The 108,451-nt window shown below is 67.6% G+C and carries 117 protein-coding genes, 2 tRNA genes and 1 pseudogene (2 of these 120 cut by a window edge); 76 read left to right on the top strand and 44 right to left on the bottom strand.

Features of this window, described 5'->3' with window-relative positions; translation table 11 throughout:
• The 4 genes in view from LHP98_RS05405 to LHP98_RS05390 are tightly spaced (at most 41 nt apart) and all read left to right on the top strand, a layout consistent with a single transcriptional unit that may run on beyond the window.
• Window positions 1-413, top strand: the end of a protein-coding gene (locus tag LHP98_RS05405) for a Zn-dependent hydrolase (protein WP_227251445.1). 838 nt of this gene lie to the left of the window's left edge; the window shows 413 of its 1,251 coding nt (coding positions 839-1,251); its start codon lies beyond the left edge, outside the window; the stop codon is at window positions 411-413.
• A gap of 41 nt (window positions 414-454) precedes the next feature.
• The gene (locus LHP98_RS05400) at window positions 455-838 is read left to right on the top strand and encodes a hypothetical protein (RefSeq protein WP_227251444.1); all 384 of its coding nucleotides are present in this window, start codon (window positions 455-457) and stop codon (window positions 836-838) included.
• Window positions 835-2,286, top strand: coding sequence for a dihydropyrimidinase (gene hydA, locus LHP98_RS05395; protein WP_227251443.1), 1,452 nt, complete (start codon window positions 835-837; stop codon window positions 2,284-2,286). Before LHP98_RS05400 ends, hydA begins: the two co-directional genes overlap by 4 nt.
• Entirely contained in the window at window positions 2,286-2,741 is a 456-nt protein-coding gene (locus tag LHP98_RS05390; RefSeq protein ID WP_227251442.1) for a hypothetical protein, read from the top strand. Before hydA ends, LHP98_RS05390 begins: the two co-directional genes overlap by 1 nt.
• Window positions 2,742-2,763: 22 nt before the next feature.
• On the opposite strand, the gene LHP98_RS05385 is transcribed toward LHP98_RS05390, so the two are convergent.
• On the bottom strand, window positions 2,764-2,904 hold the full coding sequence (locus LHP98_RS05385; RefSeq protein ID WP_227251441.1) for a hypothetical protein: 141 nt from the start codon (window positions 2,902-2,904) through the stop codon (window positions 2,764-2,766).
• Between the two features lie 104 nt (window positions 2,905-3,008).
• On the opposite strand from LHP98_RS05385, the gene LHP98_RS05380 reads away from it, so the two are divergent.
• The 12 genes from LHP98_RS05380 (at window position 3,009) to LHP98_RS05325 (ending at window position 14,181) form a co-directional block, all read left to right on the top strand.
• The gene (locus tag LHP98_RS05380) at window positions 3,009-3,794 is read left to right on the top strand and encodes an ABC transporter ATP-binding protein (RefSeq protein WP_227251565.1); all 786 of its coding nucleotides are present in this window, start codon (window positions 3,009-3,011) and stop codon (window positions 3,792-3,794) included.
• A 162-nt stretch (window positions 3,795-3,956) separates the two neighbouring features.
• On the top strand, window positions 3,957-4,292 hold the full coding sequence (locus LHP98_RS05375) for a hypothetical protein (protein ID WP_227251440.1): 336 nt from the start codon (window positions 3,957-3,959) through the stop codon (window positions 4,290-4,292).
• A complete protein-coding gene (locus LHP98_RS05370; protein WP_227251439.1) occupies window positions 4,289-4,930 on the top strand; it encodes a hypothetical protein in 642 nt (213 codons plus the stop codon). The genes LHP98_RS05375 and LHP98_RS05370 overlap by 4 nt, the downstream gene beginning before the upstream one ends.
• Window positions 4,923-5,789, top strand: coding sequence for an ABC transporter permease (locus LHP98_RS05365; RefSeq protein ID WP_227251438.1), 867 nt, complete (start codon window positions 4,923-4,925; stop codon window positions 5,787-5,789). Before LHP98_RS05370 ends, LHP98_RS05365 begins: the two co-directional genes overlap by 8 nt.
• Window positions 5,786-6,628, top strand: coding sequence for an ABC transporter permease (locus LHP98_RS05360; protein WP_227251437.1), 843 nt, complete (start codon window positions 5,786-5,788; stop codon window positions 6,626-6,628). The genes LHP98_RS05365 and LHP98_RS05360 overlap by 4 nt, the downstream gene beginning before the upstream one ends.
• Before the next feature lie 47 nt (window positions 6,629-6,675).
• Window positions 6,676-7,656: an ABC transporter substrate-binding protein gene (locus LHP98_RS05355; protein ID WP_227251436.1), complete on the top strand. Its 981-nt coding sequence runs from the start codon at window positions 6,676-6,678 to the stop codon at window positions 7,654-7,656.
• Between the two features lie 139 nt (window positions 7,657-7,795).
• Window positions 7,796-8,209: a hypothetical protein gene (locus LHP98_RS05350; RefSeq protein ID WP_227251435.1), complete on the top strand. Its 414-nt coding sequence runs from the start codon at window positions 7,796-7,798 to the stop codon at window positions 8,207-8,209.
• Between the two features lie 47 nt (window positions 8,210-8,256).
• Window positions 8,257-9,549, top strand: coding sequence for a helix-turn-helix domain-containing protein (locus LHP98_RS05345; protein WP_227251434.1), 1,293 nt, complete (start codon window positions 8,257-8,259; stop codon window positions 9,547-9,549).
• A gap of 98 nt (window positions 9,550-9,647) precedes the next feature.
• Window positions 9,648-10,019 carry a response regulator transcription factor gene (locus tag LHP98_RS05340; RefSeq protein WP_227251433.1) on the top strand — a complete coding sequence of 124 codons (372 nt, stop codon included), beginning with the start codon at window positions 9,648-9,650 and terminating at the stop codon, window positions 10,017-10,019.
• A 10-nt stretch (window positions 10,020-10,029) separates the two neighbouring features.
• Window positions 10,030-10,308, top strand: a complete 279-nt coding sequence (locus LHP98_RS05335) for a hypothetical protein (protein ID WP_227251432.1) — start codon at window positions 10,030-10,032, stop codon at window positions 10,306-10,308.
• Between the two features lies 1 nt (window position 10,309).
• Window positions 10,310-12,997, top strand: coding sequence for an ATP-binding protein (locus tag LHP98_RS05330; protein WP_227251431.1), 2,688 nt, complete (start codon window positions 10,310-10,312; stop codon window positions 12,995-12,997).
• A gap of 86 nt (window positions 12,998-13,083) precedes the next feature.
• The gene (locus tag LHP98_RS05325) at window positions 13,084-14,181 is read left to right on the top strand and encodes a FliM/FliN family flagellar motor C-terminal domain-containing protein (RefSeq protein ID WP_227251430.1); all 1,098 of its coding nucleotides are present in this window, start codon (window positions 13,084-13,086) and stop codon (window positions 14,179-14,181) included.
• A 77-nt stretch (window positions 14,182-14,258) separates the two neighbouring features.
• Here LHP98_RS05325 and LHP98_RS05320 read toward each other — a convergent pair whose 3' ends face one another.
• Both LHP98_RS05320 and LHP98_RS05315 read right to left on the bottom strand, forming a co-directional pair.
• Window positions 14,259-14,699, bottom strand: coding sequence for a TIGR01244 family sulfur transferase (locus LHP98_RS05320; RefSeq protein ID WP_227251429.1), 441 nt, complete (start codon window positions 14,697-14,699; stop codon window positions 14,259-14,261).
• 69 nt (window positions 14,700-14,768) lie between these two features.
• A complete protein-coding gene (locus LHP98_RS05315; protein WP_227251428.1) occupies window positions 14,769-15,632 on the bottom strand; it encodes an MBL fold metallo-hydrolase in 864 nt (287 codons plus the stop codon).
• A gap of 185 nt (window positions 15,633-15,817) precedes the next feature.
• Between LHP98_RS05315 and LHP98_RS05310 the strand changes: the two genes are divergently transcribed.
• The 3 genes from LHP98_RS05310 to LHP98_RS05300 all read left to right on the top strand — a co-directional run bounded on the left by LHP98_RS05310 (window position 15,818) and on the right by LHP98_RS05300 (window position 18,379).
• Window positions 15,818-16,150: a TraR/DksA family transcriptional regulator gene (locus LHP98_RS05310; RefSeq protein ID WP_227251427.1), complete on the top strand. Its 333-nt coding sequence runs from the start codon at window positions 15,818-15,820 to the stop codon at window positions 16,148-16,150.
• A gap of 49 nt (window positions 16,151-16,199) precedes the next feature.
• Entirely contained in the window at window positions 16,200-16,430 is a 231-nt protein-coding gene (locus tag LHP98_RS05305; RefSeq protein ID WP_227251426.1) for a hypothetical protein, read from the top strand.
• A gap of 125 nt (window positions 16,431-16,555) precedes the next feature.
• The gene (locus LHP98_RS05300) at window positions 16,556-18,379 is read left to right on the top strand and encodes an enoyl-CoA hydratase-related protein (protein WP_227251425.1); all 1,824 of its coding nucleotides are present in this window, start codon (window positions 16,556-16,558) and stop codon (window positions 18,377-18,379) included.
• 48 nt (window positions 18,380-18,427) lie between these two features.
• On the opposite strand, the gene LHP98_RS05295 is transcribed toward LHP98_RS05300, so the two are convergent.
• Window positions 18,428-18,643, bottom strand: a complete 216-nt coding sequence (locus LHP98_RS05295) for a hypothetical protein (RefSeq protein ID WP_227251424.1) — start codon at window positions 18,641-18,643, stop codon at window positions 18,428-18,430.
• Window positions 18,644-18,796: 153 nt separating this feature from the next.
• Between LHP98_RS05295 and LHP98_RS05290 the strand changes: the two genes are divergently transcribed.
• The gene (locus tag LHP98_RS05290; protein WP_227251423.1) at window positions 18,797-19,051 is read left to right on the top strand and encodes a DUF2312 domain-containing protein; all 255 of its coding nucleotides are present in this window, start codon (window positions 18,797-18,799) and stop codon (window positions 19,049-19,051) included.
• Between the two features lie 20 nt (window positions 19,052-19,071).
• Here LHP98_RS05290 and LHP98_RS05285 read toward each other — a convergent pair whose 3' ends face one another.
• Complete coding sequence (locus LHP98_RS05285; RefSeq protein ID WP_227251422.1) at window positions 19,072-19,944, bottom strand: hypothetical protein; 873 nt, start codon at window positions 19,942-19,944, stop codon at window positions 19,072-19,074.
• 103 nt (window positions 19,945-20,047) lie between these two features.
• Here LHP98_RS05285 and LHP98_RS05280 point away from each other — a divergent pair, with 103 nt between their 5' ends.
• The 4 genes from LHP98_RS05280 to LHP98_RS05265 all read left to right on the top strand — a co-directional run bounded on the left by LHP98_RS05280 (window position 20,048) and on the right by LHP98_RS05265 (window position 24,232).
• Window positions 20,048-21,703, top strand: a complete 1,656-nt coding sequence (locus tag LHP98_RS05280) for an ABC transporter permease (protein ID WP_227251421.1) — start codon at window positions 20,048-20,050, stop codon at window positions 21,701-21,703.
• A 50-nt stretch (window positions 21,704-21,753) separates the two neighbouring features.
• Window positions 21,754-21,829 (top strand) — tRNA-Thr (locus tag LHP98_RS05275).
• A 138-nt stretch (window positions 21,830-21,967) separates the two neighbouring features.
• Window positions 21,968-22,783: a cyclase family protein gene (locus LHP98_RS05270; RefSeq protein ID WP_227251420.1), complete on the top strand. Its 816-nt coding sequence runs from the start codon at window positions 21,968-21,970 to the stop codon at window positions 22,781-22,783.
• A gap of 282 nt (window positions 22,784-23,065) precedes the next feature.
• A complete protein-coding gene (locus tag LHP98_RS05265; RefSeq protein WP_227251419.1) occupies window positions 23,066-24,232 on the top strand; it encodes a M20 aminoacylase family protein in 1,167 nt (388 codons plus the stop codon).
• Between the two features lie 175 nt (window positions 24,233-24,407).
• Here the strand turns inward: LHP98_RS05265 and LHP98_RS05260 are convergent, their stop codons facing one another.
• The gene (locus LHP98_RS05260; protein WP_227251418.1) at window positions 24,408-25,091 is read right to left on the bottom strand and encodes a hypothetical protein; all 684 of its coding nucleotides are present in this window, start codon (window positions 25,089-25,091) and stop codon (window positions 24,408-24,410) included.
• Between the two features lie 103 nt (window positions 25,092-25,194).
• Between LHP98_RS05260 and LHP98_RS05255 the strand changes: the two genes are divergently transcribed.
• On the top strand, window positions 25,195-25,494 hold the full coding sequence (locus tag LHP98_RS05255; protein WP_227251417.1) for a hypothetical protein: 300 nt from the start codon (window positions 25,195-25,197) through the stop codon (window positions 25,492-25,494).
• A gap of 222 nt (window positions 25,495-25,716) precedes the next feature.
• Here the strand turns inward: LHP98_RS05255 and LHP98_RS05250 are convergent, their stop codons facing one another.
• Both LHP98_RS05250 and LHP98_RS05245 read right to left on the bottom strand, forming a co-directional pair.
• Window positions 25,717-25,983, bottom strand: coding sequence for a hypothetical protein (locus tag LHP98_RS05250; protein WP_227251416.1), 267 nt, complete (start codon window positions 25,981-25,983; stop codon window positions 25,717-25,719).
• Window positions 25,980-26,408 carry a GIY-YIG nuclease family protein gene (locus tag LHP98_RS05245; protein ID WP_227251415.1) on the bottom strand — a complete coding sequence of 143 codons (429 nt, stop codon included), beginning with the start codon at window positions 26,406-26,408 and terminating at the stop codon, window positions 25,980-25,982. Before LHP98_RS05245 ends, LHP98_RS05250 begins: the two co-directional genes overlap by 4 nt.
• 290 nt (window positions 26,409-26,698) lie before the next feature.
• Between LHP98_RS05245 and LHP98_RS19470 the strand changes: the two genes are divergently transcribed.
• Window positions 26,699-26,833, top strand: a complete 135-nt coding sequence (locus LHP98_RS19470; RefSeq protein WP_264473580.1) for a hypothetical protein — start codon at window positions 26,699-26,701, stop codon at window positions 26,831-26,833.
• Between the two features lie 14 nt (window positions 26,834-26,847).
• Here the strand turns inward: LHP98_RS19470 and LHP98_RS05240 are convergent, their stop codons facing one another.
• Entirely contained in the window at window positions 26,848-27,732 is an 885-nt protein-coding gene (locus LHP98_RS05240) for a DUF3489 domain-containing protein (RefSeq protein ID WP_227251414.1), read from the bottom strand.
• A gap of 153 nt (window positions 27,733-27,885) precedes the next feature.
• Here LHP98_RS05240 and LHP98_RS05235 point away from each other — a divergent pair, with 153 nt between their 5' ends.
• Window positions 27,886-28,866 carry a BsuBI/PstI family type II restriction endonuclease gene (locus LHP98_RS05235; protein ID WP_227251413.1) on the top strand — a complete coding sequence of 327 codons (981 nt, stop codon included), beginning with the start codon at window positions 27,886-27,888 and terminating at the stop codon, window positions 28,864-28,866.
• Here the strand turns inward: LHP98_RS05235 and LHP98_RS05230 are convergent.
• The gene (locus LHP98_RS05230; RefSeq protein WP_227251412.1) at window positions 28,863-30,272 is read right to left on the bottom strand and encodes an Eco57I restriction-modification methylase domain-containing protein; all 1,410 of its coding nucleotides are present in this window, start codon (window positions 30,270-30,272) and stop codon (window positions 28,863-28,865) included. The two genes, LHP98_RS05235 and LHP98_RS05230, sit on opposite strands and share 4 nt — an antisense overlap.
• Before the next feature lie 166 nt (window positions 30,273-30,438).
• Between LHP98_RS05230 and LHP98_RS05225 the strand changes: the two genes are divergently transcribed.
• Window positions 30,439-30,639, top strand: coding sequence for a helix-turn-helix domain-containing protein (locus LHP98_RS05225; RefSeq protein WP_227251411.1), 201 nt, complete (start codon window positions 30,439-30,441; stop codon window positions 30,637-30,639).
• 44 nt (window positions 30,640-30,683) lie between these two features.
• Window positions 30,684-32,045 carry a hypothetical protein gene (locus LHP98_RS05220; RefSeq protein ID WP_227251410.1) on the top strand — a complete coding sequence of 454 codons (1,362 nt, stop codon included), beginning with the start codon at window positions 30,684-30,686 and terminating at the stop codon, window positions 32,043-32,045.
• Here the strand turns inward: LHP98_RS05220 and LHP98_RS05215 are convergent.
• Genes LHP98_RS05215 through LHP98_RS05205 form a run of 3 tightly spaced genes read right to left on the bottom strand, consistent with a single transcriptional unit; the run spans window position 32,023 to window position 32,675 of the window.
• Window positions 32,023-32,289 carry a hypothetical protein gene (locus tag LHP98_RS05215; protein WP_227251409.1) on the bottom strand — a complete coding sequence of 89 codons (267 nt, stop codon included), beginning with the start codon at window positions 32,287-32,289 and terminating at the stop codon, window positions 32,023-32,025. The two genes, LHP98_RS05220 and LHP98_RS05215, sit on opposite strands and share 23 nt — an antisense overlap.
• Complete coding sequence (locus LHP98_RS05210) at window positions 32,282-32,482, bottom strand: hypothetical protein (RefSeq protein ID WP_227251408.1); 201 nt, start codon at window positions 32,480-32,482, stop codon at window positions 32,282-32,284. Before LHP98_RS05210 ends, LHP98_RS05215 begins: the two co-directional genes overlap by 8 nt.
• Window positions 32,475-32,675: a hypothetical protein gene (locus LHP98_RS05205; protein WP_227251407.1), complete on the bottom strand. Its 201-nt coding sequence runs from the start codon at window positions 32,673-32,675 to the stop codon at window positions 32,475-32,477. The genes LHP98_RS05210 and LHP98_RS05205 overlap by 8 nt, the downstream gene beginning before the upstream one ends.
• An 862-nt stretch (window positions 32,676-33,537) precedes the next feature.
• On the opposite strand from LHP98_RS05205, the gene LHP98_RS05200 reads away from it, so the two are divergent.
• The 8 genes from LHP98_RS05200 to LHP98_RS05165 all read left to right on the top strand — a co-directional run bounded on the left by LHP98_RS05200 (window position 33,538) and on the right by LHP98_RS05165 (window position 37,223).
• Window positions 33,538-33,762 (top strand): hypothetical protein, encoded by a 225-nt coding sequence (locus tag LHP98_RS05200; protein ID WP_227251406.1) that lies wholly within the window; start codon window positions 33,538-33,540, stop codon window positions 33,760-33,762.
• 116 nt (window positions 33,763-33,878) lie between these two features.
• Entirely contained in the window at window positions 33,879-34,121 is a 243-nt protein-coding gene (locus tag LHP98_RS05195; protein ID WP_227251405.1) for a hypothetical protein, read from the top strand.
• The gene (locus tag LHP98_RS05190) at window positions 34,121-34,441 is read left to right on the top strand and encodes a hypothetical protein (RefSeq protein WP_227251404.1); all 321 of its coding nucleotides are present in this window, start codon (window positions 34,121-34,123) and stop codon (window positions 34,439-34,441) included. Before LHP98_RS05195 ends, LHP98_RS05190 begins: the two co-directional genes overlap by 1 nt.
• A 223-nt stretch (window positions 34,442-34,664) precedes the next feature.
• On the top strand, window positions 34,665-35,060 hold the full coding sequence (locus tag LHP98_RS05185; protein WP_227251403.1) for a hypothetical protein: 396 nt from the start codon (window positions 34,665-34,667) through the stop codon (window positions 35,058-35,060).
• A gap of 63 nt (window positions 35,061-35,123) precedes the next feature.
• Window positions 35,124-35,318: a hypothetical protein gene (locus LHP98_RS05180; protein ID WP_227251402.1), complete on the top strand. Its 195-nt coding sequence runs from the start codon at window positions 35,124-35,126 to the stop codon at window positions 35,316-35,318.
• Window positions 35,311-35,538 (top strand): hypothetical protein, encoded by a 228-nt coding sequence (locus LHP98_RS05175; RefSeq protein ID WP_227251401.1) that lies wholly within the window; start codon window positions 35,311-35,313, stop codon window positions 35,536-35,538. Before LHP98_RS05180 ends, LHP98_RS05175 begins: the two co-directional genes overlap by 8 nt.
• A 292-nt stretch (window positions 35,539-35,830) precedes the next feature.
• Window positions 35,831-36,268 carry a hypothetical protein gene (locus LHP98_RS05170; RefSeq protein WP_227251400.1) on the top strand — a complete coding sequence of 146 codons (438 nt, stop codon included), beginning with the start codon at window positions 35,831-35,833 and terminating at the stop codon, window positions 36,266-36,268.
• Window position 36,269: 1 nt separating this feature from the next.
• Window positions 36,270-37,223: a hypothetical protein gene (locus tag LHP98_RS05165; RefSeq protein WP_227251399.1), complete on the top strand. Its 954-nt coding sequence runs from the start codon at window positions 36,270-36,272 to the stop codon at window positions 37,221-37,223.
• Here LHP98_RS05165 and LHP98_RS05160 read toward each other — a convergent pair.
• The 3 genes from LHP98_RS05160 to LHP98_RS05150 all read right to left on the bottom strand — a co-directional run bounded on the left by LHP98_RS05160 (window position 37,207) and on the right by LHP98_RS05150 (window position 39,778).
• On the bottom strand, window positions 37,207-38,562 hold the full coding sequence (locus tag LHP98_RS05160) for a tyrosine-type recombinase/integrase (RefSeq protein WP_227251398.1): 1,356 nt from the start codon (window positions 38,560-38,562) through the stop codon (window positions 37,207-37,209). The two genes, LHP98_RS05165 and LHP98_RS05160, sit on opposite strands and share 17 nt — an antisense overlap.
• Before the next feature lie 160 nt (window positions 38,563-38,722).
• Window positions 38,723-38,797: transfer RNA gene (locus tag LHP98_RS05155), tRNA-Asn, on the bottom strand.
• A gap of 69 nt (window positions 38,798-38,866) precedes the next feature.
• Entirely contained in the window at window positions 38,867-39,778 is a 912-nt protein-coding gene (locus tag LHP98_RS05150; RefSeq protein WP_413687429.1) for an MBL fold metallo-hydrolase, read from the bottom strand.
• Window positions 39,779-39,793: 15 nt separating this feature from the next.
• On the opposite strand from LHP98_RS05150, the gene LHP98_RS05145 reads away from it, so the two are divergent.
• A complete protein-coding gene (locus tag LHP98_RS05145; RefSeq protein WP_227251397.1) occupies window positions 39,794-41,122 on the top strand; it encodes an ATP-binding protein in 1,329 nt (442 codons plus the stop codon).
• 103 nt (window positions 41,123-41,225) lie between these two features.
• Here the strand turns inward: LHP98_RS05145 and LHP98_RS05140 are convergent, their stop codons facing one another.
• The 4 genes from LHP98_RS05140 to LHP98_RS05125 all read right to left on the bottom strand — a co-directional run bounded on the left by LHP98_RS05140 (window position 41,226) and on the right by LHP98_RS05125 (window position 45,315).
• Window positions 41,226-41,708: a CAP domain-containing protein gene (locus LHP98_RS05140; RefSeq protein WP_227251396.1), complete on the bottom strand. Its 483-nt coding sequence runs from the start codon at window positions 41,706-41,708 to the stop codon at window positions 41,226-41,228.
• A gap of 120 nt (window positions 41,709-41,828) precedes the next feature.
• Window positions 41,829-42,455 carry an ATP-binding cassette domain-containing protein gene (locus tag LHP98_RS05135; protein ID WP_227251395.1) on the bottom strand — a complete coding sequence of 209 codons (627 nt, stop codon included), beginning with the start codon at window positions 42,453-42,455 and terminating at the stop codon, window positions 41,829-41,831.
• Window positions 42,452-44,059, bottom strand: a complete 1,608-nt coding sequence (locus LHP98_RS05130) for an ABC transporter permease (protein WP_227251563.1) — start codon at window positions 44,057-44,059, stop codon at window positions 42,452-42,454. The genes LHP98_RS05135 and LHP98_RS05130 overlap by 4 nt, the downstream gene beginning before the upstream one ends.
• A 41-nt stretch (window positions 44,060-44,100) precedes the next feature.
• Entirely contained in the window at window positions 44,101-45,315 is a 1,215-nt protein-coding gene (locus tag LHP98_RS05125; protein ID WP_227251394.1) for an ABC transporter substrate-binding protein, read from the bottom strand.
• 151 nt (window positions 45,316-45,466) lie between these two features.
• Between LHP98_RS05125 and LHP98_RS05120 the strand changes: the two genes are divergently transcribed.
• The 7 genes and pseudogenes from LHP98_RS05120 (at window position 45,467) to LHP98_RS05090 (ending at window position 50,448) form a co-directional block, all read left to right on the top strand.
• Window positions 45,467-46,075, top strand: a complete 609-nt coding sequence (locus tag LHP98_RS05120; protein ID WP_227251393.1) for a CDP-alcohol phosphatidyltransferase family protein — start codon at window positions 45,467-45,469, stop codon at window positions 46,073-46,075.
• 181 nt (window positions 46,076-46,256) lie between these two features.
• Window positions 46,257-46,889, top strand: a complete 633-nt coding sequence (locus LHP98_RS05115) for an ATP-dependent Clp protease proteolytic subunit (protein ID WP_227251392.1) — start codon at window positions 46,257-46,259, stop codon at window positions 46,887-46,889.
• A 102-nt stretch (window positions 46,890-46,991) separates the two neighbouring features.
• A complete protein-coding gene (gene clpX / locus LHP98_RS05110) occupies window positions 46,992-48,254 on the top strand; it encodes an ATP-dependent Clp protease ATP-binding subunit ClpX (protein WP_227251391.1) in 1,263 nt (420 codons plus the stop codon).
• A gap of 65 nt (window positions 48,255-48,319) precedes the next feature.
• A complete protein-coding gene (locus LHP98_RS05105) occupies window positions 48,320-48,703 on the top strand; it encodes a RidA family protein (RefSeq protein WP_227251390.1) in 384 nt (127 codons plus the stop codon).
• Between the two features lie 322 nt (window positions 48,704-49,025).
• On the top strand, window positions 49,026-49,400 hold the full coding sequence (locus LHP98_RS05100) for an NADH:ubiquinone oxidoreductase subunit NDUFA12 (RefSeq protein WP_227251389.1): 375 nt from the start codon (window positions 49,026-49,028) through the stop codon (window positions 49,398-49,400).
• Window positions 49,397-49,849 (top strand): annotated as a pseudogene (mlaD, locus tag LHP98_RS05095) (outer membrane lipid asymmetry maintenance protein MlaD); the annotation flags it as partial. The gene LHP98_RS05100 and the pseudogene mlaD, both read left to right, overlap by 4 nt.
• Before the next feature lie 173 nt (window positions 49,850-50,022).
• Complete coding sequence (locus LHP98_RS05090; protein ID WP_227251388.1) at window positions 50,023-50,448, top strand: DUF2155 domain-containing protein; 426 nt, start codon at window positions 50,023-50,025, stop codon at window positions 50,446-50,448.
• On the opposite strand, the gene aat is transcribed toward LHP98_RS05090, so the two are convergent.
• The 9 genes from aat to miaA form a co-directional block, all read right to left on the bottom strand.
• On the bottom strand, window positions 50,388-51,041 hold the full coding sequence (gene aat / locus LHP98_RS05085) for a leucyl/phenylalanyl-tRNA--protein transferase (protein ID WP_227251387.1): 654 nt from the start codon (window positions 51,039-51,041) through the stop codon (window positions 50,388-50,390). The two genes, LHP98_RS05090 and aat, sit on opposite strands and share 61 nt — an antisense overlap.
• A 69-nt stretch (window positions 51,042-51,110) precedes the next feature.
• Window positions 51,111-51,731, bottom strand: coding sequence for a LysE family translocator (locus tag LHP98_RS05080; RefSeq protein ID WP_227251562.1), 621 nt, complete (start codon window positions 51,729-51,731; stop codon window positions 51,111-51,113).
• Window positions 51,731-52,183: an Lrp/AsnC family transcriptional regulator gene (locus tag LHP98_RS05075; RefSeq protein ID WP_227251386.1), complete on the bottom strand. Its 453-nt coding sequence runs from the start codon at window positions 52,181-52,183 to the stop codon at window positions 51,731-51,733. The genes LHP98_RS05080 and LHP98_RS05075 overlap by 1 nt, the downstream gene beginning before the upstream one ends.
• A gap of 37 nt (window positions 52,184-52,220) precedes the next feature.
• A complete protein-coding gene (locus LHP98_RS05070; protein ID WP_227251385.1) occupies window positions 52,221-54,302 on the bottom strand; it encodes an ABC transporter ATP-binding protein in 2,082 nt (693 codons plus the stop codon).
• Between the two features lie 90 nt (window positions 54,303-54,392).
• Window positions 54,393-55,556 carry an ABC transporter permease gene (locus LHP98_RS05065; RefSeq protein WP_227251384.1) on the bottom strand — a complete coding sequence of 388 codons (1,164 nt, stop codon included), beginning with the start codon at window positions 55,554-55,556 and terminating at the stop codon, window positions 54,393-54,395.
• Between the two features lie 10 nt (window positions 55,557-55,566).
• The gene (locus LHP98_RS05060; protein WP_227251383.1) at window positions 55,567-56,655 is read right to left on the bottom strand and encodes an ABC transporter permease; all 1,089 of its coding nucleotides are present in this window, start codon (window positions 56,653-56,655) and stop codon (window positions 55,567-55,569) included.
• A 110-nt stretch (window positions 56,656-56,765) separates the two neighbouring features.
• Entirely contained in the window at window positions 56,766-58,463 is a 1,698-nt protein-coding gene (locus LHP98_RS05055) for an ABC transporter substrate-binding protein (RefSeq protein ID WP_227251382.1), read from the bottom strand.
• A gap of 246 nt (window positions 58,464-58,709) precedes the next feature.
• A complete protein-coding gene (locus LHP98_RS05050; RefSeq protein ID WP_227251381.1) occupies window positions 58,710-59,507 on the bottom strand; it encodes an AraC family transcriptional regulator in 798 nt (265 codons plus the stop codon).
• 153 nt (window positions 59,508-59,660) lie between these two features.
• Complete coding sequence (gene miaA, locus LHP98_RS05045; RefSeq protein WP_413687423.1) at window positions 59,661-60,542, bottom strand: tRNA (adenosine(37)-N6)-dimethylallyltransferase MiaA; 882 nt, start codon at window positions 60,540-60,542, stop codon at window positions 59,661-59,663.
• A gap of 134 nt (window positions 60,543-60,676) precedes the next feature.
• Here miaA and pyrH point away from each other — a divergent pair, with 134 nt between their 5' ends.
• The 13 genes from pyrH (at window position 60,677) to lpxB (ending at window position 73,018) form a co-directional block, all read left to right on the top strand.
• Complete coding sequence (pyrH, locus tag LHP98_RS05040) at window positions 60,677-61,411, top strand: UMP kinase (protein WP_227251379.1); 735 nt, start codon at window positions 60,677-60,679, stop codon at window positions 61,409-61,411.
• A 192-nt stretch (window positions 61,412-61,603) separates the two neighbouring features.
• A complete protein-coding gene (gene frr / locus LHP98_RS05035) occupies window positions 61,604-62,170 on the top strand; it encodes a ribosome recycling factor (protein WP_227251378.1) in 567 nt (188 codons plus the stop codon).
• A gap of 23 nt (window positions 62,171-62,193) precedes the next feature.
• Window positions 62,194-62,922 carry a polyprenyl diphosphate synthase gene (gene uppS, locus LHP98_RS05030; protein WP_227251377.1) on the top strand — a complete coding sequence of 243 codons (729 nt, stop codon included), beginning with the start codon at window positions 62,194-62,196 and terminating at the stop codon, window positions 62,920-62,922.
• Entirely contained in the window at window positions 62,919-63,728 is an 810-nt protein-coding gene (locus LHP98_RS05025) for a phosphatidate cytidylyltransferase (RefSeq protein WP_227251376.1), read from the top strand. Before uppS ends, LHP98_RS05025 begins: the two co-directional genes overlap by 4 nt.
• 2 nt (window positions 63,729-63,730) lie before the next feature.
• Entirely contained in the window at window positions 63,731-64,918 is a 1,188-nt protein-coding gene (gene dxr, locus LHP98_RS05020; RefSeq protein ID WP_227251375.1) for a 1-deoxy-D-xylulose-5-phosphate reductoisomerase, read from the top strand.
• A complete protein-coding gene (gene rseP / locus LHP98_RS05015; protein WP_227251374.1) occupies window positions 64,918-66,243 on the top strand; it encodes an RIP metalloprotease RseP in 1,326 nt (441 codons plus the stop codon). Before dxr ends, rseP begins: the two co-directional genes overlap by 1 nt.
• Before the next feature lie 74 nt (window positions 66,244-66,317).
• Entirely contained in the window at window positions 66,318-66,455 is a 138-nt protein-coding gene (locus tag LHP98_RS05010; protein WP_227251373.1) for a hypothetical protein, read from the top strand.
• Window positions 66,456-66,699: 244 nt separating this feature from the next.
• A complete protein-coding gene (gene bamA / locus LHP98_RS05005; protein ID WP_227251372.1) occupies window positions 66,700-68,991 on the top strand; it encodes an outer membrane protein assembly factor BamA in 2,292 nt (763 codons plus the stop codon).
• Between the two features lie 149 nt (window positions 68,992-69,140).
• On the top strand, window positions 69,141-69,707 hold the full coding sequence (locus LHP98_RS05000; protein ID WP_227251371.1) for an OmpH family outer membrane protein: 567 nt from the start codon (window positions 69,141-69,143) through the stop codon (window positions 69,705-69,707).
• Between the two features lie 84 nt (window positions 69,708-69,791).
• Entirely contained in the window at window positions 69,792-70,253 is a 462-nt protein-coding gene (fabZ, locus tag LHP98_RS04995) for a 3-hydroxyacyl-ACP dehydratase FabZ (protein ID WP_227251370.1), read from the top strand.
• Between the two features lie 4 nt (window positions 70,254-70,257).
• A complete protein-coding gene (gene lpxA, locus LHP98_RS04990) occupies window positions 70,258-71,064 on the top strand; it encodes an acyl-ACP--UDP-N-acetylglucosamine O-acyltransferase (RefSeq protein WP_227251369.1) in 807 nt (268 codons plus the stop codon).
• On the top strand, window positions 71,061-71,870 hold the full coding sequence (locus LHP98_RS04985; RefSeq protein ID WP_227251368.1) for an LpxI family protein: 810 nt from the start codon (window positions 71,061-71,063) through the stop codon (window positions 71,868-71,870). The genes lpxA and LHP98_RS04985 overlap by 4 nt, the downstream gene beginning before the upstream one ends.
• The gene (gene lpxB, locus LHP98_RS04980; protein ID WP_227251561.1) at window positions 71,867-73,018 is read left to right on the top strand and encodes a lipid-A-disaccharide synthase; all 1,152 of its coding nucleotides are present in this window, start codon (window positions 71,867-71,869) and stop codon (window positions 73,016-73,018) included. Before LHP98_RS04985 ends, lpxB begins: the two co-directional genes overlap by 4 nt.
• A gap of 19 nt (window positions 73,019-73,037) precedes the next feature.
• On the opposite strand, the gene LHP98_RS04975 is transcribed toward lpxB, so the two are convergent.
• Window positions 73,038-73,415, bottom strand: a complete 378-nt coding sequence (locus tag LHP98_RS04975) for a hypothetical protein (protein WP_227251367.1) — start codon at window positions 73,413-73,415, stop codon at window positions 73,038-73,040.
• 145 nt (window positions 73,416-73,560) lie between these two features.
• Window positions 73,561-74,700: a tRNA 2-thiouridine(34) synthase MnmA gene (gene mnmA, locus LHP98_RS04970; protein WP_227251366.1), complete on the bottom strand. Its 1,140-nt coding sequence runs from the start codon at window positions 74,698-74,700 to the stop codon at window positions 73,561-73,563.
• Window positions 74,701-74,838: 138 nt separating this feature from the next.
• Between mnmA and LHP98_RS04965 the strand changes: the two genes are divergently transcribed.
• The 4 genes from LHP98_RS04965 to recG all read left to right on the top strand — a co-directional run bounded on the left by LHP98_RS04965 (window position 74,839) and on the right by recG (window position 80,210).
• Window positions 74,839-75,117, top strand: a complete 279-nt coding sequence (locus tag LHP98_RS04965; protein WP_227251365.1) for a DUF1153 domain-containing protein — start codon at window positions 74,839-74,841, stop codon at window positions 75,115-75,117.
• A gap of 108 nt (window positions 75,118-75,225) precedes the next feature.
• The gene (ctrA, locus tag LHP98_RS04960) at window positions 75,226-75,942 is read left to right on the top strand and encodes a response regulator transcription factor CtrA (RefSeq protein ID WP_227251364.1); all 717 of its coding nucleotides are present in this window, start codon (window positions 75,226-75,228) and stop codon (window positions 75,940-75,942) included.
• A 54-nt stretch (window positions 75,943-75,996) separates the two neighbouring features.
• The gene (gene ligA, locus LHP98_RS04955; protein ID WP_264473579.1) at window positions 75,997-78,126 is read left to right on the top strand and encodes an NAD-dependent DNA ligase LigA; all 2,130 of its coding nucleotides are present in this window, start codon (window positions 75,997-75,999) and stop codon (window positions 78,124-78,126) included.
• On the top strand, window positions 78,123-80,210 hold the full coding sequence (recG, locus tag LHP98_RS04950) for an ATP-dependent DNA helicase RecG (RefSeq protein ID WP_227251362.1): 2,088 nt from the start codon (window positions 78,123-78,125) through the stop codon (window positions 80,208-80,210). The genes ligA and recG overlap by 4 nt, the downstream gene beginning before the upstream one ends.
• A gap of 362 nt (window positions 80,211-80,572) precedes the next feature.
• Here the strand turns inward: recG and LHP98_RS04945 are convergent, their stop codons facing one another.
• Window positions 80,573-81,016: an iron-sulfur cluster assembly scaffold protein gene (locus LHP98_RS04945; protein WP_227251361.1), complete on the bottom strand. Its 444-nt coding sequence runs from the start codon at window positions 81,014-81,016 to the stop codon at window positions 80,573-80,575.
• Between the two features lie 62 nt (window positions 81,017-81,078).
• Between LHP98_RS04945 and hisI the strand changes: the two genes are divergently transcribed.
• Window positions 81,079-81,435, top strand: coding sequence for a phosphoribosyl-AMP cyclohydrolase (hisI, locus tag LHP98_RS04940; RefSeq protein ID WP_227251360.1), 357 nt, complete (start codon window positions 81,079-81,081; stop codon window positions 81,433-81,435).
• Here hisI and gluQRS read toward each other — a convergent pair.
• The 6 genes from gluQRS to gyrA all read right to left on the bottom strand — a co-directional run bounded on the left by gluQRS (window position 81,413) and on the right by gyrA (window position 87,974).
• Entirely contained in the window at window positions 81,413-82,243 is an 831-nt protein-coding gene (gene gluQRS, locus LHP98_RS04935) for a tRNA glutamyl-Q(34) synthetase GluQRS (protein WP_227251359.1), read from the bottom strand. The genes hisI and gluQRS overlap by 23 nt on opposite strands.
• Window positions 82,231-83,559 carry a methylenetetrahydrofolate--tRNA-(uracil(54)-C(5))-methyltransferase (FADH(2)-oxidizing) TrmFO gene (trmFO, locus tag LHP98_RS04930; RefSeq protein WP_227251358.1) on the bottom strand — a complete coding sequence of 443 codons (1,329 nt, stop codon included), beginning with the start codon at window positions 83,557-83,559 and terminating at the stop codon, window positions 82,231-82,233. The genes gluQRS and trmFO overlap by 13 nt, the downstream gene beginning before the upstream one ends.
• A 38-nt stretch (window positions 83,560-83,597) precedes the next feature.
• The gene (locus tag LHP98_RS04925; protein ID WP_227251357.1) at window positions 83,598-83,948 is read right to left on the bottom strand and encodes a DUF6614 family protein; all 351 of its coding nucleotides are present in this window, start codon (window positions 83,946-83,948) and stop codon (window positions 83,598-83,600) included.
• A gap of 118 nt (window positions 83,949-84,066) precedes the next feature.
• Entirely contained in the window at window positions 84,067-84,810 is a 744-nt protein-coding gene (locus tag LHP98_RS04920) for a hypothetical protein (RefSeq protein ID WP_227251356.1), read from the bottom strand.
• A 139-nt stretch (window positions 84,811-84,949) separates the two neighbouring features.
• Window positions 84,950-85,270 carry a hypothetical protein gene (locus LHP98_RS04915; RefSeq protein WP_227251355.1) on the bottom strand — a complete coding sequence of 107 codons (321 nt, stop codon included), beginning with the start codon at window positions 85,268-85,270 and terminating at the stop codon, window positions 84,950-84,952.
• On the bottom strand, window positions 85,257-87,974 hold the full coding sequence (gene gyrA, locus LHP98_RS04910; RefSeq protein ID WP_227251354.1) for a DNA gyrase subunit A: 2,718 nt from the start codon (window positions 87,972-87,974) through the stop codon (window positions 85,257-85,259). Before gyrA ends, LHP98_RS04915 begins: the two co-directional genes overlap by 14 nt.
• Before the next feature lie 148 nt (window positions 87,975-88,122).
• Between gyrA and LHP98_RS04905 the strand changes: the two genes are divergently transcribed.
• On the top strand, window positions 88,123-89,163 hold the full coding sequence (locus LHP98_RS04905) for a lysine-2,3-aminomutase-like protein (RefSeq protein WP_227251353.1): 1,041 nt from the start codon (window positions 88,123-88,125) through the stop codon (window positions 89,161-89,163).
• Window positions 89,164-89,227: 64 nt separating this feature from the next.
• Here LHP98_RS04905 and rocF read toward each other — a convergent pair whose 3' ends face one another.
• Window positions 89,228-90,151, bottom strand: a complete 924-nt coding sequence (rocF, locus tag LHP98_RS04900) for an arginase (RefSeq protein WP_227251352.1) — start codon at window positions 90,149-90,151, stop codon at window positions 89,228-89,230.
• Between the two features lie 174 nt (window positions 90,152-90,325).
• Here rocF and LHP98_RS04895 point away from each other — a divergent pair, with 174 nt between their 5' ends.
• The 4 genes from LHP98_RS04895 to LHP98_RS04880 all read left to right on the top strand — a co-directional run bounded on the left by LHP98_RS04895 (window position 90,326) and on the right by LHP98_RS04880 (window position 94,427).
• On the top strand, window positions 90,326-92,293 hold the full coding sequence (locus tag LHP98_RS04895; RefSeq protein ID WP_227251351.1) for a heme lyase CcmF/NrfE family subunit: 1,968 nt from the start codon (window positions 90,326-90,328) through the stop codon (window positions 92,291-92,293).
• A complete protein-coding gene (locus LHP98_RS04890) occupies window positions 92,290-92,766 on the top strand; it encodes a cytochrome c-type biogenesis protein CcmH (RefSeq protein ID WP_227251350.1) in 477 nt (158 codons plus the stop codon). Before LHP98_RS04895 ends, LHP98_RS04890 begins: the two co-directional genes overlap by 4 nt.
• 68 nt (window positions 92,767-92,834) lie before the next feature.
• Window positions 92,835-93,611 carry an enoyl-CoA hydratase-related protein gene (locus tag LHP98_RS04885; protein WP_227251349.1) on the top strand — a complete coding sequence of 259 codons (777 nt, stop codon included), beginning with the start codon at window positions 92,835-92,837 and terminating at the stop codon, window positions 93,609-93,611.
• A gap of 102 nt (window positions 93,612-93,713) precedes the next feature.
• The gene (locus LHP98_RS04880) at window positions 93,714-94,427 is read left to right on the top strand and encodes a hypothetical protein (protein WP_227251348.1); all 714 of its coding nucleotides are present in this window, start codon (window positions 93,714-93,716) and stop codon (window positions 94,425-94,427) included.
• Here the strand turns inward: LHP98_RS04880 and LHP98_RS04875 are convergent.
• Window positions 94,412-94,768: a hypothetical protein gene (locus LHP98_RS04875; RefSeq protein ID WP_227251347.1), complete on the bottom strand. Its 357-nt coding sequence runs from the start codon at window positions 94,766-94,768 to the stop codon at window positions 94,412-94,414. The genes LHP98_RS04880 and LHP98_RS04875 overlap by 16 nt on opposite strands.
• Complete coding sequence (ilvN, locus tag LHP98_RS04870; protein ID WP_227251346.1) at window positions 94,768-95,328, bottom strand: acetolactate synthase small subunit; 561 nt, start codon at window positions 95,326-95,328, stop codon at window positions 94,768-94,770. Before ilvN ends, LHP98_RS04875 begins: the two co-directional genes overlap by 1 nt.
• A 101-nt stretch (window positions 95,329-95,429) precedes the next feature.
• Here ilvN and LHP98_RS04865 point away from each other — a divergent pair, with 101 nt between their 5' ends.
• Window positions 95,430-97,154: an EF-hand domain-containing protein gene (locus LHP98_RS04865; protein ID WP_227251345.1), complete on the top strand. Its 1,725-nt coding sequence runs from the start codon at window positions 95,430-95,432 to the stop codon at window positions 97,152-97,154.
• Between the two features lie 130 nt (window positions 97,155-97,284).
• On the opposite strand, the gene LHP98_RS04860 is transcribed toward LHP98_RS04865, so the two are convergent.
• Entirely contained in the window at window positions 97,285-99,030 is a 1,746-nt protein-coding gene (locus LHP98_RS04860; protein WP_227251344.1) for an acetolactate synthase 3 large subunit, read from the bottom strand.
• Window positions 99,031-99,432: 402 nt separating this feature from the next.
• On the opposite strand from LHP98_RS04860, the gene gstA reads away from it, so the two are divergent.
• The 5 genes from gstA (at window position 99,433) to der (ending at window position 105,091) form a co-directional block, all read left to right on the top strand.
• Entirely contained in the window at window positions 99,433-100,038 is a 606-nt protein-coding gene (gstA, locus tag LHP98_RS04855; protein ID WP_227251343.1) for a glutathione transferase GstA, read from the top strand.
• A 206-nt stretch (window positions 100,039-100,244) separates the two neighbouring features.
• Complete coding sequence (locus LHP98_RS04850; RefSeq protein WP_227251342.1) at window positions 100,245-101,351, top strand: TRAP transporter substrate-binding protein; 1,107 nt, start codon at window positions 100,245-100,247, stop codon at window positions 101,349-101,351.
• Window positions 101,352-101,503: 152 nt separating this feature from the next.
• Entirely contained in the window at window positions 101,504-102,178 is a 675-nt protein-coding gene (locus LHP98_RS04845; RefSeq protein WP_227251341.1) for a hypothetical protein, read from the top strand.
• Window positions 102,179-102,222: 44 nt separating this feature from the next.
• On the top strand, window positions 102,223-103,572 hold the full coding sequence (locus LHP98_RS04840; RefSeq protein WP_227251340.1) for a PQQ-like beta-propeller repeat protein: 1,350 nt from the start codon (window positions 102,223-102,225) through the stop codon (window positions 103,570-103,572).
• A 43-nt stretch (window positions 103,573-103,615) separates the two neighbouring features.
• Window positions 103,616-105,091 carry a ribosome biogenesis GTPase Der gene (gene der / locus LHP98_RS04835; RefSeq protein ID WP_227251339.1) on the top strand — a complete coding sequence of 492 codons (1,476 nt, stop codon included), beginning with the start codon at window positions 103,616-103,618 and terminating at the stop codon, window positions 105,089-105,091.
• Between the two features lies 1 nt (window position 105,092).
• Here the strand turns inward: der and LHP98_RS04830 are convergent, their stop codons facing one another.
• Window positions 105,093-105,785, bottom strand: a complete 693-nt coding sequence (locus LHP98_RS04830; protein ID WP_227251338.1) for a hypothetical protein — start codon at window positions 105,783-105,785, stop codon at window positions 105,093-105,095.
• 29 nt (window positions 105,786-105,814) lie between these two features.
• The gene (serS, locus tag LHP98_RS04825; protein ID WP_227251337.1) at window positions 105,815-107,119 is read right to left on the bottom strand and encodes a serine--tRNA ligase; all 1,305 of its coding nucleotides are present in this window, start codon (window positions 107,117-107,119) and stop codon (window positions 105,815-105,817) included.
• 191 nt (window positions 107,120-107,310) lie between these two features.
• Here serS and yajC point away from each other — a divergent pair, with 191 nt between their 5' ends.
• Together yajC and secD are read left to right on the top strand one after the other, a co-directional pair.
• Complete coding sequence (gene yajC / locus LHP98_RS04820) at window positions 107,311-107,637, top strand: preprotein translocase subunit YajC (RefSeq protein WP_227251336.1); 327 nt, start codon at window positions 107,311-107,313, stop codon at window positions 107,635-107,637.
• Between the two features lie 10 nt (window positions 107,638-107,647).
• Window positions 107,648-108,451: the start of a protein translocase subunit SecD gene (gene secD, locus LHP98_RS04815; protein WP_227251335.1), read on the top strand. It continues 864 nt past the right edge of the window; 804 of the gene's 1,668 nt are visible here — the first part of the coding sequence; the start codon lies at window positions 107,648-107,650; the stop codon falls past the right edge of the window.

Raw genomic sequence — 108,451 nt, 5'->3', positions numbered from 1 at the left:
TCTTGCCGGGGAAGGTGGTGTTCACGGTGGACATCCGCAGCCCCGAACAGGCCAAGCTGGACACCATGAAGGCCGAAGTGATCCGCGCCGCCCATGCCGTGGCGGCCGAACTGGGCCTGGGGTGCAGCATCGAGGACGTCGGCCACTTCGACCCCGTCACCTTCGACCCCGGCCTTGTGAAGGTCGTCCGCCAATCGGCTGAAAAGCTGGGCTATTCCCATATGGACATCGTCAGCGGCGCCGGCCATGACGCCTGCTGGGTCAACCGCGTCGCCCCCACGGTGATGATCATGTGCCCGTGTGTGGGGGGCTTGAGCCACAACGAGGCCGAGGAGATTTCTCCGGAATGGGCGACAGCCGGGACGGATGTGCTCCTGCACGCGGTGCTTGAGGTGGCGGAGGTGGTGGGGTGAGGCCACTTCATTGGAAACGAGGACTCGTTCGCATTTGGCTAGTGACCACCATCCTCTGGATAGGTGCAGCTCTATATCTAACATACGACAAGTTCGAAATTGCGGCAGATCAATACAAGAAGAGAAACGAAGAACTATTGGCTGCGCCGGTAAGACTTACTGACGTTGAGATCTTTATTCACAATATTGAGAACGCAGATCGCAAAGAGAAAGGTTTGCCGCCCCTCGAAATACTCGACGCTAGAGAGTTGCGACGCAGAGATTTAGAATCAAACCAAAATTCCTATACTCAAAGAAAGTGGGAAGCCGCACTTCTTATGCTCTATGCTTTGATTGCTCCCATCGGCGTGCTGTTCTCGGCCTTCATATTCACTTGGATTGGAAAGGGCTTCGTGAAGCCCGATGATCAGGAAGGGGCAAAATGACCACCATCATCAAGAACGGCACCGTCGTCACTGCCGACCTCAGCTACAAGGCCGATGTCCGCATCGAGGGCGGCACCATCACCGAGATCGGGCAGGGCCTCAAGGGCGGCACCGAACTCGATGCCACCGGCTGCTATGTCATGCCCGGCGGGATCGACCCGCATACGCACTTGGAGATGCCGTTCATGGGCACCTACTCGGCGGATGACTTCGAGTCGGGCACGCGGGCGGCGCTGGCGGGCGGCACCACGATGGTGGTGGACTTCGTGCTGCCGGGGCAGGGGCAGGGGCTGATGGATGCGGCCCAGATGTGGCACAACAAATCGGGGCGGGCGAATTGCGATTATTCCTACCACATGGCGGTGACCTGGTGGGGGGAGAAGGTGTTCGAGGGCATTGCCGACAGCATCAAGGCCGGCATGACCTCGTTCAAGCATTTCATGGCCTACAAGGGCGCGCTGATGGTGAACGACGACGAGATGTATGCGTCGTTCCGCCGGATTGGCGAGTTGGGCGGGCTGGCCATGGTGCATGCCGAGAACGGCGATGTGGTGGCGGAGCTGACGGCGAAGCTCTTGGCCGAGGGGAATACCGGGCCGGAGGGGCACGCCTACAGCCGGCCGCCTCAGGTGGAAGGCGAGGCGACCAACCGGGCGATCATGATCGCCGACATGGCCGGCGTGCCGCTCTATGTGGTGCATGTGTCCTGCGAGGACAGCCATGAGGCCATCCGCCGGGCGCGGGCGGCGGGCAAGCGGGTCTGGGGCGAACCGCTGATCCAGCACCTGACGCTGGACGAAAGCGAATATTTCCACCCCGACTGGGACCATGCCGCGCGGCGGGTGATGTCGCCCCCCTTCCGGTCTAAGGCGCATCAGGCCAGCCTCTGGGCGGGGTTGCAGTCCGGGTCTCTGTCGGTGGTGGCGACCGACCACTGCGCCTTTACCACCGAGCAGAAGCGGTTCGGCCTGGGGAATTTCGCCAAGATCCCCAACGGCACCGGCGGCCTTGAAGACCGGATGCCGATGCTGTGGACGCATGGCGTGGCGACCGGGCGGCTGACGCCGAATGAATTTGTCGCCGTCACCTCAACCAATATCGCGAAAATCCTGAACTGCTACCCGAAGAAGGGCGCGGTTCTGGTGGGTGCGGATGCCGATCTGGTGGTGCTGGACCCCGAGCGGGAGAAGGTGATCAGCGCGACGACGCAGCAGTCCTCGATCGACTACAACGTCTTCGAGGGGCACAAGGTGAAGGGCCTGCCGCGCTTTACCCTGACCCGGGGCCATGTGGCGATCCACGATGGCGAGGTGAAGACGCAGGAAGGCCATGGGCGTTTCGTCGCCCGCGAGCCTCGGCCAGCGGTCAACAATGCGCTGAGCCAGTGGAAAGACCTGACGGCGCCAAGACCGGTGGTCCGGTCCGGCATTCCGGCGACGGGGGTGTGATGACGGCAGAGACCTCAGGCTGGGTCGTGGGCTTGGCCGGCTGGCGCGTATTGAGCGGTTACCTGGCCGGCTGCGGAGCCGCCGCCGCGACCATTGCCACATACGTCGCGATGCGCGAGGTTCTCTTCCGCTCGGATACATTGGCAGAGGTCGTTTCGGTCGTGCTCGCCGCCGTTCCAGGGCTTCTGATCGCTTTCGTTGCAATCCTGATCCTGTCCGTGCCGACATTTGCCCTTTTCCGCGCGCTCATGCATCTTTTGGGCCGCACCGACTGGGTCAGCTTCGCGGTGCTGGGTGCAATCAATGCGTATGGGCTGGTCAGCCTGCTGATGGGAGCGGACACACTCGAGCTTTACCTGCAGTATCCGCCGGACCCGGCCATCGCGGTTGCCGGAGCGGTGGGAGGTGTGGCGTGCTGGAGGGCAGAGCGGCACCTTGCCGGTTGCCCGGCATAGGGAGATCAGACCGATGCAGGGATCACGGCTCTCCCGGTTCGCTTTCCTCGTCATCCCGGACGGGGGGCGCGAATGTGATCACGGGGGTGTGGAAGTCGATGTCGTCCAGATCCTCGGGCGCGGGGGCGAAGGCGAGGGTCGTCTGCAAGGCGTTGAGAAGCATGGCGGTCCTCCGATTTCGGACGAGATGGGGGCATTGCGTCCGGGCTGCAAGGATGCCAGCGGCGGACAACGGGAATGTGAAGGAACCTGGGTTTGAAGGACACGATGAACACCACCGCTCCGGTGATCGAAGCCAAGGGGCTGAACCTGGTGTTCCAAACCGCCGATGGTCCGGTGCAGGCGTTGAAGGATGTGGACCTGGCGATCAACCGGGGGGAATTTGTCAGTTTCATCGGGCCAAGTGGCTGCGGGAAAACCACTTTCCTGCGTTGCATCGCGGCCTTGGAGCATCCGACGGGGGGCAGTCTGACGGTCAACGGGATGACCCCGGATGAGGCGCGCAGGCGCCGGGCCTATGGCTATGTGTTCCAGGCGGCGGGGCTTTATCCTTGGCGGACGATTGCCGGGAACGTCAGATTGCCGCTGGAAATCATGGGGTTCGACCGGGCCGAGCAGGAGGCGCGGGTCGAGCGGGTGCTGGATCTGGTGGACCTGAAGGGGTTCGGCAAGAAGTTTCCCTGGCAGTTGTCGGGCGGCATGCAGCAGCGCGCCAGCATTGCCAGGGCGCTGGCCTTCGATGCCGACATTCTCTTGATGGATGAACCCTTTGGCGCACTGGACGAGATCGTTCGCGACCGGCTGAACGAGGAATTGCTGAAGCTTTGGGCGCGGACCGGCAAGACCATCGGCTTTGTCACCCATTCCATTCCCGAGGCGGTTTACCTGTCCACGAAGATCGTGGTGATGAGCCCGCGGCCGGGGCGGATCACGGACATCATCGACTCGCCCTTGCCGAAGGAGCGCCCGCTGGACATCCGCGACAGCCGTGCCTTCATCGAGGTGGCCCACCGGGTGCGCGAGGGGCTGCGGGCGGGGCATTCCTATGACTGACCGGGGTCTGCGGGCGGCATGGCGCTGGTCCGGCAAGCGGAGCGCGCACGGGGGGCTTTCTGCCCCCCGGACCCCCCGAGGGTATTTTCGCCAAGATGAAGCGGCAGACGGGATGGACAGGGGCTGCGGGTCTTGCCTGCGGGCTGCTGCGGGACTGCGTCGATGAGCGGGCTGAGCTTTCTGTGGCTGGGGGCGGCGACGGCGGTGTTCGTGGCGGCGAACGGGGTGTTGAAGAGCTATGCGGTCAAAGGCGGCGTGCCGGTGCTGCTGGCGGCGCTGGCGCTGTTCTGCATCGGCAACTGGATGATGGTGCAGGTGATGCGGCTGAACGGCCTTGGGCTGGCGATTGCACTGTCGGCGATCTTTCAGCTGGTGGCGATCACCGTGATGGCGATCTTCGTCTTTGGCGAGCGGCCGACCGGGCTGCAACTGGCGGGGATGGCGCTGGGCGTGGTGGCGGTGGCGCTGATCGCCTGGCCGACGGGGGCCAGGGGATGATGCAGAAGGTTGCAGAGACCCTCTTGCATGATCCAGGGGGTTGGCCACGCTTCTCGAAGGCTGCGTTTGCGCGGAGTGCTGAAGACGAAGCCCGCCTGGCAGAACGGGTCGCCAGGAACAGGCCAAGACATCCTTGGGAAGTCGTGTTTCTCGCTTTGCTGGTTCTTGGGGGAATCGCGTACGGAGATGGACTGGACTTCGCTCTGCGGTTCTACTTGTTGTTTCTGCTCCCGTTCCTGTGCTTCATCCCCGCAGCGGTCGTGCGCCCCTACCTGTTGTGCGGGTTACCGGCGAACCATGCCTGTGCCTGGCCCAAGGATCTGAACGGCGACCGGATGCGGAGCCATCTGGGCACGGTCCTGTCGGCCTCAACCTACTGGCTGATGTCGATCGTGGTCTTTCTTCACTGCGCGCAGACCCTGCGAAGCGGAATGGGCGATCAGTGGAATCCCTTCACCCGCACCATCCGCATGGGCAAGGGTGGGCCGTACTCGGAATATGTGCCCATCGAAATGTTCATGCTGATCAGCGGGTTCTTTGCGATCACGGGCCTTCTCTGGTGGCCGATGATCGTCTTCTTCGAGTGGTTGGAGACAAGAAAGCCGGACTCTGAGCAAGGGGGGGGCGCCAATGCGTAGATTGCTCCCGATCCTCACTGTCCTCGCCGCGATCGTGGCGGTCTGGTATGCCGCCGCGGTCTGGATGAATGCGACCTGGGTGTTCGACCAGGCTGAGCGGAACGGGCAGGTGGTGACCTGGGCCGAGGTCATTCCGCAGACCATGGCGCAGGACCGGCCGCTGTTGCCGCCGCCGCATCAGGTGGCGGCGACGCTGTGGAAGGGGGTGGCGGGGCAGGCCGTCACCTCGAAGCGCAGTCTGGTCTACCACAGCTTCATCACCTTTCGCGGCACCATGATGGGGTTCGGCTTGGGCATCCTGTTCGGCGTGGGGCTGGCGATTTCCATCGTGCGGTTCCGGGTGATGGAGATGAGCGTGATGCCCTGGGCGATCATCAGCCAGACGGTGCCCATCGTGGCGCTGGCGCCGATGATCCTGGCGGTGTCGTTCCAGCTGGGCATCGAAAGCCGCGAGGTGCCGAAGGCGATCATCAGCGCCTATCTGTCGTTCTTCCCGGTGCTGGTGAGCATGGTGAAGGGTTTGCGCAGCCCCGATGCGGCGCAGCTTGACCTGCTGCGGACCTATAGCGCCTCGGACCCCCAGACGTTCTGGAAGCTGCGGTTGCCGGCCTCGCTGCCCTACTTCTTCGCCTCGCTGAAGGTGGCGATTGCGGCGGCGCTGGTCGGCACCATCGTCGGTGAATTGCCGACCGGGGCCATCGAGGGGCTGGGGGCGCGGATGCTGATCGGGTCGCAGTTCGGCGAGCCCCTGATCATGTGGGCCTCGCTGGTGGCGGCGGCGCTGCTGGCAGGCGTGCTGATCGTGGCGGTGGGCCTGGTCGAGCGGGCTGCGAACCGGCGGATGGGGGTGCGGGCATGAGCGTGCTGGCCCTTGCGGTGGTGTTCTGGCTCTGCGCCTGGGCGCTGAGTGCCTGGCTGGCCAATCGCCACGGCCGCAACCGGGCGGTGCGCCTCCTCGTGCCGGTGCTGTTCGGCTTTACCCTGCTGGTGCTGTGGGAAGGGCTGGTGCGCGGGCTGCAAGTGCCGCCCGTCATCCTGCCCGCGCCGACGGCGATTGCGGCACGGCTGGTGTCGATGCCCGGGGTGCTGTGGGCCGACTTCGTGCAGACCGTGCTGAAGGGCGCGCTGTCGGGCTTTGTCATCGGCGCGCTGGCGGCCTTTGTCACCGCGCTGGTGATCGACCGCAGTCCGTTCCTGCAGCGCGGCCTCTTGCCCATCGGCAATTTCGTCGCCGCGCTGCCCATCGTCGGGCTGGCGCCGATTCTGGTGATGTGGTTCGGGTTCGACTGGCACTCCAAGGCCGCCGTTGTGGTGGTGATGGTGTTCTTCCCGATGCTGGTGAACATCGTCGCCGGGTTGCAGGCCAGCGAGCGGATGCAGCGCGACCTGATGGCGACCTGGGGCGCCAGCTGGGCGCAGGCGCTGGTCAAGCTGCGGCTGCCGGCGGCGATGCCCTTCATCTTCAACGGGCTGAAAATCTCGGCGACGCTGGCGCTGATCGGGGCTATCGTCGCGGAATATTTCGGCAGCCCCATCGTGGGGATGGGGTTCCGCATCTCGACCGAGGTCGGACGGCTGGGACTGGATATCGTCTGGGCCGAGATCGTGGTGGCGGCGGTGGTGGGGTCTGCCCTCTATGGGCTGATCGCGCTGGTGGAAAAGGCAGTGACGTTCTGGCACCCCAGCCAGAGGCATTAATCGGGCGCGGGGAAACAGCCCCGGCCCACAACATGGAGGTCGTGACGATGAAGAGACTGATGAGTGCGGCATTGCTGGCGGCGATGGGCACGGGCGCCCAGGCCGAGGACGTGACGCTGCAGCTGAAGTGGGTGACCCAGGCCCAGTTCGCGGGCTATTACGTCGCCCAGGCCAAGGGGTTCTACGAAGAAGAGGGCCTGACCGTCACCATCAAGCCGGGCGGGCCGGACATCGCGCCGACCCAGGTGATCGCCGGTGGCGGTGCCGATGTGGTGATCGACTGGATGCCCTCGGCCCTGGCCGCGCGCGAAAAGGGGCTGGCGCTGGTGAACATCGCCCAGCCGTTTGCCAGCTCGGGCATGATGCTGACCTGCCTGGCGGAAACCGGCATCAAGGAGCCGAAGGATTTCGCCGACAAGACCCTGGGCGTCTGGTTCTTCGGCAACGAATACCCGTTCCTGTCGTGGATGAGCCAGCTTGGCTTTGCCACCGATGGCTCCGCCGGCGGTGTGACGGTGCTGAAGCAGGGCTTCAACGTCGATCCCTTGCTGCAGAAGCAGGCGGCCTGCATCTCGACCATGACCTACAACGAATACTGGCAGGTCATTGATGCCGGGATCACGCCGGAACAGCTGGTGACCTTCAAGTATCAGGACATGGGCGTGGCCACGCTGGAAGACGGGCTTTACGTCATGGAGGACAAGCTGGCCGATCCGGCGTTCCAGGAGACCATGGTCAAGTTCGTCCGCGCCTCGATGAAAGGCTGGAAATACGCCGAGGCGAACACCGACGAGGCGGCGATGATCGTGCTTGAGAATGACGAGACCGGCGCCCAGACCGAAACCCACCAGAAGCGGATGATGGGCGAGGTGGCCAAGCTGACGGCCGGCTCGAACGGCGCGCTGGACGTGGCGGCGGCGGAAAAGACCGTGGCAACGCTGCTGGCCGGTGGCTCGGACCCGGTGATCACCAAGGCGCCGGAAGGCGCCTGGACCAGCATGATCACCGACAAGGCGCTGGCGCCCTGATCCTGTCGTTCTGATTGCCGCCGCCTGACGGCGACCTTGCCGCGCCCGGGTGTCCCCCGGGCGCGTGCCGTTTTTGGCGGGACGGTTCCGGGATTGTTAACCCGGGGCTGCTTGGATGCCGGCAAAGGCGGTGGGGACGATGCGCAGGCAGATGCGGGCAATTCTGGCGGGGCTGGTGCTGGTGGCCGGGCTGGCGGGGCTGTTCTACCTGGTCTGGCAGACCGGCAAGGCCGGACCTTCGGCCTTCCTGCAGGGCCTGCCCGGCCCGCAGGAAGAGGCCGCCTATTGTCTGGCCGTGGCCGAACGCATCGGCGAACTGGCGCGCCGCGGCAGCGACCCGCGGCTGGACAGGTTCCTGGACGAACAGGTGGAATTCTGGCGCGGCCGGGCCGGCAACGCCTTTGGCGCCGGCCGGGCGGCGCTGGCACGCGCCACCGCCAACCCGTCCGAACCCGAAGACCGCGCCTTGTTCCTGGGGCTGCAGGATTGTGCCTGGCGGGCGATGGCCTTCTATGGCCAGCACTTCCCGTCGATGGAGGCGGACGGCTTGTAAATCCGCTGTCAATTTGTCAATCGTTTGACAGAAGCGGGGGGCCAGCCATGCCGATGACAGCCTTGACCGGAACCCGGCTGCGCGAGCGCCGGCTGGCTGCGGGCCTGCGGCAAAGCGATCTGGCGGACCGGGCGGGCATCTCGCCGTCCTATCTGAACCTGATCGAGCACAACCGCCGCAACGTCACCCCCGAGGTGCTGGCACGGCTGGCCACCGCGCTGGGGATCGAGCCGCAGGCGCTGGCCGAGGCCTCGGCCGGAGCGCTGCTGGACGACCTGCGCTCGGCCGCCGCGGCGCTGCCAGGGGCCGAGGCCGAGGTTGCCCGGCTGGAGGAGTTCGCCGGCCGGTTTCCCGGCTGGGCGGGCCTGACCGCCGCGCTGCACGGCCGCGCCGCCGGGCTGGAACGCGCGGTGGCGGCGCTGAACGACCGGCTGAGCCATGACCCGCACCTGTCGGCGGCGCTGCACGAGTTGCTGTCGGCGCTGGCCGGGGTGCGGGCCACCGCGTCGATCCTGGCCGAAACGCCCGACCTTGCCGCCGACTGGCAGGCCCGGTTCCACCGCAATCTCTATCAGGACAGTGAGCGCCTGGCGACCGGGGCCGAGGCGCTGGTGGCCTATCTCGACCGCTCGGACGCGGCGGCGGATGACGGCGCGACCGCGCCGCAGGATGAGGTGGAGACCTGGCTCGCCGCGCGCGGCTGGCATCTGCCCGAAGTCGAGCAAGGCCGTGCCGAAGACCTGGAGGCCGACATCGCCGCGCTGGCCTCGGCTGCGGCGCGTTCGCTGGCGCAGGCCCACCTGGTGCAGGTGGCGGCGGATGCCGAGGCGTTGCCGCTGGCTGCCTTTGCCCAGGCGCTGGCGGAAACCGGCCCCGACCCGGCGGCGCTGGCGGCACGCTTCGGCTGCGGCCTGCTGGCGCCGATGCGGCGGCTGGCGTTGCTGCCGGGCGCGGCTGCGGGGCTGGTCACCTGCGATGCCTCGGGCACGCTGCTGTTTCGCAAGCCGGCCCAGGGCTTCGCGCTGCCGCGCTTTGGCGCGGCCTGTCCTTTGTGGCCGCTCTATGCCGCGCTGGGCCGCCCCGGCACCCCGGTCGAGGCGCAGGTTGCCACGCCCGGCCCCGGTGGCGGCCTGTTCCGCTGTCTCGCCTTTGCCGAATCCCGTCTGCCGCTGGGCTTTTCCGGCCCCGAACTGCGGCTGGCGGCGATGCTGATCCTGCCCGATCCGGCCCCGCGCGCCGCCCGCCCTGTGCTGGCCGTCGGCACCACCTGCCGCATCTGCCCGCGTGGCGATTGCCCGGCGCGGCGCGAACCCTCGATCCTGGGCGAAACCGCAAGGTGAAGCCCCGCCGCAGCTTTTGACAGCCGCGCGCTTTGCCCCGATACTGGCGCTCCGGGCGGCGCCGTGCCCGGACGCTGGGGGAGGGGATCGCGCGACGCATGGGCCGGCAAGTGCTGCTGATCGAGGACGAACCGAACATCGCCGAGGCGATCGGCTTCATCCTGTCCCGCGACGGCTGGGTCGTCACCCATCTGGCCACCGGCCGCGAGGCGGCGGCAACCGCGCGCAGGCTGCTGCCCGACCTGGTGATCCTGGACCACATGCTGCCCGACGTCTCGGGGCTGGAGGTGCTGGGTGCGCTGCGCGGCGATCCGGCCACTGCGGCGGTGCCGGTGCTGATGCTGACCGCCAAGGGCCAGCCGCGCGACCGCGAGGCCGCGGCGCGGGCGGGGGCGGACCGCTTCATGTCCAAGCCCTTTGCCAATGCCGAGATCCTGGCCGAGGTGCGCGCCTTGACGGGCCGCGGGTGAGGGGTTGGCAATGAGAATTCCGCGCCGGCCGGTGTTTCTGGGGCGCATCCCCTATCGCCGCCGCCGGCTGCGCGATGCGGCGCGGCTGTTGCCGCTGTTCGGCCTGTTTCTGCTGGTGCTGCCGCTGCTGTGGTCGCCGCCCGGCAGCGCGCTGCGGCTGTTGTCAGGCGATCTGGTCTATCTGTTCGCGGTCTGGCTTGGCCTGATCGGGGTCGCCGCCGGCTTCGCCCCCGGCCTGTCGCGCCACGCCGACGACGGCGACGACAGCGTCGACGGGGACGAGGACTGAGATGCCGTTCAACCTGCTGGTGCTGGCCTGCGTCTCCTACGTCATCTTGCTGTTTTCCGTCGCCTTTCTGGTCGAACGCCGGGCCCGGCGCGGGCGGTTGGGCTGGTTGCGCAGCCCGCTGGTCTATACCCTGTCGCTGTCGATCTACTGCACCGCCTGGACGTTCTATGGCGCGGTGGGCTATGCCGCGCGGTCGGGGCTGGAGTTCCTGACCATCTACTTCGGCCCGACGCTGGTGTTTGTCGGCTGGTGGTGGGTGTTGCGCAAGCTGGTGCGGATCGGCCGGCAGCACCGGGTGACCTCGATCGCCGACCTGATCTCGGCCCGGTTCGGCAAGTCGAACCTGCTGGGGGTGATCGTCACCGTCATGGCGGTGATCACCACCACGCCCTACATCGCGCTGCAACTGCAATCGGTGGTGCTGTCCTTTGGCGTCTTCGCGGCGCATGCCCCCGACGGCTCGGCCCCGCTGGGGCCCGGCGCGACGGCGATCTGGGTGGCCGCGGGGCTGGCGCTGTTCACCATCCTGTTCGGCACCCGCAACCTTGACGCCAAGGAACAGCACCACGGCATCGTCACCGCCATCGCGGTCGAGGCGGTGGTCAAGCTGTTCGCCCTTCTGGCGGTAGGCGCCTTCGTGGTCTGGGGCCTGGCCGGCGGGGTGACCGGCGTCATGGAGCGGATCGACGCCTCGGCGCTGTCGTCGTGGGAAATGCGCCCCGGCCGCTGGACCGGGCTGCTGCTGCTGGCCGCCGTTGCGGTGATCTGCCTGCCGCGGATGTTCCACGTCCTGGTGGTGGAAAACTACGACGAGGGCCATCTTGCCCGCGCCAGCTGGGCCTTTCCGGCCTATCTGATGCTGATGAGCCTGTTCATCGTGCCGATTGCGGTGATCGGGCTGGAGCGGCTGCCCGCCGGATCGAACCCCGACATGTTCGTGCTGACCCTGCCCCTGACCGAAGGTCAGGGCGGGCTGGCGATGCTGGCCTTCTTGGGCGGGTTTTCATCGGCCACCTCGATGGTCATCGTCGAGGCCATCGCGCTGGCCACCATGATGTCGAACCATATCGTCATGCCGCTATGGCTGCGGCTCTGGCCCACCGGGGCGATGTCCGAGGACGTGCGCGCGGTGGTGCTGAATGCCCGCCGGGTGTCGATCGCCATCGTGCTGGCGATGGGCTACGGCTATTACCACGTCTCCGGCGGCTCCGGGGCGCTGGCGGCAATCGGGCTGATCGCCTTTGCCGGGGTGGCGCAGTTCCTGCCGGCGATGATCGGCGGCATCTTCTGGCGCGGCGCCACCCGGGTTGGGGCGGTGGCCGGGCTGCTGACCGGCTTTGCGGTCTGGGCCTATGCGCTGTTCCTGCCGTCCTTCGGCCCCGATGCGGTGCTGTCGGCGGCGCTGTTGTCCGACGGACCCTGGGGCCTGTCGTGGCTGCGCCCGCAGGCGCTGTTCGGCGCGCAGGCGATGGACCCGCTGATCCATGCGCTGTTCTGGTCGCTGTTCCTGAACGCCACCGCGTTCTTCCTCGGCTCGGTCCTCACCTTCCCCGGCCCGGTGGAACGGCTGCAGGGCGCCGCCTTCGTCAATGTCTTCGAAGGCGCGGTCGGGCCGGGTGGCTGGGGCAGCGGCCATGTCGAACCCGAGGCGCTGCTGGGCATGGCGCAGAACATCCTGGGCGAGGAGGCGGCACAGACCCTGTTCGAAGAGGCGGCCCGGGCGCAGGGCAAGCGTCAGTCGATCCTGCCCGACCCGACACCCGCCTTCCTGTCCGACCTGGAACAGCGGCTTTCCGGCTCGGTCGGGGCGGCCACCGCGCATGCGATGATCTCGAACCTGGCCGGTCGCGGCACCGTCACGGTGGAAGACCTGATGACGGTGGCGCGCGAAAGCGCCCAGCTGATGGAATACTCGGCCCAGCTGGAAACCCAGCGCGAGGAACTGGCCCGCACCGCCACCGCCCTGCGCGAGGCCAACGACAAGCTGACCCAGCTGTCGGTGCAGAAGGACGCCTTCCTGAGCCAGATCAGTCATGAGTTGCGCACCCCGATGACCTCGATCCGGGCGTTTTCCGAGATCCTGGCCGAAGGCGACCTGCCGCCGGCGCTGGTGGCCCGCAACGGCCGCATCATCCAGGACGAGGCCCGCCGGCTGACCCGGCTGCTGGATGACCTCCTGGACCTGTCGGTGCTGGAAAGCGGCAAGGTGCAGCTGTCGCTGGGGATGGCCAACCTGCGCGAGATGATCGACCGGGCGATCCAGGCCTCGGAACAGGTCAAGCCCGAGATGCGGGTGTCGATCCAGCGCGACCTGGCGGCCGAGACCCTGTTCTTGCGCACCGATGCCGACCGGCTGACCCAGGTCTTCATCAACCTGATCTCGAACGCGCGGAAATACTGCGACGCCGTCCAGCCGGAAATCCGCATCGCGGTCAAGACCAAGGCGGGGCGTGTGCGCATCGACATCGTCGACAACGGCAGCGGCATCCCGAAGGACGCGCAGGCGCTGATCTTCGAAAAGTTCGCCCGCCTGCCGGGCGAGATGCGGGCCAAGGGCGCGGGCCTTGGCCTGGCGATCTGCCGCGAGATCGTGGCCAACCTGGGTGGCACCATCGACTACCTGCCGGGGCAGGGCGGCGCTGCGTTCCGGGTGTTCATCCCGCTGCGGCTGGAAGTCCAGGCCGCTTAACCCTTTTCTAAGGTTGACGGGACTAGTCTCTGGCGCACCGGGGTCGCGGTGCAGCGGCTCTTTGGCTCCTCGGTCGGATTTGCGGCATGAATGACATCCTGCGTCGCAAGGTCATCAGCGGCACTGCCGCCGGGGCCGAGGGCTGCCCCGGCGCCGATCACGGCTGGCGGCTGGGGTTTGCCCGCGCCGCCCGCGATGCGGTCGGGCTGCTGGTCACCGTCACCAGCCTGCGGCTGGCCCGGCGTGGCCTGGCCGATCTGCTGGAACTGCCGCCCGAGCGGGCGCTGATCGTGCTCCTGGACGGGCCGGCCGGCGGGCTGGGGATGATCGCGCTGTCGCCGGAACTGACCGCCGCGCTGGTCGAGATGCAGACGATCGGCCGGGTCTCGCCGGCGGTGCCGGCGCCGCGCCGGCCGACGCGCACCGATGCCGCCATGGTCACGCCGATCATCGACCGCGCCCTGGTCGAGCTTGAGGCGCTGCTGGCCGAAGAGGCCGATCTGGTCTGGGCCGGCGGCTTTCGCTACGCCTCGTTCCTGGAAGACGTCCGTCCCCTGGGCCTGCTTCTGGACGACATCGCCTATCGCGTGCTGACCATGCAGGTGACCATGGCCGATGGCGCCCGCCAGGGCCAGGTTCTGCTGGCGCTGCCGGCCGAAGGCCGCGGCCAGATGCCCACCGGCCTGCGCGCCGATCTGGCAGATTCCGGCAAGCCCCCGGACGGGATGCCGGTCTTTGCCCAGGCGCTCAGCGATGTCGTGCTGGCCGCCGGGGTGACGCTGGACGCGGTGATCGCCCGGCTGTCGCTGCCGCTGGGCGCGGTGATGGGGCTGGCGGCCGACCTGGTGATCCCGTTGCCCGATGCCGCGCTGGACCGGATCACCCTGGAAGGCATCGACGGCCGCGCGATGGCGCGGGCAAATCTGGGCCAGCACCGCGGCATGCGCGCGGTGCGCCTGGCCGAGCCCGAAGGTTCCGGCCAGTCCGCGGATGCGCCGGCCGCCGGCGCCTTTGCCGCCGCGCCGCCCGGCGGCGCGCTCGGTGGGTCTTCCGGTGGCACGCTTGGTGGGCCGCTCGGTGGGATGCTCGGAGGGCCGCCCGGCTTTCCCGCCCCCGATCCGGGGGTTTCGGAGTTTCCGGCGCTGGGCTTCGACCCCGGCCCGGGCTTCCTGGCCGCGGGTTGACCCCCGCCCGCCGGGCACCGGACTTCGCGCGAAGTCCGGCCACGATTTCCGCACGGAAATCGCCGTCTTCCGGCCCGTCAGGCCCGCGCCGGCCGCGCCGCTGCCAAGGCGTCGATCTGGCCGCGCAGCGGCTCCAGATTGTAGCCGAACCTTGCCGAAAGGCCGATCAGCTCATCGGCGGGCCACGTGCCGGCCTGGGTCAGCGCCCAGACCACCGCGCAGCGGTTGCCGCTGGCGCAATAGGCGAAGACCGGGCCGGTCGCCCGGTCCAGGGCCTGCGCCTGCGCGGCGACATTGTCCATCGTGAGCGCCCCGCCGATCACCGGATTGGCCACGAACACCAGCCCCAGCGCCTCGGCTTCCCGCCGCATCTCGGCGGTGTGCAGGTGCGGCGGGATTTCCCCGTCCGGGCGGTTGTCGATCACCATGACATAGCCCGCCGCCTTGATCGCCGGCAGGTCCGAAGGCTCGATCTGCGGCGAGACGGCATAGGTCGGGGTCAGCGGGCGGATGTCCATGGCTTTCGTCCTGTCACAAGTTCGGCTTTTGCGACCTTAGCCGCGCCGGGCCACGGACGAAAGCGGGGACTACAGGCTGTTCAGCGGCAGCTTCAGGTAGCTGACGCCGTTGTCTTCCGGCTCGGGCATCCGGCCCGCGCGCATGTTCACCTGCAGCGACGGCAGGATCAGCCGCGGCATGGCAAGCGTCGCGTCGCGGGCCTGGCGCAGGGCGACGAAGGCCTCGCGCGACCGGCCCGCGCCGATGTGCCGGTTCTGCGCCTTCTGCGCCCCGACGGTGGTTTCCCAGGCATGGGCGTCGCGGCCCTCGGCCTTGTAGTCGTGGCCGACGAAGATGCGGGTGGCGTCGGGCAGGGACAGGATCCTCTGGATCGAGTCCCACATCGCCTCGGCGCTGCCGCCGGGAAAATCGCACCGCGCGGTGCCGAAGTCGGGCATGAACAGGGTGTCGCCGACAAAGGCCGCGTCGCCGATGACATAGGTCAGGCAGGCCGGCGTGTGGCCCGGCGTGTGCAGCACCTCGGCCCGCATCTGCCCGATCATCAGGCTGTCGCCATCGGCGAACAGCCGGTCGAACTGGCTGCCGTCGCGCTGGAACCCTGTGCCCTCGTTGAAGATCTTTCCGAAGGTCCGCTGCACCTCGGTGATCCGCGCGCCGATGCCGATCCGGCCGCCCAGAGCGGCCTGGATGTAGGGCGCGGCGGACAGGTGGTCGGCATGGACATGGGTTTCCAGCACCCAGTCCAGCGTCAGCCCGGCGTCGCGGATGAAGTCGATCACCGCATCGGCGGATCGGGTGTCGGTGCGGCCCGAGGCGGGATCAAAATCCAGCACGGAATCGAACACCGCGCAGGCGCTGCCTTCGGGATCGCGCACCAGATAGGTGACGGTGCTGGTGGCCTCGTCGAAGAAGGCGTGGACGGCGGGGGTCATCTGGCTTTCCTTCCGGGGGCTATCCTTTTGGCGCGGACTGCTTCAATCTAGGTCCGGCGCGACAGATTTCCAGACGTGAATGTGTCGGCACCCCCGCTTTGCTTCCTCGCCCCTGGGGTTGACATGCGTCAATGTGAAAGGCCCACGCCTGTTGCAGGATTTCCGGCGCAAGGTAGGAGACCGCGATGACTGCACACCTGGACCCGTCCGTTGCCGCCCGCAAGGCGACCATGGAGGCGCGGCTGGCCGATCTGAAGGCCCGGCTCAGTGCGATCGAAGAAGAACTCGACTCTCATGTCGAGCGCGATTGGGAAGAAGCGGCGGTCGAGCGGGAAGGCGACGAGGTGCTGGAAGCGACCGGCGTGTCCAGCCAGAACGAGATTCGCATGATCGAGGCCGCGCTGAGGCGCGTCGATGAGGGCGAGTATGGGTTTTGCGGGAAATGCGGTGCCGAGATCGCCCCCGAGCGGTTGGACGCCGTGCCCTACACGCCGTTCTGCCGGACCTGCGCGACGTGACGACAGAGGCCGTCCAAGGACGGAGGCTGCCCAGAACGGAGGACTTGCAATGACCGACGACAAGGAAGCGAACCCGATGGCCCGTCTGGCCGAGGATGCTATCGAACTGGCGGCCGCGGGCCAGAAGGCGATGCTGGATGTCTTCGCCGCCGAGATGCAGGTGTTCGCGGCCATGGTGCCGGCGATGCCGCTGACGGCCGAAGAAGCCACCGCGGCGCAGGCCCGCCATGTCGCCGATGAGGCCGAGGTCGAGGCCGGCTTCGACAACATGCCGGTCTGACTGCCAGTCTGACTGCCGGCCTGATTGCCGATCAGACCCGCGCAATGCGCGGCGCGGCTTGCCAAGCTGCGTGATTTGCAGGTTAAATCCTCCCGAAGGGCCGGGGTGCGGGCCGCGGGGACAGGATGGATGATGCCGCTAGCGAAGTCAGGGTTGCTCGGTCGGGCGCCGGGAATGACATTGTCGTCCTGACCATCGACAACCCGCCGGCCAATGCCCTGACCCCGGCGGTCCGCAAGGCGCTGCTGGCGGCGCTGGCCGATGCCGGTTCGGCGCGGGCCGTGGTGATCCGGGCCGAAGGCCGCAACTTCTCGACCGCAGCACCGCCCGCACCGCCCGCACCCGACGCGACCGATACGGCCACGCCGTCGCTGGCCGACCTCTGCCGCGCGGTCGAAGGCTTTGCGCGCTCGGTCGTGGTGGCCTTGCAGGGCGCCGTGGTGGGGCCGGGCGCCGAACTGGCGCTGGCGGCGCATGCGCGGGTGGCCCATTCCGGCGCGCGTCTGGTGTTCCCGGATGTGCGGTCGGGGTTGGTGTCGTCGGCCGGGGCGACGCAGCGGTTGCCGCGCCTCGTCGGCACGGCCGAGGCGCTGGAAATCCTGGTCGGCGCGCGTCCGACCTCGGCGATCGAGGCGCTGGCGATCGGCCTGGTCGATGTGCTGGCCGAGGCCGACCTCGGGGCCGCGGCCGAAGCCCATGCCGCCGCGATGCCGGGTCCGCGCCCGACCGCGGCGCGGACCGACGGATTTTCCACCGCCGAGGCCCATGCCGCCGCCATCGCCGCGGCGCGGGCTGCGGCGCGGCGCGGCATCCTGCCGGCGCCGCCGCGCATCATCGACTGCATCGAGGCCGCCCTTTACCTGCCGTTCGAAAATGGCCTGGCGATGGAAGCCGTGGCCCGCGCCGATCTGTCGGAAACGCCGGAAAGCCAGGGCCTGATGGCCTCGGCCCGGGCCGAAGGGCGGGCCTTGCTGTTGCCGCTCGAGGTGACGCAGGCAAAGCTGGCGCCGCTCAGCCATCTGGGCCTGTGCGGCGGCGGCCCGGCGCTGGTTGCGCTGGCACTGTCGGCCCTGGGCCACGGGCTGCGGGTGACCTGGTTCGACGAAGACCGGGACCGCCTGGCCGCAGCCGTCGAAGCGCTGGCCGCCCGGCAAGAGGAAGAGGTGCGCGCCCGCCGCCTGACGCCGGTGCAGCGCGATGCCGACCGGGCGCGGCTGCTGGCCGCCGCCGGACCCGACGCGCTGGCCGCGGCAGAGGTGATCGTGCATGGCGGGCCGGGATCGGCCCGGTCCGAGGTGGCGCAGCGCCTCGCGTCAGTGCCGCAACTGGTGCTGGGGGCGGCCGAGGGGCTGATGGGCCTGGCGCTGACGCCCTCGGGGCTGGCCTGCGAACTGGCCCTGCCAGACCGGGCCCGGCCCGACAGCGTTGCCGCCGCCGTGCAGGTCCTGCGCCGGATGGCGCTGGCGCCGCTGCTGGTCAACCGCTCGCCGATTGTCGGGCGTCGGGTCTGGGGGGCCGGTCGGGCAGCCCTGGTGCGGCTGCTGGCGCTGGGGGTGTCGCGGCGGGTGCTGGCCTCGGCGCTGGACGGGTTCGGCCACGTGCTGCCGGCGCTGCCGGACCCCGATCCGCCGCCGGCGGCGCTGCGCCCGATGACCGAGACCGAGGTGATCCGCCGCTGGCTGGCCGCCATGCTGAACGAAGGCTTGCGGCTGGTCGATGCGGGCATTGCCCGGCGGCCCTCGGACGTCGATTTCCTGCTGGTCGCCGGTTACGGTTTTCCCGCCTGGCGGGGCGGCCCGATGCACCTGGCCGACCAGCGCGGCCTGATGGTGGTGCGGGCCGAAATGCATGACTGGCAGGGCGATGACCCGCTGTGGGCGCCGGCTCCGGTGATCGACCGGCTGATCTCGCAGGGCCAGCACCTGCGCGACCTTGACGACCGGCCGTGACCCCCGGCGGGGACGGGGGCGGGGACGGGGGCGGGCGCGGCTGCGCTGCTAGCCCAGAAAGATGCCCAGCACCACCAGCATCAGCCCGGCCGCCGACAGGGCCAGGGCGCCGAAGTTGATCACGACCACCTGCTGCAACTCGGCCCGCATCGCTTCGTCCGGAAGGCCCGCCCGGCGGGCGCGCAGGGCGCGCAGCACGCAATAGACAAGGCCTGCCATGCCAAACAGGGACACAAGGGTGCCAGCCCAGACCATGGCCTGCATGTTCGCTCCTTCCCTCGATCTCCCCAGCGTCTTGGCTAGCCCGAGCGCGCGCTCGGTGCAAGTCCTCCGTGGCGGAAAGACAGGGGTTGAAACCGGCCGCCGCGCCGGGCTATTCGGCGGGCCGATGATCCCCTGACAGGCAGGACGTTTCCGATGGCCGACACGACCGACACCTACGGCATTGCCGCTGACGAGCTGCGCCAGTTCATCGAGCGGTTCGAACAACTGGACGCCGAAAAGAAGGACGTGGCCGAGCAGCAGAAAGAGCTGATGGCCGAGGCGAAGGGGCGCGGCTATGACACAAGGGTGATGCGCAAGGTCATTGCCCTGCGCCGCCGCAAGCCCGACGACATCGCCGAGGAAGAGGCGGTGCTGGACATGTACAAGGCTGCCCTCGGCATGTCCTGAGGCCGCCGCGCCGCTTGCCGTCAGGCGGCGACGAAGCTGACGCCGGGCATCTGCCGGATGGTCTCGATGTCGGCCTGATAGGCCGCGGTCATGTCCTCGACCATCGCCTCGGTCCAGCCGGGCAGGTCAAACCGCATCTCCACCCGGTCGGGCAGGGCGAACTTGTCCAGGAAGGCCGAGACGATGCGCCGCCGCTGCAGGATCGAGGCCGGCGGGTGGCTGGCCAGATAGGCGTGCAGGCGGGCAAAGCCCTCCGGGGCCATCAGGCCCGACAAGAGCTCGTCGGTGTCGTCCAGCACGGTGCCATCGGCATGGCCCGAAACCGTCTGCAGGATTTCCGGCCAGATCAGCGGCGTGTCCTCGTCGCACCAGACCACCAGCGGCACCCCCGGATTATGCGCCACAATCTGGCGCACGACCTCGGACCAGCGCAGCGTCTCGGGCCGGGTGCCGTCGATGAAATCCTCGTAGCTGCGGCCCTTCTGCTTGTCGAACAGGGCCGGGACGAAACTGGCCGGGTTGCGGATCGCCAGGTGGAACTCGGCCTCGATTTCCGGGAAGATCCGGGTGAAGGCGCGGATGCGCTCGCCGGCGAAGGCATACATCGTGCCGCGCAGCACCCATTGCGGAAAGCTCAGGAAGCTGTCCCAGCTCAGCACCATCCGCCGCGCCTCGGCTTCGTCCATGATCTGTTCCAGCACCATCGCCGTGGTCTCGCGGCTGGCCGGCGCGCCCTTCAGTTGCACCGCCGTATCCCGCAGCAACCGGCGATAGCGCGTGGGCGAGGGCACCACGATGCCCTCTTCGGCCAGCACCGCCCGGTTCTTCAGCAGGCAGCGGATCAGCCGCTCTTCGTCGGTGCAATGGGCGCCCAGGTGATAGACGATGCGCATCGGCTTGAAGCTGCTCGTTTGTTGGACGCCGGGGAACCGCCGCCGCCGGCACTATACGGTGTTTTCTTTACAGATAAACCGCTTTCCTGTAACCCGCCAAGGGATGACTGAGCAAAATACTCAACTTGGCCGGGCCCCGCTCTGGCGCCCCGATCCCTGGACGCTCGGCGCGGTGCTGATCGCGGCGCTGGTGCTGGCGCCGGTGGCCTCGGTGGTCTGGATCGCCTTCCACCCGACCGAGAACATCTGGCCGCACCTGACGGCCACCGTGCTGCCGCGCTATCTGGGCACCACGCTGGCGCTGATGCTGTCGGTGGCGACGCTGGCGGCGGCAATGGGCACCGGCGCGGCCTGGCTGGTGTCGATGTATCGGTTCCCCGGCCGGCACTGGCTGGATGTCGCGCTGTTCTTCCCGCTGGCGATCCCGGCCTATGTCGGCGCCTATGCCATCGTCGACCTGATGGACTATGCCGGCCCGGTGCAGACCACCCTGCGCGCGACGATGGGCTGGACCAGCGCGCGCGACTACTGGTTCCCCGACACCCGCAGCCTGTGGGGGGCCGCGGTGGTGCTGGCGGCGGCGCTTTATCCCTATGTCTACCTGCTGGCCCGCGCCGCCTTCCGCGAACAGTCGGGCTGCACCTATGAGGTGGCCCGCGCGCTGGGGCAGGGGCCCTGGGGCCTGTTCTACCGCGTCGGCCTGCCGATGGCGCGGCCCGCCATCGCCGCCGGCGTGGCGCTGGCGCTGATGGAAACGGTGGCGGATTACGGCACCGTGCACCACTTCGGCGTGCAGACGCTGACCACCGGCATCTTCTCGACCTGGCTTGATGGCGGCAACGCCGGCGGCGCGGCGCAGATCGCCGGCGTCGTGCTGACGCTGATCCTGCTCTTGGTGACGCTGGAACGGCTGTCGCGCCGCAACGCCCGCTTTCACCGCCTGTCGCGCGCCCAACGCCCGATCGAGCGCCAGCCGCTGACCGGCGCCCGCGGCCTGCTGGCGCTGGCGGCCTGCCTGGTGCCCTTCGGTCTGGGCTTCGTCCTTCCGGTCTCGGTGATGCTGGTGCATGCGGTGCAGGCGCCCGGCGAATGGCTGGCGCCCGGCCTCCTGGCGGCGCTGGCCAATACCCTGATCGCCGGCGGTGGCGCTGCGCTGACCACGGTCGCCCTGGCGCTGGTGCTGGTCTATGGCCTGCGGCTTTCGGCCCATCCGGTTGGCCGCGCCGTGCTGCCGCTGACCACGCTCGGCTATGCCACGCCCGGCGCGGTGCTGGCGGTCGGCCTGCTGTTTCCGCTGGCCGCGCTGGACCACCGGCTGGCCGACGCGCTGCAGGCGCTGACCGGCACCGATCCGGGCCTGCTGATCACCGGCACCGCCTTTGCGCTGGGGCTGGCCTATGTGGTGCGCTTCTTCGGCGTGGCGCAGGGCGCGGTCGAGGCGGCCTTCGGCCGTATCTCGCCGTCGCTGCCGCTGGCGGCGCGGTCGCTGGGCCGCGGTCCGGGCGGCACGCTGACCGCCGTCTATCTGCCCTTGATGCGCGGCTCGGTGCTGACGGCGCTGCTGGTGGTGTTCGTCGATTGCGTCAAGGAACTGCCCGCGACGCTGCTGCTGCGCCCGTTCAACTACAACACCCTTGCGACGCGCGTCTTCGAACTCGCCTCGCTGGAACGCCTGTCCGAGGCCGCCCCGGCCGCACTTCTGGTTATGGCGGTGGGCCTGACGGCGGTGATCCCGATCGCCCGCAGCGGCCGGACCTGACGCCCCGCACCCTTGCACCGAACCCCCGGCCCGCGGTAAAGGAAACCCGTGCCCCTATAGCTCAGCTGGTAGAGCATCTGATTTGTAATCAGGGGGTCGGGGGTTCAAATCCCTCTGGGGGCACCAGAAATCAGCTCAAAGCTCTGCTTGACCGACGCCCGCCGGGATGGAACCCTGCGCCGGCGCAGGATCCTGCGCCAAACAAGCCAGACAGCCGGCGCCGGACCTTCGCATCCCGGCGCCCCGGACCAGGGAGTTTCCGCGATGTGTGATGCCTGCCTGATCGATTCCGTCAAAGCCTCCATGCTGTCGCGCCGCGCGCTGTTCGCGGGCGCCGCGGCCACCACCGCCGCTGTCGTCGCCTCCGGGCTGACCACCGCGCGGCCCGCGCTGGCGCAGGCCTCCGGCAAGGTCGTGGACCTGACCCATGCCTATGATGGCAGCTTCCCCACCTTCGACGGCAATCCGGGCATCCTGTATGAGCCGTCGGTCAAGTTCGCCGACAGCGGCTACCAGCTGTGGAAGCTGACGATCTACGAACACACCGGCACCCACATCGACGCGCCCTTGCATTTCACCGCCGACGGCACCTCGGTCGCCGACCTGCCGCCCGAGCGGCTGATCTGCCCGCTTTGCGTGCTGGACATCACCGCCAAGGCCGCGCAGGACGCCAATGCCATGGTGGAACCGGCCGATATCGAGGCCTGGGTCAGCGCCAACGGGGCCATCCCCGCCGGGGCCTGCGTGGCCATGCACTCGGGCTGGGCCGCCAAGGTGGCCACGCCGGAATTCCGCAACACGCCCGACGGCAAGTTCGCCTTCCCCGGCTTCTCCAAGGCCGCGACCGACATGCTGGCGGGCCTTGATGTGGCCTGCATCGGGGTGGACACGCTGTCGCTGGACCCCGGCAATTCGGCCGATTTCGCGGTGCATTTCAGCTGGCTGCCGGGCGGTCGCTTCGGCATCGAGAACCTGGCCAACCTCGACCAGTTGCCGGCGACCGGGGCCACGGTGTTCATCGGCGCACCCAAGCACAAGACCGGCACCGGCGGTCCGGCCCGCGTGCTGGCGGTGGCCTGACGGGCCGGCGGCGGATGCCGCGCGAAAAGCTGCAAGCCGTGGCAGTTGCGCCCGGGCGGCCGGCGGGCTTGTGCAAGCGGCGCTCGGGCCGGTGCGGCGGCGCGGGCGGGCCGTGGCCTTGCCGGCCCCTGGCGGTGGCAATCGTTAAGAAAGTGTAAAAATCAAATCGCAAGGCATTGAAATCCTTGCCTCGGCTCTGTGTCCCATCATGGGACACCGCGATCCCCCTTGCCGCGGGCCGCAAGCCGGTCCACCTTTTCGGGGCAAAAGGAGTCCCGACCCATGCCCGTCAAGAACCGTTTCGCCGAGCTGCTGCCCGAGATCACCGCCTGGCGCCGCGACTTCCACGAACACCCCGAGCTTCTGTTCGACGTCCACCGCACCGCCGCCCGCGTGGCCGGGCTGTGCCGGGATTTCGGCTGCGACGAGGTGGTCGAGGGCATCGGACGCACCGGCGTGGTGGCCGTGATCCGCGGCAAGACCGACACCCGCGGCCGCGTCGTGGGCCTGCGCGCCGACATGGACGCCCTGCCGATCATCGAGCAGACCGGCGTGCCCTATGCCTCGAAGACCCCGGGCACGATGCACGCCTGCGGCCATGACGGCCACACCGCCATGCTGCTGGGTGCTGCGAAATACCTGGCCGAGACCCGCAACTTCGACGGCACGGTGGTCTGCATCTTCCAGCCCGCCGAAGAAGGCGGCGGCGGCGGTCGCGAGATGGTCGCCGACGGCCTGATGGACCGCTGGAACGTGCAAGAGGTCTATGGCATGCACAACATGCCCGGCATCCCGGTCGGCCATTTCGCCATCCGCCCCGGCGCGCTGATGGCCGCCGCCGACCAGTTCGAGATCACCGTTACCGGCAAGGGTGGCCACGCCGCCAAGCCGCACGACTGCATCGACAGCACCGTCGTTGCCGCCCATATCATCGTCGCGGCGCAGACCATCGCCTCGCGCAGCGTCGATCCGATGAAGCAGGTCGTGGTCTCGATCTGCACGGTCGAAACCGACAGCCCCGCCCACAACGTCATTCCCCAGGTGGTGAAGATGCGCGGCACGGTCCGCACGCTGGACGCCAAGGTGCAGGACTTCGTGGAAACCCGGCTGTCCCAGATCGTCGAGGGCACCGCGCTGGCCCTGGGCGCGCGGGCCGAGGTCGCCTACCAGCGTGGCTATCCGGTCACCGTCAATGCCCCCGAGAACACCGCCCACGCGGTCGAGGTCGCCCACGCTGTCTCGGGCCAGGTCGACGCCGACACCCCGCCCTTGATGGGGGCCGAAGACTTCAGCTTCATGCTGAACGCCCGCCCCGGCGCCTATATCTTCATCGGCAACGGCAACACGGCAATGGTCCATCACCCGGCCTACAACTTCGACGACAACGTCATCCCCTTCGGCGCCAGCTGGTACGCCGGCATGGCCGAGGCCCGCATGCCCGCAGCCTGACAAGGCACCCGGAAACGCGAAACGCCCGCCTGAACGGCGGGCGCTTTCGAAACTCTGGCTCCGGCGGTAGGGATCGAACCTACGACCAATTGATTAACAGGCACCGCCAGATGACTGAGCAATCAAGCGGTTAGGCTCCACCTGCTTTGCGTTTTGAGTGAATTGCGACCGAGCGTCAAAACCACCCCAGCCACGAGTCGAGCCAGGGGTGCTCTTCGACCAACATACCGAATCTGAACGAGAATTCCTCATCCGGCACATCCTTGCACCACGCCCGCGCATGATCGAGGACGCGCTCACACCGCCGACGTGCAGCCATGACCTGAGCAAAGCCGGTCGACGGACCGTCAGGCCAGCCCGTGAACTGATCCTCGTAGTGCGCATGGTCGGCGAGCCAGCGGTCTGTTTCCTTGAACCAGTACGGCGAGCCGCAATGCACGAGCAACGCCGCAGCCTCAGTAGACAGGTCTTGCGCGGCGCTCTCCACTGGAACCAACGACCGGATAAACTTGCGGCGTCCCTTGGGTCCCCAACGGACATGAGGCCGCGCCTCGGTCGGACGTTTGACCTTGATCTCAGGTTCAACGGGCCTTCTGAACGGTCGCCTCGTGCCTCGTTTAAACGGGTTCATCTTTTCATTGAGAAGCGTTCCGTGCGGTGCGTAGGCTGCGATCAGCTCCTTCTCACGGTCGAGCGCCTCCGCCGCACTTGCAGCCCACTCGACCTTGATCTGGAGTGGTTGCTCCATCAGTTCGGGCTTTTCATACAGGTGGTCGAAGCACCGGATGTCCTTGCCTTTGCCGACATATACGGGAACGCCGTCGATGAAGATGGTGTAAGTGTAAAATGCTCTGTCCATACGCGATTTTCGCACATGCCCGAGCGCTACCTAACCGCTATCCAAGGTGCCGCCACACTCGCGCCAGAATGCCGTGCGATGCAGCCTGGAAACAGGAGGCATTATGGCAAGCAAGAAGCACGTCCCCGCTCCAACGGGACCCGGCACACTGGGATTGTTCTCGAGCACGGGACCACTGATCAAGAAGCCGGATCGCACGGCCAGCGGCAAGGACATGTGCGCCCAAGCCGAGCTGGATTCCGTCAAGCGCAACCGAGACATCCCGAGGGAGTCCGAACGCGCGAAAGCCCTCAGGCTGCAACGGGAGGCCATGCCGGTCGAGCCTAACCCGAGGGTGCCAGACTTTGAGGCTGGCATTGCTTCGCTCAATCGCAAGCCGGATGACGACGACGTGGCGTTCTGAACCCGCGCGCTCGTTCGGTTCGCTGGAATCTCATGGGCCGTTGCACGACGAAGCGCCCAGCAGATCGCAGCAGCGCGTCAGCGAAGGCGGTTCTCCTGGTCAGCCCCTACGGTGACACCGCACGGTGTCGAACCGCACGGTAGCGCGGGCGCTCTGCGCAGGTCATGGCAACGGGCGCAGCAAACGCCGCGCCCGTCGGAGGTCGTTTAAACGTCAGTGAGGTCACTCAGCCGCCAGCAGGTTTCGCAGGCTGCGCCGTCGCATCCCGACGGACACGACCCAACGGTCAGGCCCAATGCGCGCCAAAAGCTCTTGGATCGTCGGCGGCTGCTCGAACCACACCTCCTGCATGTTTCGCCCGTCGTCGGTGACGATGACGTAGTGCCGGTGGAGGGCAGCCAGCGCGCGCTTGCGCCCCTCTCTTGCCTTTTCGGTCATGCGGCGGGCAGCTTCTGCGTCCAGCCGTTCAAAGAGGTTAACTTCAATCACGGCGCACCACCGATCATCAACCCGGCGGCAAGCAATGCAAGCGAGAGCCAGCCAAATGCCTCGACGATGCCGCGAACGAACCGCCAAGGGCCTTTGGCAGGTGCTTGCGTCGTCACGTTCAAGGCCTTTTCGATCCGTTCTATGGCCGTTGGCACATCCACCGAGAACCACTCACGCGCCTCTGACGTCCGATAGTGCGCAAGGGCCTTGTGGGCTACGCGTTCGGCCTCGCGCGCGTCAGACGTCGGCCAAGACGCGACAATTCGGAACGGCATCGGGACGCCCGTAGTGTGCAATTCAACCGCGCGCTCCTCAGGTGAGCGCGTGGTGTAACCGACTTTGCAAAGCTTAGGCATGGCCGGATTTGTAAGGACATAGAGCCAGCCTTGTTCTGGCCGATCAAAGGGAACGATTTGCCCGGTCATATCGCGTCCACCCGCACTAAGTGGGCTTCCCCGAGTCCCATTGCGTCAAGTGAATGGGATAGCTGGGATAGGGGTTGCTGAATTGCGACGTAGCCATAAAGGCCGTTGAAGTAGTAGGTGACGAGCCAACTCGCCTGCGAAATGGGTCCCGACATGGGAAATACCTCCAAAGAAAATGGCCGACGCGAAATGCCGTCGGCCCGTTCAATCGTGAATTGTGTCGAAAGTGTGTGCGACCGGTAAGTCGAGATACCGTCTCAACTTTCCTCGGGAACCCTGGGCGGATCGGGTTGGTCGAGGCCACCCGTATCCGGGAGAAGCCGATCAAGCAGGATTGCCATGCGCTGCAACTCGTCACGCGCGAACCGCCGACCTTTCGGCGATCCGTTCTCGTGGACGACAAGAAGCAGGGGGAGGGCTTCTGACCACTTCATGATGATCACCCCTTGCAGGCGGCGAGCAGAACCGCGCCTTTGGCTTGACCCTTTTCCACGATGGCCGGGCGGGTGAAGCCTTTCGGCAGGAGTAGGAAGTATTTGCCTCCCTTGCGTTCGCAGCCGAGGCCAGCCTGTGACAGGTCCCAACGCAGTGCCGACGTCACGGTGTCTTTGTTCCAGCCGGTCGCGGTCATCAGGTCGTCAATCGTCGCGCCTTTGGCGAGGGCTTCGATCAGCAGATGCCGCTTGCTGCCTTGCGTCACGGCCTTGATATGCTTCTGGTCCTGCGCGGGCTGCGTGATGATCCGGTCGTCCAGGACGCGGGCTTTCTTTGGGGCTGGTGACGGTGCGGGCGCGGCTTTCTGCTTTTTCGCCGTCGGCATTGCGGGCAAAGGTTCTTCAAGGAGGGCTTGCACCACGTCGAAGCCGAGCAGGGTCCAGCCGAGTAAATCGCCCTCCGCGTCGGGCGTGATCACGAGCAGGCCCTTCTTGACCAGCGACGACAGCACGCCCTTTTTCTGAGCCGTTGTCATGTCGCCAACCTTGCGCGCATCGAGCCAAACCCAGGTCGCGAGGTCGGCGGCCACCTTCGCGCTTTTCGGCGCACCGTTGGTCACGTTGTTCTCGCAATGCGCAAAGGCCGAGAGCAAGTGCCCCTCTGGGATAGTCAGATCACGCAGGGTTTTGAGCAATGTCTTATCGTCGGTCGGGGGCGTGTCGTCGGCATGGGCATCGCGCAGGTCAGCGTCTAGGGCGTCGGTCGCAGGCATCGCGTCGAACATGGCGACGAGGTCAGCGTGGGACGTCTTTTTGAGTTGCGAGGCTGTCAGGGGCGAGGCCAGGAGGGCGTTGACTTGGGCTTTGGTCATATTGATCAGGTCGGTCATGTCTTTCACTCCGTTGCTAGTAGGTCAGCACAGTTGACCTATAACCAAGTTATCGGTCCTCACCCCGGCGCGTGTAAACCGGGTATCTCAATCGACTCCCAGAAGAATGCGCAGTAGGGTGCCTCAGGTGATTTTCTGAGGAGATACAGGCGTATGGCGCTGCATGATGATGTTGCACGGTTGAGACAGCAGCGCGGGCCGATGCCGGATGCGTTGCAGGGCGTGACCAAAGACCGGATCAGGGCCGTGCTGCGCGCGCTCGACCTTGGGGCTAACGCCGACCTAGTCGATTGCGTCTTTGCGCTGCTGGATGACCAGACCGATAGCTGGTTCTCGAAAGCACCGGCTGGATCGAAAATCGCTGACGGTGCATCGACAGGGCACCTCGCCTGCCACATTGGCATCCTGCAACGCGGGGGCGGCAAACTTGACCGGGAAGGTCGGGACTACTGGATCAAACCCCTGCGGGAGATCGGTGGTTTCGAGGCTATCACGTTGCAGGATGGCGAGTTCATCGCGGGGCATCCGGTCGCGAAGTCCCCAAACTCTGCTTACCGCTTGGAGCCGGGCGTTCGCGCAATCTTGGGCGCACCCGATGATCAATGGCGCGGCCTGCTTGCAGCCTGGGCGCAGGCTGATGCTGCGCGAGGTCGTCGAGCGTTCCAGGCTGACATGGCGGAGCTCGCCCGCGCGAACGTCGATACCGGCCACAAAGACCTGATCCGAGCCAGCGTTGAACAGTATGCGCCGCGCTTTTTACCCGGGTTTGAGGTTCTTTACATCGACGACGCGGACGGCGACCGGATCAGTGATGTAGAACGGGCGCGCATGGCCGCCGCAGGTGTCAACCTTGCCCTTGAGGATGCCATGCCCGACGCGCTGCTGTGGAACCGCGCGACTGATCACCTCTGGGTCATTGAGGCGGTGACGAGCGACGGCGAGGTGGACATGCACAAGGTCCAAGCGGTCAAGCGCATGGCCGCACGTTGCGGCAAGGCCGGGGTTGGTTTCACGACCACATACCGCACTTGGAAGGAGGCTGCATCCCGCCAAGGCCCGCACCAGAATATCGCCATCGACACCTACATCTGGATTCAAGGCGACCCGGCGAAGCAGTTCAAGGTCGAAGGCTAAACGAGGTCGGCCATCGTCGTCTCGCCTGTGCCCAACGCAATGAGTTGGGCACGGGTTGGGAAGTGCAGGCTGCGCAAGTCCGTCGCGTTCACTTGGGTGTGCCCAGAGAAGATGCGGAAATACTGATCGACAGCTTCCGAGTTCAGGAAGGCTGACAAGCCGCGCGCAAGGTCCATCGGCAGGCCTTTGCCGTTCTCGTGGAAATAGTTCAGGTGGTTCTCGAAACCCACGCGCCCGCCGTCATAGATCGCGGCAACGAGGCGACGCTTTTCCTCCTTGGCCGAAAATCGCTTGGTCAGGACATAGACGCCGCCCGGCACCATCAGGCTGGCCGTTTCGGGATTGTCCGCAATCGCGTTGTGCTTCTTCGACTCTGGCACCGGCCAGCGGATAGCGCCGTTGTCAAAGTGGGTCGGATAGATCAGTGGCACGGTATCGTCACCCGGCATCTTCCGCAGGTGTTCCGTCGCGCGAAAATCGACGACACGCCCGGTCGAAACCTTGATCCCAAGGTCCACTAGGGTGCAGGGCAATGCCTGGACGCGGGCTGCAAGGCCGTCACCGTCAACGGGTAGGCGGATGAAGGCGTGACGATCATTCGGGCGCACGATTTCTGCGAAGGGCACAGCGCGGGCTGGGGCGGCGTCGGTAGACAAGGCCACCTCGGCCTGCGGGGTGCCTTTCCTGACGTGGAAGATCATGTTCTCCTGCAACACGTCGTCGTCTTTGAAGGCGGTTTTGCGAGACTCGAAAACATGCAGGGCAAGCAGCGCTGACGTGTCGAGCATCTGACGTCGGAAAGACTCGTAATAGGAGCCGTTGCAGAAAGAGCGCGGCGTGATGGCAACGAGTTCCCCACCGTGCTCCAACTGGTTCAGCGCGACGGCAACGAAGGCCGTGTAGAGGTTGACCGTCTCGATCCCGAGTGAGCGCAGGGCGTGACGCCATTCGGACGACACGTTGATCTTGCCATAGGGCGGGTTGAGGATGGCGCAGTTGAAGGCAGGACTGTGAGCAAGCAGCGGTTCCGCTGACCGCAGGATGTAGTCATCGCGGATCACCTGGCAGGAGAATGTGATGCCGGATTCTGCGCACCTGTCCTCGCAAGCCTGCATTGTGCCGTCCAGGATGTCTGCCATCTGCGGATCAACCTCGTAGGCTGTCACGGTGATGGATGCCGGACGGTCGGCACGTCGGCAGGCTTCGGTGACAAAGGCTGCGGTCAGCGCGCCCATTCCTGCACCAGCGTCCAGAAGGCGCACGTCGGTCGGCATGTTCTCGAACATGCCTGCCATGAAGGCCGCGATCCGCCCCGGCGTCATGAACTGACCGAGCTTGGATCGGCGCTTCGGGTCCAAGGTTGGCGAGACTTCAAGGCGGGCGCGGTCAACGGATTCTATCAGCAAGTGTTCTTCCTTTGTTTTCGCGCATCATTGCATTGTGCTGCCGTCATGCCAACTGCCCGTTTAAACGCGCCACCTCAATCTGCCCCCATTCCACCTTATTCCGGCGATGAACTCGACTAGGTCTCCGTATATCGTCCCAAGTAAGGATATGACGAAGGAGCGAGACATGACCGTGCAGTCAAGAGTGATCCCGGAGTGGCCCGAGTGGCAGTCGCCGGAAACGGCGGCGAAGTACCTGGACACGGCGGAGCAGACCCTGGCCGACTGGCGCTGCAAAGGCGTGGGGCCTGCGTTCAAGAAGATCGGCCAGCGCATGGTCCGGTATCGCAAGGAGGACCTCGACGCCTACATGATGGAGCGGGGGTGATGCCAGCAGGGCCGAAAGCGAAGTTCGAGCACGGGCATGACCTCATGCGGTTCCTGCTCGGGCACAACAAGCGGGCGCAGGCGTGGGTTGAGGTCAACTTCGAGCGCCTCGGGCTGGATCATCCCCTGGACAAAAGCACGATCAGCCTTGCACTGAACGAGAAGCCCGTGCCGCCCATCGTCGTGCGAGCATTCCAAGACCTGTATCGCGAGATATACTCGGACCCTTGGGCGTGGTGTCGCCCGCCTGACACACTCGAGGAGCTGGCCGACTTCCACGGGTTCGCGTGGTGGTATCGCATCCTGCGGCTTGACGACGTGCTGACCGAGACAGCCTTCGACAAACTGCGCAAAAGGCCGCTCAAGCCTGACGTGCGGGCAGCGGTCCAGGAACGCCTCGACTCCTGGTCAGCCAAGCTGCGGGACGTCTGCGAGCAGCAGAAGGCAGATGGGGAACTTGTCCGTGCCTACACAGCCGACCTCGACCCGCAGATGGACGAATGGGTCTCGACGCCTGAGGGGATCAGGCGCGGGGTCCGTGGTGATCATGTCCGGTTCACACGTCGCGCGCCCTATGGGCTGCACCACTTGTTCTTCCTTAAGCCATGCCGCACCACGGAGGACTTTGTCGAACGTGCCGCACGAGCGAAAGCGCTCTTTGGCATCGACCTGCTGCTGCCAGATATCGACCGCGAGCCCTCACTTGGATATGCCGTCGCACTGACCCAGGATGACTATGACTGGGCTGCGACGATGGTCGACCAGATGCTCAAGTCGAAGTTCGCCGACTACACCCCGCGCGCCTGGAATGGCGAGTCCTGGGAGTATGTCGTCACCCGAGGCGAAAAGCAGGAGCTCTGGCGCTACGTCTGGGACGACGCAGCCTGGGACTACCGGGAAGAAGTTGTTGGGCTGCACAAGGTCTGGGAACCGCGTCGAGATACAGGCTACCATGTGCCTGACCAACTGGTCGAGCCGCCCGAGGACGTCAGGGTCTGGGTGGACGAGGATGTCGAGCGCGTGAGGGTAGACGGGCGCTGGGTATCCCAGAAAGTCGAGGCTCACTGGGCCTATCCGGGCGGCGACCGCGTGAAGGTCGTTCCTAGGCGCTGGGTGCCGGGTGAGGTGACCGAAGGCTACTGGCGCGATGCGACGGAAGACGAGAAGGTCTTCCACTTGACGGGTCTGCGTCGGTTGACGTTCGAGCTGCCGGATCGGGAGACATGGCTCGCGAACAGGAAAAAACTGCTGACTGCGCGCGACTACCAGCCCACAGATGACGAGTGGGAAGCGAAGTGGGTCGCGCATCGTGACAGGATGGTTGCCGAACAGGAAGCTGCGGTGGCAGCGCAGGATCAGGTGATCGCGGACGCGCTCGCGGCGCTCAATACAGGCCAGCCCGGTTGATGATCGGTGTTCCAGGATAGGCGCGCTGTCTGTCTTGGAACACGTCGGCGCAGAAGTCGGCCAGGGGCTGGTGTGCCAGGATGATGCCTGCACGGGCCAGCTCGTCCAAGATGATCTTGTAGATGTCCGCCAGGTCGGTCGACTCGACGATGCGGGCGAGGGCGCGCGACTTCACGGCGGGCAGGTCGGGCTTGGCGCTGCGCGCGATGGCAAGGCCGATCAGGTCAGGGGTGATCCTATCCACGCTCGACGTCCTGGACGAGAAGCGCAAGCTCCTGGTCAGTCGCGGCCATGCCGACCTCCGCAAGCTCCTGCTTGATCCGAATGACGAGCTCCGACCGTTCGAGGTCGAGGCCGGACAACCTTTCGACCAGGTCATCTGACTGCGCAAGGACGCGCTTTGAGACAGCGTTTTTGATCGCGGTGAGGTCATCCATTGGGAAACAGCGCGTCAAGGAAGCAGTTCAACTGGGCGGTGTCACGGGTGCGCAGGATCAGCCAGCGTTCTGCCGACCGACGGTCACGGATGCAGCCCGACTTGACCAGACCGTCATGCAGGAACTGGGCGAACCGGTGAGGCTGCAAGGTCGGGCGGGCTGCGACGGGGTGCGCGAAGGCGAGAGCGTTCATAGGGGCCTCTGTTGATCGGGGTGGGCAGGCTTTGGTTATAAGTCAGTTGGGCACAGGGGATCGACCAAGGATCGAGGTCTAGACCCACGAAAACTAGGCGCGCGCGTATGGGCAGGAAGGAAAAAGGGAAACGATGATCTAAGTTGTTGGTGCTTTCTGGCCCCGTGTTGGTGCTAAATCGCTGAGAATGTCGTGATCTGCTAAGGGGTTGCTGACTGGCACCAACGACACCAACAACACCAACGCAAGTTACTGGGCTGTGGCGTCAACAACAACGACGACGACAAGACCCCATGCCGCGCTTTGTCGTCGTCGTTGTTGTTGCAACGCGCATGATCGCGCGCACGATTAACTCCCGTTGGTGCCACCCCCAGCGTGTCGTCGTCGTTGTTGTTGCAACGCGCATGATCGCGCGCTGGGCTGTGCTTTGGCGTGGTGCAGCCTCGATCCTAGTCAAACCGCGCGACAGCCTGCCCACACGCCCGGCTCAGAGGATTATCGGCGGTGAATGTTATCTTATCACATCTTGGATCGAACCCCCGCGAAAAACGCCCAGCGAAGGCGGTCTCCGGCGCGCCCCTACCATGACGCCCAAAACCGCCTAACCCCCAAGCGCTGACGAGCTCTCGCAGTCTCTGGCGCATTCTCGCCCGACAGCCCACGTCGCGCCGTCGTCTGCGCCGTCGATCTGCGGTCAAGCGTCCATCAGATTGAACCTACCGCACGGTTAACTTCTTGATACCGCACGGCTCTTGCGGTGATTGTTCATCACTTCGTGTGGATCGGGTCCTGCGATCTTGGTTGGGTCGGCATCGGCGCGGGTCGTATCATTCGACGGGACACCAACCCTGGAGCCCACACCATGAAGAAATCGACCAAACTGCTGCCCACCGACGTTGCAGCCTTGCCCGAGGTCACCGTGACCGACGACGACATGACCGCCCGCCTGTCTGGCAACGGCTTGAACGTCAAGCGCGTGACGACCAATCCCGCAGGTGGCATCGTCGTGCACTGGCGCAAGCCGCCGACCGAGGCAGAGCAGGCCTTCGCCCAAGAGCTGATCGGCCAGCCTGTCCAACATGCCTGACGACGCGATCTCCCGCGCACTCGCCATCCTGGACAAGCACCCGGATATCCCTTCGCTGCCCGAAGACGACGACACGCCCATCTTGCCCATCGTCCTCGGCCTACTCGGAATCCCCTATGCCCCGAGCGATCAAGACCTTCCAGCACAGCCCGATTGACCACGTCGTCGAGGTCGAGGTGGTCGACTACGACAACCGCAACCTGTCCTTCATCGTCTTTGGCGAGGAGGACCCGAACATCGTCACGGTCAAGCTCGACGGCTACGTCCGCACACTGTCCCGCGCGGCTCACGTCGAAGGCTTCGAGCGCCTGCTCGAAGTGATCAAGACGGTGCCCGCCCAACCGAAAGGCTCCACCTGATGAACCCCGAACCCTTCACCACCTTCGGGCTGGCTGGCACCCGCGCCGACGTCATGCAGCCCGGTGACACCCTGGAATGGTACTGCACCGGCGAGGAGGCGATCCTGCCCTACCGCACGGCAACGGGCCGACCCCTGGCCGTGAAGACCTCGACCCTGAACGAGACACGGGTCCTGCACAACGCGACGAAGGACAAAGCCGTCGCCCAGTGGAACCAGTACCACACGCTGCTCGAATGGCCCTGGACCTGCTGCCTCGAAGAGCTGCCGATGCCCACGGGATACCTGCGATACCCCTACACGTTCGACGCTGCGCCATGACCGGTTGCGGTCAAGCATCGGTCAAGCGGACGCCCCCGCATGTATAACCGAGTGATACCGCTCGCCGCTGCTGGTGATGGCACGTCAATTTGCACCCGCGTTCCCGGTCGATAGCAGCCTGGTCAGGTGACATGATCGCGACGACCGGTGTCGCTCCTGGTCATGGTGTCAACGGCGGGCGCGGGTGCTCCTCCCTGCGCCCGTCAACCTCAGGTGATTGGTCATGGGCTACACGAACATCAGCACCCGGACAGGGAAGCCCGTCAAATCCAAGGACGAGCTGGCCCAACGGATCGACGCGAAGCTCCGCCAACTCAAGCTGCATTCCGGCCCCGAAGAATTCGACCCGGTCCTTTTGATGGCCGTTATCGCAGCGGAGTCCTATGATGCCGGGGACACAGCCATGGCGCTCACAGCAGCTCGTGAGGTCGCGGCCTACGTCCGCCCGAAGCTGCAATCGGTCGCCGTGCAGGCAGACGTCCATGTGGACCTCGACGTCACCGGCGCGAAGGATCGCTTCCTGGCCCTTGCCCACGCGAACCCGCATCTGGTCACAGAGATCCTGGACGACGGCGACGAGGTCGCCATCCCGGCTGTCCTGGAAAAGCACCCCGTCTGATGTGCGCCCTCGTTCGCCTCATCCGTGCATGGCGCGAGCTGAAGAAGGCTTGGGAGGAACGAGATGGCTAAGGTCCTGCGGACCACGACCGATGGCAACCGCGTGACCTTTCACTGGGACGCCGCACCGACAGCCTTGGAGCGCGCCCGTGCGGAGGCGACGTTCACCCCGCCTGCCTCACGCGCCAACCAAGGCGTGACCATCAAGGTCAGCATCCGACGCGGGCCTTCGTTCACCCACCTGACTTTCCGTGGCTGACCTCCTGCGCACCAGCTACGACAGCCTCGGCAACCGCGTGACGTTCGCGTGGGACAGCCGCCCGACGGACGCGGACAAGACCTGGGCCTTGGAGACGTTCAAGAAGGAACGCGGGCTCCGGTTCGTCCAGAAATGGCACGAGTGGGACATGCCCAAGAAGAAAGCCCGGATGGGCGTCGATCCGTGCCAACACGGCTACCAACGGTCGCGCTTGGGCTAGAGGCTGCGACAGCTCGTCAGCGCTGCGGCACACCGACCCAAGCCCCCACCCACGTCACCGCGCGACGTCGAACCGCCTAGCGCCCGCGCTGCTGAACGGTCGAAGTGATCAACAATCACCTGCGAACGCCCACGACTTCAGGCGGTTGCATCGCGCACCGTGCGGCGCTGACCGACACTTGACCGAGCTGCACCCAAATCTCCCGCAAAAGACCTCAATCTGCGGAACAACTCGCTTGTTGTTCTCGCTATGTTCACCTGGCCCGACACCAACGCCAACCAGGAGACCCACCGTGAAACCGATCTATATCGCGAAAGAAGAAGCCGACCGGAACAGCCTCGAGTTCAAGAGCGCTGTGAAGCAGGCCGACGCCCGAGGCGTCAACGTCGTCCACGTCACCCCCGACATGATCACCTTGACCCGCACCCAGGCGCGCAATCGTGCCGCCTACCAGAAGGCGCAGGAAGCTGCCGAAGGCATCGGCCGCCAGGTGATCATCGTCCCGGACAACGCGCCCGAGCCGCTGACCGGACCCCTGGCGAGCAAGACCTTCCTCAAGACGGAGTCGACCATCTACGTCACGTCGGAGCTGATGCGGAGCCGCGCGGACTTCCTGCGTCTCGAGGCCGAGGCCAAGCGCAACCACCAGCAGCTGCGCCCGATCAAGTCCTGGGACGCCCTCCCGGATGCCGAGCGCAAGGAACTCGAGGCTCTCGTCTCGGAGGCCTGACATGAGAGCCCTCGCAATCGTCCCGACCCGCGAGGTCGTCCCACACAGGCCTGAGGTCGTCGCGTCCCGACGTCGCGACGACTTCGAGTCCCTCTGGCTGACCGTGATCATGTCGGCGGTCGAGGACTTATTCTCGCCCAGCTCCGCTGCGACAGCCCAGGACCAGTCAGACGCCCTGCACTTCCTGACCGACAAGGTCGGGGCGTGGGCTGCGTCACGTCGCGACGTCGCGACAGCTGCGGGCATCGACCACGAGCACTTGCGGGAGCACGTCGTCTCGATCCTGGAAGGCGCAGAACCCCCAGACGGCATGTTGTCGGGCGACCGTGGGCGGAAGCCTGCGAACTTCGTCTCGGGCGTCGTCGAGGCGCGTCGTCAGTGGGCGCAACGGCTCGCGAAGGACCAGGAGACCCTCGACCGGTCGCGCGCCTTCGCCGCTGAGGCCTCGGAACGTCGTGCGAAAGAACGCGAGGCCGAACGAGTGCGGGCAGAACGGGACGCAGCCTTCGGGAACGAGCACGCGGCGGCCATCGCTCGAAGGCAGGAGCACCAGGACCGCCTCGCCGCAACCCAGGCGGCACAGGTCAAGCAGGAGAAACTCGCCGTCGGTCGTGCGCAGGGCAAGGAGTTCTTCGCGCTCGAGCCCCTGGAAATCGGTGGCCTGAACTTCGGTCGGGTCGCAACGTTTAAACGACCTTGGGCCTTCGGGGACTTCTGCACGGTGCTCGACGCCTACCTGCCGAACCCGAACGCCGCCGCAGGCCGCATGTTGCGCGAGGTGACGCAGCCCGAGGCCGTCCTCTGCGACCACTACGCCGATCAATCGACGCGGTGGGAGAGCCTGCGGAAGATCGAGGCAATCACCGGCCTGACCCCGCTCTATTTCGACAAGGACGGTGGGCCGGAGCTGAAGGCGTTCAAAGGCCGCACGATGCGCCTCAGACTGCGCCCTTGACCTTCTCCATGATGGCATCGGCGACAGCCTGCACCGTCGCGCGCAGGTCCGCGTTGACGATGTAGTGGCTTTTCACACCGGACAGGGCGTGACCCATCTGCAACTCGGCCAGGTCGCCGTTGACGTTGATCTCAGCCGCCGTCGCAGCCCACTCCTTGCGAGGCTGCTTCGGCGTCCAGCGGTCCTTGCCGCGCGTGACGTTCGGCAGCGACAGCAGACGACCGCCCGTAGGCCCGGTGAAGACATACTCCCGCTTGCCCGCGTATCGTGCCAGCCGCTCGAGCTGCGCGACCGTCCAGGAGGACAGGGCGACCTCGCGGTAGTCGGTCGTCTTGGTCATCCCGAAGGACACCTTGCCTGCGTCGAGATCGACCTGGTCCCACTTCAGCCCGATCACTTCGGACGGGCGCATCCCTGTGAGCAGCGCGACCTTCAGCGCCGACTTCGGGATGACCGTCATCTGATCCACCTGCTGCCACCAAGCGCGAAGGTCCGAGATACGCTCGACCGCGTTCTGTGCCTTGAGCGTCTGCCAGCCCTTGGGCAACCCGATGCCGTCGCCTGCAACGTCGATCACAACCGGGCTTGCTGTGACCGGCACCTCCTTCTTGGCGACCGCATACTTGAACAGGACGTGGACGCTAAGGAAGAACATCTGGGCTGACCGACGCCCGCGCGTCCGAGACATGTTCCGCCACGTCGTCGAGCATAGCTCCGGGGTGATGCTTGTGATGGGGCGATCCCACCAGCCTTTCGGCCAGTCGAGCGTTGACGCGTAGGGGCCGTCCTTACCGTATTTCTCCCCGCCGCCGAGATACTGCCGCTGCTGCATGATGTGGGTTTCTGCCCGACGTGCCTTCTCAGGCCCATGTTCCTCAAGGATCGAGGCGCGGTGGAATTCCTCGTATTTCTCCCACACCTGGCCGACCGTCAGTTCGTCGGCACGGCTCTTTGCCTTGCCGCGCAGGATGCGGTTCGCCATCCCGTCGGTCAGGTCCTCGGGACGTGCCTCGCGGATACCGGCCAGGATGTTCGCATGGTCGGACGCGCGGTCCTCGTCGGACAGGGGCCTTGCGCGCGGATCGACGCCGCGCCGCAACTCCGGCAGCAGGACGTTCTGCGCGACAGCCCGCGCCTCGTTGACCTTGGTGACGTCGCACCGGCCGATCTTCACGCGAACGAACTTCCGCTTGTGCTCGCCGCAGGCGTAGAGGGTCTTGCTCGCCTTGCCCACGGCCAGGTTGAACCCTGGAAGGTCGAGATCGTGGACCCACATGGTCCCTTCGTCTTGGTAGGGCAGGCGGTCAACAAGCGCCTGCGTGATCTTCAAATGTGGCATCTCCGGCTCCATCGCTTTGACCGAGTTTTGACCGCATGGTCAGCGATGTTGTCGGGCCTTGTCGGTAGATGACGCAACCGGCAGCCTGAGGTAGTGCTATGATTTTATTGGGAGATAACCATCATCTTGCCCGCGTTGCGTAGGGGCGGGCAAGATATATTGGCTCCGGCGGTAGGGATCGAACCTACGACCAATTGATTAACAGTCAACTGCTCTACCGCTGAGCTACGCCGGAACACGGGGGGCCGTATAGCAAGCGGTCCTGCGGGCGGCAAGGGGCAAAAGGGCGGAATTCGGTGCCGGATCAGGGCGCCGGGCGGCGCGGTCGGAACCGTGCGGCGGGCAGCGGTGCCGGCTCGGCGACCACCAGATTTCTTTCTGCAAGATCAATCAGATGGGCCAGGGCATTGCGGGCAGCCGCCGGCTGCAGGGCGGGTGAGAGATCGTGGTAGACGACGGCCACGATCTCGGGCAGCGTCGTTGCCCCGCGGTCGAGCGCCTTCAGCACCTGGGCCTCGCGGCCCTTGCGGTGGGCGGTCAGCTCGGCAATGCGGCGGGCCGGGTCGGTGACCGGCGGGCCGTGGGTGGGCAGAAGCATCTGCCAGTCCTGCTGGGCAATGCGGGACAGGCTGGCCAAATAGGCCCCCATGTCGCCGTCTGGCGGCGAGACCAGGCTGGGTGCCCAACCCATCACCAGATCGCCGGTGAACAGCATCCGTCCCCAGGCGAAGCACAGATGCTCGGCCATGTGACCGGGGGTATGCAGCACGCGCAGGCTCCAGCCCGGACCGTCGACCGTTTCTCCCTCGCTCAGGCAGCGGTCGGGGGCGAAGCCGGGGTCGACGCCCTCGCCGCCGCCGGTCAACCCGGCTTTGGCCAGGCGACGCATCAGCGGGCTGTGGCCGCTGCCAGGCGGGCCAAAGCCCAGGACCTGTGCCCCCGTGGCCTGTCGCAGCTGCGGAGCAAGGGCGGAATGGTCCAGGTGGGGATGCGTCACCAGAATCGCTGCGACCGATTCTCCTGGCGCCAGAGCGGCCAGAATCGCCCGGAGATGCCGCGGATCGTCGGGGCCGGGATCGATCACGGCCACGCTGCCCTTGCCCAGAACGTAGGTCGTCGTGCCGGGGCCGGTCATGGGCGAGGCGTTGCCGGCGGTCACTGCGCGCAGGCCCGGCGGCAGCGACACCTCAGCACTCTTTTCTTCCGGCCCGGCCATGGCTAGCCTTCCCCCATGTTCCAGCTCAAGCGGTTCTTGCCGCGCAGCCTGTACGGACGCGCCGCCCTGATCCTGATCGTGCCCATCGTCACGATCCAGCTGGTCGTGTCCACCGCCTTCATCCAGCGCCATTTCGAAGGCGTGACCCGGCAGATGACCCAGGGCGTGGCGATCGATCTGGCCTTCGTGATGCGTGAATTCGAGGCGCGGGCGACACCCGCCGAGGCCCTGGCCCAGGCAACGCGGGTTGCCGCGCCGTTGGAGATCGTGCTGGTCTTTCCGGCCGGACCATTGGCGCCGACCGAGAACACCTGGGCGTTCTACGACCTTTCGGGCCGGGCGATCATCGAGACGCTTTCGGCCCGGCTGCCGGGCCTGCTGGCCGCCGATGTGACCGATCCGAACCGGACGGTGCGGCTGCGCTTTGCCACCCGGCACGGCGATCTGGAGGCCGACCTGTCGCGGCGGCGGATGTCGGCATCGAACCCGCACCAGCTCTTGGTGCTGATGGCGTTCACCTCGGTCCTGTTGACGGTGGTAGCCTATTTCTTCCTGCGCAACCAATTGCGGCCGATTTCCAAGCTGGCGCGGGCGGCCGAGGCTTTCGGGCGCGGGGAGACAGAGCCCTATCGGCCGCGCGGGGCGCTGGAGGTGCGGGCGGCGGGGCAGGCCTTCCTGGACATGCGGGCGCGGATCGAGCGGCAGATCGAGCAGCGGACGCTGATGCTGTCGGGGGTCAGCCATGACCTGCGCACGCCGCTGACGCGGATGCGGCTGGGGCTGTCGATGCTGCCCGAGGACGAGGAGAGCCGCGCCCTGCTGGCTGACCTGGGGCAGATGGAGCGGCTGGTGGACGAATTCCTGGCTTTCGTCCGGGGCGACGCGACCGAGGGGGCAGAGGAGACCGATCCCGCGGCGCTGGCGGCAGGCGTGGTCGAGGCGGCGGTGCGCGGCGGGGGGCGGGTGGACCTGCGCCTGCCGGACGCCGCGCTGCCGGCGATGCGGATGCGACCCCAGGCGGTGGCGCGGGCGCTGGAGAACCTGGTCGGCAACGGGTTGCGGCACGGCTCTCGGGTCGAGGTCGGGCTGGAACGGCGCCGGGGCGAGCTGGTCTTCACGGTCGAGGACGACGGACCGGGCATCCCGGAGGACCGGCGCGACGAGGCGTTGCGGCCCTTCACCCGGCTTGAGGCCGAGCGCGACCCGAACCGGGGCGGCGGGGTGGGGCTGGGCCTGTCGATCGCGGCCGACGTGGCGCTGAGCCATGGCGGGGCCTTGCGGCTGGGGCGGTCGGCGCGGCTGGGCGGGCTGCGGGCCGAGCTGGCGCTGGCCCTGTCGCGGTAGGAAAAACGGCCTGTCCCATGATGGGACAGGCCGTCACGCTAACAAAATCAATGGCTTGCGGGCGCGTTTTAACGAAGTCTTAGGATTTGCCCCGCGCCGGGCCCTACTTCGACCGGCCCATGTCGATGATCCAGTGCAGCTTGCTGTCGGGCGCCGGGCTCATCGCGATGCCGACACCGATCTCGCGGGTCGCGCTCATCAGGATGTTCTGCTTGTGCTTGGGCGAGTGCATCCACCAGTCCACCGCCCGCGCCGCGGTGGCGAAGCCGCGCCCGGTATTCTCGGTCGCCGTCTTGAAGCGGTAGCCGACCTGACGCAGCCGATGCTGCAGGTGGCTGCCATCGGTCGAGACGTGGCTGATCGACAGCCGGGCCGCATTGTCGCAGGCCAGCGACTGCGCCGCCTTGTCCAGCGCGGCATTCAGCTTCAGCGGCGCAAGCCCCTTGCGGGCCCGCTCGGCGTTCACGCCGGCAATCAGCTCGGCTTGAAGCGCGCCCGAGTTCGCCGGGATGATGCAGGCAGCCGCCGGCAGGGCGGCCATGGCCGCCACAGACAGCGCTGCGGCAGCGAGAAGAGATTTCGACATTCGGATACCCCGACCAGACTAAGGAGCAGATGAGCACAGATTAGCTATGGTTGTGCGTCCTTCGATGGGAGAAGGCAGGGCATTTTCATGTTATCATCGTTAATCCGCCGAGCATTTCCGTCAGATCGGCGAGATTGTGCGCATTCCGGAAACATTGGCATCGTCGGGATCGTGACTGACAAGCACAACCGGAAGGTGATTCGCTCGGGCGATGTCAAAAGTGAAGGCGCGAATCTGCGCCCGCCGATCGGCGTCGAGCCGGGAGAAGGGTTCATCAAGAAGCAGCGCCTTCGGTTCGGCCAACAGGGTGCGCAACAGCGCCACCCGCGCGCGCTCGCCGCCCGATAGCGTGGCGGGGTCGCGCGGACCGATCCCGTCAAGCCCCGCCTGAGCCAGGGCCGCGGCGATGCGGCCGGCGCGGTCGGATACGCCGCGGGGCAGGGCGAAAGCCAGGTTCCCGGCGACCGAGAGATGCGGAAACAGCAGCGCATCCTGGAACAGGATACCGATGCGCCGCTCGCGCGTGGGCAGCGCGGTGACATCGCGACCGTCAAGCCAGATCCGCCCACGGCAGGTGAAGGCCGGATCGAGGCTGCCGATGATCGCGGCCAGCAGGGTGGACTTGCCCGAGCCGGACGGGCCCATGACCGTCAACACCTCGCCCGGCGCCACATGGGCATCGACGCGCACCAGCGGCCGGCCGGCGCGGTCGATCTGGATGTGGTCCAGGGTCAGCCCGGCCGTCATGCCGCCATTCCCTTGCGATTGCGAAACAATAGCGCGGGCAGGGCCAGCGCCAGCGCGAAGGCCAGCGCCGGCAGCGCCATCTGAAGCAACGCATAGGCGCCGATCAGTCGCCGGTTGCCGCCGGACGACAGCGCCACGGCCTCGGTCGTGAGCGTGGCGATGCGGCCGCCGGACAGCAGCAGCGTGGCAAGATACTGGCCGACCGAGACGGCGAAGGCCACGGCGAAGGCGGTGAGCAGCGGGCGCAGCAGGATCGGCAGGCGCAGCGCCCAGAGGGCGCGGGTCGGCGTGGCGCCAAGGCTGGCGGCCAGGGGGATGAACCTTGGATCAAAGGCGCGCCAGGCCGGGGCGAGCGACAGAAAGGCATAGGGCAGCACGAAGACAAGGTGGGCGGCAAAGGTGGCCGGAAACGGCGGCAGGCCCAGGGTCAGGGCCAGCCGGTGCAGGCCGGGCAGAAAGGTGATCTGCGGCACGATCAGCGGCAACCACAACAGCCACAGCGCCGGGGCGGCGGGGCGCAGGCGAAAGCGGTGTTCGGCCTCAAGGCAGGCGATGGTCAGCGCCAGGGCCAGCGCGGCGCTGGACAGCGCCAGGAAAAGGGTCTGGCCGGTGGCCTGCGCCAGGCTGGCGGCGGCGCGGGTCCAGGTCGAGAGGGACAGGGTTTCGGGCAGGGCGTCGGGAAAGCTCCACAATCCGGCGAAGGACCACAGCGCAAGCCCGGCAAGCCCGGCCAGCAAGGCGCCGGCCAGCAGCGCGGCCAGCGTCAGGGCAAGGGCACGGGCGGGGGCGTCCAGCGCGGGCAGGCGCAGGCCGGCCGTGGCGGCGCGGACCAGCGCGGCGCGGGTGGCGGCTTCCAGCCCGCGCCACAGGGCCAGGGCAGCAAGCACCAGCAGCAGTTGCAGCGCGGCGCCGGCGGCGGCGGTGCCCTGGCGGGTGAGCGAGGCCTCGGTCATCCAGTCGGCGACCTGAACCGCCAGCGGCGGCGGCAGGTCGGGGCCGAGGATCAGCCCCATCTCGACCGAGGTCATGCCATAGGCGAGGACGGCATAGACCGGCAGTCTGAGTTGCCGGTACAGCGCCGGCAGCACGGTCAGCGCGAAGGCGGCGGTGCGGCCGTAGCCGAGGGTCTGGGCCAGGGTGATGCGGTTGGCCGCGTCGGTCTGCGGCAGGGCGGACAGCGCCATCAGCAGCAGGAACGGCAGTTCCTTGGCGGTCAGGCCCAGGATCAGGGCGATGCCGGCGGGGTCGTTCAGGATCATGAGGTCGGGCGGTTGCGACCAGCCGGTCGCCCAGGGCGACAGCGCGCGGGCGATCCAGCCCGAGGGCGCGATCAGGAAGGCCAGGCCCAGGGCGGCCGCGGCATGCGGCACCGAGAGCAGCGGCGAGAGCAGACGGACAAGCAGGCGGAAGGCGGGTGTGCCCCTGAGGGCCGCCAGGATCAGCAGGGTCAGCGCCAGCGCCAGCGCGGTCGAGGCCAGTCCGGTGGTCAGCGACAGCGTCACCGCGCGGGGCAGGCCCGGCCAGGCCAGCAGGCCGGCCAGGGCGCCGGGGGCCGCGGCGGGCACCAGGGTTGCCGCCAGCCCCGCCGCCACGGGTAGCGCCATCAAGACCAGGGTGACGGCCGGTGCGGCCCGCAGCGGCTGGATCAATCGCCGGTTCCGGAACGGGTGGTCCAGTCCTCGGCCAGGGCGGTGGCCCAGCTGGCATGGGGTTCCAGCAGCGCCGGGCCAAGCTGGTCCGGCGGCAGGGTCGCGGGGCCAAGGCTGAGGGCGTCGAACCGGGCGCGGTCCTCGGGGCGCAGCGCCTTGAGGTTCAGCACGGTCTGGAAGCCCAGCGTTGCGGCGTCCTGCGCGCGGGCCTGCACCTCGGGCGAAAGCAGAAGGTTGGCAATGACTTGCGCGGCTTCCTTCGCGGATGAGTTGAACGGGATCGCCAGGAACGAGGCATTGCCGATGGTGCCACCCTGCAAGGTGAAGGTGCGGATGCTGTCGGGCAATGTGCCGGCGGCGATCTCGGCGCTGGCGCGGCCGGGGTTGAAGGCGAAGGCGATGTCGATCTCGCCATCGGCCAGGAGTTGGCCAAGGGCGGATTCGTTGTCGGGGTAGGCGCGGCCCTCGCGCCAGAGCGCCGGCTCGACGCTGGCAAGGAAGTCGCGCAGCGGCTGGATGGTGGCGGCGAAGGTGGCGGGATCGACCGGCGATTGCAGGATCGCGGGGTCGGGCAGGGTGGCGTAGAGCACCTGCTTGAGGAAGGTCACGCCCAGGTAGTCGGGCGGCTTGGGAAAGGTGAAGCGGCCGGGGTTGGCCAGGATCCAGTCCTGCAGCGCGGCGATGCTGCGCGGCGGCTCGGGCAGGCGGGCACTGTCGTATTCGAACACCAGTTGCGCCATGGCCCAGGGCGATTCGTATCCCTCGGTCGGCAGGGTGAAATCGGTCACCACCGCCGGCTTGCCCGCCACATCAACCAGCCGCCAGTTCGGCAGCCGCTCGGCGAAGGGACCGTAGAGCAGCCCCTCGCGCTTCATCGCCGCGAAGTTCTCGCCGTTGATCCAGATCAGGTCGACCGCGCCGCCTGTCGTCTTGCCGGCATCGCGCTCGGCCAGCACGGCCGCGACCGAATCCGCTGTCGAGGCGATCTTGACCTGGGTGAGGGTGATCCCGAAGCGTTCCGCCGCCAGCCCACCCACCCAGGCGATGAAATCGTTGATCTTCGGATCGCCGCCCCAGGCATGCCACCAGACTTCCTGCCCGCGGGCCAGATCGACGATCCCGTCCCATTCCTCGACCGCACGGGCGGCGCGCGGCAGGGCCGGCAGAACGGCAGTGGCCAGCGTCAGGCGGGTAAAGGCGCGGCGGTTCATTCCAGCTCCCGTGGTCACAGGCCCGGCTTGGCGGACCTTCGCCCAAGGGTTACGAAGGCGAAGGGGCAGAGCGCAACCGGAATGTGCTGCGATCCCGCGGGCGTGACCGCCGAACACCTTGGCGCGAGGCCCTGTAACGAAAGGATAACCCGTGCTCGACGCCCCGCTGCGCCGGCTGATCGACCCGCCGCTGAACCGCGCCGGAGCGGCGCTTGCCGCGCGCGGCGTGGCGGCAGACACGGTCACCCTGGCCGGCCTCGGCTGCGGTCTGCTGGCCGCCCTCGTGCTGGCGCTGGGCGCCCCCACCGGTCTGGCCCTGGCCTTCATCGCCCTCAGCCGCCTTGCCGACGGCCTTGACGGTGCCGTCGCCCGCGCCACCCGGAGAACCGACTTCGGCGGCTACCTCGACATCGCCTGCGACTTTGCCTTCTACGCTGCCATTCCGCTGGCCTATGCCCTGCGCGCGCCCGAGACCAACGCCATCCCCGCCGCCTTCCTGCTGGCCGCCTTCTACGTCAACGCCGCCTCGTTCCTCGGCTATGCCGCGATGGCCGCAAAGCGCGGCCTGGAATCGACCGCCCAAGGCGAGAAATCCCTCTACTACGCCGCCGGCCTGCTGGAGGGGTCGGAGACCATCGCCTTCTTCGCCCTGCTGTGCCTCTGGCCCGCCGCCTTCCCCGCCGCTGCCTGGATTTTCGGCATCCTCTGCCTCATCACCGCCACCGCCCGCATTCTGGCCGCCCGCCCGATCTTTCGCTGATCGCCCTGCAATTTGCCCTTTGCCAAATACTCCGGGGGTCCGGGGGCAGCGCCCCCGGCCGCTTGCCACCCGCGCAGCGGTCGCATTTCCCGGCCCCGCCCTTGCAGCCCCCGAACCGCACCACTAAGACTCTGGAAATGTTCCGGCGATAACCCTGACGGCGATAGAAGAGGCAGGACCGATGCGCGATCCGATCGATACCTACATGAACACGCTCGTCCCGATGGTGGTCGAACAGACCAGCCGGGGCGAACGCGCCTATGACATCTACTCGCGTCTCCTCAAGGAACGCATCATCTTCCTGGCCGGCCCGGTGCATGACGGCATGTCGTCGCTGATCTGCGCGCAACTGCTGTTCCTCGAGGCGGAGAATCCGTCCAAGGAAATCGCCATGTACATCAACAGCCCCGGCGGCGTGGTGACCTCGGGCCTGTCGATCTACGACACGATGCAATACATCCGGCCCAAGGTTTCCACCCTGGTCATCGGCCAGGCGGCCTCGATGGGCAGCCTCTTGCTGACCGCCGGCGAAAAGGGCATGCGCTTCAGCCTGCCGAACAGCCGGATCATGGTTCACCAGCCGTCGGGCGGCTATCAGGGCCAGGCCACCGATATCATGATCCACGCCCAGGAGACGCTGAAGCTGAAGCGCCGCCTGAACGAGATCTACGTGCGCCACACCGGCAATACCTACGAGGTCGTCGAAGCCGCGCTTGAGCGCGACAACTTCATGTCGGCCGAGGATGCCAAGGCCTGGGGCCTGATCGACGACATCCTGGCCGATCGCGGCAAGGCCGACGACGCGGAAAAGTGAGGCATTCCCCCCGGCCGGGCGGTCCGGCCGGGGGCGATTTGGCGTTGTGAAGGTCCGGGCCTTGGCCTAGACTTTCGGTGCGTACAGGGCAGAGGGCGACGAATGGCTACGAATTCGGGCGACAGCAAGAACACGCTCTACTGCTCGTTCTGCGGCAAAAGCCAGCATGAGGTGCGCAAGCTGATTGCGGGCCCGACGGTGTTCATCTGCGACGAATGCGTCGAGTTGTGCATGGACATCATCCGCGAGGAAACCAAGACCACGGGCCTGAAATCCGCCGATGGCGTGCCCACCCCGCGCGAGATCTGCAAGGTGCTCGATGACTATGTCATCGGCCAAAGCCACGCCAAGCGCGTGCTCTCGGTCGCCGTGCACAACCATTACAAGCGGCTGAACCATTCGTCCAAGACCGACATCGAACTGTCGAAATCCAACATCCTGCTGATCGGCCCCACCGGCACCGGCAAGACGCTGCTGGCCCAGACCCTGGCGCGCATCCTGGACGTGCCCTTCACCATGGCCGACGCCACCACCCTGACCGAGGCCGGCTATGTCGGCGAGGATGTCGAGAACATCATCCTCAAGCTTTTGCAGGCCAGCGAATACAACGTCGAACGCGCCCAGCGCGGCATCGTCTACATCGACGAGGTCGACAAGATCACCCGCAAGTCGGACAACCCTTCGATCACCCGCGACGTCTCGGGCGAGGGCGTGCAGCAGGCGCTTCTGAAGATCATGGAGGGCACGGTCGCATCGGTGCCGCCGCAGGGCGGCCGCAAGCACCCGCAGCAGGAATTCCTGCAGGTCGACACGACGAACATCCTGTTCATCTGCGGCGGCGCCTTTGCCGGCCTGGAAAAGATCATCGCCCAGCGCAACAAGGGCAGCGGCATCGGCTTCAAGGCCGAGGTCAAGGACCCCGATGCCCGTGGCGCGGGCGAGCTGTTCAAGGAACTGGAACCCGAGGATCTGCTGAAATTCGGCCTGATCCCGGAATTCGTCGGCCGCCTGCCGGTGATCGCCACCCTGGCCGACCTGGACGAGGCCGCGCTGGTCACCATCCTGACCGAGCCGAAGAACGCGCTGGTCAAGCAGTACCAGCGCCTGTTCGAGATCGAGGGCGTCAAGCTGACCTTCAGCCCGGATGCCCTGGTCGCCATCGCCAAGCGTGCGATCAAGCGCAAGACCGGCGCCCGCGGCCTGCGCTCGATCATGGAGGACATCCTTCTCGACACCATGTTCGAACTGCCCGGCATGTCGGACGTCTCGGAAGTGGTGGTCAACGAAGAGGCGGTGAACAACGGCGCCAAGCCCTTGCTGGTGCACACCGAGACCAAGAAGAAGGAACCCGCGGCGGCGGGCTGAGGCCCGGCCCCCCATACCGCAACGCCGCCCCATCCGGGCGGCGTTTCACATTCAGGAGCACGGCAATGGCCATACGACGCATCACCACCGGATCGACCTGGGAGGCGAAGATCGGCTACGCCCGCGTGGTGATTGCCGACGGTTGGGTCTTCGTCTCGGGCACCACCGGGACGGACCACGCCACCGGTTCCATCCCGAAGACCGTCACCGAACAATGTGAACTGGCGCTGAAGATCATCGGCGCCGCGCTGAAGAAGGCGGGCAGCAGCTTCGCGCACGTCGTGCGGGTGCACTACATCCTGCCCAAGGCCGCCGATTTCGAAGCCTGCTGGCCGATCCTCGCCGCCACCTTCGGTGCCAACCCGCCGGCGGCAACCATGATTCAGGCCGGCCTGATCGACCCCCGCCACAAGATCGAGATCGAAGTCACCGCCCGCCTGCCCGGCTGATCCGGCGGTTTCGAAACGGAGCGGCCGCAGGGGCGGCCGCACCCCCCTTGTCTCGCCTCTGGCGCGCGAAGACGCGCGCCAACCGGCTCGGACCGGCGGGGGCGCTCCGCCCCCCGCACCCCCAGGGGGTATTTGGGCCAAGATGAAGGCCATGCTGCTTCATCTTGGTGAAAATACCCCGGGGGTTTGGGGGCAGCGCCCCCATCGCCCGAGGCGTGCGCGTCCGCGCGCCGCTCTGCAAGATCACCGCCCGCCGCCTTTGCAAGGCTGGACCTTGGCGCTGCAATCCGGCATAGGAAACAGAACCACGACGGAGGCCCCGATGTACTTCCTCAAGCGCCTGCTCACCTGGTGGAACAGCCAGACGCTGGGCACCCAGCTGTTCACCGCGCGGCATGGCCACAAGGTGGGCGAGGACGACCAGGGCAACGCCTATTACACCTCGCGCGATGGCCAGCGGCGCTGGGTGATCTATGCCGGCGAGATGGAGGCCAGCCGCGTGCCGCCCGACTGGCACGGCTGGCTGCACCACACCTGGGATCAGCCGCCGACCAAGGCGCCGCTGACCCACAAGCCCTGGGAAGCGCCGCATCAGGAAAACCTGTCGGGCAGCGAGACGGCCTATGCGCCGCCGGGCTCGATCCGCCGCACCAGCCCGGCGCAGCGGCGCGACTACGAGGCCTGGCAGCCGGAATGAGCCACACGGCCGCCGAGGTTCTGGCCGGGGCCGGCGTCCTGGCCGTGGGCGCCGCCTTCGCCTTCTATGCCGCGCAAGGCACCGGGCTGACCGGACGCGACGCGGGCAGCTACCCGCTGAGCGCCAGCTTCCGTTCGGTCGAGGGGATCACGGTGGGGTCGGACGTGCGGCTCGCCGGCGTCAAGGTCGGCACCATCACTGCACTGACGCTGAACCCCCAGACCTTCATGGCGGACGCGAAGATCGCCATCAGCGAGGGCATCCTGCTGCCCGAGGACAGCGCCATCCTGATCTCGTCCGAAGGGCTGCTGGGCGGCAACTTCGTCGAAATCCTGCCCGGCGGCGCAGTGGAAACCTTGCCGCCCGGCGCCGAGATCGAGGACACCCAGGGTGCGGTCAGCCTGATCACGCTGCTGATGAAGTTCGTCGCCGGCGACGAGTCGGCAGACCCGGCCGCCGGTGCCTCGCCAGCCGCCACCGAACCCGGCGCCGCGCCGGCAGAGCCGCCCGAAGAGGCGCCCGCCGATATCCCCGAAGAGGCGCCCGCCGACGTGCCCGAGGAAGCGCCGGCCGAGCCCATGCCGGAGCCGCCGGTCGTGCCCCCCGCGAAGGATGCGGCACCATGATCCGTGGCCTTGGTCTGGCGGCGGCGCTGGTGCTTGCGGGGCTGCTGCCGGCCCAGGCGCAGGGCTATGCCGAGGCCGAAGGCGGTCTGGTGCGCTGGCTGGACAAGCTGACCGGAGAGACCGGCGATCTGGAGTTGCAGCGCGGGCAGTCTGCCTCGAACGGGCGGCTGACGATCCAGCTGGACGCCTGCCGCTACCCGCAGGACAACCCCGCCGCCGAGGCCGAGGCGCACCTGACCATCGTCGACAGTTCGCGCGAGGGGCCGGTCTTCACCGGCTGGATGCTGGCCTCGTCGCCCGCGCTTTCCGCCATGGACCACCCGCGCTACGATGTCTGGGTGCTGCGCTGCCTGGTGCCGGGCTATGCCCCGCCCGACACCGCAGAGGACCCCGCGGCCACCTCGGACGGCGAGGGGCCGTAGCCCGGCGGCGCGAAATCCGCGGCCCGTTGCCGGGCACGGGCCAGGCGGCGATGATAGTCTTCCCGGGAAATCTCGACACCGCCCAGCGAGGCAAGGTGCGGCGTCAGGAACTGGGTGTCGAACAGCGTGAAGCCCCCGGCACGCAGGCGGTGGACCGTCCAGGCCAGCGCCAGCTTTGACGCATCCGTCCGGCGCGAGAACATCGATTCACCAAAGAACGCTGCGCCCAGCGTCACGCCATAGACCCCGCCGACCAGTTCGTCCCCCTCCCAGACCTCGACCGAATGGGCAAAGCCGCGGTCGTGGAGGGCAACGTACAGCGCCAGGATGCGGTCGCTGATCCAGGTCTCATCCCGCTCGGCGCAAGCCTGCACCACGGCCGCAAAGGCGGTATCGGCGCGCACCTGCCAGTCAGCCCGGCGAATGCGGCGCGCCAGCTTGCGCGAGATGTGGAAGCCGTCCAGCGGCAGGATGCCCCGGCGGCGCGGGTCGATCCAGTGGACCTGCGGGTCGTCACGCGATTCCGCCATGGGAAAGATGCCCATGGCATAGCCGCGCAGAAGATGGTCGGATGTCAGAAGGGCGGCGTCCATTGTGAACCGGAAAGGCATTTTCCGACAGCTAGCACGGCTACGGGCAGGCGGCCAACAGCGGGCAAGGCGTCAGGCGGCCCAGGCGGTGCGCGCGGCGGAAACCAGCGCCCAGACTGCAAATCCGATGAGCACGGCGCCCGAAGCGCGGGCGGTCCAGAGGGCGAAGGCCGGAGGCAGGCGGTGGCGCGCCAGGGCGACGCCACCGGACAGCAGCACCCACCACAGCATCGAGCCGCAGAACACTCCGGCGACCACCAGCATCGCCGCGCCCGGTCCGGCGGCAGCGGCAAGGCCGAGGCCGGCGAAAAGGGCGGCGAAGCTGAGGATGGTCATCGGGTTGGCCATGGTCAGCGCGAAGGTGGCGGCGGTGGTGCCGAGAAGGTCGCGGGCGCCGACCTGGGCCGCGGGGCGGGCCGGGCGGGGGCGCAGGGATTGCGCGCCCAGCCAGAGCAGGAACAGTCCGCCCGCGACCATGAGCGGAAGCTGCACGCGGGCCAGCAGGCTGGCGAAGGCCGCGAAACCGGCGGCGGCAAGGCTGGCGTACAGCGCATCGGCCAGCGCGGTGCCAAGGCCCCCGGCGACCCCGGCGCGAAAGCCGCGGTCGAGCGTTCGGTTGATGCAGAGCGCCCCGATGGGGCCAAGCGGGGCGGCCACGGCAAGGCCCAGCAGCAGGCTTTTCCAGAACAGCATCACGCGGCGCCCCGGGGCACGTGGGCGCCTTCGACGGCCGAGGACAGGGCGAGGATGGTTTCGCTGCGGCCGAGGGACCCCTGCGCCTTGAGGTCGGCCAGCACGGTTTCCACGGCGGAAAGGGCCGGCAGTCGCAGTTTCAAGAGATAGGACCAGGGGCCGGTGACGTGGTGGCATTCGATCACCGCCGGGTGGGCGGCGGCAAAGGCGCGGAAGGCAGGTTCATCCGCGCCATCGCGCAGGGCGATCCAGGCGAAGGCCAGCACCGGCAGGCCCAGGGCGGCGGGGTCGGCATCGACGGTGAAGCGGCGGATCGCGCCTTGCGCCTGCAGCCGGTGGATGCGGTCATTCACCGCCGAGGCGGACAGGCCCACGGCGGCGCCGATGTCGGCCAGGGCGCGGCGGGCGTCTTCGGCCAGAAGGCCGATGATTCTGCGGTCAATCTCATCCATGGCCGCAAGATATGCGGCGACATGGGGGCGTCAAGCCCTATTCGGCGGCGACCTTGATCACCGGCTCCATCGTGGCCAGCACTTCGGCCGACAGGTGGCACTTGATCTGGTGATGCTCGCCCAGATCGCGCACCGGGGGAAGTTCGGTGTCGCACAAGCCGCCCGGCACCTGCACCTTCCAGCGGCAGCGGGTCTGGAACGGGCAGCCGGGGGGCGGGTTCATCGCCGAGGGGATCTCGCCTTCCAGCACGATGCGTTTGCGCACGACGGTCGGGTCGGCGATGGGGACGGCGGAAAGCAGGGCCTCGGTATAGGGGTGGTAGGGGGGCGAAAAGACCTGCTCGGTGGTGCCCATTTCCACCACATGGCCCAGATACATCACCATGACCCGGTCGGCGAGGTAGCGCACGATCGAGAGGTCGTGGCTGATGAACAGAAGCGTGGTACGGTTTTCGCGCTGGATGTCCATCAGAAGGTCGGTCACGGCGGCCTGGACGCTGACGTCCAGCGCGCTGACCGGCTCATCCGCCACCACCACCTTGGCGCCGCCGGCGAAGGCGCGGGCGATGCCGACGCGCTGCTTCTGGCCGCCCGACAGCTGGCGGGGCATCCGTTCGGCAAAGGCGCGGGGCAGTTTCACCAGGTCCATCAGGTCCAGCATCATGCGCTGGCGGTCGGCGTCGTTGTCGCCTTTGCGAAACACTTCCAGTGCGCGGATGATCTGGCGGCCGACGGTCATCGACGGGTTCAGCGTGTCGAAGGGGTTCTGGAACACCATCTGCACCTGGCTGACGGTGTCGGCGCCGCGCTTCTGGATCGGGGTGGACTGGACGTTTTCGTCAAACAGCATGATCTGGCCGGAGGTGGCGGTTTCCAGCCCCATCAGCACCTTGGCGAAGGTGGACTTGCCGCAGCCGCTTTCGCCGACGATGGCCAGGGTTTCGCCTTCGCGGGCCTCGAAGCTGAGGGTCTCATTGGCCTTGACCACCTTTTTCGAGCCGCCGCCGAAGGCGCCGGTCGAGACCGAGTAGTATTTCTTGAGGTCGTCCATGCGAAGGACGACCTTGCCGAAGGGCAGCTTTTCCTTGGCGATGCGGGCCTTGGGCGGGGCCTGCCAGTCGATCTCGCGCCACTTCCGGCAGCGGCTTTCGTGGCGGTGGGCGTCGGGGACGGTCTCCATCGGGACGTCGGCGGCGTCGCAGCGGCCCTTTTCGAAATAGTCGCAGCGGGGGCCGAAGTTGCACCCGGGGGGGCGTTCGTGGGGCAGGGGGAAGTTGCCGGGGATGCTGATCAGGGGCCGGGCGTTCTTGTCGGCGCCGGGCAGCGGGATCGAGCGGAAGAGGGCCTGGGTATAGGGGTGGCGCATCGAGGTGAAGACTTCCTCGACATTGCCGGTTTCGACCGCCTCGCCGGAGTACATCACGCAGATGCGGTCGCAGACATCGAGGACAAGGCCGAGGTTGTGGCTGATGAACAGCATCGAGGTGCCGTATTTGGCGCCGAGGTCCTTGACCAGATCGACGATGCCGGCTTCGACAGTGACGTCGAGCGCGGTGGTGGGTTCGTCCAGGATCAGGAGTGCAGGCTTGGCCATCAGCGCCATGGCGATGACGATGCGCTGTTGCTGGCCGCCCGACAGCTGGTGCGGGTAGGCGTTCAGGATGCGGTCGGGGTCGGGCAGGCGCACATCGGCGACGATCTGGCGGGCCAGCGCCCAGGCCTCGGCCTTGGCCATGTTTTGGTGGATGACCGGCACCTCGGCCAGTTGCGCGCCGACCTTCATCGCCGGGTTCAGCGAGGCCATGGGTTCCTGGTAGATCATCGCGATCTCGGAGCCGCGGATGTGGCGCAGCTCTTCCTCGGAGAGCCGGGTCAGGTCGCGGCCCTTGAAACGGATCGAGCCGCCGGTGATGCGCCCGGTCTTGCCAAGGTCGCGCATGACGGCAAGGGCCACGGTGGACTTGCCGCAGCCGGATTCGCCGACCAGCCCCATCGCCTCGCCGGCCATGACGGTGCAGGAGAAATCCATCACCGCGGGAATCTCGCGCAGGCGGGTGAAGAAGCTGATCGAGAGGTTCTCGATTTCAAGGATCGGCTTCGAGGGGTCCCAGTCTTCCATTCGGGTCTCCTGTGGCGGCGTGGGACCGGGGGCCAGCCCCCGGACCCCCGGGATATTTAGGGACAGATGAAAGCAGCAGGCGGCATGGGGTCAGTCCTTCAGGCTTTCTTCGCGCAACCCGTCGGCGAGGAGGTTGAGGCCGAGGACCAGGCTCATCAGGGCGAGGGCGGGGACGACGGCGGCGTGGGGGAAGATGGCGAGCAGTTTGCGGCCGTCGTCGATGGTCGAGCCCCAGTCGGGGGATTCGGGGCTGACGCCGAGGCCGAAGAAGCCCAGCGTGCCCAGAAGGATGGTGGTGTAGCCGATGCGCAGGCAGAAATCGACGATCAGCGGCCCACGGGCGTTGGGAAGGATTTCCCACAGCATGATGTACCACGAACTTTCGCCGCGGGTCTGGCCGGCGGCGACGTAGTCGCGGGCCTTGATGTCCATCACCAGACCGCGGACGATGCGGAAGACGCCGGGCGAGTTCACGAAGACCACCGAGACGAAGACGTTGAGGAGGTTCGGGTCCATCGAGAAGAGGCCCACCGGATCGGCGTTGAAGGCCAGGCCCGAGTAGGCCCAGAGGCCGAGGGCGAGGGTCAGGCCGACGTAGAGGTTGCGCTTGGCCGGGTTCATGTGGAAGCGCGAGTTGAACAGGATGGTGAAGAACACGATCGGAAAGACGAAGAGGATGGCCGCGAAGATCACCGGGATGCCGGTCTGCACGATCTCGGGCGTCACCAGGAGGTAGAACAGCAGGATCACCGGGAAGGCGAGGACGAGGTTGGCCAGAAAGCTGAGGAAGGTATCCAGCTTGCCGCCGAAGTAGCCCGCCGGCAGGCCCAGCGTCACGCCCACCATGAAGGCGAAGACGGTGGCGGCGGGGGCGATCTTGAGCACGTCGCGCGCCCCCATCACCATGCGGGAAAACACGTCGCGGGCCAGGCTGTCGCCGCCGAAGAGGTAGAAGGGATAGCCACCTTCGGCCGGGGACTTCACGGCCATGCCGGGCAGGGCGTTCTTCATGCCCGACAGCTGCGCTAGCGGGTCGTGGGTGATGATCTGGTCGGCAAAGACGGCGGTGAAGACCCAGAAGGTGACGATGCCGAAGCCGAACATTCCCACGGTGGAATCGAACAGCTTGCCATAGAGCCCCAGCCGGCGCTTGAGCGCGGTCGAGAGAAAGAAGGTGACCAGCATCGCCGCCCAGACCGGCCAGAACTGCATCGCGGCCTTGGCGAAGATGGCGCCCCAGGAAAGCGGTTCCATCGCGGTCTCCTCAGCTTAGCCGGATGCGGGGGTTGAGGAAGACATAGCCGATGTCCGAGATCAGCTGGGTCAAGAGGACGACGAAGACCGCGACCACCGAACAGGCCAGCAGCATGTCGATGTCGTTGTTGCCGGCGGCCTGCACCAGCGTCCAGCCGAAGCCCTTGTAGTTGAAGAGGGTCTCAACGATGACCACGCCGTTCAGCAGCCAGGGAAACTGCAGCATGATCACCGTGAAGGGGGCGATCAGGGCGTTGCGCAGGGCGTGTTTCATCACCACCTGGCCGAAGCCGACGCCTTTCAGCCGCGCGGTGCGGATGTATTGCTGGGTCATCACCTCGGTCATCGAGGCCCGGGTCATCCGGGCGATGTAGCCGATGCCGTAAAGCGCGATGGTCATCACCGGCAGGGCGAAGTTCCAGAAGGTGATGTCGTCCATGGCGCTGGTCGCGGTGCCCTGGAACAGTGTCTTGCGGCCGGTCAGCCAGCCCCATTCGACCAGAAGCGGAGAGATGCCGGCGGTGGCGCTGGCAAAGAGCGCGATGAAGATCACGCCCGAGACGTATTCCGGCGTGGCGGTGGTGGCGATGGCGGCGGTGGACAGCACACGGTCGGTCTTTGATCCTTCGCGCATGCCGGCCAGCACGCCGATCAAGAGGGCGGTCGGCACCATGACCAGCATCACCGCCAGCATCAGCCAGCCGGTATGGCCCAAGGCGCGGCCCAGCATGTCCAGCACCGGTTTCTTGAACACGGTGGACTGGCCCCAGTCGCCTTGCAGGATGCCGCAGAAGCGGGGTGTCGCCTCGGCCGCGACGCCCCTCTCGACGCAGCGCCCGGTGGCGGTGCCGTCGGCGGTGGCCCCGGTCCAGCCCGGCAGCACCCCCAGCCATTGGCCATAGCGCGAGATCATCGTGCCGGAATAGCCGTTCTCGGACAGCCAGGCGCGCACGGCATCGTCGCTCATCCGGACCGAGGCCTCGGACTTGGCCAGCTTTTCCAGGTTGGGCTGCAGGTTGGTCAGCGCAAAGACGATGAAGGTCAGCGCAAGCGCCGTCAGCAGCATCACGCCCAGGCGGCGCAGGACGAAGGCGAGCATGGCATCTCCTTTCCCTTGGCGCGCAAGGGCGGGCGGGGCCGAGACGGGAACAGGGAAGGGTCGGGGGAGGGGCGGTGCCTCTCCCCCGGCTGTTCAGATCGCGCGCCCGATCAGGCGGCGGCCATCCACCACTTGTAGTGATGATGCTCGAAGGTGGCATGCATGTCGCAATCCTTCACCTTGGCATCGGCGTGGCGGTAGAGCGAGCGCCAGTAGGACTGCACCATCACGCCCTGTTCCTGCATGATCTGCTCGACCCGCTCCATCAGCTTGGACCGCTCGGCCGCGTCGGCAACCGACATGGCCTTGCCCAGCAGTTCATCGAACTCGGCGTTGGAGAAGGCGCTTTCGTTCCAGGCCTCGCCCGTCCGATAGGCCAGCGCCAGAACCTGCACGCCCAGCGGGCGCATGTTCCATTCGGTGGCGCTGAAGGGGAACTTGGTCCAGTCGTTCCAGAAGGTCGAGCCGGGCAGCACGGTGCGCTTGATGTTGATGCCGGCGTCGCGGATCTGGGCGGCGACGGCGTCGCAGGTGGCGGCCTGCCAGGCGTCGTCCAGCGAGATCAGCTCGAACTCGTGGTCGGCCATTCCGGCGGCGGCGATGGCGGCCTTGCCGGCGGCGGGGTCCACCACCAGCGGCGGCAGCGCGAAGTATTCCGGGTGGATCGGGCAGACGTGGTGGTTTTCCGCCACGGTGCCAAGGCCGGAATAGCCAAGCTCAAGCACCACCGCGTTGTCGACGCATTGCACCAGGGCCTTGCGGACGTTGACGTCCTTGTATTCCTCGGCCAGCTGGTTGAAGCGCACCGCAAGGGTGGCCGAGGTGACGGCTTCGGTCTTCATCCAGCCCAGCCCGTCAAGCTGGCCGATGAAGTCACCGGTCGACTGGTAGGTGGCGTCGATCTCGCCCGAGGCGGCGGCGTTGACTTCGGCCGAGGGGTCGGTGCCGAGGTCGATGTATTCGACGCGGTCCAGCCAGGGCCCGCCATAGACCGCGGTGCCCCACCAGGGCTGGTCGGATTTCACCAGCACCGCCTTGACCCCGACTTCGAAGGTTTCGGGCTTGAAGGGGCCGGTGCCCGGCGTCGTCATCGGATCGCCGTTGTCATAGGATTTGTGCACCACGGCGGCCGGATAGTCGGCCATGCCGGCGATGATGGTGATGTCGGGGGCCTTCAGTTTGAGCAGGACGCTGCCGGCGTCCACTGCCGTCACCGCGCCTTCGCGCGGCTGCAGGATCTTGACCTCGACCGTCTTGGTGGCGTCGGCGGGGTCGGGCTGGGTCTCGGTGATCTCGTCGCACAGCGCCGACATCCGGCCCGACATCGAGTTGCCGGGCACCCGCCCGTCGCACCAGCGCAGGATGTTGGCCACCACGTCATCGGCGGTGAAGTCGTCGCCGTTCGACCATTTCACGCCGGGGCGCACCTTGAGCGTGTATTCGGTGGCGTCGGCATTGGCTTCCCAGCCTTCCAGCAGCATGCCGCGGATCGAGCCGTCGTTGTTGTATTCGACCAGGTATTCCAGCCAGCCGCGGGTGTAGTTGGCGATCTGGCTCCAGTCGGCGGTGCGCGGGTCCTTGAGCGCCTTCAGCTCCATCGACATCCGCAGCGTGCCGCCGGCGACCGGGGCATCCTGCGCGAAGGCGGGGGCGTCCAGGCCCAGCAGGCCATAGGCGGCGGGGGCTGCCAGGCCCAGCGCGGTGGCACGGGTCAGGAATTCGCGGCGGCTCAACTGACCGGCGCGCACCTCCTGGGCATACATCTGCGCGGCCGGATGCAACGTCTCGGCCGAAACTGTGTCTTTCATTCCATTTTCTCCCTGTCAGGCGTCGTTGTCCGCGGCCGGAACGGCCGTCGAAATGCGAAAGGCCGCAGGCCGGTTTCCCCTTTGCAGGTGCGGTCTTGATGCCGCCCGGCGCTTCTCCCCCTCCGAATGCCATTGCGCATGTTTTTCGCCGTTGCGTCAACGCCCGTAAAAGACGCCTGACAACGCATTCGCGACACCGGCGCGGCGTGTGCGGGCGGGAACAGGTCGGGTCGCGGCGGGCGGGGGTCAGCAGGCGCGGCGGAAGGCGGTGGGAGACTTGCCGGTCAGGTGCTGGAAGGCGCGGGTGAAATAGGCGGCCGAGTTGAACCCCAGGCTTTCGGCGATGCGGCCCACCGGAATGCGGGTTTCGGCCAGCAGTCTGCGCGCCTCGAAGATGCGGCGGTCCTGCAGCAGCGCACTGGCGGGGCGGCCGCAGGCGGCCTTGCAGCAGCGCGTCAGGTGGGTCGGCGTCACCCCCAGCGCGGCGGCAAACTCTGCCACCCCCATGCCCGAACGGAAGTCGCGTTCCAAAAGCGCGGTGTAGCGGGCGACCAGCCGGCGGGTGGCGTCGGGCTTCGGCGCCTCTGATTCGGATTTCTTCGCCTGGCGCTCCAGCCAGACACCCAGCAGGCCCAGGTAGTGCCGGGTGGCGCGGTCATGCGCCGGGGTATCGGCATCCATCTCGCGCCCGATCGAATCCAGCAGGACGTTCAACTCCTGCTGGGCATGCACTTCGCGGATGCGCAGGTGCAGCGGCGCCTGCGGCAGGGTCACGTCGCACTTGCGGCCGAAGAAGATCGCGGTGCCGAACACCGTCGGCCCGGCCTCGAACCCGTGCATCACGCCGGGCGGGATGAAGATCGCATTGTGGGCGGTGTAGCCGCGGGTCATGCCCTGCAAGGTGATCCGGCCCTGGCCCTTGGTGAACCACAGAAAGCACGGCTCGCTGAGCGAGCGCATCGCCTCGACCCTCCAGCGCCCGCCGGCGGCAAGCCGGGGGATGGCCACGAGGCGCAGCTGGGACGGCACGGTCAGTTCTTGCATCAGGCCGGAATTCCGTTGACGGACAACCTCAGGTTATGCCGCCAATTGTCGAACACCAAAGCAAAAAGAAGGCAAGGCGGAAAAGTTATCCACCGTCGTTGCGGAAACCTGTGTATAAGCCTGTGGATGGGCGGAAAGGCGCCGACCCGGGTCTCAGGGCAACGACAGTGCCCGCCAGCCCGAAGCCTGGCGCATCCGCGACCGGAACCAGGTGCGCTGGCGTTTGGCATAGCGCCGGCTGGCCAGCTTTGCCGCCGCCACCGCCGCGTCCAGCCCGGCTTCGCCGCGCAGATGCGCCACCAGCTCGGCCGCCCCGATGGCCTGCGACGAGGGCCGGCCCGGATCCCAGAACGGCAGTTCGGCCCGCACCTCGTGCAACGCGCCGGCGGCCATCATCGCATCGAACCGGGCCGCGATGCGGTCGTCCAGCCAGCCCACCTCGGCCTGCAGGACCAGCGCCTCGGCCTGGCCGGGCGGCAGCAGCGGCGCGCCGGTCCCGGCCTGCCAGTCGGCCAGACCGCGCCCGGTTGCCTGCAACACCTCCCAGGCCCGTTGCACCCGGGCCGGGTTGCGCAGGTCGATCCGCGCCGCCGTGGCGGCATCCAGCCCCGCCCGCATCGCCGCGAAGTCGCCCGCCCGCAGCGCATCCGCCTCGGCGCGCACCGCGGCGGGGATCGGCGGCACCTCGGCCAGCCCCTCGGTCAGCGCCAGGAAATACAGCCCCGTGCCGCCGACGATGACCACCGGACGTGACAACAGCGGCGCCACCTCGCGCAGCCAGTGCCCGGCGGACCAGGCCGCGTCCCGCCCGACATGGCCATACAGGGCATGCGGCACCGCCGCCTCGTCGGCCGGCGACGGCCGCGCCGTCAGGATGCGCCAGTTGGCATAGACCTGCAGCGCATCGGCATTCACCACAATCCGCCCGTCGCGCGCCGCCAGCGCCAGCGCCAGCGCCGACTTCCCGCTGGCGGTCGGCCCGGCGATCAACACCGGTGCCTCACGCGAAATCGCCTTCAACGTCCCGGGCTTCATCTTGGCCTAAATACCCCGCGGGGGTCCGGGGGCGCGAAGCCCCCGGCTGCCGCCGCAAGTCACAGGTTGAACCTGCCGGCATTTTCCAGCATTTTGCGGCGCGATCCAAGAGCACAGCAAGATACGGGGGAACCATGTCGAAGCCAGCCGCCGAGCCGGGGGTCAAGTATGGCCGCGTGATGCTCAAGATCTCGGGCGAGGCCCTGATGGGCAACCAGGGCTATGGCCTGCACCCGCCGACCGTCGTCCGCATCGCGCAAGAGGTGAAGGCGGTCCATGAGATGGGGGTGGAAGTCTGCATGGTGATCGGTGGCGGCAACATCTTCCGCGGGCTGCAAGGGTCCGCCCAGGGAATGGAACGCACCACGGCAGACTACATGGGAATGCTGGCCACGGTGATGAACGCGCTGGCCATGCAATCGGCGCTGGAAGCCATCGGGGTCTTCACGCGCGTCATCAGCGCCATCCCGATGGACCAGGTCTGCGAGCCCTACATCCGCCGCCGCGCCGTGCGCCACCTGGAAAAGAAGCGCGTCTGCATCTTTGCCGCCGGCACCGGCAACCCCTATTTCACCACCGACACCGCAGCCACGCTGCGCGCATCGGAAATGGGCTGCGAGGCGGTGTTCAAGGGCACCAAGGTGGATGGCGTCTACGACAAGGACCCCAAGAAGCACGCCGACGCCAGGCGCTACGACCGCGTCAGCTATGACGAGGCGCTGGAAAAGCACCTTGGCGTGATGGATGCCACCGCGATCGCGCTGGCCCGAGACAACCGGCTGCCGATCATCGTCTTCAGCCTCGACGAACCCGGCGGATTCCGCACCATCCTGTCGGGCAACGGCACCTATACGCGGGTCGACGGATAGGCGCCCCGGCGGCGGCGGCGGACGATTTCCGACTTCGGAAATCGTGCACGGAATTCGACTTCGAATTCCGATCTGCGCCGATTCCCTGCGACGGGAACACGCGGTTAACCTTCCCCCTCTATACCACCCACAGCTTTCGTCATATATCGGCGCAGGGCCCCGGATCGGGGCGATCTGACGGGGAAAGACCAGATGTCGACCGAAGAGTTCATGCTCGACACCGATGACCTGACGCGCCGGATGGACGGGGCGCTGGCCGCGCTGCGCACCGAATTCGCCTCGCTCCGCACCGGCCGCGCCTCGGGGTCCATGCTGGAGCCGATCCATGTCGATGCCTATGGCCAGCCGACGCCGATCAACCAGCTGGGCACCATCAACGTGCCCGAGCCGCGCATGGTCACCATCAACGTCTGGGACAAGGGCATGGTCTCCAAGGTGGAAAAGGCCATCCGCGACAGCGGCCTGGGCATCAACCCGCAGCTCAACGGCACCATCATCATGCTGCCGATCCCCGAGCTGAACGAGGAGCGTCGCCGCGAGCTGACCAAGGTCGCCGGCCACTATGCCGAGACCGCCCGCGTCGCCATCCGCAACCTGCGCCGCGACGGCATGGACCAGATCAAGAAGGCCAAGTCCAAGCACCTTTCCGAAGACGATGCCTCGTTCTGGGAGGACGAGGTGCAGGAGATGACCGACAAGTACATCAAGCTTGTCGATCAGGCCCTTGAGGCCAAGCAGCACGAGATCATGCAGGTCTGACCGGACCGGAAAGGACCGCGCCCATGCCCGCGGACACGCTACGACAGGCACGACACGCGGGCCACGTCGCGATCATCATGGACGGCAACGGCCGCTGGGCCACCAACCGCGGCTGGCCGCGCCTTGTGGGCCACCGCAAGGGCGCCGAGCGGGTGAAGGAAATCGTCCGCGCCGCCCCCGACCTGGGGATCGAATGGCTGACGCTTTATGCCTTCTCGACCGAGAACTGGAAACGCTCGACCGAGGAAGTGCTGGGCCTGATGGCGATCTTCGCCCGCTACATCCAGCGCGAGGCCGATGCGATGGCCGCCGAAGGTGTCCGGATGCGGTTCATCGGCGACCGCAGCCGTCTGGCGCCGAGATTGCAGCGTCTGATGTCCGGGATCGAGGCGCGCACCGCACATCTGCGCCGGCTGAACCTGACGGTGGCGATCAACTATGGCGGACGGGACGAGATCATCCGCGCCCTGCGCAGCCTGGCGCAGGAGGCCGCCGAGGGCAGGTTCGACCCCGCCGACCTGACCGAAGCGGCGTTCTCGACCCGGCTCGACACCCATGATCTGCCCGACCCCGACCTGGTGATCCGTACCAGCGGCGAGACGCGGACGTCGAACTTCCTGCCCTGGCAGGCGGCCTATGCCGAATACGAGTTCACCGAGACGCTGTGGCCGGATTTCGCGCCGGCCGACCTGCAGGCGATCCTGGCGCGCTTTGGCAACCGCGAGCGGCGATTCGGCGGGGTGCAACGGTGAGCCAGCAGCGCGACCCGGGCCGCTGGGCGGACCTTGGCCCCCGGCTTGCCTCGGCGATGGTGCTGGCGGTGGTTGGCGCGGTGCATGTCTGGCTGGGCGGGCTGGTCTTCCTGGCGCTGGTTGCCGTCCTTTCCGGCCTGATGCTTTGGGAACTGGCGCGGATGACGGGCCAGGGCGGGCGGGCCTGGCTGCCGCTCGCGCTGGGGCTGGCCGGCGCGCTGGCGCTGGGGATCGACGAAGGCGTGCCCGCCATGCCGGCCTGGCTGCTGTTTCCTCCGGTGGCGCTGGCCATGGCGCTGACCCCACGCATCTTTCCGGTCGTCTCGGGCCTGACTGCGCTGGCGATCCTGGTCGCCGGGCACGGGCTGTTCGTGATCCGCGACGAGGCCGGCACGGCGACGTTGCTGTGGCTGCTGGCGGTGGTCATCGTCTCGGACGTGGCAGGATACTTCGCGGGCCGCATCATCGGCGGGCCGAAGTTCTGGCCGGCGATCAGCCCGAAGAAGACCTGGTCGGGCACCGCCGCGGGCTGGATCGGCGCGGCGCTGGTCGGGCTTGGCTTCTGGCTTTCCGGCCACGGCCCGGCGATCCTGCCGCTGTTGTCGCCCTTCGTGGCCTTCGCCGGCCAGATGGGCGACGTCGGCGAAAGCTGGATCAAGCGGCGGTCGGGGGTGAAGGATTCCTCTCAGCTGATCCCCGGCCACGGCGGGGTGATGGACCGATTTGACGCGTTGACCGGGGCCGTTCTTCTGGTCATGGCGATGCAACCCCTTGTGCCCCTGGCACGCCTGGCGGGAGCACCCTGACCTTGCGACGAATCTCGATCTTTGGCGTCACCGGGTCGATCGGCGAACAGACCGTCGATCTGATCACCCGCGCCGGCGGCCCTGCCGCCTTCCGGACGGTCGCCGTCACCGGCGGCCGCAACGTGGCGCGGCTGGCCGAGATTGCCCGGTCGCTGAAGGCCGAGATCGCCGTCTGCGCCGACGAGGTGCAACTGCCCGCCCTGCGCGACGCCCTCGGCGGCAGCGGAACCGAGGCCGCCGCGGGTCCGCAGGCGATTGCCGAAGCCGCCGACCGCCCGGCCGACTGGATCATGTCCTCGATCGTCGGCGCGGCGGGGCTGGTGCCGGGCATGCGGGCCTTGCAGCACGGCACCACGCTGGCGCTGGCGAACAAGGAGTCGCTGGTCACCGCGGGCCAGTTGCTGCTGGCCACCGCCAAGGCGCACCAGGCGCGCATCCTGCCGGTGGACAGCGAGCATTCCGCCATCTTCCAGGCCCTGGCCGCCGAACCCATGGAGGCGGTCGAGCGGATCATCCTGACCGCCAGCGGCGGCGCCCTGCGCGACTGGCCGACGGAAAAGCTGGCGAAGGCCACCGTCGCCGAGGCGCTGGCGCATCCCAACTGGTCGATGGGGCAGCGGATCACCATCGACAGCGCAAGCATGTTCAACAAGGCGCTGGAGGTCATCGAGACGCGCGAGTTCTTCGGCGTGGACCCCGACCGGATCGAGGTCATCATCCACCCCGAATCGATCATCCATTCCATGGTCGGCTTTCGCGACGGCGCGCTGATGGCGCACATGGGCGCGCCCGACATGCGCCATTCCATCGGTTTCGCCCTGAACTGGCCCGACCGGCTGGAGCTGCCGGTGCGCCGGCTGGACCTGGCGCAACTGGCGCAACTGACCTTCCGCGCCCCGGACACCGACCGCTACCCCGCGCTGCGGCTGTGCCGCGAAGTGATGCGACTGCGCGGCCTGGCCGGCGCCGCCTTCAACGCCGCGAAAGAGATCGCGCTGGATCATTTCCTGGCCGGAAGCATCGGCTTCATGGACATGTCGGGCGTGGTCGAGGACACGCTCGACCGGCTTTCTGCCGGTCCGGGCCTTGAAAAGACCGCGATCACCCTTGAGGACGTCCTTGCGATGGACCATCTCGCAAGGACAAGGGCGGCCGAGGCCGCCACAGGCAGGGCGAAGGGCAGGGCTTGATGGAAATTCTCGGGGCGCTGGGGGGCACGGCCTGGGCCGCTGTCTTCTTCATCATCGCGCTGTCGATCATCGTCGCGATCCACGAATATGGCCATTACATTGTCGGCCGCTGGTCGGGCATCCATGCCGAGGTGTTCAGCCTGGGCTTCGGCCCGGTGCTGTTTTCGCGCACCGACCGGCGCGGCACCAAGTGGCAACTGGCGGCGATTCCCTTCGGCGGCTACGTCAAGTTCCTGGGCGACGCCGATGCCTCTTCGGTGCGCCGGGCCGAGACCGCGGGCCTGTCGCCCGCAGAGCGTCGTCACACCATGGCCGGGGCGCCCTTGTGGGCGCGCACCGCGACCGTGGCGGCAGGGCCGGTGGCGAATTTCCTGCTGACCTTCGTGGTGCTGGGCGGACTGCTGCTGTTCACCGGCGTGGTGCGCGAAGAGCCGACGCTGGGCAAGCTGTTGCCCATTCCTGCCGCACAGACCCTGCGCGAGGGCGATGTGGTGCTGGCCCTGAACGGCACGCCGACGCCCGATTCCCAGGCCTTCGACAAGGTCCTCCAGGCCCTGCCGCGCACTCCGACTATTGCCTTCACCATCCGCCGCGACGGTGCGGAGATGACGCTCGACGCGCCGCACCCGATGCCGGCGCTGGTCTCCTCGGTGCAGGTCAAGTCGGCGGCCATCGACGCCGGCATCGAGGCAGGCGACGTGATCCTGCGCGCCGGCGGGCGCGACCTTGTCACCTTTTCCGACCTGCAGGACGTGGTGTTCAACTCGGGCGGCCAGCCGGTGTCGCTGACGGTCTGGCGCGAGGGACAGACCTTCGATCTGACCCTGACGCCCCGCCGCCGCGACCTTCCGTTGCCCGACGGCAGCGGGTTCGAGACCAAGTGGATGATGGGCCTGGCCTCGGGCCTGTCCTTCGACCTGGCCACCCGCACGCCGGGCCCGTGGGAGGCCGTGAAACTGACCGGCGAGCAGATGTGGGGGCAGGTCACCACCACCTTCCAGGGCCTGGCGCACATGATCGCCGGCAAGATTTCCACCTGCAGCATGTCGGGCGTGATCGGCATGGCCGAGATCATGGGCGATGCCGCCAAGGTCGGCTGGGTCAGCTTCGTGACCATGCTGTCGGTGCTGAGCCTGGGCGTCGGCATCCTGAACCTGCTGCCGATCCCGGTGCTCGACGGCGGCCATCTGGTGTTCTACGCCTACGAGGCGGTGACCGGCCGGCCGCCGTCGGACCGCATCCTGCGCGGGCTGATGATGGCGGGGTTGACGATCCTGCTGTCGCTGATGGCTTTCGCGCTGTGGAACGACCTGACCTGCGTCTGATGCCGACCCGGTTCCGGGCGCCTTAGTCCTGCCGCATTCCGGCGCTAGCCGAAGGCTATTCAGAGGATGCTGAGATGCAACTTGTCCAAGACCGTTTTCCCGGCGTGGTGCTGCTGCTCAAGGTGAACGCCGACCGTCTTTTCACCATCGGGACCGTGATCGTGGGCCTGCTGGCCGGGGCCTTTCTGGGCACCGCCATCGTCGGCCACTAGGCGCGTCCGCGGGGCCATTTGCGGCTTGGGCAGGCGGGGCCCGAGACGGCGCCTGAGACGGCTTCCGAGACTGGCCGGCTACCATATCTGGCAAAGTTATCCACAAGGACCGCAGCCTTTTGACAAGGCTGGGCTTTCGGGCTAACCCTTGCCTCAGACAGAAGAACCGTGGGGCTGGGCAATGGATCGGGTGAATTTCGGACAATCGCGTCGCATTGCGCGCCCCCGGACTGCTGCCGTCCTGATGGCCACGACGGTTTTCCTTGGTGTCGCAGGGCTTTCGGTCCCGACCTTCACGCCGGCCTTCGCGCAGACCTTCGCCTTCTCCTCGGTCAAGGTCGAGGGCAATGAGCGCGTCGATGCCCCGACCATCGTGGCCTATGCGGGAATCGAGCGCGGGGCCGAGGTCTCGGCCGGGGCGCTGAACGATGCCTACCAGCGCATCGTCGGCTCGGGCCTGTTCGAGACGGTCGAGGTGATTCCGCAGGGTTCGACCCTGGTGATCAAGGTGAAGGAATACCCCTTCGTCAACGTCATCAGCTTCGAAGGCAACAAGCGGATCAAGGACGAGGAACTGGCCGCGCTGGTGAAGTCGCAGTCGAGCCGGGTCTATTCGCCGTCAACGGCCGAATCGGATGCCGCCACCCTGGCCGAGGCCTACCGCGCCCGCGGCCGCATGGCGGCGACGGTGGAGCCCAAGATCATCCGCCGGGCCGACAACCGGGTGGACCTGGTGTTCGAGATCACCGAGGGCAAGGTGGTCGAGATCGAGCGGCTGTCCTTCGTCGGCAACAAGGCGTTTTCCGACCGCCGGCTGCGCCAGGTGCTGGAAACCAAGCAGGCCGGCGCGCTGCGGGCGCTGATCCAGCGCGACACCTTCATCCCCGAGCGGCTGGATCTGGACAAGCAGCTGTTGACCGATTTCTACCGCTCGCGCGGATACATCGACTTTCAGGTGATGGACGCCACGGCGGAAGTCAGCCGCGAGCGCGATGCGACCTTTGTCACCTTCACCATCAGCGAAGGCCTGTCCTACACCATCGGCGGCGTGTCGACGGTGTCCGAGGTCGAGGGCCTGGACGCGGCCGAGTTCGTGGCGGTGCAGAAGATCCGCACCGGGCAGACCTACAATCCGGGGCTGATCGACGCCAACATCGCCCGGATGGAGAACCTGGCCCTGAAGAAGGGTCTGAACTTCATCCGGGTCGAGCCGCGGATCACCCGCGACGACCGCAATCAGGCGGTGGACATCGAATTCGCCATCGTCCGCGGCGAACGCATCTTCGTCGAGCGCATCGACATCGAGGGCAACGCCACCACGCTGGACCAGGTGGTGCGCCGGCAGTTCCGCAGTGTCGAGGGCGACCCCTTCAACCCGCGCGAGATTCGCCAGTCGGCGGAACGAATCCGGGCGCTTGGCTTCTTCTCGGACGCCCAGGTCAATGCCGAGCCGGGCACCGCCCCCGACCAGGTGGTGGTCAACGTCGACGTCGCCGAACAGCCCACGGGTTCGCTGAACTTTGGCGTCAGCTACAGCGTGGCCAGCGGCACCGGGTTCAACATCAGCTTCTCGGAGACGAACTTCCTGGGCCGCGGTCAGGCGCTGTCGCTGAGCCTGAACGCGGGCACCGACACGCAGAATTCGTCCTTCAGCTTTACCGAGCCGGCGCTGTTCGGGCGCGACCTCAAGTTCACCGTGGGTGCCTACCACCGCACGTCGGACAATGATTATGCGGTGTTCAGCACCACCAGCACGGGGTTCACCTTCGGCATCGGCTTTCCGCTGGGCGAACAGTCCAGCCTGGACCTGACCTATCGGCTGTCGCGGGAAGAACTGTACGACTACACCGGGGATTCGCCGATCATCCAGGCCGAAGAGGCGGTCAATGGCGACGGCGTGTTGCTGACCAGCGCGATCGGCTATAGCTACGAATACGACAACCGGATCACCGGCCTCAGCCCTGATTCCACTTTGCTGTTGCGCTTTGGCCAGGAGATCGGCGGCCTTGGCGGCGACACCAAGTTCCTTGAATCCAGCCTGCTGGCGGTGGCCGAGCGCAAGGCCTTCAACGAGGAAGTGACCTTCCGCGCCATCTTCGAAGGCGGCTACATCCATTCGTTCGGCGACGTCGGCACGCGGGTGACCGACCGCTACTTCGGCAACGGCAAGGTCCGCGGCTTCGAACCCAAGGGCCTTGGTCCGCGCGACCTTGGTGCGTCCAACCAGGACGCGCTGGGGGGCAACGCCTTTGCCGTGGCCCGGCTCGAGGCCGATTTCCCGCTGGGCCTGCCCGAGGAATACGGCATCACCGGCGGCGCCTTCATGGACGTCGGCTCGGTCTGGAGCCTGGACGATACCGCGGGCTTCGGTGGTGCGATCGTGGACGACGGCTTCAAGCCTCGGGTCGTCGTCGGCCTGTCGTTCCTGTGGAAAACGCCGGTTGGCCCGTTGCGGTTCAACTTCAGCAAGGCGGTCAAGAAAGAGGACTACGACAAGGAGCAGACCTTCGACCTGACGGTCTCGACCAGGTTCTGATGGGCGTCCCTGTCGCCCGGGCCGCCCGCGCTGTCGCTGCCTGTGGCAGCATCGCGCTGGCGGGTCTGGGACTTTTCCTTGTACTGCCGTCTGCCGCCGCTGCGCAGGACGATCCCGCACCTCAGGCCGAAGCTGCGGCGGGAAACGGTATGGTTGAGCCGGGTGCGACGCTGGCGGTGCCGGTGGTGACGGTGAACCAGGACCGCTTGTTCCAGGCTTCGGCCTATGGCCGCGCCGCCCTGGCCCGGGCCGAGGCCGAGACCGCCGAACTGGCCGCCGAGAACCGCCGCATCGAGACCGCGCTCGAGGCCGAAGAGCGCAACCTGACCGAGCGCCGCAAGACCATGACACCGGCCGATTTCGCGCCGCTTGCCGCCGCTTTCGACACCAAGGTCGAGGAAATCCGGTCCGCCCAGGCCGCCAAGTCGCGTGACATCACCAACCGGCTTGACCAGCAGCGCAAGACCTTTTTCGAGGCCGCGGTTCCGATCCTGGGCGAATTGATGAGCGAGATGGGTGCCGTGGCGATCCTGTCCGATCAGGCGGTGGTGCTGTCGCTGTCTTCGCTGGATATCACCGACATGGCCATCGAGAGGCTGGATGTGCGCCTGCCGGCGCCCGAAGCGGTGCCCGAACCGAGCCCCGAACCGAGCCCCGAACTGGCGCCCGGACCCGCACCTGGACCCGCACCTGGACCTGCTCCGGCGCCGCCCTGAGCTCGCGACTGCGCCGGAACTTGCCGCGGTCGTCGCAAGTTGCTAGCAGGGAAAAAATCACGGCCCCAGAGAAGGACACGTCCCGTGGACGCCCAGTCGGTCAGCACCGCCGATCTTGACCTGATCCAGCGGATCATCCCGCACCGCTACCCGTTCCTGTTGATCGACAAGGTCAAGGACATCGTGGTGAACGAAAGATGCGTGGGCGTGAAATGCGTCACCATCAACGAGCCGCAGTTCACCGGGCATTTCCCCGGGATGCCGATCTTTCCCGGCGTGATGATCATCGAGGCGATGGCGCAGACCAGCGGTGTGCTGGTCGGCCTGTCGATGGACCTGGTGGACAAGAACGCCAAGGTCTTCTTCATGGGCGTCGACGGCGTCAAGTTCCGGCGCAAGGTGGTGCCGGGCGACGTGCTGGAACTGCATGTCCGCGCGCTGCGCGGCGGCGGCCGGGTGTGGAAGTTCGAGGGCCGGGCGATGGTCGAGGGCGAATTGGCCTGCGAGGCCACGTTCATGGCGATGTTCGACGTGGCGAAGGCATGAGCCGATGAGGATTCACGGCACCGTCGTCATCCATCCCTCGGCCTTCGTCGAGGAAGGCGCGACGATCGGGCCGGATTGCTATGTCGGACCCTTTGCCGTGATCGGCCCCGAGGTCAGCCTTGGCGCCCGCGTCACGGTGAAATCGCATGCCGTGGTCACCGGCTGGACCGAGATCGGCGATGACTGCACGATCTGGCCGTTTGCCTGTGTCGGCGAGGTGCCGCAGGACCTGAAATACAAGGGCGAGCGGACCCGTCTGGTCATCGGCGCCCGCTGTCGCATCCGCGAGGGCGCGACGCTGAACACCGGCACCGAGGGCGGCGGCGGGGTGACGCGGGTGGGCGACGACTGTCTGATCATGACCGGCGCCCATGTCGGCCATGATGCCCAGATCGGCAACCGGGTGATCCTGGTCAACCACGTCGCCGTGGCCGGCCATGTGGTTCTGGGCGACGACGTGATCGTCGGCGGCTTGTCGGGCATCCACCAGTGGGTGCGGATCGGGCAGGGGGCGATCATCGGCGCCGTCACCATGGTGACGAACGACGTCATCCCCTTTGGCCTGGTGCAGGCTCCGCGCGGCGAGTTGGACGGGCTGAACCTGGTGGGGCTGAAGCGCCGTGGCGTGGAGCGCGCCGAGATCACCGCGCTGCGCGCCGCCTACCAGACGCTGGCGCAGGGCGAGGGCACCTTTCAGGACCGCGCCCGCCGGCTGACCGAAGACAGCGAAAGCCCGCTGGTCCGCGACATGGCCGAGTTCATTCTGGCCGACAGCGGTCGCAGCTTCCTGACGCCCAAGGGCGCGAAATGACGCTGGCGCTGATCGCCGGGGCAGGGGCCTTGCCGGCGGCGCTGGTGGCGGCGCTGCCGCAGTGCCCCTTTGTCGCCGCGCTGGACGGGTTTCCGCCGGATGCCCTGACGCCTGATCTGAGCTTCCGGATCGAGCGGCTGTATCCGTTCTTCAATGCCCTGCATGGCGCCGGGGTCACTCAGGTCTGCTTTGCCGGTGCCGTCCGCCGGCCGCGTCTGGACCCGGCGCTGTTCGATGCCGCCACCGCGCAGATCGTGCCTCGGTTGATGCAGTCGCTGGCGCAGGGCGACGATGCCACGCTGCGCGAGGTGATCGCGCTGTTCGAGGAAGAGGGGTTCGCCGTGGTCGGCGCCGCCGAGGTGGCCCCCGCGCTGGTGCCGCCCGAGGGCCTGTATGCCGGGGCGCTGACCCACCGCGACCAGCAGGACGCCACCCGCGCCGCCGCGATTGCCGAGGCGCTGGGGCGGGTCGACGTGGGCCAGGGCTGCGTGGTGCAGCAGGGCCTGTGCCTGGCGACCGAAACCCTGTCGGGCACCGATGCCATGCTGGCCACCGTGGCCGGCTTGCCCGCGGGTCTGCGCCCGCCCGCGCAGGCCGGCAGGGGGCTGCTCTACAAGGCGCCCAAGCCCTTGCAGGACCGCCGCATCGACCTGCCGGCCCTTGGCCCCGCCACCGTGGCCGCCGCCGCCGCCGCGGGCCTGGGCGGCATCGCCTGGGAGGCGGGGGGGGTCCTGTGCCTTGACCTGCCCGCGATGCAGGTTGTTGCCGCCGACCACGGGCTGTTCCTGTGGTCGCGCCGGCCGTGAAGCTGTTCCTGATCGCCGGAGAACCCTCGGGCGACCGGCTGGGTGCTGCGCTGATGGCCGGGCTGAAGGAGCTTGCGCCCGACGTCCGGTTCGAAGGCATCGGCGGGCCGGCGATGCAGGCGGAAGGGCTGGCCAGCCTGTTCCCGATGGAAGAGCTGTCGGTCATGGGGCTGGTCGAGGTGCTGCCGAAGTATCTGCCGCTCAAGCGCCGCATCCGTCAGGCGGCCGAGGCCGCGCTGGAGGCTGACCCCGCCGCGCTGATCACCATCGACAGCCCCGACTTCTGCCTGCGGGTGGCGAAGATCGTCAAGGCGGCGCGGCCGGGCCTGAAGACGATCCACTACGTCGCGCCCTCGGTCTGGGCCTGGCGGCCGGGGCGGGCGGGACAGATGGCCCGCGTCATCGACCATGTGCTGGCGCTGTTGCCGTTCGAGCCGCCCTACATGACCGCCGCCGGGATGAGCTGCGATTTCGTCGGCCATCCCGTCACCGCCGAACCCGTCGCCAGCCCGGCCGATGCGCTGGCCTTTCGCAAGGCCCATGGCATCGCCCCCGAGGCGCCGCTGGTTGCCGCCCTTCCCGGATCGCGCCGCAGCGAGGTGACGCGGCTGATCGCCCCCTTCGGCGCGACCCTAGCCCGTGTCGCGGCCCGCCATCCGGACCTGCGCGTGGTGCTGCCGACGCCGCCGCACCTGTCGCAGCACGTCACCCAGGCCACCAGGGACTGGCCCGGCGCGCCGGTGATCCTGACCGCGCCCGATGTGCCCATCCGCACCGCCGCCTTCGCCGCCGCCGATGCGGCGCTGGCCGCTTCGGGCACCGTCAGCCTGGAACTGGCCGCCCAAGGCTGCCCGATGGTCATCGCCTATGACATGGCGCCGCTGACGCTGTGGCTGATGCGGCGGATGGCCCGGGTGGACACGGTGACGCTGGTCAACCTGGTCTCGGACAGCCGCAGCGTGCCCGAATTCATCGGCCCCGACTGCCGCGCCGACAGGATTGCCCCCGCGCTGCTGGCGCTTTTGGACCAAGGCCCCGGTGCCCAGACTGAGGCGATGCGCCTGACCATGGACCGCCTGGGCCGCGGCGGCGAGGCCCCGGGTCTGCGTGCCGCGCGGTCGGTGCTGAAGGCGCTGGCCGCGGACTGAAAGGCGGCGGTCCTTCGGATCAGGGTCGCGTGCTGACGGCAAAGACCAGACCGCCGTCGCGCGGACGGATCTCGATCGGGCGGGCCAGTGCCGCGCGGTCCAGCCGCCCCGTGGTCAGCCCCATCACCACCGCCATGCCCAGAAGCAGAGCTTCCGCCATCACCGCCGGGTCAATGCAGGTTTCCAGCCGACGCAGCACGCCGCGGGGCACCCGGACCTCCTGCCCGTCGATCAGCACGGCGGCCAGGTCTTCGGCCTGGGCCCGGGCCTCGTCCGACCAGACAAGGCCCGGCACGGCCTTCAGCATGGCCAGCCCCTGCGCGGCGGTCAGGCAGAGCGGAGAGGCCGGCGGGGGAACGGGGGCCGCCCGGGCAGCGGCCGTGCCAGCATGAAACATGGAAATACTCCTGCGGAAAGGGCGTGTCACCGATGGCCCCGGGAAGTTCCGGGTCGCCTTCAGTGTGCCACCTGTGGCTTTCCGTCAGAAGCCCCGGCCCGGGAAAGCCGCGGGAAACTGCGGTGAAAGGGCCGTGAATTCGTCCCTAGCGGCCGCGCCAGATCCAGCCGCCACCGAACACGCGGCTGCCTTCGGGCGCATGGAAGGCGCAGGCCTGCCCGGGGCTGACGCCGTCTTCCGGCGCGATCAGTTCAACCTCGGCCTCGGTGGCCGACAGCGGCCGCACCACCGCCGGGCAGGGCGGTCGGGTGGACCGGACGCGCACGTCCAGATGCCATTCGGGGCGGCTGTCGAAGGGCTGATCGCCCAGCCAGTTGATCTCGCGCAGCGGCACGATGCGGGTGGACAGCGCCGCCTTGGGCCCGACGATCACCCGGCGCGCGTCCACCTCCAGCCGCACCACATAGAGCGGCTCGCCCAGGCCGCCCAGCCCCAGGCCCTTGCGCTGGCCCACGGTGTAGTGGATCACGCCGCGGTGCAGGCCCAGCACAGTGCCATCGAGATCGACGATTTCGCCCGGCTCGGCCGCCCCTGGGCGCAGCTTCTCGATCACCGCCGCGTAGTTGCCCTGCGGCACAAAGCAGATGTCCTGGCTGTCGGGCTTGTCGGCCACCGGCAGGCCATACTGCGCCGCCAGCGCCCGGGTTTCCGCCTTGCTGGCCAGATGGCCCAGGGGAAAGCGCAGGTAATCCAGTTGCGCGGCCGTGGTCGAGAACAGGAAATACGACTGGTCGCGGGCGGCGTCTGCCGCCCGGTGCAGTTCCGGCCCGGCCTGGCCCAGCTTGCGCTGGATGTAGTGGCCGGTGGCCATGCAGTCGGCATCAAGGTCGCGCGCCGTGGCCATCAGGTCCTTGAACTTGACCCGCTCGTTGCAGCGGATGCAGGGCACCGGAGTCGCGCCCGCCAGATAGGCATCGGCGAATTCCTCAATGACGGATTCACGGAATACGTTTTCGTAATCCAGAACGTAATGCGGAAAGCCCATGGTTTCGGCCACCCGGCGGGCATCGTGAATGTCGCGCCCGGCGCAACAGGCGCCCTTCTTTGCCAGCGCAGCACCATGGTCATACAATTGCAGGGTCACGCCGACGACGTCATAGCCTTCGTCCTTGAGCATCGCCGCGACCACCGACGAGTCGACACCGCCCGACATCGCCACCACGACGCGGGTGTCGGCAGGGGCCTTGGGCAGCCCCAGCGAGTTGAGGGTCAGGTCGCGCGGCATCGGTCTTGTCCGGGGGAAAAACTTAACTGCTGGAATATAGGAAAATCCGCGGCATCCTCAACCCCGGCTTTCAGCATTGCTTAAGCCCGATCGCCCAATCTGCCCGGCAATGCAGGAACGGAACAGGGTGTGTTTCCCATGTATCTGAAGAAAGTGGACGGGCCGCGCCAGGTGACCTTGCCGGATGGGACCATCCTCAGCCGTGCCGATCTGCCGCCGCCGGACACCCACCGCTGGGTCGCCAGCCGCAAGGCGGTGGTGGTCAAGGCCGTGCTCTACGGGCTGATCACCCAGTCCGAGGCGCTGGATCGCTACGCGCTGTCCGAGGAAGAATTCGCGCTTTGGCGCCAGGCGATCGAGCAGCATGGCGAAAAGGCCCTGAAGGTCACGGCGATTCAGAAGTACAGACAACTTTAAATTGTTTATCGCTCCCGCTCTGGATAAGTAACCTTGCGTTAACCATTGCCCGCCAATGTCGTTAACGAAGATGACCCGACCCACGACGACCCTTGAGCGGAGCCCCCGATGCGCATTCTTCTCGTCGAAGACGATCCCACCACCTCGCGCAGCATCGAGTTGATGCTGACCCACGCGAACCTGAACGTCTATTGCACCGACATGGGCGAAGACGGGATCGACCTTGCCAAGCTGTATGACTACGACCTGATCCTCTTGGACCTGAACCTGCCCGACATGTCGGGGCATGAGGTGCTGCGTCAGTTGCGCCTGTCCAAGGTGGAAACGCCGATCCTGATCCTTTCGGGCGCCGACGACACTGAGAACAAGCTCAAGGGCTTCGGCTTCGGGGCCGACGACTACATGACCAAGCCGTTCCACCGCGAGGAACTGGTCGCGCGCATCCACGCCATCATCCGCCGGTCCAAGGGGCACAGCCAGTCGGTGATCCGCACCGGCAGCATCACCGTGAATCTGGACGCCAAGACGGTCGAGACCGAGGGCAAGGCGGTGCATCTGACCGGCAAGGAATACCAGATGCTGGAACTGCTTTCGCTGCGCAAGGGCACCACGCTGACCAAGGAGATGTTCCTCAACCACCTCTACGGCGGCATGGACGAGCCGGAACTGAAGATCATCGACGTCTTCATCTGCAAGCTGCGCAAGAAGCTGGCCGAGGCGACCGGCGGCGAGAACTACATCGAAACCGTCTGGGGCCGCGGCTATGTGCTGCGCGATCCGGCCGTCACCGAAAAGACCGCACCGCGCCTGGCTGCCTCTGCCTGATCTTTACCTGCCCGGAGCCACCGCCTAACGTCTGTCCGCACTGCGGAGGGGGTGATGGAGCCGAAGCCAGTCGATCAACTGACCATGGACGAGGCTCTGGCGGACCTGGCCGACCTTGCCGCGCGCATCGCCGCGGCGAACGAGGCCTATCACACCCGCGACGCCCCCGAGATCTCGGATGCCGAATATGACGCGCTGAAGCTGCGGAACGCCGAGATCGAGGCCCGGTTTCCGGCGCTGAAGCGGGCCGACAGCCCTTCGGACGTGGTTGGCGGGGCGGTGGCCGAGGGCTTTGGCAAGGTCGCCCATGCGGTGCGCATGCTCAGCCTGGAAAACGCCTTCGCCGAGGTCGATGTGGCCGATTTCGTCGACCGGGTGCGGAAATACCTGGGGCATGCCGGGCCGCTGCTGTTCACCGCCGAGCCGAAGATCGACGGGCTGTCGCTGTCCTTGCGCTATGAAGCCGGCCGGCTGGTGCAGGCCGCGACGCGGGGCGATGGCGAGGTAGGCGAGAACGTCACCGACAATGCCCTGACCATTGACGACATTCCGGCCCGGGTGGACGGTGCGCCGCAGGTGCTGGAGGTGCGGGGCGAAGTCTACATGTCCCACGCCGACTTTGCCGCGCTGAACGCACGCCAGGCCGCGGCCGGCGACAGGACCTTTGCCAATCCGCGCAACGCCGCCGCCGGGTCGTTGCGCCAGCTGGACGCGACGATTACCGCCGCACGGCCATTGCGCTTTTTCGCCTACAGCTGGGGTCAGCTGTCCGAACCGCTGGCGGCCACGCAGTTCGACGCCATCGCCCGGCTGCGCGCCTTCGGCTTTCAGACCAACCCGCTGACCAGCCTCTGCGATGGCCCCGAGGCGCTGCTGGCACAATATCGCGCCATCGAGGCGCAGCGGGCGACGCTGGGCTATGACATCGACGGCGTGGTTTACAAGGTGAACGACCTTGCCTTGCAACACCGCCTCGGCTTTCGCTCGTCCACCCCGCGCTGGGCGATCGCGCACAAATTCCCTGCCGAACTGGCCTGGACCCGGCTGGAAGCCATCGACATCCAGGTCGGCCGCACCGGCGCCTTGTCACCGGTGGCGCGGCTGACGCCGGTCACGGTGGGCGGCGTGGTGGTCAGCAATGCCACCTTGCACAACGAGGATTACATCGCCGGCCGCGACTCCCGCGGCAACACGATCCGGCCCGACGAAAACGGAAAGTCCAAGGACATCCGCATCGGCGACTGGGTGCAGGTCTACCGCGCCGGCGACGTGATCCCCAAGGTCGCCGACGTGGACCTGTCGCAACGCCCCGAGGGGGCCTTTCCCTTCGTCTTTCCGCAGGTCTGCCCGGAATGCGGCAGCCCCGCCCATCGCGAGGAGGGCGACGCCGTCCGCCGCTGCACCGGCGGGCTGATCTGCCCGGCGCAGGGCATCGAGCGGCTGAAGCACTTCGTCTCGCGCGGGGCCTTCGACATCGACGGCCTGGGGGCAAAGCAGATCGAGATGTTCTTCGCCGACCCGGACCTGCCGGTTAAGACCCCCGCAGACGTCTTCACCCTTGCCGCAAGAGATTCCGCCAACCCACTGAAGAAGCTGAAAAACCGGGACGGCTATGGCGAAACCTCGGTGGCCAAGCTGTTTGCGGCCATCGAGGCCAGGCGGACCATCCCGCTGGATCGCCTGATCTTCGCCCTGGGCATTCGCCACGCCGGCGAGGCCGCCGCGGGCCTGCTTGCCCGGCACTATGGCACCTGGGGCGCCTTCGAGGCCGCGATGACCACCGCCGAACCCGGCAACGTCGCTTGGGCCGAACTGACCGCCATCGACGGCGTGGGCGAGACTCTGGCCACCAGCCTGACCGAGGCCTTCCGCAACCCCGCCGAACGCGTGGCCATCGACGCCCTGGTCGCCCAGCTGACCGTCCTGCCGGTCGCCGCTGCCGCCAGCGACAGCCCGGTCGCCGGCCAGACCATCGTCTTCACCGGCACGCTGGAGCGGATGACCCGGGCCGAGGCAAAGGCCCGGGCCGAGGCCTTGGGTGCGAAGGTCGCGGGGTCCGTCAGTGCGAAGACCGACCTTGTCATCGCCGGCCCCGGCGCAGGGTCAAAGGCCAAGGAGGCCGAGAAGCTGGGTATCAAGATCATCGACGAGGACGCCTGGCTCGCCCTCATCGGGCAAGCATGAGCCGCCCGGAAATCCTGTTCCCGCTCTTCGCCGAGCTGGAAACGCTCGACGGGGTCGGCGAGAAGACCGCGCGGGCTTTCGAGGCGCTGGAGGTCCGCCGCCCGAAGGACCTGCTGTTCCTGTTGCCGAGTTCCGGCACCGACCGCACCCGACGGGCCAGCGTGCGCGACGTGACCCCGCCGGCGACGCTGACGGTCGAGGTCGAGGTGGGCAGCCACGTTCCGGCGCGAAAGAAGGGCGGCCCCTACCGGGTGAACGTGCGCGACGCGCGGCTGGACTGGGCGCTGGTCTTCTTTCATGCCCGCGGCGACTATCTGCAGACCCTGCTGCCCACCGGCCAGCGCCGGCTGGTCAGCGGCAAGGTCGAGTTGTTCGATGGCCTGGCGCAGATGGTCCATCCCGACCATGTGCTGCGCCCCGAAGAGGCGGGCGATTTGCCGGCCTATGAGCCGGTCTATCCTCTGACCGCGGGGGTGACGCAGAAGCTGATCCAGAAGGCGGTGGCCGGGGCGCTGATCCGGGCGCCGGTGCTGCCGGAGTGGATCGATCCGGCACTGAAGGCGCGCGAGGGTTGGCCCGACTGGCGCGAGGCGGTGGCCGCGGCGCATGCGCCGAAGGATGCCGCCGGGGTGGCGCATACGCATCCGGCCCGGCAGCGGCTGGCCTATGACGAATTGTTCGCCCATCAGCTGACCTTGTCGCTGGCGCGGCAGAAGATGCGGCGGGGCAAGGGGATTTCCAGCACCGGCACCGGCGCCTTGCAGCGCAAGGTGCTGGGGAGCCTGCCCTATGCCCCGACGGCGGCGCAGGAGCGGGCGGTGCAGGAGATCGCCGCCGACATGGCCTCGGGCCTGCGGATGAACCGCCTGCTGCAGGGCGACGTCGGCGCCGGCAAGACCCTGGTCGCCTTTCTGGCGCTGCTGGTCGCGGTGGAATCGGGCGGGCAGGGCGTGCTGATGGCCCCGACCGAGATTCTGGCCCGCCAGCACCTGGAGGCGCTGCAGCCCCTCGCCGCCGCCGCCGGGGTGCGGGTGGACATCCTGACCGGCCGCGACAAGGGGGCGGAGCGTGCGGCGAAGCTGGCCGACCTGGCCGCGGGGCGGATCGACATTCTTCTCGGCACCCATGCGGTGTTCCAGAAGGGCGTGGAGTTTCAAGACCTTCGCCTGGCGGTGGTGGACGAACAGCACCGCTTCGGCGTGGCGCAGCGGATGGAGCTGGGCGCCAAGGGGCAGGCGGCCGACGTGCTGGTGATGACGGCGACGCCGATCCCGCGCAGCCTGGCACTGGCCAGTTATGGCGACATGGATGTCTCGGTTCTGGACGAGAAGCCGGCGGGCCGCAAGCCGATCAAGACCGCGCTGGTCTCGGCGGCGCGCAGCGACGAAGTGGTCGACCACCTCCGCCGCGCCATTGCCGAGGGGCGGCAGGCCTATTGGGTTTGCCCGCTGGTCGAGGAAAGCGAGGTGGTCGACCTCGCCTCGGCGGTGGAACGCTTCCAGCACCTGCGCGCGGCCCTGGGAGAGGGGCGGGTCGGGCTGGTGCACGGCCAGATGCCGCCCGCCGAAAAGGACGCCGCGATGGCGCGCTTCGTGGCCGGGGAAACCGCCGTGCTGGTGGCGACGACGGTGATCGAGGTCGGGGTGAACGTGCCCAATGCGACAATCATCGTCATTGAACGGGCCGAGATCTTCGGTCTGGCGCAGTTGCATCAGATGCGCGGCCGGGTCGGGCGGGGCACGCAAGGTTCGACCTGTCTGCTGATGTACCAGCCGCCGCTGACCGAAGGCGGCGAGCGGCGGCTGAAGACGATCCGCGACACCGAGGACGGCTTTCGCATTGCCGAGGAAGACCTGGCGATGCGCGGGGCGGGCGACCTGATCGGCACCGCGCAGAGCGGCCTGCCGAAGTTCCGGGTGGCCGATCTGGAACGGCAGTCGGCGCTGATGGCGGTGGCGCAGATGGACGCGCGGGCGCTGCTGGCCGCCGATCCGGCGCTGGAAGGCCCGCGCGGCAAGGCGGCGCGGCTGCTGCTGTGGCTCTTGGATCAGGACCGGGCGATAAGGCTGATCTCAGTAGGGTAGCGGCCGGCGACTCGGCTGTTCACGGCGTGTCCTCAAATGTTCTTAAAAAGTTCTTTACGAATCGTTCGCGTCATGAGAACAATACGGCAACACGAACAGGGAGTGCCGACCATGATCGCCCGACTCAAGACCTTGCGTGCCGATGCCTCGCTGGCCGAGGATCTGCTGGGCGTGGCTCTGCTGTTCGTCGTGCTGTTTGCGGCGCTTGCCCTGCCCGGCGCCGTCTGACCCTTTCTGCCTGCGGTCTGTCCCCAAGGCCCGCGCAACCCGCCTGTCCCCTTTGCGGTTGCCCGTCGCGCGCCTCAGACACGCTCCTGCCGCCGCCACCCCATCGGGTGCGCGGCGGTTTTTTTATCCGGGGTTCAGGCGGCCTGTTCGGCCTGGGCAAAGGCGTCACAGACCGCCTCAAGCGCAAGCAGGATCGAGGCGTGGCGATTGCGATAATCCCGCGCCGGCAGCAGCACCTCATAGCCGTCGAAGGGCGCCGCCGGCACCGGCCCGCCGGCCTGAAGCATGGCGCGCAGGGCGTCGCGTGCGGCCTCAAGCTCGGCCAGGCTTCGCCCCAGCACCGCGCGCCCCAGCACGGCGGCCGAAGCCTGCCCCAGGGCGCAGGCCTTCACGTCCTGCGCGAATTCGGCCACCCGGCCGCCGCGCAGGACCACATCCGCGGTGACGGTGGATCCGCAGAGCGGCGAGCGTTTCCGCGCCGTTCCCTGCGGCGAGGGCAGCCGGCCCAGATGCGGGATATCGGCGGCCAGGGCCAGGATGCGGCCCGAATACAGCTTGACGAGATCGGCGTCGCTCATCCCTTGCCCTCCTGCGGCCCCCTATGTAATGCCGCAAACCAGCCCCGCCAAGGAGAACCGCCATGGCCTTCGATCCGGCAAGCCTGAGGTATGATGCCGACGGCCTGATTCCCTGCATCGCGCAGGACCACGCCAGCGGCGAGGTGCTGATGCTGGCCTGGATGAACGCCGCCGCGGTGGCGCGGACGCTGGAGACCGGGCGCGTCACCTACTGGAGCCGCTCGCGGGCCGAGTTCTGGGTGAAGGGCGAGACCTCGGGGCACGTCCAGCGGCTGATCGAGTTGCGGCTGGACTGCGACCGCGATTGCCTGCTGGCGCTGGTCGAACAGCAAGGCCCGGCCTGCCACACCAACCGCCGGTCGTGTTTCTATACGGCGGTGCGTGAGGGGGCAGAGGTCATCCTGTCCCAGCCGATGTGAGGCCGACCATCCGCCGGATATCGGCGGGTGTCGCGCCCTCGGCGCGGTATTTCGACAGCGCGCGGGCGTCGTCCCGCTTGGCCAGCCGCTTTCCGGCCGCGTCGCGGATCAGGCGGTGGTGGTGGTACAGCGGGGTCGGCAGGCCCAGAAGGCCCTGAAGAACCACGTGAATCGCTGTCGCCCCGAACAGGTCCTCGCCGCGGGTGACTTCGGTGATCCCTTGGGCCGCATCATCCACCACCACGGCCAGATGATACGACGTGCCGATGTCGCGGCGCGCCAGGACGACGTCTCCGACGTCACGGCACAGGGTCTGGGCGTCGTAGCGCCACAGCCCTGGCCGGGTGCCGGTCTCGGTGAACGCCACCGCGCCCAACCGCGCCATCGCGGCGCCCATGTTCATCCGCACCGCGCCCGTCGCATGGCCCTTGTCCCGGCAGGTGCCGGGATAGACCGGCCCGTCGGGCCCGATCACGCCTTCCTGCGGTGCCGAGAGGGCCGCGCGGATGTCGCCGCGGGTGCAGGTGCAATGGTAGGTCAGGCCCTCGGCCTGCAGCTGCGCCAGCGCGGCCTGATAGGCGGGCAGGCGGTCGGACTGCCGCATCACCGGGGTTTCCCAAGCCAGGCCCAGCCAGGCCAGGTCGTCAAAGATCGCTGCTTCCCACTCCGGGCGCGACCGCGCGCAGTCGATGTCCTCGATCCGCAGCAGGAACCGGTCGCCCCGTGCCGCCGCCACCAACGCCGCATAGGCATGGCCAAGGTGCAGGGGACCGGTCGGCGAGGGCGCGAAGCGGGTTACCCGAGCCATGCGAGGAAGGCGTCCTTCGCCCGGTCGGTATAGGCCTTGTAGCGGTCCTTGCGGCCCTTGCGTCCGCCCCTGGCGTCGATCGGGGGGAAGAGGCCGAAGTTCACGTTCATCGGCTGGAAGGTCTTCGCCTCGGCCCCGCCGGTGATGTGGGTCACCAAGGCGCCCATGGCGGTTTCCGGCGGCGGCGGTGGCAGGGTTCGGCCAAGGATCTCGCTTGCGGCCATCCGCCCCGCCAAAAGGCCCATGGCCGCGCTTTCGACATAGCCCTCGACGCCGGTGATCTGGCCGGCAAAGCGGAGGTTCAGGCGCGACCGCAGCCGCATCTGCGCGTCGAGCAGCGTGGGCGCGTTGAGGAAGGTGTTGCGGTGGATCCCGCCCAGACGCGCGAAACTGGCGCCCTCAAGGCCAGGAATCAGCCTGAAAACATCAACTTGCGCGCCGTATTTCATCTTGGTCTGGAAGCCGACGATGTTGTAGAGCGTGCCCAGCTTGTTGTCGCGGCGCAGTTGCACCACGGCATAGGGCTTCTGGTCCGGCTTGTGGGCGTTGGTCAGCCCGACCGGCTTCATCGGCCCGTGGCGCAGGGTTTCGCGGCCGCGCTCGGCCATCACTTCGATGGGCAGGCAGCCGTCGAAATAGCCTGCCGTCTCACCCTCGTGGAAGGTGGTCTTTTCGGCGGCCATCAAGGCGTCAATGAAGGCCTCATACTGCGGCTTGTCCATCGGGCAGTTCATGTAGGCGGTCTGCTCGGCAACCGTCTCGCCCTTGTCGTAGCGGCTTTGCATCCAGGCCACCGACATGTCGACGCTGTCGGCATAGACGATGGGGGCGATGGCGTCGAAGAAGGCCAATGCCTCGGCGCCGGTTTCGGCGCGAAGGCTTTCGGCCAGCGCGCTGCTGGTCAGCGGTCCGGTGGCGATGATCCAGTGCCCTTCTGAGGGAAGCTCTGTAACCTCTTCCTCTACAACGGAAACCAGCGGATGCGAGCGCAGCCGTTCGGTGACGCTTTCGGCAAAGGGATCGCGGTCCACCGCCAGCGCGCCGCCTGCCGGCAGCCGGTGCCGGGCAGCCATTTCCATGGTAAGGCCGCCCGCCGCCCGCATTTCCCAATGCAGCAGGCCTACGGCGTTGCGTTCGTCATCGTCGGACCGGAACGAGTTGGAACAGACCATCTCGGCGAACAGCCCGGTGCGGTGGGCGAAGGTGCCGACGCGGGGCCGCATCTCGTGGATCACCACCGGCACGCCCAGGCGCACGGCGGCCCAGGCGGCCTCGGACCCGGCCATGCCGCCGCCGATGATGTGAAGGGATTCCATGCCGGCGATGTATCGCCCGGGCCCCGCCAGTTCAACCGTCAGATCAGGGCGATGCGTTCGCGCTGGGTTGCGTCGGGGTAGGGGCGGTAAAGGCCGACGTCGGCCTGCGCGATCATGCCGTGCATCTGGTCGTAGCGCCGCGTCGCTTCGTCATCCGCCTTTGCCAGGACAGAGAACGCCGTGTCCAGCGTGGCCAGATTTGGCAGTTCGACCTCAAGCAGGAAGTCGGTGTGCACGCCGGAGCCAAGGCCGAACTTGCGGCGCAGAAGCTGCCAGCCGGTGATGAGACCCTGCGCCTGGAGGTATTCCATCCAGTGCGAGCAAGCCTGGGCGAAGACCAGAGCCCGCGCCTCGGGGCGAAGTTCGATCAAGCAGTGATAGAGGTTCATCCGGGTCCTCCTTTGCGGACCGAATCAAACCACGGACAGGTTTCCAGACGCTTAACCGCAGCCGCATCCCGGCCCCCGGGGCCGCGGGGTGCGTTCCCCCGGCCCCGCGGCGGGGAGGCTAGAACAACCCGCGCCGGAACAGGACATCCACCGGCTGCGGCGTGTCGAAGGCGTGGTCGGCGACCGGATCGCCGCTACCCGAACCGCCGAAGGTCCAGCTTACGCCCAGTTCCAGCCGCGTGTCGGACGGCGCTCCGTTGCGCCCCGACAGCCCGTCCTGCACCACCGCCAGCGTCACCTGGGTTGCCCCGGCCACCCGGTAGCGGACCCCGGCGCGCACCTCGTGCGCAAGGGCGCGGAAGGCGGTTTCGTCGAATTCCGTCAGCATGACGCCGCCGTAGATCCGCAACCTGTCGCTGACATCATGCGAAAGCCCTGCCGAGACGGTCAGCCAATCCAGGTCGGCATTCGACATGCCGGCCCCGGCGCGGGCTTGCACGACGGTGCGGTCGCCAAGCGCCAGCATCCCCGCCACGCCGCCTTCGACGGTGGTCACGCTGCGGCCGTCGATGTCGGCGACGCTGGCATAGAAGCCGTATTTGCGGCCGGGTTTCGGCATCAGATACAGATGGGCGTCGACCGAAAGCAGGGCGCCGTCCGGTCGGTCGGCAAAGCCGAGGCCGAACTGCAGGCCATGCGCGCTGCCGATCTTCCAGTCGCCCGACAGGCTGGCAAAGGGCTGCTCGTCGCCATCGACGCCGGCCGAGATCGTGGCCCAGGTCAGGCCCAGGCTGTCGGCCTGGGCGGGCAGGGTCGGGGCAAGGGCAAGCAGAACGGCGGCAAGGGTCAACGGGCGCGACATGGGGCACCAAGGGTCTGGGCCGGGGGGCACCTTCTGAACGCCGAGCCGGAGAGGGTTGGTTCGGAGGCTTCGCCATCCGCCGGGCGCTGGCCCGTTGCCTCTGCTATGCCTGCGAACACCGATTCACGGAAGAGAAACCTTAACTGTCGGTTAACGGCGCTGCCGCCTGCAGCGCCGCCCGCTGGGCCGTGGCAAAGCCCGCCGGATCGTCGCCCGCGCCAAACCGCCCCAGTTCGGCGGCCTTGAGGAAGAACCCCGCTGCAGGCAGTCCCTGGGCCAGCCGTCCGGCGCAGACGGCGGCCCGAAACGGTCGGCCCGCCGCCGCGTCAGCGTCCATCGTCGCCTCAAGCGCGGCCGTCAACTCGCCCATCCGCAGGCCCAGATCGCGCGCCAGCGCGCCATAGGTCACGGTGGCCCCCGCCGCTGCAAGCGCGGCCAGGCGCGCCTCAAGCGGTGTCATCGGCCTCGGTGGCGACGCGGGCGACCGACACCACTTCTTCGTCGGCGCCGACGTTGAACACCCGCACGCCGCCCGCGCTGCGGGACCGGAAGCTGATCTGCTCGACCGGCACCCGGATCGACTGGCCGGTCGAGGTGGCCAGCATGATCTGGTCCGGCAACTCGACCGGGAAGCTGGCGACGATGCGCCCGCCGCGCGGCCCCGGCGAGATCGCCTTGACGCCCATGCCGCCGCGCCCGCGCACCGGATAATCGTGGCTGGACGACAGCTTGCCCGACCCGCCCGCGGTGATGGTCAGGATCAGGTCTTCCGCCGCCGACATCTCGGCATAGCGATCGGGCGACAGCTGGCCGGCCGCGACGGTCTCTTCCTCGTCGTCGGCCTCGTCCTCGGTCACGCCGGCCACAAGGCGGCGCTGCTTGAGATAGGCCTCGCGCTCTTCCGGGGTGGCCTCGAAGTGGCGGATGATCGACATGCTGACCACACGGTCTCCGCCACCCAGGCGGATGCCGCGCACGCCGGTGCTGCCGCGCGACTTGAACACGCGGATTTCCGTCGTGGGGAAACGGATGGCGCGGCCCAGGTGGGTGACCAGCATGACATCGTCATTCTCATCCGCGATGGCGGCGTTCACCAGGCTGACGCCCTCGGGCAGTTTCATCGCGATCTTGCCGTTGCGCATGACGTTGGTGAAGTCGGAAAGGTCGTTCTGCCGCACGTCGCCGTCACTGGTGGCAAAGACGATCTGCAGGTTGGCCCAGTCTTCTTCCGGCACATCCACCGGCATCAGCGCGGCGATGGAAATGCCCGTCTCGATCGGCAGGATGTTGACCATGGCCTTGCCCTTGGCGGTGCGGCCGGCCAGCGGCAGGCGCCAGGTCTTCAGCTTGTAGACCATGCCATCGGTTGTGAAGAACAACAGCCAAGTGTGCGTATTGGAGACGAAAAGCGTCGTCACCACATCGTCTTCCTTGGTCTGCATCGAGGCCAGGCCCTTGCCGCCGCGGTTCTGGCTGCGGAACTCGGCCAGGGGGGTGCGCTTGATATAGCCGCCCGATGTGATGGTAACGACCATCTCTTCGCGCTCGATCAGGTCCTCGTCGTCAAGATCGCCTTCCCAATCGACGATCTCGGTCCGGCGCGGCACGGCGAACAGCGCCTTCACCTCGGCCAGTTCGGCCGAGATGATCGCCATGATGCGGTCGCGCGAGCCGAGAATCTCAAGGTAATCCTTGATCTTGCCGGCCAGTTCCTCCAGCTCGTCGGTGATTTCCTTGACGCCCATCGCGGTCAGCCGCTGCAACCGCAAGTCCAGAATGGCGCGGGCCTGGGCCTCGGACAGGTTGTAGGTGCCGTCCTCGTTGATCGGGTGGGTGGGGTCGTCGATCAGCCGGATGTAGGGCGCGATGTCATGCGCCGGCCAACGCCGCGTCATCAGGCGGTCACGCGCCTCGGCCGGGTCGGCGGAGGAGCGGATGGTGGCCACCACCTCGTCCACGTTCGACACCGCCACCGCCAGACCGCAGAGGATATGGCTGCGCTCGCGTGCGCGGCGCAATTCATGGGCCGTGCGGCGGGCCACCACTTCCTCACGGAAGGTAATGAAATGGCTTAGGAAATCACGCAGGGTCAGGGTTTCCGGCCGGCCGCCGTTCAGGGCCAGCATGTTGCAGCCGAAGCTGATCTGCATCGGCGTGAAGCGGAACAACTGGTTCAGCACAACGTCCGGCGTGGCGTCGCGCTTCAGTTCGATCACCACCCGCACGCCGATGCGGTCGCTTTCGTCGGCAACGTTCGAGATGCCCTCGATCCGCTTTTCGCGCACCATCTCGGCGATCTTCTCGATCATCGAGGCCTTGTTCACCTGATAAGGCACGTCGTCCAGGACGATGGCCCAGCGGTCCTTGCGAATCTCTTCGATGTGCGTGCGGGCGCGGATGATCACGCTGCCGCGGCCTTCGAGATAGGCCTTGCGGGCGCCCGAGCGGCCCAGGATCAGCGCGCCGGTGGGAAAGTCCGGCGCCGGGATGATCTCCATCAGCGCCTCCATGCTGATGTCGGGGTTGGCGATCAGGGCCAGGGTGGCGTCGATGACTTCGCCCAGATTGTGCGGTGGGATATTGGTCGCCATGCCGACCGCAATGCCACCCGCGCCGTTGACCAGCATGTTGGGGAATCGCGCCGGCAGGACGGTGGGTTCGCGGTCCTTGCCGTCATAGTTGTCCTGAAAATCGACGGTGTCCTTGTCGATGTCGGCCAGCAGAAAGGCCGCCGGCTTGTCCATCCGCACTTCGGTATAGCGCATTGCCGCGGCGGTATCGCCGTCCATGCTGCCGAAGTTGCCCTGACCATCCAGCAGCTTGAGCGACATCGAGAACGGCTGTGCCATGCGCACCAGCGCGTCATAGATCGCGCTGTCGCCGTGGGGGTGGTATTTCCCCATGGTGTCGCCGACCGGCCGGGCCGACTTGCGATAGGGTTTGTCGTGGGTGTTTCCGGTCTCGCTCATTGCAAACAGGATGCGCCGGTGCACCGGCTTCAGCCCGTCGCGCAGGTCGGGGATGGCGCGGCTGACGATCACGCTCATCGCATAGTCGAGATAGGCCGTCCGCATCTCTTGCGCGATGTCGACCTGGGGGCCGTGGTAGGCCGGCCGCTCGGGCGTTTCGCCCTTGTTTTCAGTGTCTTCCGGGGTATCGACCACGATCTGCCTTGTCTGCCCGCAAAGGGCCCAGATTTTGTTGGTTGCAGGTTACACCATACCGCAGATGGGGTGCAATGGCAGGGGAGGCGCCTTTGTCCGCGGCTCGCCCCTTGCGGCGGCGCGGCGCCGCCGGTAGGACGCCGCGGCGATGACCGATGCCCTGCGCCCGCCCGCCCCCCGCGCCCTGACCACAGTCGAAGACCTGGTGCGCAAGGGCCTGGCCAAGGCCGCCGACCGCGGCGCCCTGACGGCGGTCGCGGCGGCCTTCCGCATCCGCATTCCCCCGGCCCTGCCGCTGGACAGCGCCGGCGTGCGGGCGCAGATCGTGCCCTCCTCCGCCGAACTGGACATCCGCCCCGAAGAGCGCATCGACCCGATCGGCGACGACGCCCACCGCCCGGTGCCCGGCTTGACCCACCGCTACCCCGACCGCGCCATCCTGCACGCCACGCAAACCTGCGAGGTCTACTGCCGCTTCTGCTTTCGTCGCGAAAAGGTGGGCGACACCGGCGCCCTGTCCGATGCCGACTTCGCCTCGGCGCTGGCTTACCTGCGGGCCAGCCCGCAGATCCGCGAGGTGATCTTCACCGGCGGCGACCCGCTGACCCTATCGCCCCGGCGGCTGTCGGCGATGTTGCGCGCGCTGGAAGCGATCCCCGCGCTTGAGGTGATCCGCTTCCACAGCCGCATTCCGGTCGTGGCCCCCGAAAAGGTGACCGAGGCACTGGTCGCGGCGCTGGACGGCCGGCTGCCGGTCTGGCTGGTGATCCACATCAACCACCCCGACGAGATCACGCCCGAGGCCGCCGCCGCCCTGCGCCGGCTGACCCGCGCCGGCATTCCGCTGTTGTCGCAGACGGTGCTGCTGAAGGGCGTGAACGCCGATGCCGATACGCTGGAAGCGCTGTTTCGCAAGCTGATCGCGCAGCGGGTCAAGCCCTACTACCTGCACCACCCCGACCTTGCCAAAGGCACCGGCCACTTCCGTCTGCCGCTGGCGGAAGGCCAGGCGATCATGGCGGCCCTGCGCGGCCGCCTGTCGGGCATCGCCCAGCCGACCTATGTGCTGGATATTCCCGGCGGCCACGGCAAGGTGCCGGTGGGGCCTGACTACCTGGAACCTGACGGGCAGGGCGGCTGGATCGTGACCGACCCGAACCGCAACCGTCACAGCTACAAGGACCTCTAGCCCTTCCTCTCTGGACAAGTATCCCACGGGGGTCCGGGGGTGTGAAACCCCCGGCCGCGGCCGGTCACTTGGCCCGCGTGGGCCGGTCAAACACCTTGCGGCCCATGATCGAGCCGACCAGATCGACCATCAGCCGCGCCGTCATGCCACGGTCGTCGAGAAAGGGGTTCAGTTCCACCAGGTCCAGGCTGCTGACAAGGCCGCTGTCGTGCAAGAGCTCGGCCACCAGATGCGCCTCGCGGAAGGTCGTCCCCCCCGGCACCGTGGTGCCGACACCCGGCGCGATGGAGGGGTCGAGGAAATCGACGTCCAGGCTGACGTGCAGCATTCCGCCCGCCGCGCGGCAGGCGGCAAGGAACTCGCGCAGCGGCGCGCCGATGCCGCGTTCGTCGATCACCCGCATGTCGTTGATGGCGATGTCGCGTTCCAGCATTGCCGCCTGTTCCGCCGGATCGACCGAGCGGATGCCGAACATGCAGATGCGCGGGGCGGGCACCGGGGCAGGAAACGGCGGAAAGGCGTCGAACCCCTCGCGGCCCGCAATATAGGCCAGCGGCGTGCCGTGCAGGTTTCCGCTGGTGCTGGTCAGCGGGGTGTGAAAGTCGGAATGCGCGTCCAGCCACAGCAGGAACAGCGGCCGGCCCTGGCGTTCGGCAAAGGCCGCCGCCCCGGCGGCCGAGCCCAGCGCCAGCGAATGGTCGCCGCCCAGGATGATCGGCAGGCCGCCCTGCGACAGGGCATCGTCCACCCGGTCCATCAGCACCTCGGTCCAGCCCACCGTCTCGGCCAGGGAATGCACCACCGGGTTGGCGCAGGTCACGGGCCGCAGCGCGGGCAGCGCCAGATCGCCCCAGTCCTCGACCCCGTGCCCCTCGGCGGCAATGGCCTGGGCAAGGCCCGCCACGCGATAGGCGGCCGGGCCCATCAGGCAGCCGGGGCGCCGTTGCCCGCTGTCGATGGGCGCGCCGATCAGGATGCATCTGGCCATGGGGTCCTCCGTGCCGTTCCGGACGACTATACCGGCCCGACCGGCCCCTACCACCCCCAGAGCCGCAAAAGCCGCCAGCCGAATGCACATTGACGCGACCCACGCACGCGGCCCATTGGAAGCGCGCGCCGCGCCCACTAGGATGCAGGGTGCCGCAAGGGAGAGACCGCTCAGATGATCGTAGAACTTGGCCACTATGCCCTGATCCTGGCCCTGATGGTGGCGCTGGTGCAGTCCATTCTGCCGCTCTACGGCGCGCAGGCGCGCAATCCGGCGCTGATGGGGCTGGCGGTGCCCGCCGCGGTGACCCAGTTGGCGCTGGTCGCGTTTTCCTTCGGGGTGCTGACCTGGGCCTTCGTGAAGTCCGATTTCTCGCTTGCCGTGGTCACGGCGAACAGCCACACGCTGAAGCCGATGCTCTACAAGGTCACCGGCGTCTGGGGCAACCACGAGGGCTCGTTGCACCTGTGGGTGCTGATCCTGGCACTGTTCGGAGCCGCCGTCGCGGTGTTCGGGGCGAACCTTCCGGCCGCGCTGCGCGCCCGGGTGATCGGCGTGCAGGGCGCGATCGGGGTGGCCTTCCTGGCCTTCCTGATCTTCACCTCGAACCCGTTCTGGCGCCTGGCCGAGCCGCCCTTGAACGGCGCCGACCTGAACCCGCTCTTGCAGGACCCCGGCCTGGCCTTCCATCCGCCGTTTCTCTACCTTGGCTATGTCGGCCTTTCGATGGCCTTCTCCTTTGCCGTTGCGGCCCTGATCGAGGGCCGGGTGGACGCCGCCTGGGCCCGCTGGGTGCGGCCCTGGACGCTGACCGCCTGGGTGTTCCTGACCATCGGCATCGTGCTGGGGTCCTGGTGGGCCTATTACGAACTGGGCTGGGGCGGGTTCTGGTTCTGGGACCCGGTCGAGAACGCCAGCTTCATGCCCTGGCTCCTGGCCGCCGCCCTGCTGCACTGCGCCATCGTGGTGGAAAAGCGCGAGGCGCTGAAAAGCTGGACCATCCTGCTGGCCATCCTCGCCTTCGGCTTTTCGCTGATCGGCACCTTCATCGTGCGCTCGGGCGTCATCACTTCGGTCCATTCCTTCGCGTCGGACCCCGCCCGCGGGGTGTTCATCCTGGCGATCCTTGGCTTCTTCACCGGCGGTGCATTGCTGCTGTTCGCGCTGCGCGCCAGCGCGATGGAGTCGAAGGGCTTGTTCGGCATGGTCAGCCGCGAGGGCGCCCTGGTGGCCAACAACATCCTTCTCGCCGTCTCGGCCTTCGTGGTCTTCATCGGCACCATCTGGCCCCTGATCGCGGAAATCGTGATGGGCCGCACCGTTTCGGTGGGCGAGCCCTTCTTCAACGCCGCCTTCACGCCCTTTGCCGTGGCCCTGGCCGTGATCCTGCCGCCCGGGGCGATGCTGGCCTGGAAGCGCGGCAGCCTGAGCCGGTCGCTGCGCAGCCTGGTCCCGGCCGCGGTGCTGGCGCTGGCGCTGGCGGCGCTGGCCTGGGCGATGCAGACCGGCCGCTCGGCCCTGGGGCCGGTGGGGCTGGGCCTTGGCGGCTGGCTGGTCTTCGGGGCGCTGACCGACCTCTGGGCGCGCACCGGGCGCGGGGCGAACCGCCCTGGCCGGTTGATCCGCCTGCCACGGGCCGACTGGGGCAAGGCCACGGCCCATGCCGGCCTTGGGATCGTCATCTTCGCCGTCGCCGCCCTGCATGCCTGGAAGGTCGAGGACATCCGCATCGCCAAGCTGGGAGAGACCTTCCCGCTGGGGTCCTATGAGGTGACCCTCAAGGACGTGCGCCAGGTCGAGGGGCCGAACTACACCTCGACCACCGCCGAAATGCTGGTGACGAAGGACGGCGCGCCGGTCGCCACGCTGTTCCCCGAAAAGCGTGTCTATCCGGTGCAGGCCATGCCCACCACCGAGGCCGCCATCGACCAGGGCCTGTTCCGCGACCTTTACCTGGTGATCGGCGACCCGCAGCAGGGCGGCGGCTGGGCCGTGCGCGGCTATATCGAGCCCTTCGCAAGCTGGCTGTGGACCGGCGCCGCGCTGATGGCGCTGGGCGGGTTCCTCAGCCTGACCGACCGGCGCTACCGGGTGGCCGCCGGGGCGCGCAAGGCATCGGTGCAGGGGGTGCCCGCGGAATGAGCGTGGTTCGCAAGCGGTGGTGGGGTGGAACCCCGGCCTGCATCCTGGCGATCGGTCTGGCGCTGGCAACGCCCGCGCTGGCGGTGCAGCCCGACGAGATCCTGGCCGATCCTGCACTCGAGGCCCGCGCCCGAGACATCAGCCGGCAGATCCGCTGCCCGGTCTGCCAGGGCGAATCGATCGACGATTCCAACGCCACCATCAGCCGCGACCTGCGCATCATCCTGCGCGAGCGGCTGGTGGCCGGGGACAGCGACGACCAGGTGATCGACTTTCTTGTCGCCCGCTATGGCGAGTTCATCCTTTACAACCCGCGCGCCACCGGGTCGAACCTGATCCTCTGGCTGGCCGGTCCTGCGATGCTGGCCCTTGGCGGCGGCATCGCCTTGGCCGCGTTCCGCCGCAAGACCGCGCCCGAGACCGGGCTGAGCGCCGATGAGGAAGCCCGGCTGAAGGAAATCCTCAAGCGGTGACGCGGCGTTCTGCCTTTCGCGGGGCCTGCGCGGGGCTAGACTGCGGGCCGCAAAGAGGAGGCGGCGCGATGGCTTGGCAGACGATCCGGGCAAGCGAGGACGGCGGGGTGACGACCCTGGCCCTGAACCGCCCCGAGGTGATGAACGCGCTGTCCTCGGCGCTGCGGCTGGAACTGGCCGCGGCGCTGCGCGCGGCGCAGGCCAGGGCCCGTTGCATCGTGATCACCGGGATGGGGCGTGCCTTCTGCTCGGGGCAGGACCTGAACGATGCCGGCCGGATCGAGGCGGTCGATTTCGAGCGCATCCTGAACGACGAATACGTGCCGCTGCTGCGGCTGATTACCGACAGCCCGGTGCCGGTGATCGCCGCCGTGAACGGGGCGGCGGCCGGGGCAGGGGCCAACCTTGCGCTGGCCTGCGACGTGGTGATCGCGGCCGAAAGCGCCAGCTTCATCCAGGCCTTCACCCGCATCGGCCTGATTCCGGATGCCGGCGGCACGCACTGGCTGCCCCGCCAGATTGGCCTGGCCCGGGCGCTGGGCACGGCGCTTTTCGCCGAGAAGATCTCCGCCCGGCAGGCCGCCGACTGGGGCATGATCTGGGAAGCCGTGCCCGATGCCGACTTTGCGGCTCATGTCGCCGCGCGCGCCGCCCATCTGGCCAACGGCCCGACCGTGGCCTACCGCGCGCTGCGCGAAACCTTGCGCGGCAGCTTCGAGCGTGACCTTGACGCCGCCCTGGCCGTGGAGGCCCGGCTGCAGGGCATTTGCGGCCGTACCGAAGATTTCCGCGAAGGCGTCGCGGCCTTTCTGGAAAAGCGCCCGCCGCGGTTTCGCGGGGCCTGAGGCACCGCGCATCTGCGCTGATCTGCTTCAACGCCGGCAGGGCTCTTGACGGCGCCGCCCATCCGGGCGCTGCATGCCGCCGCAGCGTTCCCGGAGACCCGCATGCCCGACCCCGACCCCAACCGCGACGACGTGGTGCGCGCCTATTGCCGCATCCGGCGCGCTGTCGGCTGGCTGGGCCTGGCGCTGCCGGTCGTCCTGATCCTGGGCGGGGTTCTCAGCCAGCGCGCGGTCGAGCCGTCGATTTCCGACTACTACCATACCCTGATGCGCGACGCCTTCGTCGGCGTGCTGACCGCCATCGGCCTGTTCCTGATCACCTATCCCGGCCATGCCCGGGCGCGGGGCGAGCGGCTGTCGGACGACCTGATCAGCACCGTCGCCGGGATCGCCGCCTTCGGGGTGGCCTATTTCCCGAACGAGGTGCGCACCAACGCCAACCTGCTTGGCTCGATCACCCAGCAGGCGCTGGGGGCCAAGGCTGCCGCTGCCGCGCATTATCTGAGCGCGATCGTCTTCCTGACGGCGCTTGCGGCGTTGTGCCTGGGCCGCTTTGCCCGCACCGCCAAACCCGTCCGCCGCCGCATCTACCGGGCCTGCGGCAGGACCATCCTGGCGATGACCGTCGCCGTGATCGTTGCGTCATGGTTCAGAATCCGCGGCCCCGAGGCGCCGCAGAAGATTGTTACCGACGGCCGGCTTGTGTTGTGGTTCGAGGCTGTGGCGGTCTGGGCCTTCGCGCTGGCCTGGTTGGTGAAGGGACGGGTCGAGGAACGCCTGACCCGCCCCCGAAAGCCGCCTCAGCGGCAGGGCTGAAGCAGCCGGATGCCCTTTTCGGTGACGATCACCACCACCTCGTCGGCCAGAGGCCCTTCGACCCCCAGCAGCGGGCCACGCACCGCCATCACCCGACCGGCGGGCTCGGCAAAGCCCTCTTCCACCACCATGCCGTCGAACAGCAGCGCGTTCAGCCCGCGCACCGGTTGCGGATCGGCCAGGGCGACCGCTCCGCCTTCGCCGCCGGCGAACCACGAGTCGCGGTCATAGTCCGCCTGCTGGTAGGCCCCGCACTGCTCGGGGTGGCCAAAGTCGGCATAGGGCTCGGCCAGGGCTGCAACCGGCTGCGCCGCCATAAGGCCGCCCAGCAACCGCCGCATCACGCCCCCCGCGACAAAGCCGCGACCCCGGTCCGCGCCATCTCGCGCAGGCCAAGGGGGCGCATCAGATCGGCGAAGGCGTCGATCTTCTCGGGCGTGCCGGTCATCTCGAAGACAAAGCTCTCCAGCGTCGAATCCACCACCTTGGCGCGGAAGATCTCGCACAGCCGCAGCGCCTCGATCCGTTGCTCGCCCTTGCCCGCAACCTTGAACAGCGCGAGTTCGCGCTGGACCGACGGTCCTTCGGTCGTCAGGTCGTGCACTTCGTAGACCGGCACCATCCGGGACAGCTGTGCCTCGATCTGGTCGATCACCGCCGGCGTGCCGCGGGTGACCACGGTGATGCGCGAGCGGTGTCCGGTGTGGTCCACCTCGGCCACGGTGAGACTGTCGATGTTGTAGCCGCGACCCGAGAACAGCCCGATCACCCGCGCCAGGACCCCCGGCTCGTTCTCGACGATAACCGCAAGGGTGTGGCTCGTCTCCACCTCGGAATGACTGTCGCGCAGGTCATAGGCCGAATGGCTGGACGACCCCTTCTTGATGTTCAGCGCCGACACCTTCGTCTCCTTCGTCCCCGGTCGCGGAAGTTGCTTGCCCGCGAGGCCTGGAATACAAGATGCGGGTCGCCATCGCCAGAGGTTTGCCGATGCCGGGTTCCGTGACGCGTTCGCGCAGGTTCGCGCTTGGGCTGGTGCTTGCCTTGGGCAGCCCTTTCGCCGCAGAGGTGGCCCGTGCCGAGGGGCAAGGCGGTGATCGGCCGTCCGAGGCCGAGCAGGCGCTGGACCGGGCGTTGCGGCAGGCGGTGGAACGGGCAGCGACGACGGACCAGATGCAGGCGACCTGGCTGCAGGTCTTTGCGACCGCGGAACGTGATGGTGCGCCGGGGCTTGGCCCGCTGGATCGGGAGCTGTCGGCGCAGATGGACCTGGCCCGCCACCGGGCGCGTCGGCTGGCGCAAATGCTGGAGTTCGACCTGAACGGCGACTTCGTCGTGACCGTCGAGGAACTGCGCCCCTTCGCCCAGCAGAAGGCGAACCAGCCGCTGCGCTCGGGCGACACCGAGGTCGAGCCGACCGAGGCACAGAAAGGCCAGATCGTCGAGGCCTTCCTGGCCGAAGTCCTCGCGCTGGATGCCAACGGCAATGGCCGGCTGGATGCGGACGAACTGGCCGCCCTGAACGACCGGGACCGGCGGTCCTTTGACGGGGACCGCGGCATCTTTGCCTTTGCGCCGCTCTTGGATGCCGATGCTGATGGCGTGCTGACCCGGGCCGAGCATCTGGCCGGGCTGCTGTCGGCGACCGAAGGCCTGGACGCCGACAAGGACGGCCGCCTGACCGAGGCCGAGCGTGCCGCCTTCCTGCAACGTCCGCCGGTCGTCGCCAGGCCGATCGACCCCGCCGAGGTGCTGATCGACACCTATCTGCGCCCCGAATGCCGGCTGAACCCGGTGCCGGACGCGGCGCAGGTGGTGGCGGTGGCCGGCTACGAGGGCGCGGCGCTGTCGACGCTGCGGATCGGCCGCGAGGGCAGCCTGACCACGGTCGCCGACGTGATCGTGCCGGAAGGCGAGGGCAAGCTGTTTGTGGTCGCCGATTTCCAGGAGGCGGTGATCCTGCGCTTTTCCGGTGCGGTCGGGCGGATCAACGGCGTGATCGGGCTGGATGCGGCGGTGGCGACGATGGGGCTTGAGCGGCGCCAGCTCAAGCGCTTCGGCACGATCACGCCGCCCTGCACCACCGACCTGTGGGACCCGGAGAAAAAGAACGAACCCGCCCCGCTGGAGCGGCTGACCGCGGCGCTGGGCCGGCCGCCGCTGGCCCTGGTCGCGGCCTATACCGTGGGCGCGGTCGATCTGGGCCGCGCCGAGGTGCTGCCGCTGGCGCCGCTGCCGGGCGCCCGCAGCCTGCCGGGCGACGCCCCCGCGGCCGCGATCTGGGCCGAAATGCTGCGCCACAATCCCGGCGGCCTGGTGGACATCGCCGCCGAAGACGTGGTCGCGCCCTACCAGACCGCTCCCTACACGGTGCTGCCGCAAGAGGCGGGCCTGGCGCAACTGGTGGAACAGGGGCTGCTGACGCCGCAGCCGCGCGGCCCGGCCGAGAACATGGTGATCGAGGACGAGAACGGCCGCATCACCCTGAACGGCAAGGTCATCTTCCCCGGCCATGGCGACGACATGATCGGCTCTGGCGGGCTGGCCTATACCGAAGAGGCACCGAAGACCTGGGTTGGACGCAAGCAGGCGGAATACGTGGTCGAAGGCCCGATCACCCTGCCAGATGGCCTGCAGGGTAGCCATTCGGTCATCTTCCTGTTGCCAAAGGGCGTCGAGATGCCCAAGGGCGACCCGGGCCATTCGAAGATCCGCCCGCAGGACTGACCGCGCCCGCCGGCCGCTGGACCCGACGCCAGATTGCATGCAACGACGGCGCGCGCATCCGCCCCCGCCCCCCTTCATCTTGGCCGCAAATACCCCGGGGGTCCGGGGGCTGGCCCCCGGTCCGCCCGCGTCAGACCAGCACGGCGCCGGATCGGAAGGCCTCGGCATCGGCCGACAAGAGCATCTCGTTGTGCGGCTTGCCCGAGGGGATCATCGGGAAGCAGTTCTCGTGCTTTTCCACCAGGCAGTCGAAGATCACCGGGCCGGGAGACTTGATCATCTCGTTGATCGCGTCGTCCAGGTCCTTGGGGTCGCTGCACTTGATGCCCTTGGCCCCGAAAGCCTCGGCCAGTTTCACGAAATCGGGCAGGCTTTCGCTCCACGAATGCGAATAGCGCTCACCGTGCAGAAGCTCTTGCCACTGCCGCACCATGCCAAGGCGTTCGTTGTTCAGGATGAACTGCTTCACCGGCGCGCGGAACTGCATCGCGGTGCCCATTTCCTGCATGTTCATCAACCAGGACGCCTCGCCCGCGACGTTGATCACCAGCGCCTCGGGGTGGGCGATCTGCACGCCGATCGAGGCCGGCAGGCCATAGCCCATGGTGCCAAGGCCGCCCGAGGTCATCCAGCGGTTGGGGTCCTCGAAGCCCAGGTACTGCGCCGCCCACATCTGATGCTGGCCGACCTCGGTGCAGATGTAGCGGTCGTGGCCCTTGGTCAGCGCCTCAAGCCGTTGCAGCGCGTATTGCGGCTTGATCGACTTGGTGCTCGGCTCATAGGCCAAGCAATTGACCGCGCGCCATTCGGCGATCTGCTTCCACCACTTCGCCAGGCCCTCCTTGTTGACCTTGCGGCCGCGGGCCTTCCAGACCTTCAGCACGTCCTCCAGCACATGGCCGACGTCGCCGATGATCGGCACATCGACGTGGATCACCTTGTTGATCGACGATGGGTCGATGTCGATGTGCACCTTGCGCGAGCGGGGCGAGAAATCCTTGACCCGGCCGGTGATGCGATCATCAAAGCGGGCGCCGACGTTGATCATCAGGTCGCAGCCGTGCATCGCCAGGTTGGCTTCGTAGAGGCCATGCATCCCCAGCATGCCCAGCCAGGCCTTGCCGCTGGCCGGATAGGCGCCAAGGCCCATCAGCGTCGAGGTGATGGGCATCCCCGTCGCATCGACCAGTTCGCGCAACAGCAGGCTGGCGCCGCGACCCGAGTTGATGACTCCTCCGCCGGTGTAGAACACCGGCCGCTCGGCCGTTTCCAGCATCTCGACCAGGCGGGTGATCGCCTCGATGTCACCCTTGACCCGCGGCTGATAGTGGTCGGTCTTCATCTTTTCGGGCGGCACGTATTCCGCGGTGGCGAACTGCACGTCCTTGGGGATGTCGATCAGCACCGGCCCCGGTCGGCCCGACTTGGCCACATGAAACGCCTTGTGGATGGTCTCGGCCAGCCGGGCGGTGTCCTTCACCAGCCAGTTCATTTTGGTGCAGGGCCGGGTGATGCCCACGGTGTCGGCCTCCTGGAAGCCGTCGGTGCCGATCATGAAGGTGGGAACCTGGCCGGTCAGCACCACCAGCGGGATCGAATCCATCAAGGCATCGGTCAACCCGGTCACCGCATTGGTGGCGCCGGGGCCCGAGGTCACCAGCGCGCAGCCGACCTTGCCGGTCGAGCGGGCATAGCCCTCGGCCATGTGGATGGCGCCCTGCTCGTGCCGCACCAGGATGTGGCGGATGTCGTTTTGCAGGAAGATCTCGTCATAGATCGGCAGCACCGCGCCGCCCGGATAGCCGAAGACCACCTCGACGCCCTGATCCTTGAGCGCCTGCACCACCATCTTCGCCCCGGTCATCGCCTTCGTCATCGCTTGTCGTCCCTTTGCCGTCCGATCCAAGAAAAAGCCCCCGGGGAGGGGTTCCCGAGGGCGCATGGTCACCTTCATGGTGTGCCGTTACCGGCCCATGCGCCTGATCCCCCAAACTACAAGAACCTGCGCCATCGTCGCCTCACAAGGTCTTTTCCGCGCGGGACACTAGGCCGGGCCTTCGGGGGCGTCAACCGCAAAAGCGGATCAAAAATGCCGCAGGGGCACCGGATTTTGAACGAATGTTGCGACGGGCGCGCCGCCGTGCGCAATTTCCCGAAACTGCGCGGGGGTGCAGAGCCGCTTGTGCGCGGCTGAGTCGGCAAGGGGCTTCTGTCGGCCCGGCCTGATGCGCTAGAAGTCGTGCAGCGCCGCCGGGTCTGCGGCCGCAAGGGAGTTGCCATGAAGCTGTATTACTCGCCGGGGGCCTGCTCGCTGGCCTCGCACATCACGCTGGAAGAGGCCGGGGTGGATTACACCGCCGAGAAGGTGAACCTGCGCGACAAGACGACCGAAAGCGGCGCGTCGTATCTGGCCGTCACCCCGCGCGGCGCGGTGCCGGCGCTGGACCTGGGCGGCGGCGAGGTGCTGACCGAGGGCGTCGCCATCATGCAATATGTGATGGACACCGCGAAGCCCGGCCACCTGCCGGCGCTGGGCACGCTGCAGCGCGCGCGCCTGGTCGAGGCGCTGAACTACGTCGCGACCGAGGTCCACAAGACCTATTCACCGCTGTTCCGCGGTCTGGAGGGTGCCGCGAAGGACGCGCAGCTGGCCCTGCTGGACGCCCGGCTGAAGGTGCTTGAGGACAGGCTGGCCGATGGCCGCGGCTGGCTGACCGGGGCCGATTTCACCCCCGCCGACGCCTATCTGTTCACCGTCACCAACTGGTCCAAACCGATGGGCCACGACCTGGCGAAGTTTCCGCGGATCGAGGCGCTGCGGGCCAAGGTGGCCGCGCGGCCGTCGGTCGCGGCGGCGATGACGGCCGAGGGACTGCTGAAATAGCAGGCAAAGGCCCGGTGCCTGGGCAGTCTGCCCGGGCGCCTTGGCCGGTGACGCAAGGTCAGGCCGAGGCAGCGCTTGCCCCGGCCCGCCGACATATGCCTGCGGCGAAAAACCGGTTTGCAAGCCGCGCCGGTCTGGCTAGGGTTCCGCCACCAACCAGCGATCCGATGAGAGCAGGGTCGCAAAGAAACCAGTGGAGGAACTCTATGGATCGTCGCTCATTCCTGACCAAGGCCGCGGTCGGCGGCACGATGGCCGCCGGCGCCACGGCCCTGGCTGCCCCGGCCATCGCGCAGGACGCCCCGACCGTCACCTGGCGGGTGACCTCGTCCTTCCCGAAATCGCTCGACACCATCTTCGGCGCCGCCGAGACGATGTCGAAATACGTGTCGGAGATGACCGACGGCAAGTTCACCCTGCAAGTCTTTCCGGCAGGCGAACTGGTGCCTGGCCTGGAAGCGGCGGATGCCGTGTCGGCGGGCACGGTCGAAGTCTGCCATACCGTGCCGTACTACTTCTGGGGCAAGGACCCGACCTATGCGCTGGGCGCGGCCGTGCCGTTCGGGCTGAACGCCCGGATGATGAACGCCTGGTGGTATCACGGCGGCGGCATCGACATGATGAACGAGTTCTATGCCACGCAGAACCTGATCGCCTTCCCGGCCGGCAACACCGGCGTGCAGATGGCGGGCTGGTATCGCAAGGAGATCAACTCGCTGGCCGACCTTCAGGGCCTGAAGATGCGGATCGGCGGCTTCGCCGGCAAGGTGATCGAGAAGCTGGGCGTGGTGCCGCAGCAGATCGCCGGCGGCGACATCTATCCGGCGCTGGAAAAGGGCACCATCGACGCCACCGAATGGGTCGGCCCCTATGACGACGAGAAGCTGGGCTTCTTCAAGGTCGCGCCCTACTACTATTATCCCGGCTGGTGGGAAGGCGGCCCGTCGATCGCCACCATGATCAACCTAGCCAAGTGGAACGAGCTGCCGAAATCCTATCAGGCGGCGCTGAAGGCGGGCTGCGTGGTGGCCAACACCGACATGCTGGCGGCCTATGACTGGAAGAACCCCACGGCGCTGAAATCCCTGGTTGCGAACGGGGCGCAGTTGCGGCCGCTGCCGCAGGACGTGCTGTCGGCGGCCTTCGACGCGGCCAATGCGACCTATGCCGAAGTCAGCGCCACCAACGCGACCTTCAAGAAGATCAAGGACGCGCAGGATGCCTTCCGCCGCGACGCCTATCTGAACGCGCAGATCGCCGAATACAATTACGACGTGTTCATGATGGCGCAGCAGCAGGCCGGCAAGCTGTGATCTGAGCCGAAGACGACAGCGACCGGCCCCGGGGCGCAGACCCCGGGGCCGTTTCGTGTCTGGCGGGGCGACGGACTGGCGAAGGGGCAGGGCTTGGCAACCTTGGGGCTTTGCCTGTAAGACGAGGGACAAAGACCGCAAAGAGGCCTGCGTTGAGCAATCCGGACAGTTTCATCCAGGAAGTCACCGAGGAAGTGCGGCGCGACCGGCTGTTCAAGCTGTACAAGCGCTTTGGCTGGATCGGTGTCGGCCTGATCGTGATCGTGGTCGCGGGCACCGCCGGCAACGAATGGCTGAAGGCGCGCGCCCGGGCCTCGGCCGAGGCCTTCGGCGACGGCGTCATCGAAGCGCTGGACATGGGCAGCCCCGAAGACCGCCGGTCGGCGCTGGCGGCGCTGGCGGTCAGCCCGGAACAGGCGCGGCTGCGCGACATGATCCTGGCCTCGGACCCGGCCGAGAACAAGGCGCAGACGCTGGCGGCCCTGGACACGGTGATCGCGGATGCAGCCGCCCCGGCGGTCTGGCGCGACCTGGCGGTGTTGCGCCGGGTGACGGTGGCGGGGGCCGACCAGCCCCTGGCCGAGCGGCGCGCGGCGCTGGAGGGAATTGCGGCGGCCGGGCGGCCCTATCGGGCGCTGGCGGCGGAACAGTTGGCCTATCTTCTAATCGAAGAGGGCAAGACCGATCAGGCGATCGCGGCATTGAACGCGCTGACCCAGGATCAGGATGCCACCGGCGCGCTTCGCGCGCGGGTGGCGCAGGTGGTGACGGCCCTGGGCGGCAAGCCCGAGGCAACGGAAGAGGCCGCGGCCGCATCGGACGGCTGAGACGGCCCGGCGGACGGCAGGAAAGAAGGGCAGGGGCGGTGCGCATGCGTCGGATCGGGTGGAAATCGGGCATCGCCCTTGTGGCGCTGATCGCGGCCTGCGGCGAGCGCGAGGTCATCCTTCAGGGCGAACGCTTCCCGGTGCGGGCACCGTTGGAGGCCAGCGTGCCGGTCGAGGGCCAACCCGCGCCGAAGGCGCCGTCGGAGGCGCTGCCTTCGGTCAGCGCGCCGATCTCGTTGCCCGGCGTGCAGGCCAATGCCGACTGGCCGCAGCGGGGCGGCAACGCGCGCCACGCCGCGCCGCACGCCGCGTTGTCGGCAGCCCCGCAACTGGTTTTTGCGGTCAACGTCGGCCAGGGCTCCAGCCGCAAGTCCCGGGTTGCCGCGGCGCCGGTGGTGGCCGACGGCCGGGTCTTCGCGATGGATGCGGGCGCGGTGGTCTCGGCGGTGTCGACGGCAGGCGCGCTGTTGTGGCAGGCCGACCTGACGGCGGGCTTCGACCGCGGCGGCGGCGCCTCGGGCGGCGGCCTGGCGGCGATGGGTGGCCGGGTCTATGCCACCACGGCCTATGGCGAGGTGGTGGCGCTGGACGCTGGCAGCGGAGCGGTGATCTGGCGCCAGCGGGTGGATGCGCCGGTGATCGGCGCGCCGGCGGTAGACGACGGCGTGGTCTATGTCTCGGGCCGTGACGGCAGCGCCTGGGCGATCGCGGCCGACAACGGCAAGGTCGCCTGGCAGGTCTTCGGCACGCCGGGCAAGGCCGGTTATCTGGGCAGTGCCGCCCCCACGGTGGCGGACCGGGTGGCGATCTTCCCGACCTCGGCGGGCGATCTGATGGCGGTCCTGAAGATTGGCGGCGGCACCAAGGTCTGGCAGACTTCGGTTGCGGGCAAGCGACTGGGTCGCGCCTTTGCGCTGACGCCCGATGTGACCGGCGATGCGGCGCTGGTGGGCGGCACGCTGTATACCGGCACCGCGGCGGGCCGGACGGCGGCGCTGGATGCCGGCGGCGGCGAGATGATCTGGTCGGCTGGCGAGGGGGCGATGGGCCCTCTGGTCGTGGCAGGCGGCGCGGTCTTCCTGGTCAACGACGAGGCGCGGCTGGTGCGGCTGGACGCGGCAACCGGCGAAACGGTCTGGGCCGTCGAGATGCCCTATTTTGAGGCCGGCAAGGAAAAGAAGCGCAAGGCGGTCTTTGCCCATTACGGGCCGGTTCTGGCCGGCGGGCGGCTTTGGGTTGCGGGTTCGGACGGCGTGTTGCGCGGCTTCAGCCCCACCGATGGCAGCCTGGTGGCCACGGCCGAAATCCCCGGCGGCGCGGCAACACAGCCGGCGGTGGCGGGCGGCACGCTGTATGTCGTCTCGACCAGGGGGCAACTTCTGGCTTTCCGCTGAGGCGCGCGCGGTGTAAGGGGGCGGCTTTCCAAGGGCGCATCCCATGAGTTTCACGCTTGCCATCGTCGGGCGGCCCAACGTGGGCAAGTCCACCTTGTTCAACCGGCTGGTCGGCCGCCGCCTGGCGCTGGTCGATGACCAGCCCGGGGTGACGCGCGACCTGCGCGAAGGCGACGCGCGGCTGTATGACCTGCGCTTCACGGTGATCGACACGGCGGGTCTGGAAGAGGTGACCGACGACAGCCTGCAGGGCCGGATGCGGCGGCTGACCGAGCGGGCGGTGGAACTGGCCGATGTCTGCCTGTTCCTGATCGATGGCCGGGTCGGCGTCACGCCATCGGACGAGACCTTTGTCGAGATCCTGCGCAAGAAGAATGCGCGCGTGCTGGTCGGCGTCAACAAGGCCGAGGGCAAGGCGGGCGACGCGGGCGCGCTGGAGGCCTACAGCTTGGGTCTGGGCGAGCCGATCCGCCTTTCGGCCGAACACGGCGAGGGAATGGACGACCTGGCCGACGCGCTGCGCCCGTTCCAGGCGGAATTCGCCCCGCGCGAGGCCGAGATGCTGCCCGAGACCGAGGTTGACCTGACCGAGGAGGAGGCCGCGCTTGAGGCGGACGAGAACGCCCACCGGCCGACGCAGAAAAAGCCATTGCAGATTGCGGTGATCGGGCGGCCGAACGCCGGCAAATCCACCCTCGTCAACAGGATCCTCGGCCAGGACCGGATGCTGACCGGGCCGGAAGCCGGGATCACCCGCGACGCGATCTCGGTCCGCAGCGACTGGATGGGCACTCCGGTGCGCATCTGGGATACGGCGGGGATGAGGAAGAAGTCGAAAGTCACGGACAAGGTTGAGAAATTGTCGGTGGCTGATGGGTTGCGCGCGGTGCGGTTCGCGGAAGTCGTGGTGGTTCTGCTGGACAACGAAATTCCGTTCGAGACGCAGGATTTGCGCATCGCCGACTATGCCGAGACCGAAGGCCGGGCGGTCATCGTGGCGGTCAACAAGTGGGATCTTGAGACCGAACGGCAGGAAAAGCTGGTCGAACTGAAGGAAATGTTCGAGCGGCTCTTGCCGCAGTTGCGCGGGGCGCCGCTGGTCACCGTCTCGGGCAAGACGGGCCGGGGGATGGACCGGCTGCACGAGGCCATTCTCAAGGCGCATGACGTCTGGAACCGGCGCATCTCGACCAACCGGCTGAACACCTGGCTGGGTGCCATGACCGAGGCGCACCCGCCGCCGGCGCCGGGCGGGCACCGGATCAAGCTGCGCTACATCACCCAGGCCAAGACCCGTCCGCCGGGGTTCGTCATCAAATGCTCGCGCCCCGACGAATTGCCGGAAAGCTATAAGCGCTATCTGGTCAATGGCTTGCGCGACCATTTTGACATGCCGGGTACGCCGATCCGGCTGTATCTGCGCAGCCAGGGCGACGAGAACCCGTGGAAGGAACGCAAGTTCCACACCCCGTCGCGCCTGCGCAAGCATACCGACAAGAAGAAGCCTGAGAAGAACTGAGTCAGCGGCGCAAAAGGACCAGTGCCGCGGCCATGACCGCAATTCCCGCGCCGGCCAGCGCGGCGATCAGGGTGTTGGCGCCCAGGTTCGCCACCCCGACGCCGACCAGCGCCCAGATCACCGTCAGGCCGTAGACCGGCATCCGGGGCCGGGCGCGTTGCACCAGCAGGCCAACCAGCAGCACCAGCGCCAGCATGACGGCGGCCGCAGTGGTGTCGGACAGCCAGCCGTAACCGGCGATCAGCACGCCGGTCGAGACGGCGGTGGCGGCGGTCAGCCAGCCGGCCAGAATTGCCGTCGGGGCGGAGAGCAGCCAGCGGTCGCGGTCGGGGTCGGCCAGCAGGAAGGCGGTCAGCGCCGCCGCGGCCATCGGCCAGATCGTCACCGTGCCCCAGATCGCGCTGACCCCGGCGATGGACAGCCAGACCGCGCCGATCAGCGCGGCGGCGGTCAGCGCGGGGCGGATGCGGTCCCAGGCGGGATCGTCGGCGCGTTTCCACAGGCCGAAGACGGCGTGGACGGCCAGCCAGAGGTAGATCACCGACCAGATGGCAAAGGCATAGCCCGCTGGCTGGATCGAGGGCCGTTCGATCGGCACCGGGAACTGGCCGGGGTCGTAGCCGGTGAAGGGCGGCGTCACGAAGGGGGCGATGCCGAAGGCGGCGATGGCGAGCAGAAGGACTATGGCTTTCATCATGGTCCTTCTACGCAGGCCGGCCGCGATCAGACCAGAGCGCCGTCTGCCGCGATGCGGGTCTTGCCGCCAAGGTAGGGGTACAGGACGGCGGGCAGGTCGACCGAGCCATCGGCCTGTTGGCCGTTTTCCAGCACCGCGATCAGGCAACGGCCAACGGCCAGGCCCGAGCCGTTGAGGGTGGCGACGAAGTCGGGCTTGCCGCCCGCGTTTTCAGATCTGGCGGGGCGGTAGCGGGCATTCATCCGGCGGGCCTGGAACTGGCCGCAGGTCGAAACGCTGGAGATTTCGCGATAGCGGTTCTGGCCGGGCAACCAGACCTCAAGGTCATGCGTCTTTTGTGCGCCAAAGCCCATGTCGCCGGTGCACAGGACGATGGTGCGGTAGGGCAGGTCCAGCTTTTCAAGGATCGCCTGCGCGCAGGTCGTCATGCGCTGATGTTCGTTCAGGGCTTCGGCGGGGGTGCAGATCGTCACCATCTCGACCTTCTCGAACTGGTGCTGGCGCAGCATGCCGGTGGTGTCTTTGCCCGCGCTGCCGGCTTCCGAGCGGAAGCACTGGGTGTGGGCGGTCATGCGGATGGGCAGGCGGGCTTCGTCGAGGATGTCGCCGGCGACGGTGTTGGTCAGGGTGACTTCGGAAGTGGGGATCAGCCACCAGCCGTTGGTGGTCTGGTAGCTGTCCTCGGCGAACTTGGGCAGCTGGTTGGTGCCATACATCGCCTCGTCCTTGACCAGGACGGGGGTCCAGGTCTCGGTCAGCCCGTGGTCGGTGATGTGGGTATCAAGCATGAACTGCGCCAGCGCGCGGTGGACGCGGATCACCGCGCCGCGCAGGACCACGAAGCGGGCGCCCGAGAGTTTCGCTGCGGTCTCGAAATCCATGCCGGGTTTCACGCCGGGAATGTCGAAATGTTCCAGCGGCTTGAAGTCGAAGCTGCGGGGCGTGCCCCAGCGGTGGATTCCGACGTTGTCGGCTTCGTCGGCGCCTTGCGGCACATCGTCCAGCGGCAGGTTGGGGATGCGCATCAACAGGTCGCGCAGGCGGGCGTCTTCCTCGGTCGCCTCGGCGGTCAGCTTCGCGATCTCGGCCTTCTTCTCGGCCACCAGCGCGCGGAGACGCTCGAATTCGGCGTCGTCGCCGCGGGCCTTGGCGGCGCCGACCTCCTTGGAGGCGCGGTTCTGCTCAGCCGTCGCCGTCTCGGCCGCCAGGATCTTCGCCCGGCGGTCGGCGTCCAGCGCCAGAAGCTCGGGCGAGGCGGGGGGCAGGCCGCGGCGGGCCAGGGCTGCGTCAAAGGCGGCGGGATTGTCGCGGATGGTGCGGATGTCGTGCATGGCGGAGGTCTTTCGGGCCTGTCGTTCGGGCGGCGTTATGACAGATGGCCAGAGTCGGGGGAAGTGCGGTCATCCCCCGCACGCCCTGCCTCTGGCATAAGACGCAAAAAGCCCTTACATGGGCGCAAACCCTGCCGGACCACAGGCCCTGACCGGGCCGGGAGGACCGGGGCCAGCCAGAGAGGATCGCCATGTTCGCAACCCCCGCCTTCGCCCAGGACGCCGCCGGCGGCGCCGCCGGTGCTTTCGCCAGCTTCGTGCCGCTGATCCTGATCTTCGGCATCATGTATTTCCTGCTGATCCGCCCGCAGCAGAAGAAGCTGAAGGAACACAAGGCCATGGTCGAGGCGCTGCGGCGCGGTGACCAGATCGTCACCCAGGGCGGCGTGATCGGCAAGGTGACCAAGGTGCAGGAGGACGGCATCGTCGAGGTGGAAATCGCCGACGGCGTGAAGGTCAAGGTGATGCGACACACCATCGCCACCGTGCTGAACAAGACCGAACCCGCGGCAGGCTGAGGCACCGATCATGACCCCGACCGCGCTGTGGAAGCGCCTTCTGATCCTTGCGGTCTGCCTTTGGGGGGTGTTTGCCGCCCTGCCCAATGCCTTTTACAGCCGGGTCGAGGGCCATAACGACGCTGCGGTCGCCATCGAAAAGGCGGGCGGCGTCGCCACGCCGGACCAGGATGCGGCGCTGGGAACCTGGCCTGCGTTCCTGCCCTCGGCGCTGATGCCGCTGGGCCTGGACCTGCGCGGCGGCGCGCATCTGCTGGCCAAGGTCGAGGTGGAAGACGTCTACAAGGCGCGGATCGACGGGCTCTGGCCCGAGGTGCGCGACGCGCTTCGCGATCTGCGCGACCAGGTCGGCGCGGTGCGCCGGGCGCCCTCGCCCGATGACGAGTTGCGGGTGACGGTATCGAACCCCGAGGGGATGGTTGCGGCGGTGCAGGCGGTGCAGGCACTGGCGACCCCGGTCTATACTCTGACCGGCGTCGGCGCGGCCGACATCGAGGTGACTGCGGAAGGTGCCGACATCGTGGTGCGCCTGTCCGAGGCCGAACGCGCCGCTTCGGACGACCGCACCGTGCAGCAAAGCCTTGAGATCATCCGCAACCGGGTGGACGAGGTCGGCACCCGCGAACCGACAATCCTGCGCCAGGGCAGCGACCGCATCCTGATCCAGGTGCCGGGCATCGGTTCGGCTTCCGAGTTGAAGACCCTGATCGGCACCACCGCCAAGCTGACCTTCAATCCGGTGGTCAAGACCACCACCAATGCCGGCGCCGACGCCGGCGCCCGCAATGCCCTGCTGCCCGCACGCAACGAGACG

Origin of the sequence: Rhodobacter sp. Har01, from assembly GCF_020564565.1 — a bacterium.
GTDB lineage: Bacteria > Pseudomonadota > Alphaproteobacteria > Rhodobacterales > Rhodobacteraceae > Pseudogemmobacter.
Note: the sequence above shows the minus strand (reverse complement) of the source record. Positions and strands in the feature narration are given on the sequence as shown.

What these genes read in the sequence shown, in the direction of transcription:
- LHP98_RS04890 (WP_227251350.1), top strand. Translation starts at nt 92,290, where the DNA reads ATGAGCGTGGTTCGCAAGCGGTGGTGGGGTGGAACCCCGGCCTGCATC.
- LHP98_RS05080 (WP_227251562.1), bottom strand. Translation starts at nt 51,731, where the DNA reads ATGCTGTTCTGGAAAAGCCTGCTGCTGGGCCTTGCCGTGGCCGCCCCG.
- LHP98_RS05370 (WP_227251439.1), top strand. Translation starts at nt 4,289, where the DNA reads ATGATGCAGAAGGTTGCAGAGACCCTCTTGCATGATCCAGGGGGTTGG.
- LHP98_RS05180 (WP_227251402.1), top strand. Translation starts at nt 35,124, where the DNA reads ATGGCTAAGGTCCTGCGGACCACGACCGATGGCAACCGCGTGACCTTT.
- LHP98_RS04895 (WP_227251351.1), top strand. Translation starts at nt 90,326, where the DNA reads ATGATCGTAGAACTTGGCCACTATGCCCTGATCCTGGCCCTGATGGTG.
- LHP98_RS05145 (WP_227251397.1), top strand. Translation starts at nt 39,794, where the DNA reads ATGTTCCAGCTCAAGCGGTTCTTGCCGCGCAGCCTGTACGGACGCGCC.
- LHP98_RS05070 (WP_227251385.1), bottom strand. Translation starts at nt 54,302, where the DNA reads ATGGAAGACTGGGACCCCTCGAAGCCGATCCTTGAAATCGAGAACCTC.
- LHP98_RS04965 (WP_227251365.1), top strand. Translation starts at nt 74,839, where the DNA reads ATGTATCTGAAGAAAGTGGACGGGCCGCGCCAGGTGACCTTGCCGGAT.
- aat (WP_227251387.1), bottom strand. Translation starts at nt 51,041, where the DNA reads ATGGACGCCGCCCTTCTGACATCCGACCATCTTCTGCGCGGCTATGCC.
- LHP98_RS05300 (WP_227251425.1), top strand. Translation starts at nt 16,556, where the DNA reads ATGGATGATGCCGCTAGCGAAGTCAGGGTTGCTCGGTCGGGCGCCGGG.
- ctrA (WP_227251364.1), top strand. Translation starts at nt 75,226, where the DNA reads ATGCGCATTCTTCTCGTCGAAGACGATCCCACCACCTCGCGCAGCATC.
- LHP98_RS05150 (WP_413687429.1), bottom strand. Translation starts at nt 39,778, where the DNA reads ATGGCCGGGCCGGAAGAAAAGAGTGCTGAGGTGTCGCTGCCGCCGGGC.
- LHP98_RS05210 (WP_227251408.1), bottom strand. Translation starts at nt 32,482, where the DNA reads ATGGATGACCTCACCGCGATCAAAAACGCTGTCTCAAAGCGCGTCCTT.
- LHP98_RS05090 (WP_227251388.1), top strand. Translation starts at nt 50,023, where the DNA reads ATGATCCGTGGCCTTGGTCTGGCGGCGGCGCTGGTGCTTGCGGGGCTG.
- LHP98_RS05140 (WP_227251396.1), bottom strand. Translation starts at nt 41,708, where the DNA reads ATGTCGAAATCTCTTCTCGCTGCCGCAGCGCTGTCTGTGGCGGCCATG.
- LHP98_RS05060 (WP_227251383.1), bottom strand. Translation starts at nt 56,655, where the DNA reads ATGCTCGCCTTCGTCCTGCGCCGCCTGGGCGTGATGCTGCTGACGGCG.
- LHP98_RS04880 (WP_227251348.1), top strand. Translation starts at nt 93,714, where the DNA reads ATGCCCGACCCCGACCCCAACCGCGACGACGTGGTGCGCGCCTATTGC.
- LHP98_RS05220 (WP_227251410.1), top strand. Translation starts at nt 30,684, where the DNA reads ATGCGGTTCCTGCTCGGGCACAACAAGCGGGCGCAGGCGTGGGTTGAG.
- LHP98_RS04920 (WP_227251356.1), bottom strand. Translation starts at nt 84,810, where the DNA reads ATGTCGCGCCCGTTGACCCTTGCCGCCGTTCTGCTTGCCCTTGCCCCG.
- miaA (WP_413687423.1), bottom strand. Translation starts at nt 60,542, where the DNA reads ATGAAGCCCGGGACGTTGAAGGCGATTTCGCGTGAGGCACCGGTGTTG.
- LHP98_RS05390 (WP_227251442.1), top strand. Translation starts at nt 2,286, where the DNA reads ATGACGGCAGAGACCTCAGGCTGGGTCGTGGGCTTGGCCGGCTGGCGC.
- LHP98_RS05105 (WP_227251390.1), top strand. Translation starts at nt 48,320, where the DNA reads ATGGCCATACGACGCATCACCACCGGATCGACCTGGGAGGCGAAGATC.
- LHP98_RS05330 (WP_227251431.1), top strand. Translation starts at nt 10,310, where the DNA reads ATGCCGTTCAACCTGCTGGTGCTGGCCTGCGTCTCCTACGTCATCTTG.
- LHP98_RS05270 (WP_227251420.1), top strand. Translation starts at nt 21,968, where the DNA reads ATGTGTGATGCCTGCCTGATCGATTCCGTCAAAGCCTCCATGCTGTCG.
- LHP98_RS04850 (WP_227251342.1), top strand. Translation starts at nt 100,245, where the DNA reads ATGGATCGTCGCTCATTCCTGACCAAGGCCGCGGTCGGCGGCACGATG.
- LHP98_RS05065 (WP_227251384.1), bottom strand. Translation starts at nt 55,556, where the DNA reads ATGGAACCGCTTTCCTGGGGCGCCATCTTCGCCAAGGCCGCGATGCAG.
- clpX (WP_227251391.1), top strand. Translation starts at nt 46,992, where the DNA reads ATGGCTACGAATTCGGGCGACAGCAAGAACACGCTCTACTGCTCGTTC.
- LHP98_RS05225 (WP_227251411.1), top strand. Translation starts at nt 30,439, where the DNA reads ATGACCGTGCAGTCAAGAGTGATCCCGGAGTGGCCCGAGTGGCAGTCG.
- gstA (WP_227251343.1), top strand. Translation starts at nt 99,433, where the DNA reads ATGAAGCTGTATTACTCGCCGGGGGCCTGCTCGCTGGCCTCGCACATC.
- LHP98_RS05350 (WP_227251435.1), top strand. Translation starts at nt 7,796, where the DNA reads ATGCGCAGGCAGATGCGGGCAATTCTGGCGGGGCTGGTGCTGGTGGCC.
- LHP98_RS05115 (WP_227251392.1), top strand. Translation starts at nt 46,257, where the DNA reads ATGCGCGATCCGATCGATACCTACATGAACACGCTCGTCCCGATGGTG.
- LHP98_RS05255 (WP_227251417.1), top strand. Translation starts at nt 25,195, where the DNA reads ATGGCAAGCAAGAAGCACGTCCCCGCTCCAACGGGACCCGGCACACTG.
- lpxA (WP_227251369.1), top strand. Translation starts at nt 70,258, where the DNA reads ATGAGGATTCACGGCACCGTCGTCATCCATCCCTCGGCCTTCGTCGAG.
- LHP98_RS05285 (WP_227251422.1), bottom strand. Translation starts at nt 19,944, where the DNA reads ATGCGCATCGTCTATCACCTGGGCGCCCATTGCACCGACGAAGAGCGG.
- frr (WP_227251378.1), top strand. Translation starts at nt 61,604, where the DNA reads ATGTCGACCGAAGAGTTCATGCTCGACACCGATGACCTGACGCGCCGG.
- LHP98_RS05190 (WP_227251404.1), top strand. Translation starts at nt 34,121, where the DNA reads ATGAACCCCGAACCCTTCACCACCTTCGGGCTGGCTGGCACCCGCGCC.
- LHP98_RS04885 (WP_227251349.1), top strand. Translation starts at nt 92,835, where the DNA reads ATGGCTTGGCAGACGATCCGGGCAAGCGAGGACGGCGGGGTGACGACC.
- LHP98_RS05310 (WP_227251427.1), top strand. Translation starts at nt 15,818, where the DNA reads ATGACTGCACACCTGGACCCGTCCGTTGCCGCCCGCAAGGCGACCATG.
- LHP98_RS05340 (WP_227251433.1), top strand. Translation starts at nt 9,648, where the DNA reads ATGGGCCGGCAAGTGCTGCTGATCGAGGACGAACCGAACATCGCCGAG.
- LHP98_RS04925 (WP_227251357.1), bottom strand. Translation starts at nt 83,948, where the DNA reads ATGAACCTCTATCACTGCTTGATCGAACTTCGCCCCGAGGCGCGGGCT.
- LHP98_RS05245 (WP_227251415.1), bottom strand. Translation starts at nt 26,408, where the DNA reads ATGACCGGGCAAATCGTTCCCTTTGATCGGCCAGAACAAGGCTGGCTC.
- LHP98_RS05100 (WP_227251389.1), top strand. Translation starts at nt 49,026, where the DNA reads ATGTACTTCCTCAAGCGCCTGCTCACCTGGTGGAACAGCCAGACGCTG.
- LHP98_RS05360 (WP_227251437.1), top strand. Translation starts at nt 5,786, where the DNA reads ATGAGCGTGCTGGCCCTTGCGGTGGTGTTCTGGCTCTGCGCCTGGGCG.
- LHP98_RS05130 (WP_227251563.1), bottom strand. Translation starts at nt 44,059, where the DNA reads ATGGCGCTACCCGTGGCGGCGGGGCTGGCGGCAACCCTGGTGCCCGCC.
- LHP98_RS05240 (WP_227251414.1), bottom strand. Translation starts at nt 27,732, where the DNA reads ATGACCGACCTGATCAATATGACCAAAGCCCAAGTCAACGCCCTCCTG.
- LHP98_RS05365 (WP_227251438.1), top strand. Translation starts at nt 4,923, where the DNA reads ATGCGTAGATTGCTCCCGATCCTCACTGTCCTCGCCGCGATCGTGGCG.
- LHP98_RS05075 (WP_227251386.1), bottom strand. Translation starts at nt 52,183, where the DNA reads ATGGATGAGATTGACCGCAGAATCATCGGCCTTCTGGCCGAAGACGCC.
- LHP98_RS05260 (WP_227251418.1), bottom strand. Translation starts at nt 25,091, where the DNA reads ATGGACAGAGCATTTTACACTTACACCATCTTCATCGACGGCGTTCCC.
- rseP (WP_227251374.1), top strand. Translation starts at nt 64,918, where the DNA reads ATGGAAATTCTCGGGGCGCTGGGGGGCACGGCCTGGGCCGCTGTCTTC.
- LHP98_RS05345 (WP_227251434.1), top strand. Translation starts at nt 8,257, where the DNA reads ATGCCGATGACAGCCTTGACCGGAACCCGGCTGCGCGAGCGCCGGCTG.
- LHP98_RS04945 (WP_227251361.1), bottom strand. Translation starts at nt 81,016, where the DNA reads ATGAGCGACGCCGATCTCGTCAAGCTGTATTCGGGCCGCATCCTGGCC.
- LHP98_RS05385 (WP_227251441.1), bottom strand. Translation starts at nt 2,904, where the DNA reads ATGCTTCTCAACGCCTTGCAGACGACCCTCGCCTTCGCCCCCGCGCCC.
- LHP98_RS04915 (WP_227251355.1), bottom strand. Translation starts at nt 85,270, where the DNA reads ATGACACCGCTTGAGGCGCGCCTGGCCGCGCTTGCAGCGGCGGGGGCC.
- LHP98_RS05355 (WP_227251436.1), top strand. Translation starts at nt 6,676, where the DNA reads ATGAAGAGACTGATGAGTGCGGCATTGCTGGCGGCGATGGGCACGGGC.
- recG (WP_227251362.1), top strand. Translation starts at nt 78,123, where the DNA reads ATGAGCCGCCCGGAAATCCTGTTCCCGCTCTTCGCCGAGCTGGAAACG.
- LHP98_RS05375 (WP_227251440.1), top strand. Translation starts at nt 3,957, where the DNA reads ATGAGCGGGCTGAGCTTTCTGTGGCTGGGGGCGGCGACGGCGGTGTTC.
- LHP98_RS05050 (WP_227251381.1), bottom strand. Translation starts at nt 59,507, where the DNA reads ATGCAAGAACTGACCGTGCCGTCCCAGCTGCGCCTCGTGGCCATCCCC.
- serS (WP_227251337.1), bottom strand. Translation starts at nt 107,119, where the DNA reads ATGCACGACATCCGCACCATCCGCGACAATCCCGCCGCCTTTGACGCA.
- LHP98_RS05135 (WP_227251395.1), bottom strand. Translation starts at nt 42,455, where the DNA reads ATGACGGCCGGGCTGACCCTGGACCACATCCAGATCGACCGCGCCGGC.
- LHP98_RS04905 (WP_227251353.1), top strand. Translation starts at nt 88,123, where the DNA reads ATGACCGATGCCCTGCGCCCGCCCGCCCCCCGCGCCCTGACCACAGTC.
- LHP98_RS05010 (WP_227251373.1), top strand. Translation starts at nt 66,318, where the DNA reads ATGCAACTTGTCCAAGACCGTTTTCCCGGCGTGGTGCTGCTGCTCAAG.
- LHP98_RS05380 (WP_227251565.1), top strand. Translation starts at nt 3,009, where the DNA reads ATGAACACCACCGCTCCGGTGATCGAAGCCAAGGGGCTGAACCTGGTG.
- LHP98_RS05315 (WP_227251428.1), bottom strand. Translation starts at nt 15,632, where the DNA reads ATGACCCCCGCCGTCCACGCCTTCTTCGACGAGGCCACCAGCACCGTC.
- LHP98_RS05295 (WP_227251424.1), bottom strand. Translation starts at nt 18,643, where the DNA reads ATGCAGGCCATGGTCTGGGCTGGCACCCTTGTGTCCCTGTTTGGCATG.
- LHP98_RS04860 (WP_227251344.1), bottom strand. Translation starts at nt 99,030, where the DNA reads ATGACGAAGGCGATGACCGGGGCGAAGATGGTGGTGCAGGCGCTCAAG.
- LHP98_RS04840 (WP_227251340.1), top strand. Translation starts at nt 102,223, where the DNA reads ATGCGTCGGATCGGGTGGAAATCGGGCATCGCCCTTGTGGCGCTGATC.
- LHP98_RS05325 (WP_227251430.1), top strand. Translation starts at nt 13,084, where the DNA reads ATGAATGACATCCTGCGTCGCAAGGTCATCAGCGGCACTGCCGCCGGG.
- LHP98_RS05165 (WP_227251399.1), top strand. Translation starts at nt 36,270, where the DNA reads ATGAGAGCCCTCGCAATCGTCCCGACCCGCGAGGTCGTCCCACACAGG.
- yajC (WP_227251336.1), top strand. Translation starts at nt 107,311, where the DNA reads ATGTTCGCAACCCCCGCCTTCGCCCAGGACGCCGCCGGCGGCGCCGCC.
- hisI (WP_227251360.1), top strand. Translation starts at nt 81,079, where the DNA reads ATGGCCTTCGATCCGGCAAGCCTGAGGTATGATGCCGACGGCCTGATT.
- LHP98_RS05335 (WP_227251432.1), top strand. Translation starts at nt 10,030, where the DNA reads ATGAGAATTCCGCGCCGGCCGGTGTTTCTGGGGCGCATCCCCTATCGC.
- ligA (WP_264473579.1), top strand. Translation starts at nt 75,997, where the DNA reads ATGGAGCCGAAGCCAGTCGATCAACTGACCATGGACGAGGCTCTGGCG.
- LHP98_RS04875 (WP_227251347.1), bottom strand. Translation starts at nt 94,768, where the DNA reads ATGCGGCGGTTGCTGGGCGGCCTTATGGCGGCGCAGCCGGTTGCAGCC.
- mnmA (WP_227251366.1), bottom strand. Translation starts at nt 74,700, where the DNA reads ATGCCGCGCGACCTGACCCTCAACTCGCTGGGGCTGCCCAAGGCCCCT.
- LHP98_RS05280 (WP_227251421.1), top strand. Translation starts at nt 20,048, where the DNA reads ATGACTGAGCAAAATACTCAACTTGGCCGGGCCCCGCTCTGGCGCCCC.
- LHP98_RS05235 (WP_227251413.1), top strand. Translation starts at nt 27,886, where the DNA reads ATGGCGCTGCATGATGATGTTGCACGGTTGAGACAGCAGCGCGGGCCG.
- LHP98_RS05160 (WP_227251398.1), bottom strand. Translation starts at nt 38,562, where the DNA reads ATGCCACATTTGAAGATCACGCAGGCGCTTGTTGACCGCCTGCCCTAC.
- LHP98_RS05205 (WP_227251407.1), bottom strand. Translation starts at nt 32,675, where the DNA reads ATGAACGCTCTCGCCTTCGCGCACCCCGTCGCAGCCCGCCCGACCTTG.
- LHP98_RS05290 (WP_227251423.1), top strand. Translation starts at nt 18,797, where the DNA reads ATGGCCGACACGACCGACACCTACGGCATTGCCGCTGACGAGCTGCGC.
- LHP98_RS05055 (WP_227251382.1), bottom strand. Translation starts at nt 58,463, where the DNA reads ATGAAAGACACAGTTTCGGCCGAGACGTTGCATCCGGCCGCGCAGATG.
- LHP98_RS04985 (WP_227251368.1), top strand. Translation starts at nt 71,061, where the DNA reads ATGACGCTGGCGCTGATCGCCGGGGCAGGGGCCTTGCCGGCGGCGCTG.
- LHP98_RS05000 (WP_227251371.1), top strand. Translation starts at nt 69,141, where the DNA reads ATGGTTGAGCCGGGTGCGACGCTGGCGGTGCCGGTGGTGACGGTGAAC.
- trmFO (WP_227251358.1), bottom strand. Translation starts at nt 83,559, where the DNA reads ATGGAATCCCTTCACATCATCGGCGGCGGCATGGCCGGGTCCGAGGCC.
- der (WP_227251339.1), top strand. Translation starts at nt 103,616, where the DNA reads ATGAGTTTCACGCTTGCCATCGTCGGGCGGCCCAACGTGGGCAAGTCC.
- LHP98_RS05200 (WP_227251406.1), top strand. Translation starts at nt 33,538, where the DNA reads ATGAAGAAATCGACCAAACTGCTGCCCACCGACGTTGCAGCCTTGCCC.
- rocF (WP_227251352.1), bottom strand. Translation starts at nt 90,151, where the DNA reads ATGGCCAGATGCATCCTGATCGGCGCGCCCATCGACAGCGGGCAACGG.
- LHP98_RS05125 (WP_227251394.1), bottom strand. Translation starts at nt 45,315, where the DNA reads ATGAACCGCCGCGCCTTTACCCGCCTGACGCTGGCCACTGCCGTTCTG.
- LHP98_RS05320 (WP_227251429.1), bottom strand. Translation starts at nt 14,699, where the DNA reads ATGGACATCCGCCCGCTGACCCCGACCTATGCCGTCTCGCCGCAGATC.
- LHP98_RS04830 (WP_227251338.1), bottom strand. Translation starts at nt 105,785, where the DNA reads ATGAAAGCCATAGTCCTTCTGCTCGCCATCGCCGCCTTCGGCATCGCC.
- pyrH (WP_227251379.1), top strand. Translation starts at nt 60,677, where the DNA reads ATGTCGAAGCCAGCCGCCGAGCCGGGGGTCAAGTATGGCCGCGTGATG.
- hydA (WP_227251443.1), top strand. Translation starts at nt 835, where the DNA reads ATGACCACCATCATCAAGAACGGCACCGTCGTCACTGCCGACCTCAGC.
- uppS (WP_227251377.1), top strand. Translation starts at nt 62,194, where the DNA reads ATGCCCGCGGACACGCTACGACAGGCACGACACGCGGGCCACGTCGCG.
- LHP98_RS04975 (WP_227251367.1), bottom strand. Translation starts at nt 73,415, where the DNA reads ATGTTTCATGCTGGCACGGCCGCTGCCCGGGCGGCCCCCGTTCCCCCG.
- LHP98_RS05195 (WP_227251405.1), top strand. Translation starts at nt 33,879, where the DNA reads ATGCCCCGAGCGATCAAGACCTTCCAGCACAGCCCGATTGACCACGTC.
- LHP98_RS05185 (WP_227251403.1), top strand. Translation starts at nt 34,665, where the DNA reads ATGGGCTACACGAACATCAGCACCCGGACAGGGAAGCCCGTCAAATCC.
- LHP98_RS05305 (WP_227251426.1), top strand. Translation starts at nt 16,200, where the DNA reads ATGACCGACGACAAGGAAGCGAACCCGATGGCCCGTCTGGCCGAGGAT.
- gluQRS (WP_227251359.1), bottom strand. Translation starts at nt 82,243, where the DNA reads ATGGCTCGGGTAACCCGCTTCGCGCCCTCGCCGACCGGTCCCCTGCAC.
- LHP98_RS05265 (WP_227251419.1), top strand. Translation starts at nt 23,066, where the DNA reads ATGCCCGTCAAGAACCGTTTCGCCGAGCTGCTGCCCGAGATCACCGCC.
- bamA (WP_227251372.1), top strand. Translation starts at nt 66,700, where the DNA reads ATGGCCACGACGGTTTTCCTTGGTGTCGCAGGGCTTTCGGTCCCGACC.